Annotated in this window: 85 protein-coding genes and 3 pseudogenes (2 of these 88 only partly in view); 53 read left to right on the forward strand and 35 right to left on the reverse strand. The window is 69.8% G+C overall.

Features of this window, described 5'->3' with window-relative positions; translation table 11 throughout:
* Positions 1-347: the 5' end (the start) of a sel1 repeat family protein gene (locus ACFYY7_RS24270; RefSeq protein ID WP_388664393.1), read on the reverse strand. It extends 1,324 nt beyond the left edge of the window; the window shows 347 of its 1,671 coding nt (coding positions 1-347); the start codon lies at positions 345-347; its stop codon lies beyond the left edge, outside the window.
* A gap of 638 nt (positions 348-985) precedes the next feature.
* On the opposite strand from ACFYY7_RS24270, the gene ACFYY7_RS24275 reads away from it, so the two are divergent.
* The 3 genes from ACFYY7_RS24275 to ACFYY7_RS24285 all read left to right on the forward strand — a co-directional run bounded on the left by ACFYY7_RS24275 (position 986) and on the right by ACFYY7_RS24285 (position 6,627).
* Positions 986-3,049: a discoidin domain-containing protein gene (locus tag ACFYY7_RS24275; RefSeq protein ID WP_388664395.1), complete on the forward strand. Its 2,064-nt coding sequence runs from the start codon at positions 986-988 to the stop codon at positions 3,047-3,049.
* Positions 3,050-3,271: 222 nt separating this feature from the next.
* Complete coding sequence (locus ACFYY7_RS24280; protein ID WP_388664397.1) at positions 3,272-5,332, forward strand: alpha-galactosidase; 2,061 nt, start codon at positions 3,272-3,274, stop codon at positions 5,330-5,332.
* Entirely contained in the window at positions 5,329-6,627 is a 1,299-nt protein-coding gene (locus tag ACFYY7_RS24285) for an MFS transporter (protein ID WP_388664399.1), read from the forward strand. Before ACFYY7_RS24280 ends, ACFYY7_RS24285 begins: the two co-directional genes overlap by 4 nt.
* A gap of 136 nt (positions 6,628-6,763) precedes the next feature.
* Here the strand turns inward: ACFYY7_RS24285 and ACFYY7_RS24290 are convergent, their stop codons facing one another.
* Positions 6,764-7,387, reverse strand: coding sequence for a TetR family transcriptional regulator (locus tag ACFYY7_RS24290; RefSeq protein ID WP_376306039.1), 624 nt, complete (start codon positions 7,385-7,387; stop codon positions 6,764-6,766).
* 61 nt (positions 7,388-7,448) lie between these two features.
* Here ACFYY7_RS24290 and ACFYY7_RS24295 point away from each other — a divergent pair, with 61 nt between their 5' ends.
* On the forward strand, positions 7,449-8,783 hold the full coding sequence (locus ACFYY7_RS24295) for a GH1 family beta-glucosidase (RefSeq protein WP_388664401.1): 1,335 nt from the start codon (positions 7,449-7,451) through the stop codon (positions 8,781-8,783).
* Between the two features lie 305 nt (positions 8,784-9,088).
* On the opposite strand, the gene ACFYY7_RS24300 is transcribed toward ACFYY7_RS24295, so the two are convergent.
* On the reverse strand, positions 9,089-11,143 hold the full coding sequence (locus tag ACFYY7_RS24300; RefSeq protein ID WP_388664403.1) for a phosphocholine-specific phospholipase C: 2,055 nt from the start codon (positions 11,141-11,143) through the stop codon (positions 9,089-9,091).
* Between the two features lie 910 nt (positions 11,144-12,053).
* On the opposite strand from ACFYY7_RS24300, the gene ACFYY7_RS24305 reads away from it, so the two are divergent.
* The 6 genes from ACFYY7_RS24305 to ACFYY7_RS24330 are packed head-to-tail and all read left to right on the forward strand — an operon-like array spanning position 12,054 to position 19,339.
* The gene (locus ACFYY7_RS24305) at positions 12,054-13,253 is read left to right on the forward strand and encodes an aminotransferase class V-fold PLP-dependent enzyme (protein WP_388664405.1); all 1,200 of its coding nucleotides are present in this window, start codon (positions 12,054-12,056) and stop codon (positions 13,251-13,253) included.
* Entirely contained in the window at positions 13,238-14,572 is a 1,335-nt protein-coding gene (locus tag ACFYY7_RS24310; RefSeq protein ID WP_388664407.1) for an ABC transporter substrate-binding protein, read from the forward strand. The genes ACFYY7_RS24305 and ACFYY7_RS24310 overlap by 16 nt, the downstream gene beginning before the upstream one ends.
* A gap of 5 nt (positions 14,573-14,577) precedes the next feature.
* On the forward strand, positions 14,578-15,534 hold the full coding sequence (locus ACFYY7_RS24315; protein WP_388664409.1) for a carbohydrate ABC transporter permease: 957 nt from the start codon (positions 14,578-14,580) through the stop codon (positions 15,532-15,534).
* Positions 15,531-16,346 carry a carbohydrate ABC transporter permease gene (locus tag ACFYY7_RS24320; RefSeq protein WP_351259084.1) on the forward strand — a complete coding sequence of 272 codons (816 nt, stop codon included), beginning with the start codon at positions 15,531-15,533 and terminating at the stop codon, positions 16,344-16,346. Before ACFYY7_RS24315 ends, ACFYY7_RS24320 begins: the two co-directional genes overlap by 4 nt.
* A gap of 5 nt (positions 16,347-16,351) precedes the next feature.
* Positions 16,352-18,253, forward strand: a complete 1,902-nt coding sequence (locus ACFYY7_RS24325; RefSeq protein WP_388664411.1) for a glycoside hydrolase family 36 protein — start codon at positions 16,352-16,354, stop codon at positions 18,251-18,253.
* 57 nt (positions 18,254-18,310) lie between these two features.
* Positions 18,311-19,339 carry a LacI family DNA-binding transcriptional regulator gene (locus ACFYY7_RS24330; RefSeq protein WP_388664413.1) on the forward strand — a complete coding sequence of 343 codons (1,029 nt, stop codon included), beginning with the start codon at positions 18,311-18,313 and terminating at the stop codon, positions 19,337-19,339.
* A gap of 601 nt (positions 19,340-19,940) precedes the next feature.
* On the opposite strand, the gene ACFYY7_RS24335 is transcribed toward ACFYY7_RS24330, so the two are convergent.
* Both ACFYY7_RS24335 and ACFYY7_RS24340 read right to left on the reverse strand, forming a co-directional pair.
* Positions 19,941-22,091: a DUF6351 family protein gene (locus ACFYY7_RS24335; protein WP_388664415.1), complete on the reverse strand. Its 2,151-nt coding sequence runs from the start codon at positions 22,089-22,091 to the stop codon at positions 19,941-19,943.
* Between the two features lie 196 nt (positions 22,092-22,287).
* The gene (locus ACFYY7_RS24340; protein ID WP_388664416.1) at positions 22,288-23,430 is read right to left on the reverse strand and encodes a mandelate racemase/muconate lactonizing enzyme family protein; all 1,143 of its coding nucleotides are present in this window, start codon (positions 23,428-23,430) and stop codon (positions 22,288-22,290) included.
* Positions 23,431-23,690: 260 nt separating this feature from the next.
* On the opposite strand from ACFYY7_RS24340, the gene ACFYY7_RS24345 reads away from it, so the two are divergent.
* The 7 genes from ACFYY7_RS24345 to ACFYY7_RS24375 all read left to right on the forward strand — a co-directional run bounded on the left by ACFYY7_RS24345 (position 23,691) and on the right by ACFYY7_RS24375 (position 33,519).
* On the forward strand, positions 23,691-24,695 hold the full coding sequence (locus ACFYY7_RS24345) for a LacI family DNA-binding transcriptional regulator (protein WP_388664418.1): 1,005 nt from the start codon (positions 23,691-23,693) through the stop codon (positions 24,693-24,695).
* 121 nt (positions 24,696-24,816) lie between these two features.
* Complete coding sequence (locus ACFYY7_RS24350; RefSeq protein WP_388664420.1) at positions 24,817-26,157, forward strand: ABC transporter substrate-binding protein; 1,341 nt, start codon at positions 24,817-24,819, stop codon at positions 26,155-26,157.
* A gap of 7 nt (positions 26,158-26,164) precedes the next feature.
* The gene (locus ACFYY7_RS24355) at positions 26,165-27,112 is read left to right on the forward strand and encodes a carbohydrate ABC transporter permease (protein ID WP_388664422.1); all 948 of its coding nucleotides are present in this window, start codon (positions 26,165-26,167) and stop codon (positions 27,110-27,112) included.
* Entirely contained in the window at positions 27,109-27,987 is an 879-nt protein-coding gene (locus ACFYY7_RS24360) for a carbohydrate ABC transporter permease (protein WP_388664424.1), read from the forward strand. The genes ACFYY7_RS24355 and ACFYY7_RS24360 overlap by 4 nt, the downstream gene beginning before the upstream one ends.
* 112 nt (positions 27,988-28,099) lie before the next feature.
* The gene (locus tag ACFYY7_RS24365) at positions 28,100-30,391 is read left to right on the forward strand and encodes a hypothetical protein (protein WP_388664426.1); all 2,292 of its coding nucleotides are present in this window, start codon (positions 28,100-28,102) and stop codon (positions 30,389-30,391) included.
* A gap of 12 nt (positions 30,392-30,403) precedes the next feature.
* Positions 30,404-32,626: an FAD-dependent oxidoreductase gene (locus tag ACFYY7_RS24370; RefSeq protein WP_388664428.1), complete on the forward strand. Its 2,223-nt coding sequence runs from the start codon at positions 30,404-30,406 to the stop codon at positions 32,624-32,626.
* Between the two features lie 26 nt (positions 32,627-32,652).
* Positions 32,653-33,519: an NAD-dependent epimerase/dehydratase family protein gene (locus ACFYY7_RS24375; protein WP_388664430.1), complete on the forward strand. Its 867-nt coding sequence runs from the start codon at positions 32,653-32,655 to the stop codon at positions 33,517-33,519.
* Positions 33,520-33,772: 253 nt separating this feature from the next.
* On the opposite strand, the gene ACFYY7_RS24380 is transcribed toward ACFYY7_RS24375, so the two are convergent.
* Positions 33,773-33,931 (reverse strand): hypothetical protein, encoded by a 159-nt coding sequence (locus ACFYY7_RS24380; protein ID WP_388664432.1) that lies wholly within the window; start codon positions 33,929-33,931, stop codon positions 33,773-33,775.
* Here ACFYY7_RS24380 and ACFYY7_RS24385 point away from each other — a divergent pair.
* Positions 33,911-34,252 carry a DUF4832 domain-containing protein gene (locus ACFYY7_RS24385; protein ID WP_388664434.1) on the forward strand — a complete coding sequence of 114 codons (342 nt, stop codon included), beginning with the start codon at positions 33,911-33,913 and terminating at the stop codon, positions 34,250-34,252. The two genes, ACFYY7_RS24380 and ACFYY7_RS24385, sit on opposite strands and share 21 nt — an antisense overlap.
* A gap of 353 nt (positions 34,253-34,605) precedes the next feature.
* Here ACFYY7_RS24385 and ACFYY7_RS24390 read toward each other — a convergent pair whose 3' ends face one another.
* Positions 34,606-36,534: a SpoIIE family protein phosphatase gene (locus ACFYY7_RS24390; RefSeq protein WP_388664436.1), complete on the reverse strand. Its 1,929-nt coding sequence runs from the start codon at positions 36,532-36,534 to the stop codon at positions 34,606-34,608.
* A 122-nt stretch (positions 36,535-36,656) separates the two neighbouring features.
* On the opposite strand from ACFYY7_RS24390, the gene ACFYY7_RS24395 reads away from it, so the two are divergent.
* Both ACFYY7_RS24395 and ACFYY7_RS24400 read left to right on the forward strand, forming a co-directional pair.
* Entirely contained in the window at positions 36,657-40,955 is a 4,299-nt protein-coding gene (locus ACFYY7_RS24395; RefSeq protein ID WP_388664438.1) for a HAMP domain-containing protein, read from the forward strand.
* On the forward strand, positions 40,952-41,671 hold the full coding sequence (locus ACFYY7_RS24400; RefSeq protein ID WP_388664440.1) for a response regulator: 720 nt from the start codon (positions 40,952-40,954) through the stop codon (positions 41,669-41,671). The genes ACFYY7_RS24395 and ACFYY7_RS24400 overlap by 4 nt, the downstream gene beginning before the upstream one ends.
* Positions 41,672-41,902: 231 nt before the next feature.
* Here ACFYY7_RS24400 and ACFYY7_RS24405 read toward each other — a convergent pair whose 3' ends face one another.
* Both ACFYY7_RS24405 and ACFYY7_RS24410 read right to left on the reverse strand, forming a co-directional pair.
* Positions 41,903-42,427, reverse strand: a complete 525-nt coding sequence (locus ACFYY7_RS24405) for a DUF1877 domain-containing protein (RefSeq protein WP_388664442.1) — start codon at positions 42,425-42,427, stop codon at positions 41,903-41,905.
* Between the two features lie 48 nt (positions 42,428-42,475).
* Entirely contained in the window at positions 42,476-42,751 is a 276-nt protein-coding gene (locus ACFYY7_RS24410; RefSeq protein WP_388664444.1) for a peptidylprolyl isomerase, read from the reverse strand.
* A gap of 623 nt (positions 42,752-43,374) precedes the next feature.
* Here ACFYY7_RS24410 and ACFYY7_RS24415 point away from each other — a divergent pair.
* Positions 43,375-44,394 carry a proline racemase family protein gene (locus ACFYY7_RS24415; protein WP_388664445.1) on the forward strand — a complete coding sequence of 340 codons (1,020 nt, stop codon included), beginning with the start codon at positions 43,375-43,377 and terminating at the stop codon, positions 44,392-44,394.
* A gap of 345 nt (positions 44,395-44,739) precedes the next feature.
* Here the strand turns inward: ACFYY7_RS24415 and ACFYY7_RS24420 are convergent, their stop codons facing one another.
* Entirely contained in the window at positions 44,740-48,135 is a 3,396-nt protein-coding gene (locus ACFYY7_RS24420) for a S8 family serine peptidase (RefSeq protein WP_388664447.1), read from the reverse strand.
* A gap of 136 nt (positions 48,136-48,271) precedes the next feature.
* Positions 48,272-49,303, reverse strand: a complete 1,032-nt coding sequence (locus ACFYY7_RS24425; protein ID WP_388664449.1) for a helix-turn-helix domain-containing protein — start codon at positions 49,301-49,303, stop codon at positions 48,272-48,274.
* A gap of 165 nt (positions 49,304-49,468) precedes the next feature.
* Between ACFYY7_RS24425 and ACFYY7_RS24430 the strand changes: the two genes are divergently transcribed.
* Both ACFYY7_RS24430 and ACFYY7_RS24435 read left to right on the forward strand, forming a co-directional pair.
* Positions 49,469-50,590: a PP2C family protein-serine/threonine phosphatase gene (locus tag ACFYY7_RS24430; protein ID WP_388664451.1), complete on the forward strand. Its 1,122-nt coding sequence runs from the start codon at positions 49,469-49,471 to the stop codon at positions 50,588-50,590.
* 269 nt (positions 50,591-50,859) lie between these two features.
* Positions 50,860-51,891, forward strand: coding sequence for an endonuclease/exonuclease/phosphatase family protein (locus ACFYY7_RS24435; RefSeq protein ID WP_388664453.1), 1,032 nt, complete (start codon positions 50,860-50,862; stop codon positions 51,889-51,891).
* 295 nt (positions 51,892-52,186) lie between these two features.
* On the opposite strand, the gene ACFYY7_RS24440 is transcribed toward ACFYY7_RS24435, so the two are convergent.
* A complete protein-coding gene (locus ACFYY7_RS24440) occupies positions 52,187-53,602 on the reverse strand; it encodes an FG-GAP repeat domain-containing protein (protein WP_388664455.1) in 1,416 nt (471 codons plus the stop codon).
* A gap of 439 nt (positions 53,603-54,041) precedes the next feature.
* Here ACFYY7_RS24440 and ACFYY7_RS24445 point away from each other — a divergent pair, with 439 nt between their 5' ends.
* A complete protein-coding gene (locus ACFYY7_RS24445) occupies positions 54,042-54,302 on the forward strand; it encodes a hypothetical protein (protein WP_388664457.1) in 261 nt (86 codons plus the stop codon).
* 455 nt (positions 54,303-54,757) lie between these two features.
* Here the strand turns inward: ACFYY7_RS24445 and ACFYY7_RS24450 are convergent, their stop codons facing one another.
* Both ACFYY7_RS24450 and ACFYY7_RS24455 read right to left on the reverse strand, forming a co-directional pair.
* The gene (locus ACFYY7_RS24450) at positions 54,758-55,591 is read right to left on the reverse strand and encodes a PIG-L family deacetylase (protein ID WP_388664459.1); all 834 of its coding nucleotides are present in this window, start codon (positions 55,589-55,591) and stop codon (positions 54,758-54,760) included.
* Between the two features lie 417 nt (positions 55,592-56,008).
* On the reverse strand, positions 56,009-56,218 hold the full coding sequence (locus ACFYY7_RS24455; RefSeq protein WP_388664461.1) for a VOC family protein: 210 nt from the start codon (positions 56,216-56,218) through the stop codon (positions 56,009-56,011).
* Positions 56,219-56,386: 168 nt separating this feature from the next.
* Between ACFYY7_RS24455 and ACFYY7_RS24460 the strand changes: the two genes are divergently transcribed.
* On the forward strand, positions 56,387-57,064 hold the full coding sequence (locus ACFYY7_RS24460; protein ID WP_388664733.1) for a 2-phosphosulfolactate phosphatase: 678 nt from the start codon (positions 56,387-56,389) through the stop codon (positions 57,062-57,064).
* 2 nt (positions 57,065-57,066) lie between these two features.
* Here the strand turns inward: ACFYY7_RS24460 and ACFYY7_RS24465 are convergent.
* From ACFYY7_RS24465 to ACFYY7_RS24475, 3 genes and pseudogenes are all read right to left on the reverse strand, one after another.
* Positions 57,067-57,258: pseudogene (locus tag ACFYY7_RS24465) on the reverse strand (IS1380 family transposase); the annotation flags it as partial.
* Between the two features lie 162 nt (positions 57,259-57,420).
* Entirely contained in the window at positions 57,421-58,692 is a 1,272-nt protein-coding gene (locus ACFYY7_RS24470) for an MFS transporter (protein WP_388664463.1), read from the reverse strand.
* Positions 58,689-58,958: a hypothetical protein gene (locus tag ACFYY7_RS24475; RefSeq protein ID WP_388664465.1), complete on the reverse strand. Its 270-nt coding sequence runs from the start codon at positions 58,956-58,958 to the stop codon at positions 58,689-58,691. The genes ACFYY7_RS24470 and ACFYY7_RS24475 overlap by 4 nt, the downstream gene beginning before the upstream one ends.
* Positions 58,959-59,162: 204 nt before the next feature.
* Between ACFYY7_RS24475 and ACFYY7_RS24480 the strand changes: the two genes are divergently transcribed.
* Positions 59,163-59,540: a DUF6221 family protein gene (locus tag ACFYY7_RS24480; protein WP_388664466.1), complete on the forward strand. Its 378-nt coding sequence runs from the start codon at positions 59,163-59,165 to the stop codon at positions 59,538-59,540.
* Here the strand turns inward: ACFYY7_RS24480 and ACFYY7_RS24485 are convergent.
* From ACFYY7_RS24485 to ACFYY7_RS24495, 3 genes and pseudogenes are all read right to left on the reverse strand, one after another.
* Positions 59,474-61,276 (reverse strand): hypothetical protein, encoded by a 1,803-nt coding sequence (locus ACFYY7_RS24485; RefSeq protein ID WP_388664468.1) that lies wholly within the window; start codon positions 61,274-61,276, stop codon positions 59,474-59,476. The genes ACFYY7_RS24480 and ACFYY7_RS24485 overlap by 67 nt on opposite strands.
* Positions 61,273-62,334: an ATP-binding protein gene (locus ACFYY7_RS24490; RefSeq protein WP_388664470.1), complete on the reverse strand. Its 1,062-nt coding sequence runs from the start codon at positions 62,332-62,334 to the stop codon at positions 61,273-61,275. The genes ACFYY7_RS24485 and ACFYY7_RS24490 overlap by 4 nt, the downstream gene beginning before the upstream one ends.
* A gap of 518 nt (positions 62,335-62,852) precedes the next feature.
* Positions 62,853-62,981 (reverse strand): annotated as a pseudogene (locus ACFYY7_RS24495) (FBP domain-containing protein); the annotation flags it as partial.
* A 56-nt stretch (positions 62,982-63,037) separates the two neighbouring features.
* On the opposite strand from ACFYY7_RS24495, the gene ACFYY7_RS24500 reads away from it, so the two are divergent.
* The 6 genes from ACFYY7_RS24500 to ACFYY7_RS24525 all read left to right on the forward strand — a co-directional run bounded on the left by ACFYY7_RS24500 (position 63,038) and on the right by ACFYY7_RS24525 (position 76,317).
* On the forward strand, positions 63,038-63,607 hold the full coding sequence (locus tag ACFYY7_RS24500; protein WP_388664472.1) for a TetR/AcrR family transcriptional regulator: 570 nt from the start codon (positions 63,038-63,040) through the stop codon (positions 63,605-63,607).
* A gap of 94 nt (positions 63,608-63,701) precedes the next feature.
* A complete protein-coding gene (locus ACFYY7_RS24505) occupies positions 63,702-64,880 on the forward strand; it encodes a GDSL-type esterase/lipase family protein (protein ID WP_388664474.1) in 1,179 nt (392 codons plus the stop codon).
* Between the two features lie 589 nt (positions 64,881-65,469).
* Positions 65,470-73,989, forward strand: a complete 8,520-nt coding sequence (locus tag ACFYY7_RS24510) for an SDR family NAD(P)-dependent oxidoreductase (RefSeq protein ID WP_388664476.1) — start codon at positions 65,470-65,472, stop codon at positions 73,987-73,989.
* A 147-nt stretch (positions 73,990-74,136) separates the two neighbouring features.
* Positions 74,137-74,688: a DUF664 domain-containing protein gene (locus tag ACFYY7_RS24515; RefSeq protein ID WP_388664478.1), complete on the forward strand. Its 552-nt coding sequence runs from the start codon at positions 74,137-74,139 to the stop codon at positions 74,686-74,688.
* Positions 74,689-74,961: 273 nt separating this feature from the next.
* Positions 74,962-75,204, forward strand: a complete 243-nt coding sequence (locus ACFYY7_RS24520) for a hypothetical protein (RefSeq protein ID WP_388664480.1) — start codon at positions 74,962-74,964, stop codon at positions 75,202-75,204.
* A 324-nt stretch (positions 75,205-75,528) separates the two neighbouring features.
* On the forward strand, positions 75,529-76,317 hold the full coding sequence (locus tag ACFYY7_RS24525) for an IclR family transcriptional regulator (protein WP_266734490.1): 789 nt from the start codon (positions 75,529-75,531) through the stop codon (positions 76,315-76,317).
* Between the two features lie 64 nt (positions 76,318-76,381).
* On the opposite strand, the gene ACFYY7_RS24530 is transcribed toward ACFYY7_RS24525, so the two are convergent.
* Positions 76,382-78,682, reverse strand: a complete 2,301-nt coding sequence (locus ACFYY7_RS24530; RefSeq protein ID WP_388664482.1) for an FAD-dependent oxidoreductase — start codon at positions 78,680-78,682, stop codon at positions 76,382-76,384.
* A 437-nt stretch (positions 78,683-79,119) separates the two neighbouring features.
* Between ACFYY7_RS24530 and ACFYY7_RS24535 the strand changes: the two genes are divergently transcribed.
* From ACFYY7_RS24535 to ACFYY7_RS24550, 4 genes are all read left to right on the forward strand, one after another.
* Positions 79,120-80,049 (forward strand): sugar ABC transporter permease, encoded by a 930-nt coding sequence (locus ACFYY7_RS24535; protein WP_358945862.1) that lies wholly within the window; start codon positions 79,120-79,122, stop codon positions 80,047-80,049.
* On the forward strand, positions 80,046-80,966 hold the full coding sequence (locus ACFYY7_RS24540; protein ID WP_266734494.1) for a carbohydrate ABC transporter permease: 921 nt from the start codon (positions 80,046-80,048) through the stop codon (positions 80,964-80,966). The genes ACFYY7_RS24535 and ACFYY7_RS24540 overlap by 4 nt, the downstream gene beginning before the upstream one ends.
* Positions 80,967-81,034: 68 nt before the next feature.
* A complete protein-coding gene (locus ACFYY7_RS24545) occupies positions 81,035-82,336 on the forward strand; it encodes an extracellular solute-binding protein (protein WP_388664484.1) in 1,302 nt (433 codons plus the stop codon).
* Positions 82,337-82,569: 233 nt separating this feature from the next.
* Complete coding sequence (locus ACFYY7_RS24550) at positions 82,570-83,886, forward strand: BNR-4 repeat-containing protein (protein ID WP_388664485.1); 1,317 nt, start codon at positions 82,570-82,572, stop codon at positions 83,884-83,886.
* Between the two features lie 468 nt (positions 83,887-84,354).
* Here ACFYY7_RS24550 and ACFYY7_RS24555 read toward each other — a convergent pair whose 3' ends face one another.
* The 3 genes from ACFYY7_RS24555 to ACFYY7_RS24565 all read right to left on the reverse strand — a co-directional run bounded on the left by ACFYY7_RS24555 (position 84,355) and on the right by ACFYY7_RS24565 (position 87,045).
* The gene (locus ACFYY7_RS24555; RefSeq protein ID WP_388664487.1) at positions 84,355-84,906 is read right to left on the reverse strand and encodes a DoxX family protein; all 552 of its coding nucleotides are present in this window, start codon (positions 84,904-84,906) and stop codon (positions 84,355-84,357) included.
* Between the two features lie 298 nt (positions 84,907-85,204).
* Positions 85,205-85,876: a response regulator transcription factor gene (locus ACFYY7_RS24560; protein WP_388664489.1), complete on the reverse strand. Its 672-nt coding sequence runs from the start codon at positions 85,874-85,876 to the stop codon at positions 85,205-85,207.
* Positions 85,873-87,045 carry a sensor histidine kinase gene (locus ACFYY7_RS24565; RefSeq protein WP_388664490.1) on the reverse strand — a complete coding sequence of 391 codons (1,173 nt, stop codon included), beginning with the start codon at positions 87,043-87,045 and terminating at the stop codon, positions 85,873-85,875. Before ACFYY7_RS24565 ends, ACFYY7_RS24560 begins: the two co-directional genes overlap by 4 nt.
* 124 nt (positions 87,046-87,169) lie before the next feature.
* Here ACFYY7_RS24565 and ACFYY7_RS24570 point away from each other — a divergent pair, with 124 nt between their 5' ends.
* Together ACFYY7_RS24570 and ACFYY7_RS24575 are read left to right on the forward strand one after the other, a co-directional pair.
* The gene (locus ACFYY7_RS24570; RefSeq protein ID WP_388664492.1) at positions 87,170-88,714 is read left to right on the forward strand and encodes a hypothetical protein; all 1,545 of its coding nucleotides are present in this window, start codon (positions 87,170-87,172) and stop codon (positions 88,712-88,714) included.
* A 242-nt stretch (positions 88,715-88,956) separates the two neighbouring features.
* Positions 88,957-90,204 carry a DUF4303 domain-containing protein gene (locus ACFYY7_RS24575; RefSeq protein ID WP_388664494.1) on the forward strand — a complete coding sequence of 416 codons (1,248 nt, stop codon included), beginning with the start codon at positions 88,957-88,959 and terminating at the stop codon, positions 90,202-90,204.
* Positions 90,205-90,252: 48 nt separating this feature from the next.
* Here ACFYY7_RS24575 and ACFYY7_RS24580 read toward each other — a convergent pair whose 3' ends face one another.
* The 4 genes from ACFYY7_RS24580 to ACFYY7_RS24595 all read right to left on the reverse strand — a co-directional run bounded on the left by ACFYY7_RS24580 (position 90,253) and on the right by ACFYY7_RS24595 (position 94,122).
* Complete coding sequence (locus ACFYY7_RS24580; RefSeq protein ID WP_388664496.1) at positions 90,253-90,897, reverse strand: class I SAM-dependent methyltransferase; 645 nt, start codon at positions 90,895-90,897, stop codon at positions 90,253-90,255.
* A 146-nt stretch (positions 90,898-91,043) separates the two neighbouring features.
* Positions 91,044-92,021, reverse strand: a complete 978-nt coding sequence (locus ACFYY7_RS24585) for an NAD(P)H-dependent flavin oxidoreductase (protein WP_388664498.1) — start codon at positions 92,019-92,021, stop codon at positions 91,044-91,046.
* A gap of 91 nt (positions 92,022-92,112) precedes the next feature.
* On the reverse strand, positions 92,113-92,808 hold the full coding sequence (locus tag ACFYY7_RS24590; protein ID WP_388664500.1) for an alpha/beta hydrolase: 696 nt from the start codon (positions 92,806-92,808) through the stop codon (positions 92,113-92,115).
* Positions 92,809-92,988: 180 nt separating this feature from the next.
* On the reverse strand, positions 92,989-94,122 hold the full coding sequence (locus tag ACFYY7_RS24595; RefSeq protein ID WP_388664502.1) for an alpha/beta hydrolase: 1,134 nt from the start codon (positions 94,120-94,122) through the stop codon (positions 92,989-92,991).
* 87 nt (positions 94,123-94,209) lie between these two features.
* Between ACFYY7_RS24595 and ACFYY7_RS24600 the strand changes: the two genes are divergently transcribed.
* Together ACFYY7_RS24600 and ACFYY7_RS24605 are read left to right on the forward strand one after the other, a co-directional pair.
* Positions 94,210-94,776 carry a TetR/AcrR family transcriptional regulator gene (locus ACFYY7_RS24600; protein ID WP_388664504.1) on the forward strand — a complete coding sequence of 189 codons (567 nt, stop codon included), beginning with the start codon at positions 94,210-94,212 and terminating at the stop codon, positions 94,774-94,776.
* Between the two features lie 70 nt (positions 94,777-94,846).
* Positions 94,847-95,503 (forward strand): class I SAM-dependent methyltransferase, encoded by a 657-nt coding sequence (locus ACFYY7_RS24605; protein ID WP_388664506.1) that lies wholly within the window; start codon positions 94,847-94,849, stop codon positions 95,501-95,503.
* Between the two features lie 10 nt (positions 95,504-95,513).
* On the opposite strand, the gene ACFYY7_RS24610 is transcribed toward ACFYY7_RS24605, so the two are convergent.
* Positions 95,514-95,912, reverse strand: a complete 399-nt coding sequence (locus ACFYY7_RS24610) for a winged helix-turn-helix transcriptional regulator (protein WP_388664508.1) — start codon at positions 95,910-95,912, stop codon at positions 95,514-95,516.
* 421 nt (positions 95,913-96,333) lie between these two features.
* Here ACFYY7_RS24610 and ACFYY7_RS24615 point away from each other — a divergent pair, with 421 nt between their 5' ends.
* Positions 96,334-97,329 (forward strand): phosphotransferase family protein, encoded by a 996-nt coding sequence (locus ACFYY7_RS24615; RefSeq protein ID WP_388664510.1) that lies wholly within the window; start codon positions 96,334-96,336, stop codon positions 97,327-97,329.
* Between the two features lie 101 nt (positions 97,330-97,430).
* Here the strand turns inward: ACFYY7_RS24615 and ACFYY7_RS24620 are convergent.
* Positions 97,431-98,189 (reverse strand): annotated as a pseudogene (locus ACFYY7_RS24620) (MFS transporter); the annotation flags it as partial.
* Positions 98,190-98,329: 140 nt separating this feature from the next.
* Between ACFYY7_RS24620 and ACFYY7_RS24625 the strand changes: the two are divergent.
* From ACFYY7_RS24625 to ACFYY7_RS24635, 3 genes are all read left to right on the forward strand, one after another.
* Positions 98,330-98,626, forward strand: coding sequence for a hypothetical protein (locus tag ACFYY7_RS24625; RefSeq protein WP_388664511.1), 297 nt, complete (start codon positions 98,330-98,332; stop codon positions 98,624-98,626).
* A 690-nt stretch (positions 98,627-99,316) separates the two neighbouring features.
* The gene (locus ACFYY7_RS24630) at positions 99,317-99,919 is read left to right on the forward strand and encodes a dihydrofolate reductase family protein (RefSeq protein ID WP_388664513.1); all 603 of its coding nucleotides are present in this window, start codon (positions 99,317-99,319) and stop codon (positions 99,917-99,919) included.
* 333 nt (positions 99,920-100,252) lie between these two features.
* Positions 100,253-100,915, forward strand: coding sequence for a GDSL-type esterase/lipase family protein (locus ACFYY7_RS24635; protein WP_388664515.1), 663 nt, complete (start codon positions 100,253-100,255; stop codon positions 100,913-100,915).
* An 88-nt stretch (positions 100,916-101,003) separates the two neighbouring features.
* Here ACFYY7_RS24635 and ACFYY7_RS24640 read toward each other — a convergent pair whose 3' ends face one another.
* Complete coding sequence (locus tag ACFYY7_RS24640; RefSeq protein ID WP_388664517.1) at positions 101,004-101,912, reverse strand: hypothetical protein; 909 nt, start codon at positions 101,910-101,912, stop codon at positions 101,004-101,006.
* Positions 101,913-102,248: 336 nt separating this feature from the next.
* Here ACFYY7_RS24640 and ACFYY7_RS24645 point away from each other — a divergent pair, with 336 nt between their 5' ends.
* Both ACFYY7_RS24645 and ACFYY7_RS24650 read left to right on the forward strand, forming a co-directional pair.
* Positions 102,249-102,602, forward strand: coding sequence for a hypothetical protein (locus tag ACFYY7_RS24645; RefSeq protein WP_266734522.1), 354 nt, complete (start codon positions 102,249-102,251; stop codon positions 102,600-102,602).
* A gap of 140 nt (positions 102,603-102,742) precedes the next feature.
* Entirely contained in the window at positions 102,743-103,270 is a 528-nt protein-coding gene (locus tag ACFYY7_RS24650) for a GNAT family N-acetyltransferase (protein WP_388664518.1), read from the forward strand.
* A 126-nt stretch (positions 103,271-103,396) separates the two neighbouring features.
* On the opposite strand, the gene ACFYY7_RS24655 is transcribed toward ACFYY7_RS24650, so the two are convergent.
* Together ACFYY7_RS24655 and ACFYY7_RS24660 are read right to left on the reverse strand one after the other, a co-directional pair.
* Positions 103,397-103,975: a hypothetical protein gene (locus ACFYY7_RS24655; protein ID WP_388664520.1), complete on the reverse strand. Its 579-nt coding sequence runs from the start codon at positions 103,973-103,975 to the stop codon at positions 103,397-103,399.
* Between the two features lie 208 nt (positions 103,976-104,183).
* Complete coding sequence (locus tag ACFYY7_RS24660; RefSeq protein WP_388664522.1) at positions 104,184-104,678, reverse strand: MarR family winged helix-turn-helix transcriptional regulator; 495 nt, start codon at positions 104,676-104,678, stop codon at positions 104,184-104,186.
* Positions 104,679-104,949: 271 nt separating this feature from the next.
* On the opposite strand from ACFYY7_RS24660, the gene ACFYY7_RS24665 reads away from it, so the two are divergent.
* Both ACFYY7_RS24665 and ACFYY7_RS24670 read left to right on the forward strand, forming a co-directional pair.
* A complete protein-coding gene (locus ACFYY7_RS24665; RefSeq protein WP_388664524.1) occupies positions 104,950-105,756 on the forward strand; it encodes an SDR family NAD(P)-dependent oxidoreductase in 807 nt (268 codons plus the stop codon).
* 92 nt (positions 105,757-105,848) lie between these two features.
* On the forward strand, positions 105,849-106,925 hold the full coding sequence (locus ACFYY7_RS24670; protein ID WP_388664525.1) for a DUF4419 domain-containing protein: 1,077 nt from the start codon (positions 105,849-105,851) through the stop codon (positions 106,923-106,925).
* 31 nt (positions 106,926-106,956) lie between these two features.
* Here ACFYY7_RS24670 and ACFYY7_RS24675 read toward each other — a convergent pair whose 3' ends face one another.
* Complete coding sequence (locus tag ACFYY7_RS24675) at positions 106,957-108,867, reverse strand: ATP-binding cassette domain-containing protein (RefSeq protein WP_388664527.1); 1,911 nt, start codon at positions 108,865-108,867, stop codon at positions 106,957-106,959.
* Positions 108,868-109,246: 379 nt separating this feature from the next.
* On the opposite strand from ACFYY7_RS24675, the gene ACFYY7_RS24680 reads away from it, so the two are divergent.
* The 4 genes from ACFYY7_RS24680 to ACFYY7_RS24695 all read left to right on the forward strand — a co-directional run bounded on the left by ACFYY7_RS24680 (position 109,247) and on the right by ACFYY7_RS24695 (position 114,227).
* Positions 109,247-110,347: a helix-turn-helix domain-containing protein gene (locus ACFYY7_RS24680; RefSeq protein ID WP_388664529.1), complete on the forward strand. Its 1,101-nt coding sequence runs from the start codon at positions 109,247-109,249 to the stop codon at positions 110,345-110,347.
* A gap of 332 nt (positions 110,348-110,679) precedes the next feature.
* Positions 110,680-111,633: an alpha/beta hydrolase gene (locus ACFYY7_RS24685; protein ID WP_388664531.1), complete on the forward strand. Its 954-nt coding sequence runs from the start codon at positions 110,680-110,682 to the stop codon at positions 111,631-111,633.
* A gap of 60 nt (positions 111,634-111,693) precedes the next feature.
* Complete coding sequence (locus tag ACFYY7_RS24690) at positions 111,694-113,319, forward strand: flavin-containing monooxygenase (RefSeq protein WP_388664533.1); 1,626 nt, start codon at positions 111,694-111,696, stop codon at positions 113,317-113,319.
* Positions 113,316-114,227 (forward strand): SDR family NAD(P)-dependent oxidoreductase, encoded by a 912-nt coding sequence (locus ACFYY7_RS24695; protein ID WP_383769559.1) that lies wholly within the window; start codon positions 113,316-113,318, stop codon positions 114,225-114,227. Before ACFYY7_RS24690 ends, ACFYY7_RS24695 begins: the two co-directional genes overlap by 4 nt.
* Before the next feature lie 84 nt (positions 114,228-114,311).
* Here ACFYY7_RS24695 and ACFYY7_RS24700 read toward each other — a convergent pair whose 3' ends face one another.
* Positions 114,312-115,142, reverse strand: a complete 831-nt coding sequence (locus ACFYY7_RS24700) for an SDR family oxidoreductase (RefSeq protein ID WP_388664535.1) — start codon at positions 115,140-115,142, stop codon at positions 114,312-114,314.
* A gap of 152 nt (positions 115,143-115,294) precedes the next feature.
* Here ACFYY7_RS24700 and ACFYY7_RS24705 point away from each other — a divergent pair, with 152 nt between their 5' ends.
* On the forward strand, positions 115,295-115,343 hold the beginning of the coding sequence (locus ACFYY7_RS24705) for a TetR family transcriptional regulator (RefSeq protein WP_388664537.1). It continues 575 nt past the right edge of the window; only the first 49 of its 624 coding nucleotides appear in the window; the start codon lies at positions 115,295-115,297; its stop codon lies off the right edge, out of view.

Raw genomic sequence — 115,343 nt, forward strand, 5'->3', positions numbered from 1 at the left:
AGGTTGCGCCCTTCCTCCCAGCCACGGCGGAACCAATCGGCCGCCTCCGGATCACCATCCTCTCGGAGCAGTACGCCGAGTCCGTAGGCGCACCCGGCATGCCGTTCGGCAACGGCACGGTAGAGCGCGGCCGCGGCCTGCCGATCACCGCGGATCTTGCGGTACCGCGCAAGGGTGTAATGCGAGAAGGCGTCGCCGGCCGCCACGGCCTGCTCCCAGTACGGGATGCCTTCGTCCACGTGCTTGCGCAGCACGAAGAAGTCGGTGTGCCTGCGGGAGGTCTTGGTGTCACCCGCGCGGGCGGCGGCGACGAGCGCCTCGCCGTGGGCCTGTATGTCCTGCGTCATGATCGCATCGTGCCAGGTGGCGCCAACGACCTGCCAGTTGGCGGCTGTTGCCCTCCGGCAGGGCCGGTGAGCCGGAGACCGCCTCGGCACCAAGGGCTACCGGCCACGCTTTTGGTCGGCCAACTCGCTCCTGCGGAGGCCGGGCCAGGGCGAGGTGCCGCCGGTGATTCCGGCAACCGGCAACTGCACGCATGGGTGACCGCCCGCGAGGCGATGCCGGGGCTGGACTTCGGCTCCCCCACGGCCGGGCCGGGCCTGGCCGAACAGGCCCGCCGCGTCGCCGGAACCTCGCCGGCCGCCGCCGCGACCCTGGTCGCCCCGTCCCACGCCCGCGCCCATCTCCTCCCCTGCCGGCCGCCACCGCCGCGCTCGCGCCCGTCCTCGTTCTGCCCGCGTCTCTGTCGCGCCGGAAGAACAACAGTCACTCCCGTCGTCGCAGGTGCCGACGCTCGCGCCCGTCATGTCCGGGACGCCCTTGCGCTCCGTGATCTCGACCGCAGGCGTGCGAGCACCCCGTTTCCGGTGGGGTGCTCTTCCTCATTTCCCGGGATGGCCCCGACAGGGACTTGGCGCCGCGGGCTCGTATCCCTAAGTTATGAGCAGAACATGAGTCCCGCTCACATTTAAGGATCTACGCGATGACCATGGTTCAACCTCCGCGCCACAGATTCAGATCCCTCACGGTGGTGTCACTGCTCCTCGCCGTGATGACCCTGGTACTCGGCCCGGTGCCCAGCTCCGCGGCAGATCCCAACTGGTGGGATCCGACCGCCCGGCCCGCACCCGACTCGCAGATCAACGTCACGGGCGAGCCCTTCAAGGGCACCGACGCCCAGGGGCGTGTAAGGGGCTTCGTCGACGCCCACGACCACATCATGTCCAACGAGGGCTTCGGCGGCCGACTGATCTGCGGCAAGCCGTTCTCGGAGCAGGGTGTCACCGACGCACTCAAGGACTGCCCCGAGCACTACCCCGACGGCACGGGCGCCGTCTTCGACTTCATCACCAAGGGGGACGGGAAGCACGACCCCAACGGGTGGCCCACGTTCAAGGACTGGCCCGCCCACGACTCACTGACCCACCAGCAGAACTACTACGCCTGGATCGAGCGGGCATGGCGCGGCGGCCAGCGGGTGCTGGTCAACGACCTGGTCACCAACGGCGTGATCTGCTCGGTCTACTTCTTCAAGGACCGCAGCTGCGACGAGATGACCGCCATCCGTCTCGAGGCGCAGAAGTCGTACGACATGCAGACCTTCATCGACAAGATGTACGGCGGCCCGGGCAAGGGCTGGTTCCGTATCGTCACCGACAGTGCGCAGGCCCGCGAGGTCATCAAGCAGGGCAAGCTGGCCGTCGTCCTGGGGGTCGAGACCTCCGAGCCGTTCGGCTGCAAGCAGATCCTGGACATCGCGCAGTGCAGCAAGGAGGACGTCGACCGCGGCCTCGACGAGCTGTACGAACTGGGCGTGCGCAGCATGTTCCTGTGCCACAAGTTCGACAACGCCCTGTGCGGGGTGCGCTACGACTCCGGCGCCCTCGGTACGGCCATCAACGTGGGCCAGTTCCTGTCGACCGGCACCTTCTGGAAGACGGAGACCTGCCGCGGCCCGCAGCACGACAACCCCATCGGCAACGCGAAGGCACCCGAGGCTGAGAAGCGACTGCCGGAGGGGGTGGCCGTCCCCTCGTACGCCTCGGACGCGCAGTGCAACACCCGCGGGCTGACCGACCTCGGCGCGTACGCGGTGCGCGGCATGATGCAACGTCACATGATGCTGGAACTCGACCACATGAGCGTCAAGGCCGCGGGTCAGGCCTTCGACATCATGGAGTCGGAGTCGTACCCGGGCGCCATCTCCTCGCACAGCTGGATGGACCTGGGCTGGACCGAGCGGCTCTACAAGCTCGGCGGGTTCGCCGCCCAGTACATGAGCGGCTCCGAGGCGTTCAGCGCGGAGGCCAAGCGCACGGACGCGCTGCGTGAGAAGTACAAGGTCGGCTACGGATACGGCACCGACATGAACGGTGTCGGCGGCTGGCCGGCCCCGCGGGGCGGGGACACCCCGAACCCGGTCAAGTACCCCTTCCGCAGCACGGACGGCGGCTCGGTGATCGACAAGCAGACCGCCGGCGAGCGCACATGGGACTTCAACACCGATGGTGCCTCGCACTACGGCATGGTCCCGGACTGGATCGAGGACATCCGGATCGTCGGCGGCCAGGGGGTCGTGGACGACCTCTTCTCGGGCGCCGAGTCCTACCTCCGCACCTGGGGCAACACCGAGCAGCACAAGTCCGGGGCGAACCTGGCCTCGGGCGCCACCGCCTCGGCGTCCTCGTCGGAATGGTGGAACCCGTTCGTCAGCTTCGCGCCCGGCAAGGCCGTGGACGGCGACAACGGCACCCGCTGGGCCAGCGAGTGGAACAACGACCAGTGGCTGCAGATCGACCTCGGATCCTCGAAGCCGGTCGACCGCGTCACCCTCGACTGGGAGGAGGCGTACGGGAAGTCGTACCGCGTCGAGCTGTCGGAGGACGGCACGACCTGGAAGACGGTCTGGTCCACGACCGCCGGTGACGGCGGCCTGGACACGGCACGTTTCGCCGGAACTCGGGCGCGCCACGTACGAATCACCGGGCTGGAGCGCGGCACCCAGTGGGGCTACTCGCTTCGCGAGGTCGGCGTCTACGCCGACTGACCCACCCATGAGGCGGTGCCCGGAGCCGGGGCCGGCCGGATCAGCTCTCCTGATCCGGCCGGCCCCGGCTGACTTTCCGGCGCGTTCGCCGCCCGGTCCGCGCGGAGCGCGGGGAACCACCTGCCGAGAATTTCGACAGCCACCGTCAGGGGGCTTGGCGTCGCGGGCTCACATGCCTAACGTATGACCAAACATGAGCCCTACTCACGTTTGAGGACTTGCGTGATCACTCACCACTCCGAAGCCCGCCTCTGGCTCCTGAGTACCCCTGGCACCTCCTACGCCTTCCGGCTGGACGCCGACGACACCCCCCGGCATGTGCACTGGGGCCGGCCGCTGACCCTTGAGCAGGCCGTCGTGATCGCGGCCGACCTGCCCGACGAGGACCCCGGCGGCGACGACCCCGGGAGTGAGGAGTACGCGGTCGAGGGCGGCCTTCGCTTCGGGGCGCAGTCGCTGACCGTCCGGTTCGACGACGGTGTCCGCGGCTTCGAGTGGCAGTTCCTCTCGTACACGGTCGAGGACGGCCTGCTCACGCTCTCCTTCACCGACCGTGTCCGCTCCCTCGGTCTCGACCTGCACTACCGGCTCCGGGACGGCCATGACCAGATCGAGCGCTGGGCCGTCCTCACCGCGGACGAGCCGGTGGACGTCCTGCGGTTCGACTCCGCCGCCTGGACGCTGCCCGCCCGCGACGACTACCGCGTCAGCCATGTGGTGGGGGAATGGGGCCGGGAGTTCCAGCTCCAGCGCGACCGGGTGCCCGTCGGGGAGACCGTGTTCACCAGCCGGCTCGGCATCACGGGACAGCACGCCGGACCGTGGCTGATGCTCGACGCGCAGGACGCCGCCGAGGAGCACGGCGAGGTCTGGAGCGCGGCCCTGGCCTGGAGCGGCAGCCGCCGGATCACCCTGCGCCGCGACCCCTACGGCCGCGCCTCCTGGACCGGCGGGTTCGGCCACGAGGGACTGGTCTGGAAGCTGGCCGCCGGCGAGCGGCTGGAGACCCCCGTCTTCACCGGGCTGTACGCCCCCGACGGCTTCGGCGGCACCAGCCGCCGCTGGCACGCCTACGTCGAACGTGAGGTGCTGCCCGCCCGCCCTGCCGAACGCCCGTTGATCTTCAACTCGTGGGAGGCGACCGAGTTCGACATCAGCGAGAAGCAGCAGACCGAGCTGGCCGACCTGGCCGCGGGTCTCGGCGTCGAGGTCTTCGTCGTGGACGACGCCTGGTTCGGCGCGCGCACCAGCGACATGGCCGGGCTCGGCGACTGGTGGCCCAACCCCGACCGCTTCCCGAACGGTCTGGGCCCGCTCGCCGACCACGTCCGCGCACTGGGCATGGGCTTCGGCCTGTGGGTCGAGCCCGAGGCGGTCAACCCCGACAGCGACCTCTTCCGTGCGCACCCAGACTGGATCCTGTGCCAGGACGGCCGTACCCGAACCCAGCGCCGCCACCAGCACGTGCTGAACTTCGCCCGCCGCGACGTCCGGGAATGGGCGGTCGACTGGCTGGTCAGGACCGTCACCGAGCTGGACGTGGTCTTCCTCAAATGGGACATGAACCGGCCCTTCAGCGAGGCGGGGCAGCCCGGTGCCGCCGACCCCGACCGGGTCTGGATCGAGCACACGCGCGGGGTCTACGAGGTGATGGACCGGCTGCGGGCCGCCCGTCCCGGCCTGTACCTGGAATCGTGCGCGGGCGGCGGCGGCCGCGCCGACCTGGGCGTGCTGGCCCGCGCCGACCAGGTCTGGACGTCGGACAACACCGACGCCGCCGACCGGGTCGCGATCCAGCACGGCCACTGCCAGCTGCTGCCCGCCCGGACCATGGGCGCCTGGGTCACCGACAGCCCGCACAGCTTCACCGCCCGCCCGACCTCGATCCGGTACCGCTTCCATGTCTCGATGGCCGGGGCGATGGGCATCGGCGGCAACCTGCGGAACTGGAGCGAGGAGGATCTGGCCTGGGCCCGGATGCTGGTCGAGCAGTACAAGCGGATCCGGCCCGTGGTGCACGGCGGCGTCCAGTACCGCCTGGAGCACGACGCCGTGCAGTACCTCACCGAGAACGAGGTCGTCGTCTTCCAGTTCCAGCCGTCCGCGCTGACCCGCTCGGTCGCCCGCACCCGGCTGAAGGGCCTCGCCCCCGACGCCCGCTACCGGGACGAGACCACCGGCGCCGTCCACGAGGGCGCCGTCCTGCTCAGCCACGGCCTCCCGCCGCTGCTGCCCTTCGACTGGACGAGCGAGCTCGTCCACCTCAAGAGAGTGTCCCGATGAGCCTTGCCCCCGAGCTGCCCGAGCGCCCCGAGCGCAGCCAGCTGTCCGAGCGCCCCGAGGCCCTCGCCGAGCCCGTCCGCCGGGTCGGCCCCGGCTGGGTCGCCCTGTACGTCCTGGCCAACGTCGGGGTGTTCATCCCGATGCAGGTTCCGACCACGTTCCTGATGCCCGAGCAGATCGCCCAGATCGACCCGGCCGGGAAGGTCGGCAGCTACGCCTGGGTCAGCATGATGGGCGCGATCTCGGGCATCGTCATCGCACCGCTGGCCGGCGCGCTCAGCGACCGCACCACCGGCCGGTTCGGCCGCCGTCGGCCGTGGATGCTCGTGGGCTCGCTCGTCTGCATGGCGACGCTGGTCTTCACCGGCCTCCAGACGACGGTCGTCGGGGTCGCGCTCGGTTCCCTCGTACTGTCCGCCTCGTTCATGATCATCGGTGCCGGACTCTCGCCGGTGGTGCCCGACCAGGTCCCGGTCGCCCAACGCGGCGCCGTGCTGGGCTGGGCCATGGTCCCGCAGGCGGGCGCCCTGATCGCGGGCGGGCTGCTGATCGGTCTGGTCACGGGCTTCGCCTCGCAGTACCTGCTGATGGCCGTACTGCCGCTCCTGATCCTGCTGTTCGCGACCACCATGAAGGATCCGCCGCTGCCCCGCCCGCACCGCGAGCCGTTCTCGCTGCGCACCTTCCTGGACGGCTACCGGATCAGCCCGCGCGCGCACCCCGACTTCGTCTGGGCGATGAGTTCCCGCTTCATCATGGGTCTCGGCTACGGCATGGGCACGCTCTACCTGCCGTATTTCCTGGACGACGTCCTGCACTACGAGAAGTTGTTCCCCGGCCAGTCCACCGAGGACGGCCTGCTCATCGTGATCGGCATCAACTGCCTGGCCACGATCTCCACGGTCGTCCTCAGCGGCTGGCTCTCCGACAAGCTGGGCAAGCGGCGCATGCTGGTCTTCCTCGGCGGCCTCACGATGGCCGTCGCCGCGGTCCCGCTCGCGCTGTCGCCCACGTGGGCCATGACGCTGGTCGCGGCCGTCATCCTGGGCCTGGGCTACGGCGTGTACCTGGCCGTCGACACCGCCCTGGTCACCGAGGTGCTCCCCGCCTCGGCCGACCGCGGCAAGGACATGGCCCTGGCCAACCTGATGACCTCCCTGCCCTACGTTCTCGTTCCCGCGATCGCCTCGGTCGTGCTCAGCGGTCCGGGGGGCTACAGCTCACTGTTCCTCTGCTCGGCGGCCATGTCCGCGCTGGGCGCGGTACTGGTCTGGAAGGTCAAAGCCGTCCGTTAGCACCCGGGCAGGACGGCGGCGGCATCCCCCGGCAGATCCAGGGCATCACCCGGCGTGGCTCGCGACAGCGCCCGGGTGGTCCCACCCATTCGCGCCTCCGGCCGCGAAGCACGCGTCGAGCACTGCTGGTTGCCGGTCACCGGCGTCGATCGTTCAGATAGCTGTTGAGGACTCGCTTGCACTCAGCGATCAGCTGGGCATCGCCCTGCGGATCGATACGGAAGGCGAGTTGCAGCACACTGTCCGCGCACTCCAGGGCAACCCGCACCGCGATCTCGAATTCGGCGTCGTCCTGGACCCCTATCAGGGAGGCGGTCAGTGAGCGCAGCCTTCCGGCGACCGCGGTGTTGTTGTCCAGGGTCGGCTCCAGGATGTGGTCCTGTCCCACCGCGCCGAAGTCGACCACGCCGAAACCGGTGATCGTCCGGCGCATGGTGACGAACTCGTCGACGGTCACATCCACGATGCCCGAGATGCCTTCGGGCTCCTCCTGCTCCAGGCGGTCCGCGACCCGCCCCAGGAAGGACTCCAGATTACGGGCGGCGAGCGCACCGATCAGCCCCTCCCTGTCGGAGAAGAACTGGTAAAGGGTGCCGATGGGCACCTCGGCCCTGCGGGCCACCTCCTTGGTGGTCAGCCCTGCGTAGCCGACCTCGTCCAGGAGTTCGGCGCAAGCGTCCAGCAGCCGTTCGAAGCGTTCGGCGCTGCGCTTCTGGACCGGCAGCCTGCGCAGCGTCCCTGCGGTGCGATCTTGATTCACGCTTCCATCATCCCATCGAGCGGGTTAACGTGAGCCCTGCTCATGTTTCAGGAGGTTAGACGTGACACTGGACCATCTCCCTGCGGACTTCATCTGGGGCGCCTCGACGGCGTCGTATCAGATCGAGGGCGCCACCAAGGAGGACGGCCGCGGACCCTCGGTATGGGACACCTTCACCGCGCGGCCCGGCACGATCCGCGACGGTCACACCGGTGACGTGGCCTGCGACCACTACCACCGGTACGAGGAGGACATCGCGCTGATGGCCGAGGCGGGCCTCACCGGCTACCGCTTCTCCATCGCCTGGCCCCGGATCCAGCCGACCGGCAAGGGCGAGGTCAACCCCAAGGGCCTGGACTTCTACGACCGGCTGGTCGACGGCCTGCTCACCCGCGGCATCGAACCCGTCCCGACCCTGTTCCACTGGGACCTTCCGCAGGCCCTCGAGGACGACGGCGGCTGGCTGAACCGCGACACAGCACACCGCTTCGCCGAGTACGCCGCAATCATGGCCGACAGGCTGGGCGACCGCGTCCAGAAGTGGATCACGCTCAACGAGCCGTTCATCCACATGGTCTGGGGCTACGGTCTCGGCACTCACGCACCGGGCCGCACCCTGTTCCTGGACTGCCTGCCGGTCGCCCACCATCAACTGCTCGGCCACGGCCTGGCGCTCAGGGAGCTGCGGGCGCGCGGCCTCCAGGTGATGATCGCCAACAACTGCACCCCGGTCTGGCCCGCCTCGGACTCCCCCGCCGACCGCGCTGCCGCGCGAGCCTATGACAACCTGCACAACCGCCTGTTCAACGACCCGATCTTCAAGGGCGCCTACCCGGACCTGTCGGACTTCGGCGCGGACGTGACCCTCGACGGCTCCGTGCGGGACGGCGATCTCGAACTGATCTCGGCCCCCTTGAACGCGCTCGGCATCAACTACTACAACCCGACCCGGATCCAGGCGCCGGCGTCCGAGGGGCTGCCGTTCGAAGAGGCCCCCATCGAGGGCTACCGCCGCACCTCCTTCGACTGGCCCGTCGTCCCCGACGGCCTGCGGGAACTGCTCGTCGGCCTCAAGGAGCGTTACCCGGCACTCCCGCCGGTCTACATCACGGAGAACGGCTGCTCGGCCGAGGACGTCGTCAACGCGGACGGGGCCGTCCTCGACGCCGACCGCATCGACTACTTGGACACCCACCTCCAGGCCGTCGACACCGCCGTGGCCCAGGGCGTGGACGTGCGCGGCTACTTCACCTGGACCCTGATCGACAACTTCGAATGGGCCGAGGGCTTCCACCAGCGCTTCGGTCTCGTCCACGTCGACCACGACACCCAGATCCGCACCCCGAAGGCGTCCTTCGCGTGGTACCGCGACCTCATCCGCGCTCAGCGCGGCTGAGCCGCCCGCCGGGCTCGCGTCGCGGATTCCGTACGCGCTCCGGCGGATCCCGGGTGCCGGACTCGCACCCGAGCCGGACAGGGGGGCAGACAGGCGCATGGCATCCTCCTGCCCGGAGTCGTACGACATCGGGCCCTGGCCGACGAGACGCCTGGACGGCCGGGCCGCAGCGCGGTCGTCTCCTCGATCAGGTCTCGGCCCGACGGGCCTGGCTCCCGGGGTGGTGAGCTCCGGCACGTCACGCTGACGCCTCGTCACCCTCCGGGTGCGTGCCCCTCCGTCCACCGGGCGGAGGGGCACAGCTCTCACACGGTTGCGATGCCCGGGTCACTCACGCCGGCCCGACCGTTCTCGACGTGCCCGGCCAGGCGCCGCAGGTATCCGGCGTTGCCCTCGACGACGATCGTCAGGTCGTACCAGCGCTTGGTCGCGCGCAGGTCGATGCTCTGCTCGACGGTGGCACCGGCGCGGACCGTATAGGTCTGGCTCCGGCCGCCGTACGCGTTGGTCACGGTGAGGTGTGCGTCGACGGTCGACGGGTTGGTCAGGGTGAGCTTCAGGTTGCCGGCGTCGTGGCGTGCCGTCACCTCCGGCTCGGCGGCCTTGTTGTTGCCCTTGAACGCGCGCAGGAAGCCGTTCGGGCCGTGGGCCGTGAGGTCGTAACTGCCGCTGGAGTAATACGAGTTCCAGCTGTCGGAGGCGGGCTTCCCGGCTGCCGCCGTGTACGTCCACGGGCCGTCGGTGCGATTCTGGGAGCGCACCTGGAAGGCGGCGCCCGCCTGGTCCCCCGCGCTGAACGTCAGCTTGTACTTGCCGGTCGAGAGGTCTGCGGCCCCATCGACGTACGGAGCGTAGGAGAGCGGGCGGCTCGGCCGCGCCCCGGCCTCCTGCCGGGGCAGGGCGCCCTGGGCGGGTGGCCTCGGTACGTAGCTGTTGTGGCGGTCGCGGTCCGGCGGGGCGTAGCCCGCGGTGTCCGGCAGGTCGGCCGGGTTCGTGTTCTTGAGGGAGAAGTCGAAGGCGGATGTGAGGTCACCGCAGATGGCGCGCCGCCATGGCGAGATGTTGGTTTCCTTCACCCCGAACCGGTTCTCCATGAAGCGCAGGATCGAGGTGTGGTCGAAGGTCTCGGAGCAGACGTATCCGCCGGTGGACCACGGCGAGACAACGATCATCGGAACACGCTGCCCGAGGCCGTACGGGCCTGCGGCATATCCGATACTGCCCTTGTAGTGGTCGAGCGTGGTATCGACGGTGGACAGGCCCTGGCCGGCGGAGGCCGGCGGATAGGGCGGCACGACGTGGTCGAAGTAGCCGTCGTTCTCGTCGTATGTGATGAACAGGGCGGTCCTGCTCCATACCTCGGGGTTCGAGGTGAGCGCGTCAAGGACGTGCGAGATGTACCAAGCACCGTAGTTCGCGGGCCAGTTGGGGTGTTCGGAGAACGCCTCTGGGGCGGCGATCCAGGAGATCTGCGGCAATCTGCCGGCCTTGACGTCGGCTTTGAGGATGTCGAAGTATCCGTCTCCCGCCTTGGCGTTCGTGCCGGTGCGGGCCTTTTCGTAAAGGGGGTCGCCGGGCTTGGCATTGCGGTAGTTGTTGAAGTACAGCAGGGAATTGTCGCCGTAGTTGCCGCGGTATGCGTCGTTGATCCAGCCCCAGCCACCGGCCGCGTCGAGGCCGTCACCGATGTCCTGGTACACCTTCCAGGAAATGCCTGCCTTCTCAAGGCGCTCGGCGTACGTCGTCCAGCCGTAGCCCGCTTCCTGATTGCCGAGGACCGGGCCGCCGCCGGTGCCGTCGTTGCCGACGTGTCCGGAAAGCATGTAGTAGCGGTTCGGGTCGGTCGCACCCATGAACGAGCAGTGGTAGTCGTCGCAGACGGTGAATTTGTCGGCGAGGGCGTAGTGGAACGGGATGTCTTCCCGTGTCAGGTACGCCATGGTGCCGGTTCCCTTGGCGGGGATCCAGTTGTCGTACTTACCGTTGTTGAACGCGCTGTGCCCACCGGCCCAGTCGTGGTCGAGGCCTGCGATGAACTGCATGCCCAGGTCGTCGGCGTCCGGGTGGTACGGCAGCGTTTCCTTGCCGAAAAAGCTGGTCTGGTGCCATACCGGCTTGCCGCTGGGCAGTGTCACAGGGCGGGGGTCGCCGAAGCCCCGGACGCCCTTCATCGACCCGAAGTAATGATCGAAGGAACGGTTCTCCTGCATGAGGACGACGATGTGTTCGACGTCCTGGACGGTTCCACTGCGGCGCGCCGCGGGGATGGCTGCGGCGCGGTCGATGGATCCGGACAGAGCGGTGAACCCCGCGGTAGCTCCCGCGATTTGAAGGAAGCGACGCCGGTTGATTTCGGTCATGGCTGTGGGGATCCTCCTGTTGCTTCAGTGATTTCCGTCCACGATGAGTGGCAGACGGAGTATTCAAGAGAACCCGGGCTTATGGAAGGTGGGCCGAGGTGACAGTCACGCAAAATATGGGTGGATAGTGCGCGGGACGTCTGCGCATAGCCACAGATCGTCCCACAAGTCCCATTCCACTGCCTTCGGATCGGCCTCCGTTCCGTAGGTGCGGGCGTCACCATCGCCGTACGCAGCCGCTTCTCCGAGCTGCCGCAGACGTTCATTCATGTCCGATTCACCGGCGGCGCACAGGAGTTCGTTCACCCCCGCCGCGAGGAACTGCCGCCCTGGGTTACCGGCAAGGCGCCGGCGTCCCGTGCACCGCGAGTTCCTGCCGACCCGCAGAGCGTGTTCGCGACACCGGGTCCCGGAGTTCACCGGAGAGGTGATCCGACGACCGGGAACTGAATTTCCGGCCGCCGCCGGAAGCGTCCTCGCCCGGTACGACGACGCCCTCACCGCGACATCAATTCGCCCCCGGGGACTACAGCATCGTCAGGGTACGTATGGATTCTTGTCCGTGAGGCCGGCCCGCGACCACTCCTTCAGGGCCGATGCCACTGGCATCGATGCCGGCCAGTACCAGCTGACGTTGTTGCGAACCGGGGAGTTCACCGGTGCGGCCGGTCCACGTCGAGCGGATGTCCGGTCGGCGGTGGATGCGGTTCCACGCCGACGCGCGGGCGGCGCCGCACCGGGTCCACGTGACCGGGACGGGCCTGCGCGTACCGCCCGCCTGCGCGGGGCCGGTCGGCCGTCCCGCTGGAAAGTAGTTGCGCTGAACGTCTTGCCGGGTCGTCCCGATCTCCCTACTGTGAACCTTCAAATTCCTGAACATGCGTGTATCGAGCTCTGTTAGGGCAGTTTTTTGAACGATCAAATTCATCCACCCGAAGCCGTCACCCCCGCGGTCTCCGGTCCGGCTCCCGCTCACGGTCCGAGGGCGGGCTACCTCGACTACGCCAGGATCGGCCCGCTCTCCCGCCCGGCCGCCGCCGCGCTCGCCACCACGACCGCGCTCGCCGCCCGCCTCGACCCCGCCGACCTCGACCGGCTGTTCGCCCTCAGCGACGCCGCCCAGACTTCGGCCGCCCGGCTGCTCGACGCCCGTCGGCACGAGATCGCCCTCGCCCCGTCCACCAGCAACGGCCTGTTCACCGTGGCCGCCGCACTCCACGGCCCCGGTACCGTCCTGGTGCCCCGCGACGAGTTCCCCGCCAACCTCTACCCCTGGCTTCGCTTCGCCGGCCGCGGCGGCCCAGCGGTCCGCCTCGTCGACCCGGACGGGCAGCGGCACATCACCCCCGACCTCCTGCGCCGCCACCTCACTCCCGACGTCACCGCCCTCGCCGTCAGCGCCGTCGACTCGCTCACCGGCCACCTGGCACCGCTCGCTGCCCTCAAGGAGGTCCTCGGGCCCGGCCGGCTGCTGATCGTCGACGCCATCCAGGGCCTGGGCTCCGTCCCACTCGAAGTGGACGCCGCAGACATCCTCGTCAGCGGCGGCCAGAAGTGGCTACGGGCCGGCTGGGGAGCCGCACTGCTACTGATCCGCGACCGGTGCGCCGAACGCCTGACTCCCGGGCTCGGTGGCTGGGCCGGCGTCGCGGAGCCCTTCGCGCCCCGGCATCCGGCGCCACCGCTGCCCGGGGCCGCCGCCCATCTCGCCACCAACCCGGACTTCCCGGCCGCCGCGGCCATCGGCGCAGCCATCGACGACCTGTTCGAGCAGGGCGGCCCGGCCGCCGTCGGCGCCCGTATCCGCGTCACCCTCGCCGAACTGCTCGACCATGCCCGGCGGGCCGGCGCCGACGTCCTGCTGGACGGACTCGGTCCCCACGAGCGCGCCGGCATCGGCACGTTCCGCCTGCCCGGCCACGACCCCGCCACCGTCCACCGCACTCTCGAAGCGGCCGGCCTGATCACCACCCGCCGCGACGAGTGGATCCGGCTGTCTCCCCACATCTCCACCCCGGACGCCGCGGCCGACCTGTTCGCCGAGGCACTGCACACCCTCACCCACCGCACAACCCACTATCCCCAGGAGCCGACATGTCCCATCAACTGAGCCGCCGCCGGCTGCTCCAGCTCGCCACCGCCTCCGCCGCCGGACTCGGCCTGGCCGCCTGCGGCGGCAACGGATCGGGCAGCGGCACCACCGGCGGCGACGGCGACAGCGGCCGGATCACCGTCTGGAGCTGGACCACCGCGGCCGAGGCCCTGCGCGGCGTCGTCCCCTCCTTCGAGCGGGACAACCCCGGCATCGAGGTCGATGTCCAGGACGTCGGCAACCCGGCCATCTGGGACAAGATCACTGTCGGCCTCGCATCGGGCGGCAAGGGTCTCGCCGACGTCCTGCACATCGGTGTCGACTACCTGCCCGGCTACCTGGAGAAGTTCCCCGACGGCCTCGCCGACCTGTCCGGTCTCGGAGCCGACCGGTACAGGACCGACTTCGCCCAAGGGTTGTGGCCGACCGTCATAGGCAAGGGCAAGGCCGCCCATGCCCTCCCGTGGGAGGTCAACCCGCTCGGTCTGTTCTATCGGCAGGACTACTTCGACAAGGCCGGTGTCGATCCCGCGGACATCAGCAGCTGGGACGACCTGATCGCCGCCGGACCGGAGATCCTCGCCGCCACCGGCGCCCGACTGCTCGGGCTCGACAAGCCCGGCACCACCCCGGACATGGACTTCTTCCAGAACCTGATGCAGCTTCAGGGCGCCTTCTACTTCAACCAGCAAGGCAAGATCACACTCGCTTCCCCGGAAGCCGTCCAGGCCCTCACCATCATCAAGCGGCTCAACGACGGCGGTCTGCTCGCCGACACCGCGGGCCAGGGCACCAGGAAGCGCCTGCTCAGCCAGGGGAAGCTCGCCACCTCACCGGACCCCGCCTGGGCCGTCGAGTACCTGGCGACCAAGTTCCCCAACCAGAAGGGGAAATGGCGTGTCATGCAGCCTCCCGCCGCCGTGCCCGGGGGCGGTCGCAGCGCCATCGTCAACTCCACCTACCTGGCTGTCTCCCAATCGAGCAAGCGCCGCCGGGCCGCCTGGCGATTCATCGAGTACGCGCTCACCAAGCCCGTCGAGATCAACCGGATGTTCACCTCCGGTGGCGTCTTCCCCGCGCTCAGCGCGGCGTACGACGATCCGAAGTTCAGCGCGCCTCACCCGTTCTACGGCGGCCAGAAGGTGCTGAAGACCTTCGTCGACTCGCTCGGCTACGGATCCGAAGCCACCAACTTCACCGGCGATTACACCCGAGCTCTCAAGCTCGCCAGTGACGCCCAGAGCCAGGTGCTGGTCAAGGGCGCCAATCCGGCCGACGCCCTCAAGGACGCCGCCGAACGGCTCGCGCAGCAGACCGGCCGGCAGCAGGCGGCCTGACCACCATGTCCCTCGCCCCGCCCGAACACGCTCCCGCCACCGCCACCCCGGCCGGCCGCGGCACCCCCACACCCACCGGCCGCGCCCGCCCGGGCCGACGCCGGCTGCTGACCCGCGCTTCCGTCCCGTACTTGTTGATCATGCCTGCCGTCCTGGGCTTCGCGATCTTCAAGGCGTACCCCATCGTCTCCTCGCTCTGGATCAGCCTCACCACCGGCAACGGCGACAGCCGGCACTTCGCCGGAATCGCCAACTACCGTCGTCTGCTGGACGATCCGCTGTTCTGGACCGCGCTGAAGAACACCGCGCTGATCCTGGTCGTCCAAGTGCCGCTGATGCTCGGCCTGGCCCTGCTCGTCGCGCTCGCCCTCAATTCCACCAAGGTCTGGCTGCGTCCGCTCTGGCGACTCGGCGTCTTCGTCCCCTCGCTGACCGGACTGGTCGCCGCGGGCGTGATGTTCTCCGTGATCCTCAACCGCGACGCCGGGCTGCTGAACTGGGTCCTCTCCCTGTTCGGCGTCGACCGGGTGAACTGGCTCGGCAGCCCCTTCTGGGCGCGCGTGGGCGTCGTCCTCGTCATCACCTGGCACTACACCGGCTACAACGCGGTGATGTACCTCGCCGGCCTGCAGGGCATTCCCCAGGAGTTGTACGAGGCCGCGATGGTCGACGGCGCGGGACCGGTCCGCCGCTTCGTCTCCATCACCCTTCCCCAACTGCGGCCGATCCTGCTCCTCACCGTGGTGCTCTCCACCATCGGCACCCTGCAGCTCTTCGACGAGCCGTACGTCCTCACCGGCGGCGGCCCCGACAACGCCACCTTGACGGTCACCATGTACCTCTACAACAACGGCTTCAAGTACTTCGACTTCGGCTACGCCTCGGCCATCGCCTACGCGCTCGCTCTGATCGTGTCCGTGCTCGGCATCCTTCAGGTCCGTCTGATGGGAGAGCGCCGGTGAAGCCCCGAGGCCCCCTGCTCACCCTGCTGCTCGCGGGCGCCTTCGCGCTCTGCGTCGGCCCCTTCTACTGGCTCGCCGTCGCCGCGACCCAGGAGGACAAGGACGTGTTCTCCTGGCCGCCGAAACTGCTGCCCGGCGGCCACCTCATGGAGAATCTCCGCGGACTCGAGGAGTCCATCGGACTCACCCGGGTCCTGCTCAACACCCTGCTGGTGGCGGGCGTCCAGACGATCGGTGCCGTCGCCGTCTCGGTCCTGGCCGGATACGCCTTCGCCAAGTTCGACTTCCGCGGGCGCAACCTGTTCTTCGTCCTGCTGCTCAGCACCCTGGTCATCCCCGACACGGTCATGCTGATCCCGATCTTCCAGATGATGATGGAACTGGGCCTGATCGACTCCTACCAGTCCATCATCCTGCCCGGCCTGGTCACCCCGTTCGGCATCTTCCTGATGCGGCAGGCACTGCGCTCCATGCCCGACGAACTCCTTGACGCCGCCCGCGTCGACGGCGCCGGCGAACTGCGGGTGCTGTGGCGGATCGTCATCCCGGTCAACCGGCCGGTCATCGCGGCACTCGCGCTGTTCGTCTTCCTCGGCAGCTGGAACCAGTTCGTCTGGCCGCTGATCGCGCTGCGCAGCCCCGAGATGTACACGCTGCCCGTGGCCACCGCCACCCTGCAGGGGCTGTCGACCACCAACTACGCGCAGGTCCTGCTCGCCGCGGGCATCGCCGCCATCCCCGTGATGGCCCTCTTCCTCGTCCTGCAACGCCAGTTCATCTCCGGCCTGCTGGCCGGGGCCACCAAGGAGTGACCACCATGACCAACGAACCACGCCCCGTGGGCGAGCACACCGGGAGTGCGCACGTGCCCGCCGAGCCGGAGGCCACCCCGCAGCAGCCCGTCCCGGTGTGGCGCCCGAACACGCCGGCCCGGGCCACTCCCGACACCATCGGCCACCGGCAGCTCGCCACCGGCCTGTTCGACTCCACCGGAGCCCCGCTCACCGTCCACCTCACCGGGCTCGGCTGCGACCGGCTGGAGCCTGTCGTCACCCCGGTCGCCGACGGTGTGGCCCTGATCGAGGTCACGACGGCGGCCGCGGCCACCGTCCGCGCCGAATGGCGGGTCCCCTGCCTCGGGGCCACCGCCTACTGGACCCCGGACACCAACGCCTCCCGCTGGCTGCCGCCGTCCTGGATCGCCCCCCGGACCGTCTCGCTCGCCCTGGGCGCCCCCGTCGCCAGTCTGGTCGGCGCCGACGACCGCGCCCTGTGCACCGCCGCCGCCGCCGAGACCTCCGCACCCGTGCGCGTCGGCGCCGGCGTGGTGGAGGAAAGCAGCGAGTTCGCCTTCACCGTGGAACAGGACCTCACCCCGGACGGGCCGCCGCTGCGGCTGCGGATCGACCTCAGCGGCCGGCACTTCGCCGCCACCCTGAAGGCCGTCACCGCCTGGTGGGCGGAGGGTCTGCACCACCCCGGCGTCTCCCCCGCCGCCCGGATGCCCGCGTACTCCACCTGGTACAGCCTCCACCAGAACATCGACGCCGCCGCCGTCGAACGCCAGGCCGCCCTCGCCGCGGCCGTCGGCTGCGAGAGCATCATCGTCGACGACGGCTGGCAGACCACCGACCGTGCCCGCGGCTACGGCCACTGCGGCGACTGGGAGCCCAACCCGGCGGCCTTCCCCGACCCCGCGGCCCACGTCGCCGAGGTCCACCGGATCGGCCTCGACTACCTCCTGTGGTACGCACTGCCGTTCATCGGGTGCCACAACGATGCCTGGGACCGCTTCAAGGGAATGATCCTGCGCGAGGAGCCCCACCTGGACGCGGCCGTGCTCGACCCCCGCCACCCCGAGGTCCGCGCCTACCTGGTCGAGAAGGTCTCCCGCGCCGTCGAGCAGTGGGACATGGACGGTCTGAAGCTCGACTTCATCGACCGCTTCGCCGTCCCCGACCCCCCGCCCGCCCCGGCCGGTGCCGACCGCACCGCCGTCCACGAGGGCGTGCTCCAGTTGCTCGCCGACCTCGACGCCCGCCTGCGCCGCACCCGGCCCGACGTGATCGTCGAACACCGCCAGCCGTACGTCAGCCCCGGGCTGTGGCCGTACGCCACCATGGTCCGCGCCACCGACTGCCCGCTCAGTCCTGCCGAGAACCGCCAGCGCACTGTCGACTGCCGCCTCACCGCGGGCCCGCTCGCCGTCCATGCCGACATGATCACGTGGAACTCCGCCGAGACGCCCGAGTCCGTCGCCGTCCACCTCGTCAACGCCCTGTTCTCGGTGCCGCAGATCTCGGTCGACCTCACCGCCCAGAGCCCCGACCAGCTCGCCACCCTGCGCTTCTGGCTCGGCATCTCCCGCCGGTACGCCGACGTCCTCCAGCTCGGCCTCCTGGAACCCGCCCGGCCTGACCTGGGCTACCCCCTGGTCCGCGCCCGCGACCACCGCACCACCGTGGTCGCACGCTACGCGCCGCTGCCCGTCGCCCTCCCGGACCGGCACGCCGCGGACGGCCCGCAGACCCTGCTCGTCGCCAACGCGGACGGCGACCCCGCGGTGCTCCTGACCTCCCCCCGACCGGAACAGGCCCTCGCTCGCGTCCAGGACTGCCGTGGTGAGATCCTGTCCGAGACCGTGCTCGACCTCGTCGCCGGGGTGAACTCGGTGACCGTGCCGACCGGTGGCCTGCTCACCCTGACCCGCGAGCACTGAGAACCGCGGGCTGGGGAAAGCCACCGCCACCCCCAGCCCGCCGACCACAGAGGAACGATGACCGCTCGACAGGTGACCATCGAGGACGTCGCACACGCGGCCGGAGTCTCCCGCCAGACCGTCTCGAACGCCCTCAACGCACCTCACCGGCTGCGCGCCACCACCCTCGCCCGGGTCACCGCCGCCATCGACGAACTCGGTTACCAGCCCGACCAGTCCGCCCGCAGCCTGCGGACCGGTACCCGCAAGATCATCGGCTATCCCGCCCCCGCCGACAACCCCGCCGACCCCAACCCCCTGATGGGCGGCTTCCTCCAGGCGCTGGTGACCGCCGCCGACGCGGTCGGCCACCGCATCCTGGTGTTCCGTTCCGACCCCCAACAGGGCACCGGAGCAGTCGCCAGGTCCTTCAACGGACTGATCGCGGCCCGCCAGGTCGACGGGTTCGTCCTCTCCGACGTCGTCCACGACGACCCCCGTGTCGACGTGCTCACCGAGGCCGGTTTCCCGTTCGCCGCCTTCGGTCGCACCGCCCCCGGCCGCCCGCAGAACTGGGTGGACATCGACTCCACCGCCGCCACCGCCGCGCTGGTCGGGCTCCTGCTGGACCAGGGCCACCGACGGATCTGCTACCTCAACTCCGCCGCATCCCTGCCCTGGCTCGCCGACCGCAGGGCCGGCTTCCTGCAGGCCGCGGCCACCGCACCCGACGGCGCCTTCGAGGTCGGCGTTCCCGGCGACGACCCGGCCGCGCTTTCCCACGCCGTCCAGCGCCTGCTCACCGGCCCCGACCGCCCGACCGCCCTGGTATGCGCAAGCGACTGGCTCGCCCTGACCGCCTACCAGGCCGTCCGCGCCGCAGGCCTCACCGTCGGCGACGACGTCGCCGTCACCGGCTTCAACGACATCCCGCTCTGCACGCTGCTCCAACCCGCCCTCACCAGCGCGCGCCTGCCCCTGGCCGCCATCGCGCGCGCCCTCGTCGACCGGCTGATCGCCGCCGTCGAGGACCCCGCCGCCGCCCCGACGAGCGGGCTGCTGCTCCCTGCGGAGCCGGTCGTGCGCGACAGCACACCCGGACGGTAGCGGCAACCGGCAGCGCGCTCTGCCCGGATGTCTCCTCGGCGAGTTCCGCCCAGGAGCGCAGTTCGGCTGCTGGACGAAGGTCGCAGTCGGGCACTCTCGCACCCCCTGCCCTTCACGGCGTGTTGTCGTTGGGCAGTGGGCGGAACGGGCTGAATCTGCGGCTGATGGCTGACCTCGGTCACCTCGACCGGCGCCATGCGGAGCGCGCCCACGCCGACACGACCCCCTCGGACTGCCGTCCCGGAGCATCGGTCCGGCACCGCACCAGCAGTGGCAGACCCGAGCTCTGCCGTCGCCTCTCCGGTACGACGCCGGCCAAGTCCAGCTGGCGGCCCCGTGTGTCCTCGCAATCGGATTCGTCGGATATCGGCTGTGCGCGCTCGTTCGCCGCGTCGGCAAGAGGCGCTGTCGGCGGGTTCCGTCTCTGCGCGCCGCACGGTGGCTTTCCGGCACCGGCCTCGCGGTGTTCGTGGGGACACCCGTCTGTCTGCTCTTCCTCGCGCTGACCGCCGCGGGTGTCACAGGTCCTGTCCTCCTGGGGCGGACACTGCCCTGGGAGGGGTCGCACCTGCCCCAGTTCGGGCCCTCTGCCGCGATCCTTTCACTTCCGGTCGAAGGAGAGCCATGTACCGGCGAGGTCCTGCTGACCCGCGCCGGGCTTGGACCAGTCGCAGACACCGTCCCGGAAGATCGCCTGCAGATCCTCCAACTGGCCATCGGCCACCGGCACTCGGTAGTCGGAGCGGGTCACGGGACGCTTGCGGCACTTGACGATGTCGTTGGCCACATCGGCTCCGGCGACCATCCGCGGCGATGTCCACACCGGGTAGAGGGTGTTGCATTCGGTGTTGTCGATGCCCTCGACCTGGGGCTCCGCGATCTTCTTCGCACCGATGCCACGCGTCCAGCAGGCGTCCGTGAGACCCTGCGGCCGGTGGCGGACGATCTTCTCGATGGGGGCGTCGTCGCCGGAGTCCCCCTTGATGCCGGTGAGCCACTGGTCCATGTCGGACAGCATCCCGGCGAGAGTGAATCCGTGCCCGTTGGAGCGGGTGAGCATGACCTGGTTGGCGTGGGTGCCGTTGGCCTTGTCCAAGCGGGCCCGGGTGGAGAAGGAGTGGAAGCGCATGTGCATGTCGCCGGCGGCCGCATCGTCGGTGTAGTCGCGGTAGTCGATGATCGGGACGTCGGCGAGGCCACCACCGCCGTTCAGCATGCGGCCCGTGCGGTAGGCGAGCCGTACCGCCTTGAGATCGGCGACGGTGCGCTCCGCCGCAGGCTTGGCGTCGTCGTCGAGGCCGCCGATGCGACGGTTCAGGTCGATGAACTGGTCCATGTCGATGGTCCCGTTGTTCAAGGCCTCAAGTCCGTACTGGATGCCTGTGTTGTCGAGCGGCCTGCGCGCCTTCCCGGTCTCCGGTACCTCGCCGTAGACGTTCACGGTGTGGCTGTAGACGTCACAGCGGGCACCGCCCGGGTTGGTGCCGGGGTCGTAGCGCTCTCCCTCGGGCAGCTGGGCCGGGCAGAACACCGTGGGGTCGATACGGCCTGCGGCCCGGGCCAGGCTGCCGATGCTCTCCCACTTGCCGAACCCGGAGACCGCCCTCTGCTGCTCCTCGGTGAACGCGTCCGGTGCGACTTCCTTGAAGTAGTGGTTCAGGAGCTGGGCGTCGCTGAGCGTCTGTATCGTCCCGAAGCCGACGTCGGGGAAGCTGCAGCCGGAGAGGATGCCGTCCAGCAGACCCGGGTAGTTGTCGGCGATCTGATGGGTCTGGTACGAGCCGCCGGAGCAGCCGTTTCCGATGGTGAAGGCCGGTTCGCCGTACGTCTCCACGAAGCGTTCCTTGACCATGCTCATGGTCTCGGCCGCCAGCAGGTCGTTGCAGTTGTTGCCGAAGACGTTCAGCGAGGACGAGGCGACGCCGTAGCCCTTGCTCAGATACGTGTCGTTCATGATGCCGACGGTGTTTCGGCCCTGGACGTACCAGCCGCCGTTGCACCCCCCGCCGAAGCCGTACACGAGGCGCCCGTTCCAGCCCGGCCCACGTTGCAGCGGGTCGGGGGCGGCGGACTGCGGATCGTGCAGCACGGCCGTCTCGTAGATGCCGCGGTTGATGGTGCCGGTCTCGACGCGGACGATGTACGGCACCTTGTTGCCCGTGCTCGTCGTGGCCGTGGCCAGGTCGGCGGGGCGGACGCTCTCGTCGGGCAGCGGAGCGAACTTGCCGGCCGTGGTGCGGTACATGTAGTCGACGCGGGTCTCGACCGAGCAGTCCTTGTCGATGGGCTGCCCGAGGGTGCCGCCGGTGACCGTCTTGAACGCGGCGGTGTCACAGACGAACGGCTGCTCGTGCGGCCCGGCGAACACCGGCCCCGTGATCGGGTGGTTCTTCAGCGTCAGTTGTCCGGCGTCCGCGCCCAAAGCCCTGGCCGTGAGCCTGTTGTCGCCCTTGGCCAGCCCCTTCACCACGCCCATCAGCGCATGGTTGCCAAAGGGCCGGAAACTCGAAGTCACGTCCCGGCCTTCCACCTCGACCCGGACTTTGTCGGCCGCTGTCGAGGCGGGCACCTCGACACGTATCAGGGCGTCGTCCCCCGACACCGTGCCTGGCCGCGACGACACGGCCGTCACCTGCAGCTTCTCGCGTTCCTGGCTGCCGGCCGGCGTCGCCGACGCGCCTACCAGCACGCCCATGAACGCCATGCCGGCAAGGCCCAGTCTGACCGGCCTCGCGGGTCCTGTGAACGACACGACGGAACTCGCCTCACCTTCTGAAGTCGGAGATCGTGCTCAGTGTGCGGATGCGGGCCATGGGCCCGCCGGGGCTGTGATGCGAGTGTCCCGGGGGGACACCGGCGGCTGATGCGGCGGGGAGTGGGAGTCAGGTCCCGGGCCCGCGCCGGTGGCCGCGTCAAAGGCCTGCGCGTTCCGGCCGTGCGCGGCGCGGCTACCAGTTGGTGAACGCGCCGTCCGCCGTGCGCAAGTGCGGGCGCTCGGCCGCGGCGGCCTGATACCGGCGCGCCGCCTCCCGGTCGATGTCGACGCCGATGCCGGGCAGTTCGCTCAGCTCCACCCGCCCAGGCAGGATCGTCGGCCGTGCGGTGAAGAGGGCGGCGATGGCCGGATCGGGGTCGGTCTGGTGCTCCTGGATCGCCACATTGGGGCAGGACAGGTTGAGCTGGAGCGAGGAGGCGGCAGTGACCGGGCCGAGCGGGTTGTGGGTGGCGAGCTTGATGTGGTGGGTCTCCGCCATCGCCGCGATCTTCTTCGCCTCGGTCAGGCCGGCGGCCACCCCGACGTCCACGCGCGCGTAATCGATGAGGTCGTCCTCGATGAGTGTCCTGAACTCCCATTTGGAGCCGTACTGCTCACCCGCGGCCAGTGGTACGCCGGTACGCGCCCGCAGCATGCGGTAGCTGTCCGGGTTCTCACAGCGCAGCGGGTCCTCGACGAAGTACGGGCGGGCCGCCTCGACCTCCCGGCACAGGGTCAGCGCCTCCGGCGGATCCAGGCGCGTATGGACGTCGAGGATCAGCTCCGCCTCGTCGCCGACCGCGTCCCGCACCTGGTGGAAGAGGTCGACCGATTCCCGCAGGCAGCGGCGGGCGTCGAGCGTGCCGTCGGCGTCGTGCGGCGCGGCGAACCGCAGATGACGCCAGCCCTCGGCGACCAGCTCTCGGCAGCGGTCCAGGAACCACGCGCGGTCGTGGTAGCCGTCGCCGACATGCACATAGGCGGGTACGTGATCACGCACCCGGCCCCCGAGGAGTTCATGCACCGGTACGCCGAGCGCCTTGCCGCGGATGTCCCAGAGCGCCACGTCCACTGCTGCGATGGCGGCGCCGAGTATGCGGTCGGCGGGAAAGAAACCGCGCCGGAACATCACCTGCCAGAGGTGCTCGATCCGCCTCGGGTCCTCGCCGACGATCAGCTCCGCGAGGTGCTCGAGACCGCCCGCGACCGCCCGTTGGCGCGACCTGATGCCGACCTCGCCCAAGCCGTGGATGCCCTCGTCGGTGTCGACCACGACCAGCATCATGCTGTCGCCGTGGTCGGGAAGAGTAAGCACTTCCAGGCCGGTGATCTTCATGCCACTCCTCTATGAAAACGTTCCCGCAATTGCAGTGCCGTTCTTGAGAGCACATCATCAGCAGTAGTCGAGCCGAAGCACAAGACCCTTGCACCCAGAGGGTTTTCCTCGATGAAATAGTTCTGACACACGTCTTGACACGTCCTGGGAACGTTCGCAAACATCAACCGCATTCGCAGGATCCAGACGCGAGACGACCGGGATCCCCCGGCTCAGGAAGACCGGGGTCCCCCGGGCTCAAGACGACGAGGAGGCCGTCCGTGGCAGTCACGATCCGGGAGGTGGCGAGCGCCGCGCGCGTCTCGGTGTCGACGGTGTCCCGCGCGTTCACCGCACCCGACCAGGTGCAGCCGACGACGCGGCAGCGCATCTTCGACGCCGCGGCCGAGCTCGGCTACTCCCCCAACCCGGCGGCCCGTTCACTGCGCGGCGGCGGCACCGGAACGCTCGGCCTGATCGTCCCGGACATCGCCAACCCGTTCTTCCCGCCGGTCATCAAGGCGATGCAGGCCCGCGCCCGGCACCTGGGGTACACGGTCCTGGTCGCCGACAGCGACGAGCGCGAGGCGGACGAGCTGGCCGCCATCGCGGCCGTCTCGAAGCGGGTCGACGGCCTGATCCTGTGGGCCTCCACCCTGACCGAGGACCGGCTCCATGAACTCGCGGGCCGGATGCCGCTGGTGGTGGTGAACCGTCACGTCCCTGGCATCCCCGAGGTCCGGATCTCCCTGTCCGCCGGCATCTCCCAGGCCGCGGAGCAGTTGAAGGCGTACGGTCATCGGCGCTGCGTCTTCATCAACGCGTCCCGCGCCGAGCTGAGCCGCGGGAAGTCCATCCAGGAGTCCTTCGAAGCGCTCGACCTCTCCCTGTCCGAGCTCGGCCCGTACGAGCCGCGGTTCGAGACGGGCGTGCACGCCGCCACCCTCGTCGCCGCCCACGACGCGACCGCCGTGATCGCCCACAACGACCTGGTCGCCCTCGGCGTGCTGCACCAGATGGCCAACCTCGGCGTGAGCGTGCCGCGCGACGTCAGCGTCATCGGCATCGACGACACACTGCTCGCCTCCGTCTCCACTCCCAGCCTCACCACGATCAGGATCGACCCCGAAGAGATCGCCACGCGGGCGGGGGACCTCCTGATCGAGACGATCTCGTCGGGCACAACAGGACGTGCAGGAAAAGGAATTGAGGCCGATTCCCCCTTCGTGGAGATCGGCTCACGCCTGATCCCCCGCGCCTCGACGGGCCCCGCACCCGCCCACTGATCCACCGCGCACCCCACCACCACGACGAGCGAAGCACCGCACCGCACGCACCGAGCCCACTCCTGCCCTTCTTGGAGCCGTTATGCCCAGAAACTCCCGCCGTGCGGCCATACTTGGCTGCATGGCGCTGACCGCGACCCTCGCGGGCTGTTCCTCCCTCACCCCCAGCAGTACCGGCGGGGACGGCGATCTCCTGCTGCGGGTGCAGGGCATGCCGCCGGCCACCGACAAGCCGGGGCTCGCCCTGTTCAAGAAGCAGGTGGCCGACTTCGAGAAGGCCAATCCGGGCATCAAGGTCAAGGGCTCGACCACGGTCTTCGACCCGCTGACGTTCTCCGCGAAGCTGTCCGGCGGCAATGTCGAGGACGTCATCAAGGTGCCGCTGACCGAGCCGCAGCGGCTCATCCAGCAGAAGCAGGTGCAGCCGATCACCGGGCAGCTCAAGGAGTGGCAGCACTTCAAGGAGTTCAACCCTCAGGTCCTCCAGCCGCTCACCGACAGCGCCGGCGACGTGTACGGCGTACCGCAGAATCCGTACGCCCAGGGTCTGGTCTACAACCGTGAGCTCTTCGAGAAGGCCGGCCTGGACCCGGACAGACCGCCGGCCACCTGGGCGGAAGTCCGCACGGCCGCCAAGAGGATCAGCGACAGTACCGGCAAGGCGGGCTTCGTCCACGAGTCCAAGGACAACCAGGGCGGCTGGCAGCTGACGATGCTGTCGTACGCCTTCGGCGGCGAGCTGGAGAAGGAGCAGGGCGGCAAGTACACCGCCACGCTCACCGGGGAGCCGACGAAGCAGGGGCTGCGGCTGCTCAAGGACATGCGCTGGAAGGACGATTCGCTCGGCAAGACCCTGCTCAACAATCAGAACGACGTGATCAAGCAGTTCGCGGCCGGTCAGGTCGGCATGTTCATGGGCAGCCCGGGGACGTACCGACTGGCGAAGATGCAGTTCGGCATGGAGAACACCGACGCCTTCGGTGTGGCCCCGATGCCGCAGTCCGGCGGCGATGCGACACTCACCGGCGGTGACATCTACATGGTCCCGAAGTCCGCGGACAAGAAGCACGCGGCAGCGGCCGTCAAGTGGCTGACCTTCGCCTACGCCAAGCCGCAGTACAGCACCGACCTGGCCGCCGAGCAGGCCAAGGCGCTCTCCGCCGACCCGAAGTCCGCGGTGGGCGTGCCGACGCTGCCGGTCTTCGACAAGGAGCGGCAGGCCGAGATCGATGCCGCGATCAAGCCGTACGTCAATGTGAAGCTGCAGAACTTCCAGCCGTACATCGACGGTCTCTCCGCGCTGAGGCTGAAGCCGGAGCCGCCGTACCAGGCGCAGAAGCTGTACACCGCGCTCGACCCGGTGGTCCAGGCTGTGCTCACCGAGCGCGACGCCGACATCGACTCCCTGCTGGCCTCGGCCGAGAAGGACGTCAATGCCAAGCTCGCCGCGGACCAGAAGTAGCCGGCCCATGGCCCTGCTCACTCCGTCCCGGCGCCCGGCCCCTGTGGCCAAGGAGCCCGTGCCGCGAACCCTGCCCCCGCGGCGTGGCACCGGCTCCCGCAAGCAGTTCACGGCCTGGCTGTTCCTCGTCCCCGCGCTGCTGGTCTTCGGGCTCTTCGCCTGGTGGCCGATCGTGCGCAGCCTGCTGCTCAGCTTCCAGAAGACCAACCTCGTCGAGCCTGCGGTCTGGGTCGGCCTGGACAACTTCCGTACCCTGTTCGACGATCCGCTGCTCGGCACCGCTGTCGGGAACACCCTGTTCTTCGTCGTCCTCGGCCTGCTGATCGGCTTCCCGGCGCCGCTGGTCCTGGCCGCGGTCATGTCGACGGTGCGGCGCGGCGCGGGCGTCTTCCGCTTCCTGGTGTATCTGCCGGTGGTCATCCCGCCAGTGGTGGCGATCCTGCTCTGGAAGTGGTTCTACGATCCCGGGAGCGGGCTCTTCAACAACGTCCTCGGCAAGGTCGGGCTCGGCCCGTACCCGTGGCTGGAGTCCTCCGGCAGCGCCATGCCCTCGCTGGTCCTGGAGGCCACCTGGGCGGGCATGGGCGGCGCCGTCCTGATCTACCTCGCGGCGATGGTCGGCATCCCCGGCGAACTCTACGAGGCCGCCGAGGTGGACGGTGCCGGGATCTGGCGGCGGATCCGGCATGTGATGCTGCCACAGCTCCGTTCCGTCATCGGACTGTTGCTGCTCGTCCAGCTGATCAACACGGTGCAGGTCTTCACCGAGCCGTACGTCTTCACCGGCGGCGGGCCCGAGAACTCCACCCTCACGGTCCTGCTGCTGATCTTCCGGTACGCCTTCCAGAACGGCGAGTACGGCCAGGCCGCCGCACTCTCCTTCCTGATGGTGCTCGCCCTCGCCCTGCTCTCCGCGGTGTATCTGCGGGCCACCCGCAGCTGGAGCAAGTCATGACCACGCTCACCACCTTCGTCTCCGCCAACGACCGCCGACGGCCCGGCGTACGCGCCGCAGTGCGCTCCGTCCAGGTGCTCACCCTGATCCTGCTGCTGCTCATCGGCATCGGACCGCTGTACTGGATGGTCAAGGGCGCGGTGTCGACGCCCACCGAGCTCACCACCCAGCCCCTGGCCCTCTGGCCGGACCGCCCGGCCCTGGGCAACTTCTCGGCGGCGTACACCGATCTGGGTGTCGGCCGCTATCTGATGAACACCTTCCTGGTGGTCGGCGGATCGTGGTTCGTGCAGCTCTTCGTCTCGGCCACGGCGGGCTTCGCGCTGTCGGTGCTGAGGCCGAGGTTCGGCAGGGCCGTCTACGGGGCGATCCTCGCCACGATGTTCGTGCCGTACACGGTGAACATGGTCAGCCTCTTCATGACCGTGACCGATGTGCCGTTCCTCCACCTCAACCTGGGCGACACCTACTGGGCGATCTGGCTGCCGGCCGGCACGAACGCCTTCACGGTGCTGCTCGCCAAGCAGTTCTTCGACGCCCTGCCGAAGGAGCTGTTCGACGCGGCGCGGGTCGACGGTGCGAGTACCCGGCAACTGCTCACCAGGATCGTGCTGCCCATGAGCAAGCCGGTGCTGGCCGTGATCAGCCTGCTCGCGGTGATGCACTCCTGGAAGGACTTCCTCTGGCCGCTGGTGGCCATCACCGACCCCGAGAAGCAACCGATCAGCGTGGCTCTCGCCCAGCTCACCACGCAGGCCCCGCAGGACCAGCTGATCGCCGCGATGGTGATCGCCGTCGCCCCGCCGGTGCTCGTCTTCGTCGTCTGCCAGAAGTACATCGTCGCCGGGCTCGGCTTCACCGGAGTCAAGGGCTGAGTTCCACCGGCGCCGACGGCCGGGCCATCGACTCCCCACCACACCTTCCGCTTCGGAGCCTGCTCAGCCTTCGGAGCATCCGGAACACCCAGACCGAGAGAAGGGCACCTCCATGTCAGTCGCCCGCCGCAGATTCATCCAGGGCACGGCCGTCGCCACCGGCGCCGCACTGCTGCCGGCCGTTCCCGCGCACGCCGCGGACCCGGTCACCATCGAGGCCGACGGCATCACCCTCGTCGGCCGTGTCGACGGCAGCGTCCTCGTGCAGGACGGCACGGGCACCGACCGCATCCTGCTCAGCCACTTCCTGATCAAGGACACCGCGCTCGGCCAGCAGCGCACCTTCGGCGGCACACCCGCCCGGATCACGCTCGCCGACGGGCGGCCCGCGATTCAGGTCACGTACACGATGGCGAGCGGCGCGTCCGGACTCACGGTGCGCGGCACCTTCGACGTCACCGCTCGCAAGGCACACATGAAGTGGGAGGTCGGCGGTTCCGGCACGCTCACACCGGCCGGCTTCATGTTCTCCCGCACGGTGTACGGAGCGAGCGCGCCGGAGTCGTACGAAGCGCTGACCGTCTGGGAGCGGGACGCCCGGGGCGGCATTCCGTACGAGGTGAACGCGGGCGGTGCGTACGTGGAGACGTGGGAGGGTTCGAAGGGCTTCTTCTGCCTCTCGTCCACCATCCCGGCGAGCACGAACGCCACATGGATCCATTCCCCCGGCACCTCGACCGGTGCGGGCACCGCGGTCACCGAGGCCGATCTGGTCCTCGGCGATCTGCGGCCGCGCGGGGCGGGAGCGCTCGCCGCCAGGAGGCCCCTCGGCGTGGAGGTGTGGACCGACCAGCCGTTCAACCTCTACAAGGCGGCCGGGCAGACGATGACGCTCAGGGCCCAGGTCGTCAACGGCTCGGCCGCGGCCAGGAAGGTGACGCTCACCTGGTGGGCGCGGGACTTCGGCGGCAAGCGGATCGGCGGTGGAACGCTGTCCAGGAGCCTCGCGGCGGGCGCCGCCTGGAACGCCTCCTTTCCCCTGACCTCGCCCTCGCAGAACATCGTGTTCACCGAGGTGGAGGCGGTCAGCGGCAACGACAGGGCGCTGGCCCGCACGAATCTGAGCGTGCTCCCGGAGTTCACGTACAAGGCGGGCAAGGAGTCGATGTTCGGCCTCGCCAACTACCCCTGGCTGCTCGTGCCCGGCAGGGACGCCGTGCTCGGGCTGGTCAGGACGCTCGGCATCAAGTGGATCCGCATCGCCTACGCGGGCGCCCCGGGCATCGACACCGCGACCCTGGACGCGAACGGCATCGGGCACAACGTGGAACTGAGCGGCATCCCCGTGGGCGGCAGCCCGGAGCAGATCGCGGCCTGGGCCGACACGAATGTCGCCAAGGCCCTGGACGCCGAGGCCGCGTACTTCGAGGTGAGCAACGAGGTCAACCAGCCCTGGATGTCGGGCCGCGGCGCCGACGCCTACGTCCGGGACGGTCTGCGCCAGGTCACCACGCGCCTCGACGCGGCGGGCTCGCGAATGAAGGTCATGAACGCCGGCCTCGGCGGCATGGACTACATATGGACCAAGAACTTCCATGACGCGGGCGGCTGGGACCTCATCGACGCCTTCGCCTTCCATCCCGGCCGCGGCAACTTCACACCCGACTTCGCGCCGCCGCCCGAGGAGTGGACGCAAGGGTCGTCCGGCACGTACTGGAACTTCCTCGGCGCACTGCGCAAGGCGAACCAGGTCCTTCAGGAGTACGGCGGCGACAAGGAGCTGTGGCTCACCGAGGCGTACGCACCGACCCGGCCCAACGCCTGGTGGAGCGACACCTATCGGCACGCCGCCGAGAACACACTGCTCACGCTCGCTCTCGCCAAGTCCGAGAACGTGCGCGCCGTCAACTGGTACCAGCTGCACGACTCGACGATCCACCACCCCCAGGAGGCCGACCCGGCCAACCCCGAGTACCACTACGGCCTGATGAACCGCGACACCAGCGCCAAGCCCTCGCTCCTGGCCTTCGCGACCGCAGCCCGGGTCCTGGACGAGGCCGAGTTCGTCCGGCATCTCGCCTTCGCGGACCAGGACATCAAGGGACTCCTCTTCACCACTCCCGCCGGACCGGTGTCGATCATCTGGAGCCGCAAGGACGGGTACGTCCTCAACTCCGAGCACGGCGAGGATCCCTGGTACGCATCGCCCGAGCCATGGACCGACACCTGGACGACCAGGACCAGGGTCGTGGCCCACTCGGGTACGGTCGACGGCAAGGTGCGGGAGCTCAACTGCATCGGCCAGGAACGCTCTCTGAAAGCCTCCAACGGCAAGGTCACCCTCACCCTCGACGGCGCCCCGCGCATCTACTACGGCCTCGCCGCCGATCCCGACTGGAAGTAAGTGACGCACGACATGAGGAATGAAACCGCACGGCACGACATCACCGTCGTCGGCGGCGGCCTGGCCGGGGTCTGCGCGGCGATCGCCGCCGCCCGGCTCGGCCGGAGCGTCGCGCTGATCAACAACAGGCCGGTGCTCGGCGGCAACGCGAGCAGCGAGGTCCGGGTCTGGGTGTGCGGCGCGACCGGCCACGGCAGGAATCACCATGCCCGTGAGGGCGGCATCATGGGCGAGTTGCTCGTGGAGAACCAGTTCCGCAACCCGGACGGGAACCCCTACTACTGGGATGCCGTGGTCCTGGACGCCGTACGCGCCGAGCCGGGCATCACGCTCTATCTCAACACCGACGTGCGCGAGGTCGACGCCGAAGGTCCGGACGAGGCCCGGCGGATCACCTCGGTCACCGGCTGGATGATGGGCTCGGAGCGGCGGATACGTTTCGAGAGCCCCCTCTTCCTCGACTGCACGGGAGACGGCCTGATCGGCCACCTGGCGGGCGCCCACCACCGCATCGGCCGGGAATCGCGCGCCGAGTACGACGAGGCATGGGCTCCGGAGGCGGCCGACGACATCACCCTGGGCTCCACGCTCCTCTTCTACACGAAGGACGCCGGCCACCCGGTCAAGTTCGTGCCGCCCGACTTCGCCAAGGACATCACCGGGACCTCCATCCCGCAGCGGCGCATCATCAAGGCGGGCGACAACGGCTGCGCGTACTGGTGGATCGAGTTCGGCGGAGAGCTCGACACCGTCCACGACAACGAACGCATCCGCGACGAGCTGTGGTCGGTGATCCACGGCATCTGGGACCACATCAAGAACTCCGGCGAGTTCGACGCGGCGAACATGACCCTGGAGTGGGTGGGCTCGGTCCCCGGCAAACGGGAGTACCGGCGCTTCCTCGGCGACTACGTCCTGCACCAGGGCGACATCCTCGGCCAGACCGAGTTCGCCGACCGGGTCGCGTTCGGCGGCTGGTCGATCGACCTGCATCCGCCGCAGGGCATGTACGCCACCGGGGCAGGTGCCAGACAGCTCTACGCGGACGGCATCTACCACATTCCGTACCGCAGCCTCTACTCGGTGAACACCGAGAACCTGCTCTTCGCCGGGCGCAATATCTCCGCCAGCCATGTCGCCTTCGGCTCGACCCGGGTCATGGCCACCTGCGCCACGATCGGCCAGGCGGCCGGCACGGCGGCGGCGCTCTGCGCCACCGGGGATGTCACCCCGCGCGGACTCCCCGTGCCCGAGCTGCACCGGGCGCTGCTGCGCCAGGATGCCTCGCTCATCGGCCTCGCCTCGACGGACCCGGATGACCTGGCCCTGCGGGCGACGGTCAGTGCATCGTCCGCCTTGAGCAGCTTGGCGGTCGAGGAGCCCGACGAGCCATGGCCGCTCGCGGCGGACGCCGGACTCGTCCTCCCCGCGGACCCGGGCCTCTCGGGGGTGGAGCTGCTCGTCGACGCCGACCGCGACACCGAGATCGTGATCGATCTGTACGACCCCGAACTCGGCCAGAACTACGTCCCGCGCCGCCTGGTCACCTCCACCACCGTGCCCGTCGCCGCCGGTGCCCGGCAGTGGATCGGGACGGGCCTGGACTGGTCTCCCGAAACCCCTCGCAACGCCTTCCTGGTGGTCCGCGCCAACGACGCCCTCGCCCTGCACCGCTCCGACCGCCCGACCCCCGGCGTCCTGTGCTTCACACGCGTCCCGCTGCGCCCGTCCGACGAATCGCCGCAGCCGCTGCGCGAGTGGACGGACACGGGCCTGCTGCGCCGCACCTTCTGCCTCCGTACGGGAGAGACCGCGGCCTACTCCCCCGCCAAGGCCACCGACGGCTATGCCCGCCCGTACGCGGGACCCCACATGTGGGTCTCCGCACCACTGGCGGACGACCCGTCCCCCTGGCTCGAGTTGGCCTGGCCCGAACCGGTCGCCCTGGGCCGGATCGAGGTCATCGCCGACGACGACGTCAACGAGGACCTGATCAACCTGCACCACCACCGCACGCCCTTCGACACCCTCCCCACCCTCCTTCGCGACTACCGCGTCGAGGCACTGGATGCCGACGGCACCTGGCGCGTGATCGCCCGTTCGGCGCAGAATCGGCGGCGCCGCGAGACGCACACGCCGGCGGAGCCGGTCACCACATCGGCGATCCGGGTCGTCGTCGAGGCCACCAACGGGTCCACGTCGGCGCATGTCGTCGCCGTGCGCGCCTACAAGTAGAAGCACCGACGCGGGAGAGTGACTGGATGGTCAGAAGAGCGATGGTCACCGGGGCCGCCGGGCGGATCGGGCGCGCGGTCCTCGCGCTGCTCGCCGAACGCGGGATCGAGGCGAACGCCCTGGTCCTCGATGATCCCGGTGATCTCGCGGCGCGCCTGGTGGTGACCGGTGACGCGGCCGACGCGAAGACCGTGCGGGCGGCTCTGGAGGGCGCCGACGCGGTCATCCACCTGGCGGCGATCCCGACTCCCGCGCGCAACACCGCGTTCGAGGTCTTCGCGGGCAACAGCCTCTCCACCTTCACCGTCCTGGAGGAGGCCGGCCGGGCCGGGATCCGGCACGCGGCGGTGGCGAGCTCCTGGGGTGTCACGGGCCTGCCCTGGACGGACGCCGAGGATCCTCATCCGCCGTACGCACCGGTCGATGAGGAGATGGCCTCCCAGGTGGCCGACCCCTACGGCCTGTCCAAGCAGGTCGACGAGCTGACAGCGCAGATGATGGCGCGGCGGCACGGAATGAGCGTGGTGTGCCTGCGCTATCCGTACGTGGGCGGATTCGAGGAACGGCTGTACGCGCACGCCGCCCGGCTCACGGCCGACCCGGCCGCAGGGGCAAGAGAGCTGTGGACGTACCTGGAGGTCCACGACGCGGCGAGGGCCGCGCTGCTGGCCCTCGACGTGCCCGGCCGTGCGGCGCACGCGGTACACCTCTGCGCCCCCGAGATCATCGTGCCGTACCCGACGGAGGAGCTGCTGCGCCGCTTTCACCCCACGACCGTGCTCCAGCGCCCGCTGCCGGGTCGCGCGGCACCCGTCGACACCTCGGCCGCGCGCAGGCTGCTGGGCTTCACGGCACAGAATCTCCTCGGTCACGGGGCGGATTTGCCGAGTTGAGATCACGACGGCCGCCGGTCCACCGCAGACGGGAGAGAACAGGTCCGGACTTCCCTGTCCCCGGCGGCAAACCCGTCGCAGCGATTTGGCGCGGCCCTGCAGGCCGCGACCGCCTGGGCGTACTCCGAGGCCATCGGACACGGCGGAAAGGACAGCCCCGCGGACGACTACCGCTGGTCCTCCGGTCTTACAACGCCCAGGCCAGCGGGGCACCGCGCGCTCCCGGCAGCGCGTCCGGGCGCGCGGTCGACGGTCAGGTCCTCCTGGTGAACAGTCGGTCGAGGTGCTGGTAGACGGCGGTCAGGGCCTGCTGGGGCTCGATCACGCTCAGCTCGATGAGCGGGGTCAATCCGGTGAGTGCCAGGAGCAGGTCGGTCCCTGTCGCCGGGTCGTGGTCGCCGCGTTGTTCCACTACGCGCCACCACCGTTCGAGTACCTACGTGATCACCTGGGCTACCGCATGGAATTGCGTCAGGCGCGGTACGACCGGTCGGCGCTCGGGCAGGGCCGGCTGCCGGTGGAAGTGGACGTGGTCAACCGCGGCTTCGCCCCGGCCAAGCACCCCCGTCCCGTACGCATCGTGCTGCTGGACGGGCTCGGACGCACTGTCGCTTCCGCCGACACCGGAGCGGACTGGCGCGACTGGCAGCCCCAGGGGCGCTCCGAGACGAACGATGACCACACCGCGCCGAAGGCATCGACCGTACGGGCCACGCTGACACTCCACGCTTGAAGCCGAACGCCACGTACCGGATCGGTCTGTCCCTGCCTCACCCGAGGTTCCCCGGAGCTCCTGGCGCGGTGCGCTTTGCGAACGCGGCGACGCGGTGGGTGGACGGAGTGAATGTGCCGGCTGATCTCCCACCGGGGAGCTGACCACCCGGGCCTGCCGACCCGGCGCCAGCCCCCGCCGACGCGTGCTGGTCCCCTTCCGGTGGGCGGGCAGCTCGCGCCGGAGGTGCCGCGGAGTCCGGGCTTCACCAGTTCGCGCAGCCCGCCGACTGCCCATCAGCGCCATCGGGTCGGCTGCTCACCGACCTCGTCGAGTGGTCCACGTCGTTCGTCCGCTGTCAGGCCTCGGAGCCGTCAAACGCTGGAGTCGGCCACCACCGCTTGCAGCACCAGTACCGAGAGGTCGTCCTCGACCGGTCCCACCCCGAAGTCGTGTGCCGCCCGCCGTACGTGCTCCGCAAGTGCCCTCGCGCCCAGCCCCATGCCCTGTCTGAGGATGTCGGCCAGACCGTCGTTGTCGTCCAACTGCCAGTTCCCGCAGCGACGTTCGGTGACCCCGTCGGTCACGCACAGAAGCGTCTCGCCGGGTGCGAGGCCGAAGGTGCTGGCCTGGAATTCGGCGCCTTCATCGATGCCGAGCAGCATCTGGGGTTCGGAGGCCGGTTCTACACTGCCGTCGGCGAACAGGTGCAGTGGTGGGGGATGTCCTGCACTGGCGACCGTGCAGCCGGCACCGGCCCTTCCCGGGGCGACGGTCAACTCCCCGTACAGCAGGCTCAGAAAGCGGGGGCCCGGTTGCTCACCGCCGAGCGCGTATGCCTCGGCGCTCTCCTCCGCCATGGCGATGTTGAGCCGGCCGAGCACCGACTCGACACCGTGGCCCTCGCGCGCAAGCAGCCTGACCAGGTGCCGGGCCAGGCCGGTGATGGACATCGCCTCCGGGTCCTTTCCCTGTACGTCCCCGAGCAGGAAGCACCAACGGCCCTTGCCCATCGGGAAAATGTCGTAGAAGTCCCCGCCGACGGTCTGTCCCTCGCCGTGCGGCTCGTACACGACCGCCGTGTCGACGCCTGCGATCCTGGCCAGCTTCGCGGGCAGTTGCCTGCGCTGGAGCACGGCGCTGATCGCGCGCTGCCGGGTGTACTGGCGGGCGGTGAACACGGCCTGCGCGACCCTGCGGGCCACGGCCTGCACCATCCGCACGACGGTGTCGGTCATCTGCAGCTGCCCTGCCCGGCCGAGCAGCAGAACGCCCTGGTCGATGTTGGGTGCCTCAAGCGGGAAGGCGAATGCCGACCCGCCGGCAGGATCGGCACCGGCACTCGCCGGAGAGGGCCAGGGCGTGCCCCCGGTACGGACCGCGACGGGCGGCGGCATCCGTTCCAGTTCCTCGCGCAGCGGACCGATGCGCTGCTCGTCGGCATGCCAGACCCGGGACAGTTGCAGTCCCATTCCCGGTGTGCCGAGCCAGATGGCGCACCAGTCCGCGAGCCGGGGTACCAGCAGCTGCGCCGCGAGCGCGGTGACCATGGCCTCGTCGAGCTGACCTGCCAGGAGTTCGCTGGTCTCGGCCAGGAACGACGGCCCGCCGCGGTCGACCCACTCCGCGGCGCGCCCGCGGGGAGGCGCGGGATGTACGGATTCCTCTGTGTGAGGACGCGCCGACGCCTCCGTATCCTCAGTGTCACGAGCCTCTGCGTCACGCGACGGGGCGTCGCTGCCGGGCTCGGTGGTACTGGGCCTGGAGGGGGCCGGATCCGTGGCAGGTGTGTCCCTCCCGTCGGCCTCCAGCCGGAACCAGATCCTCTTCTCCGCCCGCCGGTAGGTCACGCCCCAGGACTCCGAGAGCGCGCTCACCAGCTGGAGGCCGTACCCGGGCTCACCGTGCCGGGCCGCCGCACCGCGTATCCCTCTGGAGGGGTGACGGTCCCCCACCTCGACGACGATGCCCGCCCGGGCGGCCGGGTTCCGCTCCAGGCGGCAGACGACGTCGATATCCGTGCCCGCGTACATGACGGCGTTGGTGACCAGTTCGCTGACGAGCAGGACCGCGTCGTCGACGAGCTCCTCGGGGATCCGTGCCGGAGCAGGGCCTTCGCGCGCAGTGGCGAGAGCTCCGGTGGCCGACGCCCCGCCTACGGCCTCGTGCCCGTCATCGAGCGCCGCCGTCCACCCATGGAGTGCCGCACGTACGAATTCCCGGGCCCGGGAGGCCGCCAGTTGATCCGCCGGCAGCCCCTGCCTGCACGCCGATTCGCTCGCGAGCACTGACAACGGGATCACCACTCTCCCTCATGCATCAAATGAGCCCATGAAGAGTGTTTTCGTGCGCTTTATACTATGACATGCGTCACTGAGTGATTCTTTGCGGTATCCACCAATTGATCTTGGGTGGAGGGTGTTCCATGGCACTGGCACCGACTCGGCCCGGCACGGAGCCGGACGAACAGTGGGTTCGTACGAGTGATCTGCGCCCGTTGCTCTCCGCGATGAAAGCTCTGTGCGACGGTGATTTCACGGCGCGGGTGGAGGCTGCCGGGAATCCGGGCGGCGGCACCCTGCCGGACGGGGTACCGGCCGAGATGGCCGGGGTGTTCCAGCAAATCGTTGCGCGCAACGCGCATCTTGCCTCGGAGCTCCAGCGGGTACGTCGCGAGATCATCCGCCAGGGCCGGCTGGACGAGCGGATCTCGGCGAGTCCCGGATCGGGGTCCTGGACGACGAACGTCGAGGCGGCCAATACCGTCCTGGAAGCGCTGGTGGTGCCCGTCGCCAAGGCCACCCGGGTGCTCGACGCCGTCGCGGACGGTGATCTGACCCAGCACGTCGATCTGCACGACGGAAGCCGGCAGCTCCGCGGCGACCTGCGGCGACTGGGTATCGGGGTGAACCGGATGGTGGACCAGCTGTCCCTGTTCACCGGCGAGGTGACACGGGTCGCCCGCGAGGTCGGCACCGAGGGGCGCCTCGGCGGCCGGGCGAAGGCGCAGGGGCTGTCGGGCGACTGGCTCTATGTGACTGAAGCGGTCAACACGATGGCGTCCCGGCTGACGGCGCAGGTCCGCAACATCGCCCAGGTGACCACCGCCGTCGCCAACGGCGACCTGACCCAGCAGGTGACGGTCGAGGCCACCGGCGAACTGCTGGAGCTGAAGCTCACGGTCAACACCATGGTCGACCAGCTGCGGGCGTTCGCGGACGAGGTGACCAGGGTCGCCCGCGAGGTCGGCACCGAGGGCCAGCTCGGCGGCCGTGCCCAGGTCAGGGGCGTATCCGGGGTCTGGAAGGACCTCACCGACAACGTCAACTTCATGGCGTCCAACCTGACGTCCCAGGTCCGCAACATCGCCCAGGTGACCACCGCCGTCGCCAACGGCGACCTCAGCCAGAAGATCACGGTGGACGCGCGGGGCGAGATCCTGCAGCTGAAGTCGACGATCAACACCATGGTCGACCAGCTCTCCGCCTTCGCCGACGAGGTGACCAGGGTCGCCCGCGAGGTCGGCACCGAGGGCCAGCTCGGCGGCCGAGCCCAGGTCAGGGGCGTATCCGGGGTCTGGAAAGACCTCACCGACAACGTCAACTTCATGGCCGACAACCTCACCTCCCAGGTCCGCAACATCGCCCAGGTCGCCACCGCCGTCGCAGAAGGCGACCTCGGCAAGACGATCACGGTGGAGGCCAAGGGCGAGATCCTGGAGCTGAAGTCGACGATCAACACCATGGTCGACCAGCTCTCCGCCTTCGCCGACGAGGTGACCAGGGTCGCCCGCGAGGTCGGCACCGAGGGCAACCTCGGCGGCCAGGCCCAGGTCAGGGGCGCTTCCGGGGTCTGGAAGGACCTCACGGACAACGTCAACAGCATGGCGCTCAATCTGACGTCCCAGGTCCGCAACATCGCCCAGGTGACCACCGCCGTCGCCAACGGCGACCTGTCGAAGAAGATCGATGTCGACGCCCGCGGCGAGATCCTGGAACTCAAGGACACCGTCAACACGATGGTCCAGCAGCTGCGGGCGTTCGCGGACGAGGTGACCAGGGTGGCCCGCGAGGTCGGCACCGAGGGGCGCCTCGGCGGCCAGGCCCAGGTCCACGGTGTCTCCGGGGTCTGGAAGAACCTCACCGACAACGTCAACTTCATGGCCGACAACCTCACCTCCCAGGTCCGCAACATCGCCCAGGTCGCCACCGCCGTCGCGGAAGGCGACCTGTCGAAGAAGATCGACGTGGACGCCCGCGGCGAGATCCTGGAACTCAAATCCACGATCAACACGATGGTCGACACCCTCTCCGCGTTCGCCTCCGAGGTGACACGAGTGGCCCGCGAGGTCGGCAGCGAAGGGCAGTTGGGCGGCCAGGCCCGGGTGGAGGGCGTCTACGGAACGTGGAAGGGGCTGACCACCAGCGTCAACGAGCTGGCGCTGAACCTGACCACCCAGGTACGCGCGATCGCCGAGGTCGCCAGCGCCGTCACACAGGGCGACATGTCAGGCTCCATCTCGGTGGAGGCCCAGGGCGAGGTCGCCGCTCTGAAGAACAACATCAACCTCATGGTGGCGAACCTCCGTGAGACCACCCGCGCCAAGGACTGGCTGGAGTCCAACCTGACCCGTATCGCCGGACTGATGCAGGGCCACCGCGACCTGGTCGAGGTCGCCGACCTGATCCTGCGCGAGCTGACCCCGCTGGTGAACGCCCAGTACGGGGCGTTCTTCCTGGCCGGGGCAGGCGTGGACGGGGCGGGCGCGCCATCCGGCGAGGACCTCGAGCTCCTGGCCGGTTACGGCACCGGCCAGCCCGAGGACCGCCGCCGGCGGACCCAGCTCAGCCTCGACACTCCCGGGTGGGGCCTGATCACCCAGGCCGCCAGGGAGAAGCGGCGGATTCTCATCGACGCGGTCCCCACGGAATACATCACCATCAGTTCCGGCCTCGGCGCCGCGCCCCCGGCCAGCGTCGTCATCCTGCCGATCCTCTTCGAGGACCGGGTGCTCGGGGTCATCGAACTGGCCTCGTTCAGCCGCTTCAGCGAGGTCCACCTCGCCTTTGTCGACCAGTTCGTGAACACCATCGGCGTCTCCATCAACACCATCATCGCCAACTCGCGTACCGAGTCGCTCCTCTCGGAATCCCAGCGACTGACCGCGGAACTGCGCAAGCGCTCCGACGAGTTGCAGCTCACCAACGCCGAGCTGGAGGAGAAGGCGGCGCTGCTGGCCACGTCCTCCCAGTACAAGTCGGAATTCCTGGCGAACATGTCGCACGAGCTGCGCACCCCTCTCAACTCCCTCCTCGTGCTGTCCCGGCTCCTCGCCGACAACCCCGACAACCACCTCTCCGCGCAGGAGGTGGAGTTCGCCGTCACCATCTACCGCGCGGGCTCCGACCTGTTGCAACTGATCAACGACATCCTCGACCTGTCGAAGATCGAAGCAGGCCGGATGGATGTCCATCCCAAGACACTGCCGCTGATCAAGCTGCTGGACTACGTACGGGCGACGTTCCAGCCGCTCTCCCTGGACCGCGGCCTGTCGTTCGACATCAAGGTCGGCGAGCACGTGCCCGCCGAGCTCTTCTCCGACGAGCAGCGTCTCCAGCAGATCCTCCGCAACCTCCTCTCCAACGCGATGAAGTTCACCTCGTCCGGCGGAGTGCAACTGCTCGTGGAACGTGCGACACCCTCGGACTTCGAGGAGGAGACACTGCGCACTGCCGATGCCGTCATCGCCCTGACGGTCAAGGACACGGGAATCGGCATCGCACCGGAGAAGCTCGACGGGATCTTCGAAGCGTTCCAGCAGTCCGACGGCACCACCAACCGGAAGTACGGCGGCACCGGACTCGGCCTCTCCATCAGCCGGGACATGGCGGGCCTCCTCGGCGGGCGGATCATCGCAGAGAGCGAGCCGGGCGTCGGTTCCGCCTTCACCCTCTTCGTCCCCGCGCACTACAAAGGTCAGCCCGCCGACGCCTCCCCCGCGGTCGAACCACGCCTTGCCGGCGGCACCACCCGAGCCCTCGCCGGACCCGCCACCCTGACCGGCCGTCCCGCGGCCGAGTCCGGGCCCGCGCAGGTCGATGTGTTCCACTCCCGGGAACCCGTGACCCGCACCTTCCCCGACGGCGATGACGGTGGCGGTGGCGGTGGCGTCAACTGGCCTGAGACGACCCGGCTCAACGAGTGGCTGAGCGGCCCCGCCGCCGCCGTGCTGACCAACCGGCGCATCCTCATCGTCGACGACGACATCCGGAACGTCTTCGCGCTGACGCATGTACTGGGCCGCGTCGGCATCAGCGTCAAGTACGCGGAGAACGGCCGCGAAGGCCTTGAGGTCCTTGACCGGACACCTGACGTGTCACTGGTCCTGATGGACATCATGATGCCGGAAATGGATGGATACGAGATGATCGGGGCGATCCGTCGCACACCTCGCTTCGCGGACCTGCCGGTCATCGCGCTCACCGCGAAGGCCATGCCCGGCGACCGCGAGAAGGCCATCGCGAGTGGCGCCGACGACTACGTCCCCAAGCCGGTGGACGTCGACCGCCTGCTCTCCGTGATCTGTCGGCTCCTCGACCCGCAGTGCACTTCTCCGGGGCCGCGGCCGGACCCCACCGGCAACGCCCGCTCCGCGGACCAGGACGACCGCAGCACCCTCACCGAACCGGGCGACGGCAACGGCGCGACAGGACGGCCGACATGACGGCGCCACGGGAAGCAGCACCGGAGACCTCCAGCATCCTCATCGTCGACGACATGGAGGAGAATCTGGTCGCCCTCCAAGCCGTACTCGGCTCGCTGGCCCACGTGGTCCGCGCGCGATCCGGCGAAGAGGCGCTCAAAGCGATGCTGCGCCAGGAGTTCGCCGTCGTACTCATCGACGTGCTGATGCCGGGCATGAACGGCTTCGAGACCGCCGCGAACATCAAGGGGCTGGACCAGACGCGAGACGTCCCGATCATCCTGCTGACCGGTGCCGCGGTGGATCCGGACTATGCCTATCGCGGCTACACGGTCGGCGTCGCCGATTTCCTGATCAAGCCTTTCGACCCCTGGCTGCTGCGGACCAAGGTCAACGTCTTCCTCGACCTGCACCGCAAGAACCGCCAGCTCATCGACCAGACCGAACAGCTGAAGCGACTCCTGACGGCCGACGGCGGCCACCCCGGAATCCCGTCGGCCGCCCCCGAAGCAGCTCGCACGTCGACCGAGCCGCCGAACGGGACGGACCACACACACCCTGCGGAACGCCCAGCGCCCCCGGAACAGCCCGACTCGCTCGCCGAGGCCGTCGGCCGACTCGCCCAGGCGGAAATCCTGCTGCGAGCTGCCGATACTCCTGGCAGTGCCGACCTCGCCGACCGCGTCCTCAACCTTGAACAGGCAGTGGGACAGCTGATGACGGACCGCGAAATGTAGCCGCTCGGACCGATCGGGTGACCCGGTGCGGATGACACCGACGCCGCCGTGCGGCCGGGGGACTTCGGGGTTTCGACCACTCGGAATGCCCCGGAGGCGGACTCCCCGGACTCGACCGACTCGGCGTACGTCGACAGGACGTACCACAGAACCCCTTCGGGCGTTCTGTCCTTGTGGCCGATCACGCACCCCCCCAGTTGGACGTGAGACCGGCTGGGGTGAAATCCCGCATCAGTCCCACCAGAGCACGACGAGAAGACGCCGTCGGGACGCTCCGAGGCAGAACTCCCGCAAGGCGTTGAAGTGCTCGATCAGGTACTTCCCCGGGCCTCCAGCGATCGTGTCGGCTCCATAGCCGATCAGAGCACCGGCCCGTACGTCGTCAGTCGGCAAGGCGGCCAGCATGGCCGGCATGTCCATCTGCTCGAGCAGTTCGGCGACGCGAGCCACTTGAGCTGCGGAAAGGGCTGTGGGGGCGGGCCCGAAGGGGGCGATGGCATGCGGGTGTGTGCTGAGGAAACCGAGGTCGATCGCGGTGTCGCCGTCGGTGGCCTGCCGCAGGGCATCCAGCCGGACGTCATCGAGACCCGCCAGTTCGCAGACCCGTCCCAGCAACGCCGGCGCCCAGTCCAGGTCCAGGACGTCCCACGGCGGCGGCTCCCAACGAGGGTCTCCGTCGGGCGATTCGCCGGCAGAACGGCGGCAGTCGGCGAGATATCCGTCCGAGATGCGGGCAAGTTGCTGAGTGACGGCCATGACGGCAGTATCCCGACGACGTCCAGCGGTTTTACCTGCCTCGGTGTCCTACGACGTCGTGGGCACCCTGCCCAAGAGGAAGGAACACGGGGGAAGTCGCAACGTGTCGCCTGCAGGGCCGTGTCCGGTGCGGTGGCCGAGCGGACCGTCCTCGGCCATCAGGACGTTGCCGGGATTCAGGTCTCGGTGCACAACGCCGACCGTGCCGTCGTGGAAGCCGTCCTCGACGTACTGGACGAAGTTCTCGACCTTTTTCGGAGCCTTCTCGGCATCGAGCTGCAGGATGATGTCACCGTGGTTGGTGGCCAGCCGGACCTTGGACATGACGACCGCATTGTCTGTGTGCGTACGACGACGGAACGCTCAAGAGCATTGCCACAGCCTCGCCCGGACGCGGCTCGCCGCACGGCAGACGGGGCTCGTGACCGCAGCCACCGAGGGATGAAGCGGCCGCCGACCCTGGCCGATCCGTGCCAGTGACGCTCCTGGGCACCGACCGGGCACGATGCGGGATACCGTCCGGGGGCCGCCGAACGGCGGCGGCGAGGTTACCCGCGCCGTGCCGGGAGGCCACCGTCACCACCGAGGAGGAACGTGACGCCGAGCTCGAAGAGGCGTTCGGCGATCTCTGCCTCGTCATGGCCGACCGGGAGGTCGCCGAACTCCGCAAGGCCGCGGAATCCACGGTGCGCGGATTCACCGACGGGGCGAGACCGTGGACGATCCCGGTCGGCACACGGGAAACGACGCGGGAGACGGCAGCCAGGTCATCGGCCCGCGCGCGGACGTCCCGTCGCAGGGCGGACCGGACTCAAGCATGGGCTCCGAATCGGCGAGGAAGCGGCGCCGGCCCGTCCGGACTACCTCACCGTGCCCGAGGAGTTCGTCGACGCCGCTCGGATCCGGCCGGCTCGCACCCTGCCCTCACCAGCTCCGTGGAGGACCTCATGACCATCCACCAGGTATTCACCACCGACTACCACACCGGTGGTGAACCGTTCCGCATCGTCCCCGAACCGCCGGTCGCCATCGAAGGCGCCACCGTCGCCGAACGCCGTATGTTCGCCATCGGCAACGCCGACGTGGACAACCTGCGGAGGCTGTTGTGCTTCGAACCGCGCGGACACGCCGACATGTACGGCGGGTTCATCACCCCGCCCGATGACGAGGGTGCTCACTTCGGCGTGCTGTTCTGGCACAAGGACGGCTTCTCGACAGCCTGCGGCCACGGTTCCATCGCGCTCGCCGTCTGGGCCGTGCAGACCGGCCGCGTCGCCCGCGACGCCTCCGGCATCACCACAGTGGTCATCGACGTCCCCTCGGGCCGGGTCACCCTGCGCGTTCACACCGCCGGCGAGCAGATCACCGGAGTCGACTTCGTCAACGTCCCCAGCTACCGGCTCGCCGAACGCGTCACCGTCGCCACGTCCCGCGGGGACGTCGTCGTCGATGTCGCCTACGGCGGCGCCATCTACGCGCATCTGGAAGCGGCCGGCGCAGGACTGGCAGTCACCCCCGAGCACTACTCCGACCTCATCGCGATCGGACGCGAGGTCAAATGGGCGCTGAACGACAGCGAGTACGCCCGTCACCCTGTCGACGACCGCCTCAGCGGCATCTACGGAACCATCCTGTACGACGACCTCGGCACCGACGAGAACGGCAACCCGCACCAGCGCAACGTCACCGTCTTCGCCGACGGCCAGGTCGACCGTTCCCCGTGCGGCTCCGGCACCTGCTCCCGCGTCGCCGTGCTCGCAGCGACGGGCCACCTCGAGCCGGGCCGGATTCTCGTCCACGACTCGATCGTCGGCACCCGCTTCCACGCACGGGTCGTCGCGGAGTCGGCCGCCGACGGCTACGCCGCTGTCATCCCAGAGGTCACGGGGATGGCGTACCGGACCGGCGAGCACCGCTTCGACCTCGATCCCGCGGACGAACTCGGCACCGGCTTCGTCCTGCGGTAGCAGCCCCGTCGACCGGCTGGGGATGCGCGTGCGCGGTGCGGACGTCCCGCGTACGCCTCACTCAGGAGTCCGTCTCGGCCCGTCCTGCCCGGTGCCCGGTCGACCGCACGGCGTCACCGTCGACGGAACCTGCCTCGGCCTCTGCCTCGGCGCCGCCGAAGAAGCCCGCCGCCGAGAAGGTCCACAGCTGATGGCCGATCCCACCTGACGCCCGGTTCTGACCGGGGCCTGCCAGGAATCAGGTGGGATCGGCCTGTGTGGCCGCAAACCGCATTCATCGTGCGCGGTTGCACCCGGAAGGGCCGCGTGGTCGACGTACTGACCCACGCGGCCCTGACCAGCTGATTACCGGACGTCGTAGGCGCGGGTGATCGTCTGGGTGACCGCGTTGCCGTTGGCGTCGGTGAGGGTTGCCTTCATCGTGACCTGCTTGCCGGAGGTTCCGGTGTGGTCGAGAAGGGCCGTCCAGCGGCCGTCATGCTGTTCGGTCGGCGCCTGGGTCCAGGTGGTGCCGCCGTCGTAGGAGTAGGACAGCGTGGCCGCCGTGATCGCGCCCGGCGTGTATCCGGCGTGTCCCTCGACCGACAGGCCGACCTTCAGCGCCTTCTCCGCCGGAAGGGTGTTCATGCTGTCCACCGGCACGTCGTACGCCGGGAAGAGGAGCGGCAGGCCGCGCGAGAAGACGTCCGCCTCCCGGTGGGAGCGGAAGCTCCACGTGGTGGTGACGGCGCTGGAGCGCAGCCAGTTCCGGTCCGAGGTGTCGATCTTCTGCATGTTCTGGGTGAGTTCGTAGGCGGAGTCCTCGTCCGGCACCTCGAACACGCCGTACGGGTCGACCTTCCGGCCGATCTCCACGCCGTTGCGCTTCAGCCGAAGGTTGCCGATGTCGCCGAAGGACGCGCCGGGGGACCAGTGGTCGCCGGACCCGTCGAGCCAGAACGCGGTCTGCATGCCCATCAGGTCGCCCTGCCGCTCGGCGGCCAGCACGGGCTTGCCGTCGGCGTCACGCGGGGCGGCCGGCCGCAGCAGGCCGCGGTACCACTCCTCGGCGCGCCGCTGTGCGGTCCGGTAGGTGCGCTCCTGGTCGCCCAGGAACGCGCCGAACGGGAAGCTGGTCATCGCGCCGTGGTACCAGATGTCGTCGCCGGTCGTGTAGTAGGCGGTGCGGGTCGCGGGCACGTGGACCGCGCCGTACGGGCTCACGGGGATGTAGCCGCTGCCGCTCTCGGGGCGGCGGACGAACATCGCGTCGAGGTAGTCGGCTTCCTTGCCCACGGCGTTCCAGGTCTCGGTGACCTGCGCCATCCGGGAGTCCTTGGGCCGGTAGACCTTGTCGGCCTGGAGCGGTCCCGAGGTCGGGAACGTCAGGTTGTAGACGTACGGCGAGCCGCCCTCGGAGCCGCTCGCGCGCCAGGTGGGCCGGAACTCGAAGGTACCGTTCGTGGCGCGTCCCTCGATGTCAGCGTAGAACTTCTGGACGGTGGCGTCCGCCGAGACCGAGCCGGAGATCAGCCAGGTGTCGTCCCAGGTGCGGGCGTAGCTGATCGTGGTCAGGTCCACCTTCGCCGGCCGGTCGGTCTCCAGGCTCAGCCGGTGGGCCTGCCCGGCGTCGAGGACGACCGTGGTGTCCCGGGTGATCCGGAGCTGCGGCCGTGCGAGGTAACTGACCGATTCTGCGGCGCCGTCCGCGTCGTACGTCGTCACGAAGCCGCTGATGGAGTAGCTGCCGGGACGGACACGGAACGTCTGTTCGGGCGCCCCGGAGTTCTTGCGGCGCTCTCCCTTGTCGGTGTCCAGGCTGACGAGGTCCAAGGAGGAGCTGCCGGTCGCGGGCTTGCCGTTGCGGTCCACGGTCTTGACCCGGAGGGTGACCGTCTCCGCCTGGACGTACAGCGTGACCGGCACGGAGACGTGCACGTCGCCGCCGGTGGCGAGGATCCGGCCGGTGACCGCACCGTACTGGGAGTCCTGGAGACGGGCGGTGGGGTCGATCTGCACCGGCACCTGAGCGGTGGCCCCGGCGGGGATCGTCACCTTGCGCTGCCCCAGCTTGACGATGTCGGAGTGGACATCGCTGCCGTCGTTGCCGTGTACGCCGCTGACCTTCAAGTTCAGGGTGAGGTCGTTGTCGCTGTTGTTGGTGAAGGGCACCTTCACGGACGTGCGGTCCGACGCGTCCTGCGGCCAGTTGTAGTCGCCGGCCTGGACGGCGGGCGCGGAGACCACCTTCTGGTTCACCGCGGCGAACACGTCGAGGACGCCGGCGCCGGTCTGGTCGGCGCCCTCCACCTTCCCGCCGGTGCGGGCCGAGGCGACGAGCGCGGCCTTGATCTGCTGAGCGGTCCAGTCCGGGTGGGCCTGGCGGACGACGGCCGCTGCGCCCGCAACGTGCGGGGTCGCCATCGAGGTGCCGGACATCGACCGGTACGCGTAGACGCCGCGGCCGCCCGCGCTCGCCGCCGAGATGTCGACGCCGGGCGCAGCGATCTCGGGCTTGAGGGTGTGCTTGACGGCGACGGGGCCGCGGCTGGAGAACTGCGCGGTGCTGTCGTCCCGGTCAACGGCGCCGACGGTCAGCACATCGGGGACGCACCCGGGCGAGGAGACGGTCTCGGTGCCCGGGCCGGCGTTGCCCGCGGCGACGACGAACAGGCTGTGCGTGTTCTGCGCGAGCTGCTTCGTGGCCTGGGCCACCGGGTCGGTGCAGTCCCCGATCGTCGAGTTGCCGAGGCTCATGGAGACGACGTCGGCCTTCTGGTCGACGGCCCACTGCATGCCTGCGATGACCCAGGAGTCCAGGCCGTACCCGCTGTCGTTGAGGACCTTTCCGATCAGCAGGGAGGCGCCGGGGGCCACGCCCTTCTTGCGGCCTTCGCTGGCGGCTCCGGATCCGCCGACCGTGGAGGCGGTGTGGGTGCCGTGTCCGACGTGGTCGTCGGTGGTCTTGGAGTCCGTGAAGTTCTTGGAGGTGGCGACCCGGTCCACGAGGTCCGGGTGCTCGGCGTCCACGCCCGTGTCCAGCACGGCGACCTTGGTGTTCTTGCCGTCGTAGCCGGCCGCCCAGGCCTCCGGCGCGTGGACCTGCTTGGTGGACCGGTCCAGCGTGGCCTCGACCTTGCCGTCCAGCCACAGCTTCTTCAACGCGGAGGCGGAACGCGAGCGGGAGTCGGTGACGTCCCGCCAGAACGCGGCGGCGGTGTCCTTGTCCGCCTTGAGCGCGACGCCGCCCACGGCAGGAAGCGACAGGCTCCGTTCGGAGCCGCGAGGTGCCTCCGGTGCGTTCTTGGCGACGTTCACGCTGTTCCCGTAAGTGGCGATCAGCGGGAGCGAGTCGGTGTGCGCGTCGTCATATCCCTGGCGGATGAGCCCGGTGACGTTGAACAGCTGCTCATCGACCCTGCCCTCGGCGACCGCCTGGGAGGCGCCCTCGGGGTAGACGTAGAGGTCCTTGCCCGACTGGTAGGTCTGGAACATCGACTGCGTGCCGTCCTCGCGCGGCAGCACCGCCGCGGAGCTGCGGCCCGACTTGTCCGTGGTGACGAGGACCTTGTCTCCGGTGATGAGCGTGACCGCCGTCTGCTTGCCGCGGTCCTGCGCGTTCTCGCTGCCGAGGACGGGGCGCTTCCCCGACCCCGATGCGGCGTCATGCGGTGCATCCGCCGCCCCGGACGGCGTGACTGCCGTGAAGGCCAGGGCCGCGGCGGACGCCGCTCCCATGGCTATACGTGTGATGGGGCGCATGAATCTCCCTACTTGGTGCAATGAAATGCCGTCGTGCGGCTGAAGCCTGGCAGACATGCAGATGACGTAGGGATGCCTGCGCATGACGGGTATCCCGCATGTCGGGTTTCCGTCAGACGGTCACGAGGAGAGTCGGTCACAGCCAGCCCGCGCGGGCTGCGTGCCAGCCGAGCTGCAGGCGGGAATCGGCTCCCGCAAGGTCCATCAGACGGCGCGTCCGCCGCTCCACGGTCCGGATGGAGACACCTAGCTGCGAGGCCGCGCGCCGGTCGGAGATCCCCGCCAGCAGCAAGGACAGGACTTCGAGTTCGCCCTCGGTCGGCCATTGCTCCGCTGCCGTCTGCGCCCGTACGCCCGAGGCAGTGGGGTACAGCGGCCGGGCCCGGTCCCATTCCTTCTCGAACAGGTGCACAAGGGCGGTGAGCAGACCGCTGCGGTGCACCACGATGGCGCTCGGCTCGCCGCAAGGACCGGCCATCTCCAGCGGCACCATGGCGCGCTCCCGGTCCGACACGACCATCTTCAGCGGCAAGTCGTCGACCAGGCGGAGTTCCAGCCCCGCGGTGATGGCCGCCCGCATGTCCGCTGCCACCTCGTGTCCGTCGAGGTAGTCCTTCGTGGCCACGACCCGGAATTCGACCCCGCGGTCGAGCGCGGAACTCTCCGCCATGTCGGTGTCCTCGCGCGGCACCGCCATCGGCGCGCCGACGAGGAACACGAGCAGCTCCCGCTGCGCGCCGAGCTCCAACTGGTGGAACCGGTGGGCTACCTGCTCCACGCCGACGACCACCTCCACGACACTGCCCGCAGGGTGTGCGGCAGTGCTCCGGTACTGCTCGGTCAGCACCGAGAACGCGTTCTCGGCCCGCTGCAACGCGTTGCGCTGCTCGACGAGAAGCGGGGCGAGGGCCACGGAAGGCGGCGTGAGCCGGTACCGGGCGGCGGTTCCGCCGTCGGCTCCCTGGCCGGCCGGGGCCGGCACCTCACCGCCCGCCTCCGACACGACCGCGACCAGGCCACGTGCCGCCAGATCGAGCAGGACTCGGGCGATCTCGGCCCGCTCCAGTCCGGTCTGCCGGACGAGTTCCTGGGCCGAGGCGGACGAACGGGGCAGCAGAGCCGTGTAGACAGCCTCTTCGGCTGAGCCCAGTCCCAGTGCCTGCAACATCCAGTTCCCCCCTCGGGGAGACCTTATCCCCGCTGCCCGGCGCGCCATGCGCCGGGCCGGGATACCGGCCGCCGAGAGGGTGCGGCCGTCCGGCGGGGCGCGGCCGCCCCGCGGTCGGGGCCTGCTTACTGTAAACAGAAATGCCCCATCTGCCCCGGAGGTCCCGTGGTACGTAAGCATCCGAAGAAGCCGGTACGTCCGGCCGAGGCCATCGAACCGCCGAGCGGGGCCGAAGTCGTGACCGCCGTCGCCTCGGTCACCTTGCTGGTGCTGGTTCTGGGGGCCCTGTCGCAGTCCCCGGTGTGGCTTCTGGGCCTTCTCGTCTTCCTTCCGGCGGCGGCGTCGGCGCTGTGCACCGTCCGCCAGACGAAGTTCGTGTCCGTCTGGACCGGACTCGTCGTGATCGTCACCATGCTGGTCCGGCACGGGGACGGGCGGCCGTGGCTCGACAGGTTCCTCATGGTCCTGCTCACCCTTGTCCTGGGTGCGGCCTCCGTCTACGCGTGCCACCGCCGCATCAGCCGTGAGCAGGAGATGATCGGGCTGCGCTCCACAGCGGCCGCGATGCAGCGGCACATCCTGCGCCCCCTGCCCATGGTCACCGACGACGTCCTGGTGAACGGCGTGTACGAGCCCGTGCAGGAGGACCGTCTGGTCGGCGGGGACATCTACGACGTCGTCGACTCGCCGTGGGGAACCCGGGTGCTGATCGGCGACGTCCAGGGAAAGGGCCTCCCGGCGGTCGGCGCCGCGTTCGCCGTCATCGGGGCGTTCCGTGCGACGGCTCACCGGGAACCCACTCTGACGGCACTCGTCGACGCCCTGGACGCCTCCGTAGTACGGCACAACTCCTATGCCGCGCAGACCGGCGACGACGAACGGTTCGTCACCGCGCTCATCCTCAACATCGACGCGGGTGCGGAAGTGCAGGCCATCAACTGCGGTCATGTCCTGCCACAGGTGCTGCAGGACGCCACCGTCACGACACTGGCCCTCACCTCCGGCGTTCCCCTCGGTCTCGCCGAGCTCGCCCACGAACCCGCGACGGTCGACTGGTTCGTCTTCCCGCCCGGCGCGACCCTGCTCCTGACCACGGACGGACTCACCGAGACCCGCGCCGCGGACGGTGCGTTCTACCCTCTCACCGAGAGCCTCACCCGGCGCGTGTCGCTCTCCCCCACCGAGCTGCCGCGTGCGCTGTACAACGACGCGCGTGAGTTCGCCGGGGGCGGCGGCCAGCACGACGACGTGGCGGTACTGACGGTGCGCCGGTCACCGAGCCACTGAGCGGTCGTTCGTCGTACATCGTCATACGCGGGAAGCCCCACGCACGGCAGAGGCGTACTCGCTGTCGTGCTGATGCTCGGCATCCCCGCCGTCCGCGCACTTGCCACCACCTCGCCCGCAAGGAGCCGTCGGACGCCCGAGTCCAGACCGCCTACGGACAACTCCGCACGACATGGGCCACAGCCGGGTGCCAGTGGATCCGGCCTTCAGCAGAAACTGATTCGCCTGATCACTCGTCCTGGAGGGCGAGGCCGAGTGAATGGGAAGCCATGGTGGAGCGGGCGGACAGCGGTACGACGTCGACAGTGGAGGCAGCAGCGCCCCGGTGGGCGCGGTGCCGGACGGGGCGGTGGGAGGAGCGCGCGAGGGGCCAGCGGGCCTTGACTCGGGACCAGGTCCTCGCCGCGCTCGCGGTACTGACGGCCGCGCTGTTGGCATTCCACCGGGCCGTCCCCAACTCCGGGGGCCGCCTGGGCAGTTTGCTGGAGAGCTTCCTGCCTTGGCTCGGCCTGGTGGTCGTGGTTCTGCTCGGCCTGACGCTGCTGCGGCGTTCGGCCACCGCGCTGGTGGCCTTGCTACTGCCGGTGGCGGCCTGGACGTACCTCTTCGGCGGGCTCCTGCTGCCCGGGGCGGAGCCCGGCACGCACGACCTGGTCGTGGTGCAGCACAACGTCAGCGACGAGAACAGCGACCCGGCGGGCACGGCCCGCGCCCTGGCTGACGCCTCACCCGATCTCATCGCGCTGGAGGAGCTGATCCCCCCGGCGCTTCCGGCCTACGGGAGGACCCTTGCCCCCGACTACCCGTACCACGCAGTCCAGGGCACCGTCGCACTCTGGTCGAAGCATCCGCTCACCGATACCCGGCCCTTGAACATAAAACCCCAAGGGATCACGGAGGCCTGGAATCGCGGGCTGCGGGCCGTGGTCCACACGCCGCAAGGCGAGATCGCAGCGTACGTCGCGCACCTGCCCTCGGTCCGCGTCGGGGCGAGCGGCCTCGCGTCCTCCTGGCGCGATGAAAGCGCCGATCTGCTGGGAAGGGCCATCGCCGCCGAGAAACTGAGAACGGTGATCCTGCTTGGCGACCTCAACGGCACGGTCGACGACCGCGGGCTGGCCCCGCTGACCTCACGGATGAACGTGGCGGAACGCGGCTTCGCCTTCAGCTTCCCCGCGGCCTTCCCGCTGGCCCGGATCGACCAGGTCATGACCCGCTCGGCAACCGTCGGCCACATCCGCACCTTGCCCGCCACCGGCAGCGACCACCTGCCGGTCGCCGCCCGGATCACACTGGGCTGAAGGAACGGCCCAAGTGACAACCAGAGTGCTTCGCCACATTCGGCCCAGAGGCCCGGGAAAGCCGGCTATCGGCAGCCGGCAGCCGCGTGGAGAACACCCAGGGCGGCGAAGCCGATGCCGGTGACGTAAGTGGGGTGCAGGATTCACTCCGGCAGGATTCCCTCCGGCCAGGATTCCCTCCGGCCAGGCGAGGCACGGGCGGCAGGACGAACCGTCCGGCTCGCTGAGGCCGGGTGCCGGGTGCGCTGCTTCGCGGTGCGCTCGGCACTCGGCGCATGGAGCTTGATCATTTGTCTCAGTGGCCGAAGCCGGAGCCGAAGCGGTCCCCCGTCATGGGCTTCAGCCCCAGATCAGCAGGACCGATGAGCATCGGCCCGGAGGTGCTGATGCCGGCAGGGCCGCCGCGCAGAATCCGGACCTTGTCGTCGGCCCCGCTTGCGTACGACGTGCCGACCGCCAGCTCCGCCGCGCCGTCGCCGTTCAGGTCCTGGATCGCCAGCCGGGGCCACACCGGGAGGCCGGAAATACTCTTCGCGTTCGTGCCCGTCAGGCCCTTCGGTCCGCCGCGCAGCACCAGGGTCACCGTCTTGTCGTCCTTGAGCGGGGCGCTGAACGCGATGTCGGCGTAACCGTCGCCGTTCACATCACCCGTCGCCGGCGCGTTCCCGAAGTTGCAGTAGGAGGAGACCGGCTCGCCGGGCAGCCCCGGTGTCTTCTCGTTGATCGTCGTGGGCTTCAGGCCGGTGCTCCACCCGCTCTTTCCGCCGTACGCGACCATCAGCCGGCTGCCGCCCTCGGGCACGGCTACGTCGCCGAGGATCTCGCAGGTGAGGCTGACGATCACATCGTCGAAGCCGTCCCTGTTCACGTCGGACGTGAGGGTGACCGAGCCGTACATGTCCTTGCCGCGCGCGTCCTTGAGGCGCGGGCCCTTCTTCAGTACGCCGTTGGCCGCTCCGCGGTATACGAGGGTGGCGCGGGGGGTCGGGATCTCGTCCGCGAACACGTGCGACCAGGTGACCACCAGATCGTCCTTGCCGTCGCCGTTCACGTCGCCGACGCCGGTGGGCCGGGGGGTGTAGTACGACGGCTTGTCGGGGGTGAGGTCGAGCGTCTTCGTACGAGCGGGCTTGCCCGTCCGGGTGAACGGGCCGAACCGGACCGTTGCCTTGGGGTCCGCGTTTCGGCTCGTGACGAGGTCGGCGTGGCCATCGCCGTCGAAGTCACCGGCGACCGGCGTGGCGCCGCTGAGCTTGGCTGCTCCGGAGAGCTTCTTCTTTCCGCCCCAGACCACGAAGACCGTGTTGCTGCCGGCCTGCGTGATGAGGTCGCTTCGGCCGTCGCCGTCGAGGTCGGCCGAGATGGCACCGCTGCCGAAGCGGCCGCCGGTGCCCGCCTTGCCGAGGCCGAGGCTGTCCTGGGTGATCACCTGGTGGCGCCGAGTGTCGGGTCCGGCAGCTGAGCCGTGCACCACAGCCGCGTAGCCGGCGGCGTACTTGCCGTTGACCGTGGCCGAGGTGTCGGTGATGACCAGATCCTCCTTCCCGTCGCCGTCGAAGTCGGCATGAGCCCCAGCCGTGTCGGGGTCGGCCGCCGGCCGCTTCGTGGCCGCGGCGGTCTGCGTCATGACGGTGGAGTCGGGGACGGCTGCGGGGGCCCCGCAGGCGGCTACCGCGGCCAGGGCCAGGGTGGAGACAAGTCGTTTCTGCATGCAGAGTTGGACCGGGGCCGCCCCCGAATGGTTGTGCGGGCGGCCAGGCAGGCCGTACGGCGGTGCCCACGCCGATACGGGCACAGTCACCCTGCCATCGGGCCGCTCCAGGACCGGCACCGGCCACGGGCCGGGGCCGCGGAACCTCTGCTCCCGGTCCCCCTGCCACCGCCTGACACAACACACCGCCGAGCAGTGCGTCGGCCCCGCTCCCGCTGCACCGCGTACAACGGGTCACCGTCGGATTGTCCGGCGACGGTCGAGGCCCGGCTCGGAACAGCGTTGCCCAGCGACTGCGAGGAGCTGGTCGAGCTCTTCGGCTACGGGACTTCGACGACTACCTCGGTCTCCTGATTCCCGGCGGTCCACCCGGCAGCCTCGACCTCGTCGAGTTCAACGAGTTCTGGGCCCGGGCAGCCGCCGAGGACGGCGGCGAGCAATGGGAGCCGTACCGGCTCCAGGAGGCCTGCTCCAGGAGCCGGGCACGGAGCAGCGGAGCTCCTTCCACTGGCTCACCGAGGGCGCCGACCCCGGCCGGTGGCCCATCCTCGTCACGGGTGACGACTACAGCGAGTGGGACCGGTTCGACGTATCGACCGCGGAGTTCGTCGACCGCCTGCTCACCGCCAACACCACCCCTGCTCCACCGCACGCTACTTCGACCAGCACTGAGCCTCTTCCGACCTCACGCCGCATGTGAGGTCGGAAAAGGCTCCGTCACCGCCGCAACGGTGCGTCTGTGGTTGAAGGCGCAAGTCGCCGGAGACCTCTGAGCCCGCCGGTGGACCACTCCTCGCCCCCGATCGGAGCCAGCCCAGAAGCGCGTTCACCGACGGCGAGTTCGATAGACAGCCCGAGGATCCTCCGGAGAAGGCTGTCACCAACTGGCCGGACCGAGTTCCCTGCATATCCACGGAGCACGCGGTCATGTGGACGGCAAGGGAGGCCGGCACCGAAGCGGCCCAAGGCACACCCGTGAACAGGAGCCAGTCCATGGCAAGTTGTCGCCACTCATGGATGCCGCCCTGCGGCATTCGGGCCATAGTGGGCAGCCCGACTGCCGGTAGGAGCCCAAGAGCTGTGCCGGCCGCCATCCCACTGGCGAACTCTCCGGTCTACGCCGGCGCCAACGCGGCAATGACGACACACAGCGGATCAGCGCAGTCCGGCGAAGAGATCGTTCTCGGGTACGGCCACGCCGGTGGCGTCCTTGACACGTACGAAGGTCTCCATGCCCATCAACTCGCCAAACCTCTCCTTGCCCATCTTGAGGAAGAAGATGTTCTCGCCCTGACTCGCGTGCGCGGCCAGCGCATCGAACTTCTGACCGCTGAATGCGGTGGTGTCCACCCACGTGGTGATCTCATCGTCGGGCAGGCCGATCTCGGCCATCGCGGCGGCCTCAGCAGGATCCGGCTCCGGCATGTCCCCATGAAACTCGCGCATGGTCTCCCCGAACCGCTGCATCATCGAGCGGGGCGCCGTCGTCCAGTACACCTTCGGTGTCAGCGCGGTCATCTCCAGCGCCGCCATCGTGATGCGGTGGGCCTGAATGTGGTCGGGGTGGCCGTAGAAGCCGTTCTCGTCGTAGGTGACGACCACATCGGGTCGGTAGTGCCGCATGAGTTCCGCAAGTCGGGCAGCGCCTTCCTCCACGGGGGTCTGCCAGAAGGATCCAGGGGCGTCGTTGCTCGGCCAGCCCATCATCCCGGAGTCTGCATAGTCCAGCATCTCCAGATCGCTGACCTTCAGGACGTCACAACTCGCCCTGAGTTCTTGTCGGCGCATCAAAGCAACAGCCGCCGGATCGTGCCCGGGATCGCCCGGCTTGACACCCCCCGGCCCATCACCGCAACCGCCGTCGGTACACGTCACGAGAACGGTGCGGATGCCTTCCGCCGCGTACCGCGCGAGGACCCCTCCGGTTCCGGTGGCCTCGTCGTCGGGGTGGGCATGTACTGCCATGAGCGTCAACGGCCGGTCAATCATGAAACGGTCCTCCTGCAGAAGTACGTCTTGGTCCGAGTGCGCGGCGGGCGTACCGCGATCCTGAGGTCCGGATCCTGGCGGGGCGGATGACCTTGCAGTCTCCGTGTTCCCCGCCCGTACGGCGCCGGTCCCTCGGTCGATGCAACCGTGCCGACCGGGCCGGCTGTTCCCGGCGCAGCCAATTGGCCTTCCAGGCGTCGGAGTTTCAACGCGAACACGGTACAGGCGCGACCTGCACGTCGCAGCGCCACGTCGGCCTCCGCCCGCCGCACCAAGCCGCCGGTCAACCCGGTTCATTCCCCCAAGTACGCCCCAAGCCCGAAGCCCGCCCGGCGAAGGCTGATATGGACAGGCTCTGCCCCGGCACCGGCACCCGCGCGGAGAACCGCCGGTGGGCGTCCGGCCGCCGAGCGGCGCTCAGTACGTCTGGATCTCCAGCAGATTCCCGTCCGGGTCGCGCAGGTGCGCCGCCCGCAGCCCCCACCCCGGCATGTCCCGAGCGGGCGTCACCAGCACCCCGCCATGCCGACGGCACAGCGCGACCGCCGCGTCCATCGCAGCCACGTCAGCGACGGGCACCACGAGGGCCGCGCCGAACGCGCGGCCGCCGCTGAGCAACTGCGCCACGACCGGCTCGATGCGGTGACCACACTCGCCTCCGCCGGCTCCGGCCACCGTCGGGCCATTACGCACCGCTTTCGCAGCGCAGGCAACCGAAGGCATTGCCCGAGACCGTCTACGTGATGTGCATCACCGCCCGGGTGATTCGGTTCGGGCATGCGCGACCATGACCGGATGAACGCTCGCTTCCTTGGTATCGCCGAGTTGACCGAAGCCCCGTCCGTGGCGGTCGTTGTCGACGTCATGCGTGCTTTCACGGTGGCTGCCTGGGCCTTTGGCCAGGGGGCGGAAAAGATCGTTCTTGCTGAGTCGCTGGACGAAGCGCTGGCGCTCAAGGCTCGCCGCCCGGATTGGGTGGCGCTCAAGGACGGTCCGCTCGCGCCCGGGTTCGACACCGTCAACTCTCCGGGCCTGTTGCGGTCTGTTGACCTTGCTGGACGGACCGTTGTGCAGAAGACCACGGCAGGGACGGTCGGCGCCCTCGCCGTCAAGGAGGCGTCGCTGGTGCTGTGCGCCAGCTTCGTGGTGGCGGAGGCAACGGCTCGGCTCTTGCGGACACACGAGTGTGACAGTGTCACGTTCGTGGTCACCGGCGAGGACGGGCAGGCCGATGAAGATCTGGCGTGCGCTCAATACATCGCCCGCAGGGCCACCGGGGCCGGGACGAATGCAGGTGAATTCCTCCGCCGTGCCGACGAGTCGCGTGCTGCCACCGAGTTGAGGGAGGGTGTGCGCCAAGGAGTCCATCCTGATGACGTCGCACTCTGCCTTGAGCTCGACCGATTCCCCTTTGCCATGGTGGCGACCTTGGAAGACTCGCTCATGGTCCTCCGTCCGTGCGCCGCGCCTTAGCTGAAGGAGGCGCCCTGCTCGGCCGGCCCGTACACGGGCTTGACCTCGGAGTCGATGTCGACGAACACCACCTCGTCACCGGTGGAGACCAGTTGACGCACATGCCCCCAGGTGAACGCACGCAGGAAGGTGCCGAGTGTGGACGGGGCACGCACGCCGCCGAACAGGCGGGGCAGCCCGCCATGGCGCAGCACGTACGCGGTGGCTCCAGGCTGAACAGCTGCCGCAGCGGCGCGATTCTTCCCGTCCCGTTTGGCGCTGATCGTCGCGATGACAGCTCCGTCGCCGACTGGGAGTGACATGTCGACGAGCAACGCCCCTGCCATCGGGCAGGGCGTTGCTCGAGATGGTCTGTTTCAGGATGCCTTTTGGTCGGCGCGCTTCTCGATCTCGGTGGTCACCCGTGCTCCTCGGAAGAGCACCGGGAGCCACAGGAGACATGCCAGCAGGGGGACCGCGGCGTAGGTGGCCATACCCACACTGGAGCCCAGCCCGTCCATGAGCGCGCCGAGGACGAGATAGCCGATGCCGATGAGCGCCGACTCCACGAATGCGATCATCGACAGCAGGCTCGCCCGGTGGCGCGACGGCACGGCCTCGTTGAACACGTTGTCCACGATCACGGCGGTGATCTCGGGAATCCCGACCAGGGCCAGGAACGCGGCGATGGTGACCCAGACAAGGCCGAGGCCGCTCAGGCCGAGTGCCGCGGCGAGCGTCAGGAGGGACGCCGGGACTATGACCCGATACCCGATGCGCCGGTCCGCGCGGTCCGACAGCAGCGGAGTGAGCCCGCCGGCGAAGAATCCCGCCGATATGACCACGCTGACCAGTGCGGTGCCCGCTCCCTGATCGGAGAGGGTCTTCTGCGTAAAAATGATGTACGGCGTCAAAGTCGCATGCATCAATCCGGACACCACGACAAGCGTCACGAGAGCCGGCGTGGCGACCCGAAGCATCGCCCGCCATGCTGTGGCGTCGCTGTGCTCCTCCTCGGCTCCGTCCTGCTCGTCCACCGCGTCCGCGCCGCGGATCTCGGGCACCCGTGACATCAGCACCACCACGGCCAGGGCGAGGCAAGCCGCCGAACCGACGTAGACGACTCCCCAGGAAATCTGCTGCAGTTGGCCGCCGAGGACGATGGCGGCTCCCGAGGTGACCGTCCCGAGCATGGTGAACCGGGACTTGATCCTGACGTAGTTGGCCGTTGCACCACGACGCACGAGCAGGTCGTACAGCAGGGCGGTGTCCGAGCCGGACACACATGCCATGCCCACGCCCTGCCCGATGAACAGCGCCAGGAACACCCAGTAGTTGGAGAACGTCCCCTGGCCGAGCAGACATCCGGCTATCAGCATCTGGCCGATCACGATGCTGGCACGCCTGCCGATTCGGTCGGCGATGACTCCCGTCGGCAACTCCGCAACTCCGCTGACCAGGTAGAGCAGTGTCTGCAGTAGGGCCACTTGCCCGGCGGAGAAGCCTCGCTGCTGAAGGAAGAGGACGAATACGCCGCGCTGGAACAGCGTGTTGGTGAGCACGGCGTATACGTAGAACGGGCGCGTGACACTTCGTGCTGCATTGTCGACCGCAGCCGACCCGCTGAAGGCCTCCGTGGTGCCGGTCATGCTGCGGGCTCCCTGGTGACTCCGGTGATCATTAGCATTGGGCCTCCGCCGTCGACCGGAACCTCCAGTCCATACTTCGCGCAGGATATCGGGCCGGCCAACCGGGAACCCTTGCCCGCACCAGCGAGCTTCACCTTCTCGGCCAGCAGCGCGGGCAGACCGCACCGCTCGGCCAGCCGGATCGTGGGAACCAGCCCGGCATGCGCGATCAGGACGCGGGCGTCGAAAGCGGCGAACAGCTCCGCGGGCCTGTGCGAGACTTTCACTTCAGAGGTGCCTTGCTTCGTGGGACCGGTGTGGGCGTAGGAACTCCCGTCATCCCAGTTCAGCGTGGCACCTCTTCGTATTTCTCCGTCCACAAGCCGACCTTCACTCGGTGGATCGAGATCGTTTCATCGCCGACCCGCGAGGGAACGCGCTCGGGCGACAGAAACAAGCGACGGCACCCGGCAGAACATCGAGGATGCCCCATGACTGAACACCTGGTGACGTTCCTCAAGACACGGCTGGATGAGGAGGCCGACCTGGCCCGGCGCTGCGACGGCAACGGATGCTGCGGAGAGCGGTCTGCCCACGGGAACACGGTTGATATCTGTCAGGTAGAGCTCTCAGACTTCCACCCCACGATCGCCCTGCATGCGGCTCTGCACGACCCGGCCCGCGTTCTGCTTGAGGTCGGAGGCCGAGCGACGCATCCTGGCCCGTCACGTCCTCAGTCCGGCCGGGGGCGCCCCGGAGCTACCGCGAGTTCGAGGAGCCTTGCCTTACGGGGCCCTGCCGCTCAGCGCACCCGGAAGACCGGTCCGCGCGGGGTGAACGGCAGCCCCGCGCCCTCCGGGATCAGGTAGGCGTGCTCGCGGCGGACCCGCAGCACGTCGCACCAGCCGTCGGTGATCACCAGGACGGGGGCCGTGGGCGGGAAGTCGTCGGCCCGCTGCAGCAGGTCGATGCCGGGTTGCAGGACCGTGCCGCCGCGCCCTCTGACCCGTACCCGCCCGGCGATCTCCGTCGGCGCCAGGTACCCGGCGTCGTAGGCGGCAGCGTCGCAGAACACCACTCGGGCGGCCGGCACGTCGCGGGCCTCGGCGTAGGAGGCGATCGCGCCCAGTGCCTTGGCGAGCAGCGGGCCGGACATCGAACCCGAGGTGTCCATGACGACGCCGAAGGTGCAGCGGGCGACCTCCTCGGGCGGGAAGTAGCGGCCCGCCCGCGGGATGTCGGGGGTCGAGGCCTGGCGCCGGGCGGGCCGGGAGTAGCTGCGTACCGGTTCGGGCCGTGTCACGAACTCGTCGAACCAGCGTGCCAGTTGGGCATCCCACGGGACGGGCGGATGGGCAAGTGCGCGGATCTCCTGGACCAGTCCGGCCGGTAGCAGGCCGCGCTGTCGGTCGGTGTGCAGCTGGTGGCCCTGGACGAGGGCGCGCCGGTAGAACTCGTCGAGGTCGACGGGGTCGGCGATCCGGCCGGGCAGTGGTTCGCCCAGGATGTCGCCGGCGCCCTTGCCGCGCAGGGTCGCAAGGCGCCGGCCACGCCGCAGCCCGGTGGCGATCCGGTCGTACACCTCCTCGGTCGACAGACCCTTCAACTCGGCGTCGTACAGCAGCCCTTCGGGCATCGCGCCGACGCTCATCTCAACCAGCCAGCCGTTGATGACGTAGTCGGCGGCGACGTTGAAGAGATAGTGATCGCGGGCGCCGCGGCGCCCGCCGTGGCGCAATGCGGCGTGCAGCATCTCGTGGGCGAGGATGAACTGCCACTCCTCGTCCGTGAACCGCTTGAGCGGGTTGATGTAGATCTCGCCGGCGGCGGCGTCCACGGCGGCCACGGAGATGTCGTGCACGCGGGCGAGTTCGGCGTCGGCGACGACGGTCAGTCCGGCCGCGAGGCCGCCGAGCAGCGGGTAGGACGAGACGAACCAGTTGAGGGCGCGGTCCCAGGGACGCTGGGCGACGCGCTCACCGGTGAGCCGGTCTCGGCGGCCGCCCGCGACGTCCATCGCGGCGGAGACCGTACGGGTCAGGGCGTACGCGAAGGCGAGTTGCCGGTCGGGCAGGACGGTGTCCCAGCGCGGCCACTGGACCAGCAGCTGGTCGGGTTCGCCGTCCGCGGTGCCGCACCGCTCGTAGGCGGCCGGGACGCCGGCCTTGCGCCAGCGGGCGGCGAGCTGCTCCTCGTCGCCGTCGGGGTAGCTCTCGGGAAGGTGGTCGGGGGCGGTGCCGATGGGGAAGGTGGCGAGGAAGCGGTTGACGACGGTGCAGCGGGCGGCGAGGTCGAAGCGGTCGGGCTGTTCTCGGGGCTCCTTGGCAGCGGGGAGGTGGCCGAATCCTAGGTGGAGGAGGGCATGGGCGAGCGCCCAGGCCCACTCGCCGGGTTCGGCTCGGCGGGTGGGGTGGACGTGCACCCGCCCGTTGGAGTCTGCCCGGACGAGGCCCTGGCCGGGGGCGTCGGCGTTGCCTTTGGTGCGGACGAAGTTGGCGTCGACGGCTGCGAGGGCGGGGTTGCGGCGCACCAGGTCGGCGCCGGCGGCGAAGGCCTCGGCGGCCGGGTCGGGGCGGTCTGCGCCCTGCTTGCGGGACCGGCTCAACGCCGGGCCTCGACCAGGCGCGGCATGTCGCGGGCGGCCTCCACCAGGAACCAGGCGGGCAGCACCGGGTTGCCGTCGGCGTCCTCGGCTATGACGGTCTGGGCGACCTCGACGGAGATCTCGGCGAGCTGGACGAGTAGCGACTTGGCGCGGTAGGAGGTCTCGCGCACGGCGGCCGAGGCGTGCTCGCGCCGGGCCGGGAGCTCCTTGACGAGCCGTCCCCGGAACGCCTCGGCGAGGTAGTAGAGCAGGTCGCGGTCCTCGATGCGTCGGGGCCAGGAGGCGTCTCCCTTGATGATCGCCTCGATGCCGTAGGTGTGTCGCACGATCTTGGCGTACCCGCAGAAGGAGACGGCATGGGCGGGGGTCAGCGTCCCGTGGGCCACGACCTTCAGTGGCTCCTCGTCCAGCGCCGGCCCGAAGGAGTGCAGTGCGTCGGAGAGCATGTGCCAGGAGCGGGGCGTGGAGAACGGCTCCTCGGTCTTGGGCGGCTGCGACCACAGGTGGTCGGGCCGGTCGGTGAGGTAGTCCACCACCCAGGGGTGAATGCCGTTCTCGCCCGCCCACGTCAGCCAGTCGGTGGCGGAGGCACGCAGGTGGACGTGGGTGAGACGGTTGACGAGTGCGGAGGCGATGGGGCGTGCCAGGGCGTTGTCGGTGGCACGGTTGCCGGCGCCGATCACGATCGAGCCTGCCGGGAGCTCGTAGTTGCCGATCCGGCGGTCGAGGATGAGCGAGTAGAACGCCTTCTGCACATCCGGGGTCGCGGCGTTCAGCTCGTCCAGGAAGAGGCAGTACGGCTCGTCGCGGGCGATTGCCTCCGGCGGGCAGAACACGGAGCGGCCGTCGCGGATCTGCGGCACGCCAATCAGGTCTTCAGGGGCGAGCTGAGTGCCCAGCAGGCTTACGCACTCCAGGCCCAGGGAGTCGGCGAACTTCCTCACCAGGGAGGACTTCCCGATGCCGGGGGCGCCCCAGAGGAATACCGGGCGGACTGTGGCGAGGCCCAGGAGGAGGTCCGGGATCTGGGTGGGGGTGACGGTTACTGCGGCCTGCAAGCGGTGGGCTCCTTCGAGGGGGATGTCCTGTTCGCCCAGTGTATTGAGGCTGGTGGGGGCAGTCGCACCTGATTTTCCCCTGCTCTGCCGATGTGCCGACTCGCTGAGCAGTTCCGTCGGCAACAACTGGCGTGGAAGGGACCTACCTTGCGGGCCGCCCGATCCGCTTGAGCAGTTGGGCAGCGGTCTTGTTTCCGCTGTCGTGGGAACAGGCGACTCGGTCGGTGATGACGCCGGCCCAGAAGAGAGTGTCGTGGACCGGCTCGTGGGTCTCCGGCAGGCGTTCGGCACGGCCACCAACAGCGCCACCACCGTGGCACGGGTGCGGTAGGTGACGCGGCGTCGCTGCCGTTCGGCGTGGACGACCACTGCGCCTGGAGAGTGTTCTGGTCACGAAGGCGGTCAGGGACTCGGGCGCTGCCACGGTAAAGAGCTCGCGCACCGGAAAGTCCGAGCGGGTCTCTCCGGCGGACCGTTCCGTTACGTTTCAGGGCACCCACGAAGTTGCCCGGTTGCCTCAGGTCGCCCCAGGGGCGCTGGGCCGGATCACGGGGAACGAACACATGCCTCGCCTCGCCCTTGGTGCAGTTCACGTACGCGGTACGGATGCCTTGCCCGGTCGGTGGTTCCGTGAGCGACAGGCACATTTGCCTAAAGCTCTTAGGCAAATGCATAATAATTATCGCCGAATGAGAGGAAGGTTATGGTTCGCGTGGGGCTGACCACGGAGCGTCTGACGCGTGCGGGGGCGGAACTGGCCGACGAGGTCGGCTTCGACCAGGTGACCGTCTCGGCGCTCGCCCGGCGGTTCGACGTCAAGGTCGCGAGTCTGTATTCGCACGTGAAGAACTCTCAGGACCTCAAGACCAGGATCGCCCTGCTCGCGCTGGAGGAACTCGCCGACCGGGTCGCCGCCGCGCTGGCCGGGCGGGCCGGCAAGGACGCCCTGGCCGCCTTTGCGGATGCCTACCGCGACTACGCCCGGGAGCATCCCGGCCGCTACGACGCCGCCCGCCTCAGGCTCGACCCCGAGACCGCGGCCGCCAGCGCCGGGGTGCGGCACGCGCAGATGACGCGGGCGATCCTGCGCGGCTACGACCTGACGGAGCCGGACCAGACGCACGCGGTCCGGATGCTGGGCAGCGTCTTCCACGGCTACGTCAGCCTGGAGATTGCCGGAGGCTTCAGTCACACCGCCGTCGACTCGCAGGAGTCCTGGGCCTGGATCCTGGATTCCCTCGATGTTCTGCTGCGGAACCGGGCCAAGCCTTGACCAGCGGGGGCCGCGCCGCCGGAGACGGTCCGCCGCACACCAGCACAGCCGCGCACCTGAACATTCAGAGAACCTTGATCAAAAGGCTGGGACAGTGAACACCGAAGACGACTGGATCACCACGCCTGTCACTGCGGATATACTGCGTGGATTCCTCGACGTGGAACCGACCGCACACGGCCTGCTGCCGCATCGGCTGCCCGCTCGGGCCCGTCGGCAGATCCCTGACAACCAACTGGCCGTGGCCGAGGCCCAGCCCTCCGGCGTGCGGCTGGCCTTCCGTACGCGGGCCACCACCATCGAACTGGACACGCTGCCCACCAAGCGGGTCTACCGAGGTTTCCCGGCGCCGGCGGACGGCGTCTACGACCTGCTGGTCGACGGCCGGCTCGCCGCCCAGGCCACAGTGCCCGGCGGTAACGTCCGCACGATCAACGACATGGTCACCCAGTCCGCCGAACTGCGCGAGGGGCCCGCCGGCACCGCCCGGTTCACCGGTCTGCCGGCACGTGAGAAGGGCATCGAGATCTGGCTTCCGCATACGGAGATCACCGAGCTGATCGCTCTGCGGACCGATGCCCCGGTCGAGGCGGCGCGGGACAGCGGGCGCAGGGTATGGCTGCACCACGGCAGTTCCATCAGCCACGGTTCGAACGCCGCCCACCCGACCGCGATCTGGCCCGCCCTGGCCGCGGCCCAGGGCGAAGTGGAGCTGGTCAACCTGGGGTTCGGCGGCGGCGCGCTGCTCGACCCGTTCACCGCACGCGCGATGCGGGACACCCCTGCGGACCTGATCAGCGTCAAGATCGGCATCAATGTCGTCAACTCCGACGTGATGCGCCTGCGCGCCTTCACGCCCGCGGTCCACGGCTTCCTCGACACCATCCGCGAGGGGCATCCGACCACACCGCTGCTGGTCGTGTCCCCCGTCCTGTGCCCGGTCCAGGAGGACACTCCCGGCCCCCTCGCGCCCGACTTCGACGGCGGGACATTGCGGTTCAAGGCCACGGGCGATCCTGCCGATCGCGCTGCCGGGCGCCTGACGCTCAACGTCATCCGCGACGAGTTCGCCCGGATCGTCGAACAGCGGACGGCTGACGACCCGAGCCTGCACTACCTCGACGGCCGTGACCTCTACGGCGAGAAGGACTACGCCGAGTTCCCGCTGCCCGACGAGGTCCATCCTGATCCCGCAGGGCACCGCCGCATCGGCGAGAACTTCGCGCGGCTCGTCTTCGGCGATGGCGGTCCCTTCGCCGCCGGGACCGGCTGACCACATCACGGTCACGCAGACCGTGATCACCGCGTGGCCTCGCCGGGGCTGGGCAGTCCCCCGCCCGCGCGGCCGATGCCGGGCCCCGGGCTTCACGCACGTGCACAGCGCGGACACAAGCGAAGGAGGCCGGCTGCGGTCCCGGCGAGTCGGACAGCGAGAGCATCGGTGCCGTCGAGAGCGCCCGGCAAGGTGTCGCCGGCCCCTTGCCGGTGGACCTCCTCGACGTGAGTTTCAGGTGTCTCGAAGTGGCGGTGCAGCGAGCGGCTGCACCGCCCAAGGGTTTCAGCCGACTTGGCTCCAGGCCACGATCGCGACGCCGGTGGTGACCTGGCAGGCCAGTACGCCGGTGAGGAGCAAGCGGCCCGCCCAGGTCAGACGACGTCTGGCCGACCGGAGCGTCTGGCGTGCCGTGCGCCGGCTGGTGCCGCGAGTCGGCCTACGACATCGGTGAAGCGCGTCGGGTGCGCGAGAACAACTGCTCGGGGCAGGTGAGTCGTACCCCGTCGGCGTCGGCCCGTCACCGGGAGGCAACCTGGGGAACTGTGCCATCGTCCTCAACGGCGGGTCGTCTCAAGGAGGTCATGCGGTGGGTAAGCACGCCGACATCGTCAAGCCACTGCCGGAACTGCTCGGGCACCACGCCCGGCGCCTCGGCGACAAGGTCTGTTTCGAGGACCGGCTCAGGCGTGTGACCTACCGGGAGCTGGAACGGAGGACCGCACGGCTGGCCGGTCATCTGGCCGGACTCGGTCTGGAGCGTGGTGAACGGGTGGCCGTGCTGCTCGGCAATCGTGTCGAGGCGGTCGAGAGCCTGCTCGCCGTCACCCGGGCGAGCGGCGTGGGCGTGCCGCTGGACCCCGGGAACTCGGAGGAAGAGCTGACCCGCCTGCTGGACGACAGCGGGGCACGGGTGCTCATCACGGATGATGCCTGCCTGGCACGGCGGCGAACGCTGCCGTTGCGCCCCGGGTTGATCGTGGTGGTGGCCGAAGGCGGTGCCGAGGACGGGGGCGGGGGCTGGCACTCGGATTCGGGCGCGGAACTCGCGGAACTCGTGGAGCCGGCGGGCGAGGTCGGCGGAGTCGGGGGCCGGCCCGCCGGGGTGGCGGGTGCGGGTGGCGTTCTGCGGTTCGAGGAGTTGGCGGGTACGGAGCCGAGGACGCCGGCCCGGGACGATCTCGCGCTGGACGAAGTGGCCTGGCTGCTCTACACCTCGGGCTCCTCGGGTGTGCCCAAGGGCGTGCTGTCCACCCAGCGCAACCGGCTCTCGCCGGTCGCGACGGGCCTGGCCGGTGTTCTGGGCCTGTCCGAACAGGACCGTGTGCTGTGGCCGTTGCCCCTCCATCACGCGATGAGTCAGATCGTGTGTTTCCTCGGGGTGACCGCGGTGGGGGCGAGCGCGGTGCTGCTGCCCCGGTTCTCGGTGGCGGGGGTGCTCGGTGAACTGCGGCGTGAGGACGGCTCGTTCACCTTGCTCGGTGGGGTTCCGACCACGCACTCGGCACTGCTCGACGCGGTCCGGGGCGAGAGCGGCGGTCAGGACGGCAGCGGCGGTCTCGGTGGCCCCACGCTGCGGGGTTGTGTCAGTGGTGGCGCGGCGGCTGGGCCCGGGTTCCACGAGTCCTTCGAGGCGATCTGTGGTGTGCCCTATCTGGAGCATTACGGCAGTACGGAGGCGGGCCCGGTCACCATGTCGGCGCCGGGCGGGGCGATGGCGTCCGGAACGTGCGGGCGGGTGTTGCCCGGGACCCGGGTCCGGGTCGGCGGGGGTCCGGACGGCCGGGACACGGGCGAGGGCGAGTTGTGGGTCAACGGGCCCGGGGTGATGGCCGGTTACCACGGCAGGCCGGAAGCCACCGCGGAGGTACTGCGCGACGGCTGGTTCCGCACGGGTGACCTGGCCAGGATCGATGGCTTCGGTGCACTGGCGATCACCGGCCGGGCGAGCGATCTGATCATCCGGGGCGGGGTGAACATCCACCCTTCGGAGGTGGAGGCGGTGTTGCGGCGGCTGCCCGGGGTGGCGGACGCCGCCGTGGCCGGACGTCCGCACCCCGCCTTCGGCGAGGTGCCGGTCGGCTATCTGGTCGCCGAGCCCGGCGGTGTACTGGACCGGGGACGCATCCTCGCCGCCTGTCGTGCGGAACTGTCCGGTTCCAAGGTGCCCGTCGAGCTGTTCGAGGTGGAGGACCTTCCCCGTACCTCTTCCGGGAAGATCCTGCGGCGGGATCTCGCCGGTCTGCCCGCACGGGCGCTGGGCGCGGAGGCCACCGGCAACGGGAAGCCGTCGGAGGACCTGCTCGCCCTGGTGCGGAGCGAGGTGGCTGCCGTGCTCGGCTGTACGGCTCGGGCGGTGGAGCCGAGCACCGCGCTGCGGGACCTGGGCATGGACTCCCTCACGGCCACGGTGCTGCGGGAGCGGTTGTCGGCCGCGACCGGTCTGCCGCTCTCCGAGGCCGTCGCCTTCGACTTTCCCACGGCCGAGGCGCTCGCCGCCCACCTCGGGGAACGGAACGCCGTCGCACCGGCCGGCGCCGGTCCGGTGGACCGGAGTGCGGCCCGGTCGGACGACGATCCCGTGGTGATCGTGGGGATGGCCTGCCGCTACCCCGGGGACGTGACCTCGCCCGAGGAGCTGTGGCAACTGGTGGCCGAGGGGCGGGACGCCGTCGGCCCCTTCCCCACCGACCGGGGCTGGGACGTCGACGCGCTCTACGACCCGGACCCCGGGCGGCCCGGGAGGACGTATGTGCGCGAGGGCGGCTTCCTCTCCGGTGCGGACCGCTTCGACCCCGCGTTCTTCGGCATCTCGCCCCGCGAGGCCCTGGCCATGGACCCGCAGCACCGGTTGCTGCTCGAAGTGGCGTGGGAGGCTTTCGAGTACGCCGGTCTCGTCCCGGGCACTCTGCGCGGCTCGGCGACCGGTGTGTACGTCGGGCTGATGTACAGCGACTACGCGCGCCGTCTGGCAAGGACGCCCGAGCAGGTCGAGGGGTACCTCGGCCTCGGTAACGCCGGAAGCGTCGCCTCGGGCCGCATCGCTTACGCCTTCGGGCTCGAAGGCCCGGCCCTCACCGTGGACACGGCGTGTTCCTCGTCCCTGGTGGCCCTGCATCTGGCGGCCCAGGCGCTGCGCCGGGGTGAGTGTGCCTTCGCGTTGGCCGGTGGCGCCACGGTGATGTCGGGGCCCTCGTCGTTCGTGGAGTTCAGTCGCCAGCGGGCGCTGGCGCCCGACGGCCGCTGCAAGGCGTTCGGTGCGTCCGCCGACGGCACGGGGTGGGCCGAGGGTGCCGGGATGCTGCTGCTGAGCCGGCTGTCCGAGGCGCGCCGCGCCGGGCTTCCGGTACTGGCGGTGGTGCGCGGCTCGGCGGTGAACCAGGACGGGGCGAGCAATGGGCTGACCGCGCCGCACGGGCCGGCGCAGCAGCGGGTGATCCGGCAGGCGCTCGCGGACGCGGGATTGAATCCCGGGGACATCGACGCGGTGGAGGCGCACGGCACCGGCACCCGGCTGGGGGACGTCATCGAGGCGGAGGCCTTCTTCGCTACGTACGGGCGGCAGGAGCGGGAGCGTCCCCTGCGGCTGGGCTCGGTGAAGTCGAACATCGGTCACACCCAGGCCGCTGCCGGAGTGGCCGGGGTGATCAAGATGGTCCAGGCGATGCGGCACGGTGTGCTGCCGCGTACCTTGCACGCCGACGAGCCGACGCCCCGGGTCGACTGGTCGGCGGGGCGGATCGCGCTGCTGAGCCGGGCGGTGGAGTGGCCTGCGACGGACCGCCGGCGCCGGGTGGGGGTGTCGTCGTTCGGGATCAGCGGCACCAATGCCCATGTGGTGCTCGAAGAGCCTCCGGGCGACAAGGAGACCGCAGCGCTGTGTGCCGTGGCGGGTGGCGGGGCCGCGGGGATCGGCCGTGTCGGGTCCGGGGTGGAGTCGGAATGTGCGGCGCGTCCTGGGCGGGCCGCGGTGGCCTTTCCGGTGTCGGCGAGGAGCGTGCCGGGGCTGCGGGCCCAGGCGCGACGGCTGTACGACCATGTGGCCGCCGCTCCTGACACGTCCCTGGCAGACATCGGGTACTCGCTCGCCACCACGCGTGCGGCCCTGGAGCACCGGGCCGTGGTGGTGGCCCGGGACCGTGCGGAGCTGCTCGGCTCCCTGCGGGCCGTGGCCGAGGGCGGCAACCGGTCCGGAGTGCATACGGGCACGTCCCGCCATCACGGCTCGACGGCCTTCCTGTTCACCGGTCAGGGCAGTCAACGTTCCGGCATGGGCCGCGAGTTGTACGAGTCACGGGATCTGTACCCGGCCTTCGCCCGTTCCTTGGACGAGTGCTGTGCCCTGCTCGACCCACTGCTGCCGGTGCCCCTGCGGGACGTCATGTTCGCCGGGCCCGGTACGGAGAAGGGCGCGTTGCTGGACACGACCCGGTTCGCGCAGCCGGCGCTCTTCGCTCTGGAGACCGCGCTGTTCCGGCAGTTCGAGGCGTGGGGAGTACGCCCCGGTCTGGTGGCCGGGCACTCGGTGGGCGAGGTGGCGGCGGCGCACGCCGCCGGGGTGTTGTCCCTCGCGGACGCGTGCACGCTGGTGGCGGCCCGGGGCCGGCTGATGGACGCGCTGCCTCCGGGCGGCGCGATGGCGGCCGTGGCCGCGGGCGCGGACGAGGTGGCCGGCCACCTCTCCGCGGCCGGGAGCGCGGTGGAGATCGCCGCGGTCAACGGGCCTGCGTCGGTGGTGGTCTCCGGTGACGCGTCCGCGGTGCGGGAGGTGGCCGCGCACTTCCGGGAGCGGGGCCGTTCGGTGACGCCGCTGCGGGTCGGCCATGCCTTCCATTCCGCCCGGATGGAGCCCGTGCTGGCCGAGTTCGCGGACGTGGTCGGGCGTCTGTCCTTCGCCGCGCCGCAGCTGCCTCTGATCACCGCGGTACCGGGCCGGGCGGCCACCGCCGAGGAGGTGTGCGCACCGGAATTCTGGGTGGATCATGTCCGCCGTCCGGTCCGCTTCGCCGATTCGGTGGCGTACCTGGGTGAGCAAGGCGCGGCACACTACGTCGAACTGGGGCCGGACGGCGTGCTCACCGGCCTGGTGCGTGATTGCCTATCCGCGTCCGGGCCGGGCACGGACGCGGACGGCACGGACGGCGGACCGGACGCGGGTGAGGCGGGCGTTGGTGAGCGGGGCCCGGTACCGCTGGTTCTGCCGACACTGCGCAGGTCGCGGCCGGAGGCGGATGCCCTGCTCGACACGCTGGCCGCCCTGCATGCCCACGGTGTTCCCGTCGACTGGCGGGCTGCCCTCGCCGGGAGCGGCGGGCGCCGCGTCGCGCTGCCCACGTACGCCTTCCAGCGCCGCCGGTACTGGCTGGAGGCCGTCCCGGAGTTTCCGCCCGCCTCCCCGGCGGCCGAGGCCGCCCATCCGTTCCTGCGGTCGGGCATCCGTACGGCCGACGACGACGGGCTGCTGCTGAGCGGGTTGCTTTCGGTGCGGGACCAGCCGTGGCTTGCCGACCACGTGGTGGCCGGTGAGATCCTGCTTCCTGCGACCGCCTTCCTCGAAATGGCCCTCCATGCCGGCGAGTTGATGGGCGTCGCTGTCGTGGACGAGCTCGTTCTGACCGCACCGCTGCCGTTGCCCTCGGACGGTGCCGTCGCCTTGCAGGTGAGGGTGGCGGGGGCGGACGAAGCGGGGCGGCGGGCTGTGCTCTGCCACTCCCGGCCGCATACTCCGGCGGGTGACGGTCCCTGGCTCCGTAACGCCGTCGGCACTCTTTCGCCGACGCGGCCGCGCGAGGACCTGACAACGGCGGCAGGTGAGACCGCGGGCGAGACCGGCGGCGGGCCCCGGCCGGACACGTCCTGGCCGCCGGAGGGGGCGATGCCGCTGCACGCCGGCGGCCCGGGGACGGGGCCGTACGAGCAACTGGCCGCCGACGGGCTGCGATACGGCCCCGCCTTCCGGGGCATGCGTGCCGCCTGGAGTCGCGGAGAGGAGCTGTACGCGGACGTCGCGCTGCCTGAAGCGGTCCGGGCCGCGCACCGGGAGGCGGGCGGCCCTGAGTTCGTCCTGCATCCCGCGCTGCTCGACGCGGCGCTCCACGCCCTGGCCCTGAACGGCCGGGTCGCGAACGTATCCGGGGCGGCCGGTCCGGTGGACGGCGGGTTGTCCCTGCCGTTCGCTTTCAGCGGGGTGCGTGTGCACATCGCCGGTGCGCAGCGCTTGCGAGTGCGGGTGGCCCCCGGTCCGGACGGTCGGGCCGCAGTGGAGCTGACCGACGGGACGGGCTCGCCGGTGGCAACGGTCCGTTCGCTGGCGCTCCGGCCTCTTCCGCGTACCGAATCCGGCTCCGGCTCAACGGCGGCGGACGCGGCCACCGGTGCTCTCCACCGGACGGACTGGGTGGCGAAGGCCGAGCCGTCCGCGCCCATGACGCCGCCTCGCTGGGGGGTTCTGGGCGCTGCGGACACATGGCTGGTGGATGCCCTCGCGCCGCCCGGTTCCGGTGTCCCGGTGTACCCCGACCCGGCGGCGTGCGACGCGTCTTCGGCCGTCGTCGTGGCACCGTGCCCACTTCCGGGCACGGCCGACGATGACCAGGACCAGGCTGCCGGTCTGCTGCGGGCGGCGGACCGGGCACTGAGGCTCGTGCAGGAGTGGCTCGCCGAGCCACGCCTGTCCCGTTCCCGTCTCGTCCTCGTGACGTCCGGTGCCGTCGCTCCGGCAGGTGACGGTTTCCCCACGGACGATGCCGCCGGTCGCGGGAGTGACGGCCGGTCCGGCGAGGCAGTGCCCGTACCGTTGCACACCCCGGTGTGGGGTCTGGTCCGCTCGGCGCTGCGGGAGAATCCGGGCCGCTTCGCCGTGATCGACGTGGACGAACACCCCGATTCGTGGAGAGCCCTTCCCGGCCTGTTGGCCGCCTCGGTACCGGAGGCGGCCGTACGTCGGGGGGCGGTGTACGTACCGAAGCTGGTGCCGCTGCCGGCCGAGGCGGCACCGAAAACACGGAAGGGGCGGACCCTCGACCCGGAGGGGACCGTCCTGGTCACCGGCGGCACCGGTTCCCTTGGGATGCTGGTGGCTCGGCACCTGGTCACCGCTCACGGCGTCCGGCACCTGCTGCTCGCCGGCCGACGCGGGCCGGACTCTCCGGGGGCCCGTGAACTCGTCTCGGAGCTGTACGAGGCGGGCGCCCGGGTGACCGTTCACGCCTGTGATGTCGCGGACCGGACCGCGCTCGCGGCCTTGCTCGACGCGGTTCCGGCGGCCCACCCGCTGACGGGCGTCGTGCACACCGCGGGAGTGCTGGACGACGGTGTCGTCGCGGCGCTCACCACGGACCGGGTGAGGCGGGTGATGCGGCCCAAGGCGGACGCCGCCCTCGCTCTGCACGAACTGACTCACAGTCATGAACTTGCCGTGTTCGCGTTGTTCTCGTCGGTGGCGGGTACCTTCGGCTCCGCGGGCCAGGCCAATTACGCCGCGGCCAATTGCGTGCTGGATGCCCTGGCGCGGCACCGCGGGCGACTCGGGCTGCCCGGCACGTCGATCGTCTGGGGCCCCTGGCAGCAGAACGACGGCATGATGGCGCACCTCGGCGACGCGGACCGGCAGCGGATGGCCCGTTCCGGGTTCGGCCCGCTCGGGCCGGAAGAGGGCCTGGCGCTCTTCGACGCGGCCGTGGCCGGCGACGAACCCGTGGTGGTGGCGGCCCGCCTCGCCCCGGCCGCCCTCCACAGCGGTGACACGGCGGCGAACCGGCTCCGATCCCCTGCCGAGGACGGAAACCACGCGGGTGGCAGGGGCTACGAGGGCGGGGATCGGCTCGGCCGGTTGCCGGCGGCTGCCTCCCCCGGGGAGATGGGCAGGGTGCTGCTCACGAACGTCCGGACGCTGGCGGCCCGCGTCCTGGGCCATCGGGAGGAGGCGAGCGAGATCGACGGGGACGCCCTGCTGGCGGACCTGGGGCTGGATTCCCTGGCAGCGGTCGATCTGCGCAATGAGCTCGCGGAGTGGACGGGGCTCGCACTGCCGTCCACGCTGCTGTTCGACTTCCCGACGCCGCGCGCGCTCGCCGTCGAGCTGACGCGGCGGTATGCCGCCGAGGCACCATCTGCGGGTGCCGTGTCCGACGCCCCGACACGGCTCGCGACCGTCGGCTCCCTGAACTCCCCGGAACTTTCGGGACTTTCGGGACTTTCGGCGGACGACGATCCGGGAAGCAGCGCGGGGAGCGGTCCTGGGGCGGGCGCTCCGCCGGACGTCCGGGGGCGGGTCACCGAAGCACCGCACGCAGAGGATTCTCCGGACTCCCTGGGCGCGCTCTTCCGTACCGCATGTGCCCGGGGCCGGAGCTGGGACGGCATGGTGCTCCTCACTGTCGCCGCGCGCCTGCGCCCGGTCTTCGACGGGACCGAAGCGCCCGGCGCGACGCGCGAACCCGTCTTGCTCGCGGCGGGCGGCACGGGAGCCCGCCTGGTCTGTTCCCCCGCGCTCAGCGCACTGTCCGGACCGCAGGAGTACGCGCGGCTCGGTGCCGGGCTACGAGGGCTGCGGCCGGTTTCCGCGGTGCGGCATCCGGGGTTCGAGCCCCGCGAGGCGCTGCCCGCCACACTGGACGCGTTCGTCACGGCGCAGGTCGCCGCTGTCCGCGCGGACTCGGCCGAAGGCCCTCCGGTACTGCTGGGGCGGTCCGCCGGTGGCTGGGTGGCCCACGCCGTGGCCGAGCGTCTGGAGTCCGAGGGTGCCGCCCCGGCCGCCGTCGTCCTGGTGGACACCTATCCCCCCGGTCACGGCGACCGGGGGCAGGCGCTCTCCGCGATGACGTCGGACATGCTGCGCCGGGCGGCGGAGTACGCCTCCGCCAGTACCGACCGGCTCACCGCCATGGCCGGATACTTCGAGCTCTTCAGCGGCTGGAAACCCGCTCCGCTCGCCTGTCCCACCCTGTACGTACGAGCCCGGGACCTGCTGCCCGGCGCGGATCCCGCCCCGGACTGGAGCCTGCCGCACGCCGAGATCATTGTGCCGGGGGACCACTTCACCATGCTGGAGGAGCACGCACGTAGCACTGCGCTCGCCATCCACGAGTGGCTCGGCAGCCGGTTCTGAGGAGGTCTTGGGAGAACGGCAGTCGAGCCGCCGGACGGCCGGCTGCCCGATCCGGACTCCGACGTCCGGCGGCAGCATTCGTCTCGGACGAAGCCGACGCCCCTGCGCGGCTTCCTGGAGCGGTTGCCGAGGCATCATGATGCAGTCATGAGGATTCCCGACCGCCGGATCGAACTCTTCGCCGGTACCGACAGCGGCAACCGGTTCAGCGGCCCTGCGACGGGAGGCGAACGGCCCATGCTCACAGCCGTGCTGGACGCCCAGCGCGCCACCCTGGAGCTCAAGTGCTCGGCTCTCGGTCCGGAGTTGGCGATGCGATCCGTTTCCCCGTCCTCGCTCTCGCTGCTCGGCCTGGTCCGGCATCTCGCCGACGTGGAGCGCCGCTGGTTCCGGGCCGTGCTCGCCGGGCACGACGTCGAGCTGCGCTTCTCCTCGGCGGACGCCCCGGAGGGCGATTTCGACGGTGCGGTTCCCGCACCTGAGGTCGTCGCCGCCTCCTGGCGGGCCTGGCGGGACGAGGTGGCCTTCGCGCGCGAGTTCGCCGCCGAGGCCCCTCACCTCGACATCCAGGGCCGTGACGCCTGGCGAGGAGCGGTCTCCTTGAGGTGGGTACTCATCCACATGATCGAGGAGTACGCCCGCCACAACGGACACGCCGACCTGATCCGCGAACGGATCGACGGAGCGGTCGGGGTGTGACCGAGGTCGAGCCCGGCCGGCCCACGCGCTGTCGGTCCGGGTCCAGTTGCAGTGGTTCGCCCGTTGTGCATGGCGAGGCGGCTGTCCTCTTCGGTCCTCTTCGCCGCACTCAAAGGATGGTCATGACAGCTGCATGCCATCCCCGGCATCATGGACGCCATGGACACGTCGATCAACGACTGGATCACCATCGCGGCCTACGAGAATCTGCCGGGCCGCCCCCGCCCGATGGAGGCTGTCCGCGCTTGACTGCGCGACCGCGGCATCGACTGGATGCCCTTCTACCTGGACGAGATCCAATGCGGTCTGGCCTGCGGCATCGGTGCTGACGGCCACTGGCACGGCTGGTTCCACGTCCGCGTCCACACCGACGCTCTCAGACGCCTCGGGCTCCATCCCGACCAGCCCACCGCCGAGGTCACCGGCACATCTCCACCCGGCTGGTGGCACGCCGCGGCGGAACGCAACCCTCACTCGTGGGTGTCTTGCCGATCAAGACGGGGCAGCGAGCGGTGACTTGCGCCGCGACGCTGAGGACCCTGCGCGTTCGGGGCCCGCCCACCTGGTGGCGGTGTCTCCACGGAAAGCAGAAGTCCCGATCTGTCCCCAGGCGTACGGCCCCGCCCGGCTCCGTTCCTCGCCCTGGCCCTGTTCATCGGCGCCCTCGCCGCGATCTGCCCCTGCGAGGCGGACGGCTCGTCGGTCCGGGCACCGTCCGCCGCGGGACGGTTCGGGTGCGGATCCGGTCCTTCGCGAGCCGGTGGAAGTCAGGGACATCCCCCAGGTCGACGCGATATGCTGATGCAGATTGTGCAAGCCATTTGCAAAATGAGGAGGGCCATGGCCACGCGGGCGACCGATGCCGGGACGAACCAGAGCGTCGAACGAGCGGTCTCGGTACTGCGCGCACTCGACGCCGGCCGCGCCGAACTACGCGTCTCCGACGTCGCCGAACTCACCGGGCTGGGGTCTTCCACCACCTCTCGGCTCCTGTCCACCCTCGAACGGCTCGACATGGTCGAACGCGACCCGGTCAGCAACCTCTACCGCCTCAGCCTCGGGATTCTCCCGCTCGCCGCCACCGCGACCAACCGGCATCCCGTCCACCGCGCGGCCCGCATGGTCCTCCAGGACCTCGCGACCCGCACCGGGCTGGGGGCCAATGTCGCCGTCCGCCGGGACTCCGAGCTGATGTTCCTGTGCAATTTCGAGGGGCACCGCGCTCCGAAGTCCTATACGCAGGCCGGGCACACGGCGCCGCTGCACGCCACCAGCATCGGCAAATGCCTTCTCACCGGCCTCACGCCCAAGGAGCGCCGCAAGCTGCTTCCCGAGCCGCTCGCGGCACACACCGACTACACGACCACCAGCCACGACCTCCTCGACGCCGAGATCGACACGGTCCGCCGCACCGGTTACGCGATCGAAGCCGAGGAACGCGCCCTTGGCCGTGCTTCCCTCGCCGCGCCCGTCCGCGACGCCTCGGGGGACGTGGTCGCCGCCATCTCCCTGTGGGGCCCGGCCTCCCTCCTCGGCAACCACGCCGAGACCAACGGGCAGCGGCTCGCCCTCACCCGTGAGGTCATCGAAGCCGCCGACGCCATCAGCCAGGCACTCGGCGTCCTCTGAATCACACCACGAAGGGGCCCGGTGAAGGTTGTTCGACCTTCACCGGGCCCCTTCGCCGTGCCGTTTACGCGCCGTACGCCTTGAACGCGATCACATGCGCGTGCCGCGCTCCGTGCGTCGCATCCACCACGAGCCGCAGCGCATCGGTGCGCAGGGGCCCGCCGTCCGCACCGTTAAGCGGGTGCACACGGTGGCGGCGGCGGTTGCCCTCCACCGTCAGCAGCGTGCGCCAGGTGCCGTCGGGCTCGCGGCTCTGGAGGCGGTAGTCGCGGACCAGTTCCGGCATGACCTCGAACGGGGTGCGGTGGCGGTGCAGGTTGTTGAGGTACTCGTCGACGTCGTCGTCGAACACCACGCGTGCCTCGGTGAGCTGCTGCTCCTCGTCCCAGTCCAGGCTCAGCCACTGCTCGGCCCGGTCCGGGTCGGGCAGGAGCTCGGACGACCACATCTGCGGGCCTCCGTAAGCGCGCTGGAATCCGCCGACGGCCCGCTCGGGCCGGAACGCACCGGTGTCCGGGGCCGCGCGGAAGCCGAAGCTCCGGCGGCGCAGGCCGCGGGCCTGCCATTCCAGGACCAGCTGGCCGTCCTCCTCCGGAATGTCGTGGTCGACGGCCGCGTCCCCCTCGACCCTGCTGCGCAGCGCGAGGACGCCGTCGATGCGCTCGGGAACGAGGACCAGCGCGGCACCCGGGCAGGCGCGCACGATCAGGACGACGTTCTCCGGGGCGTCCGGGCGGTGGCCGAGGCGGGCCGTGACCCAGTGGGGGCCGTCGGCCGGCACGGTGACCGTGGTGGTGAGCAGGTGGTCGACCGGGACCGCGTTCTCGGGGCGGCCGGTGCTCCACAGTTCCACGGTGAGTTCGCTCGCCGGCCCGCCCGGGACGCCGTGGACGAGCAGGTCGACCGTGTCGAGTTCGGGGTCCACCGGCAGCAGCAGCGCGAGGTCGCGGGTGAGCGGGTAGGGCTCGCCGGGTGCGGTCTGCGTGGGCTCGGCGGCCAGGCGGCTCAGGTGCGAGGAGGCGCTGACGCGGGCCGTGCGCGCCAGGTTCTCGGGGTCGTCGTCGTACAGGCCGATGACCGAGGCGTCCTGCCGCAGCAGGGTGCGGCGCACCATTTCAGGGTGTTTTGCGGCGAGTTCGCGCGGGGTGAGGCCCTCGGTGACACAGAGCGCGGCGGCCGTGCCCGCGGCCTCACCGAGCGTGGCGCAGGTGGCCATGACACGGGTGGCACCGAAGGCGATGTGGGTGGCGGAGATGTTGCGCCCGGCGAACAGGAGGTTCGTGACGTTCGCCGAGTACAGGGAGCGCAGCGGTATGTGGAAGATGCCGTCCGCGTAACGCTGGCGGGCGCCGGGCTCGTCGGCGTACATGCCCTGCACCGGGTGGAGGTCCACGGACCAGCCACCGAAGGCGACGCGGTCGGCGAACTGCCGCTGTTCGAGGATGTCCTGCTGGGTCAGCATGTGGTCGCCGAGGAAGCGGCGGTACTCGCGCTTGCCGGGGAGGCTGCCGACCCATTCCAGGGTCAGGTTCTCGGCGTCCGGGAATTCGCCGGAGTTCTTGATGTGGTCCCAGATGCCCATGATCACGGACTGGAGCTCGTCGCGGATGCGCTCGTTGTCGTGGACGGTGTCGAGCTCGCCGCCCCACTCGATCCACCAGTAGTCGCAGCCGTTGTCGCCGGTACGCAGGACGCGGTTGCGCAGGATGGGCGTGGTGGTGAGGTCGCGGGCGCTGGCGGGCGGCACGAACTTCACCGGCCGTCCCGTGTCCTTGGTGTGGAACAGGATCGTCGACCCGAGCAGCGCCTCGTCCTCCTCCTCGGGTGCCCAGGGCTCGCCGAACTCCGCGCGCGCCTCGCGGCCGATGCGGTGGTGGGCGCCGGCGAGGTGGCCGAGCAGGCCGTCGCCGGTGCAGTCGAGGAACTGGTGCGCGTGGAAGGTGATGCGCCGCTCGGAGCCCATCATCCAGCCGGTGCAGGACTGCACCTCGCGTGCGTCGTCCGGGCCGCTCGCCTCGACCTCGCGTACGTCGGTGTTGAGGTACAGGTCGATGTTCGGCTCGGCGCGGACCGCGTCGAGGACCACCTGGTCCCAGTAGTACGGGTTGCCTTCGGGGTTGCGGAACTGGTTCTCGGTGTACAGCTCGCCCATGATTCCGGTCTCCCGGGCCCAGCGGTGCACGCCGTGGGCGGTGGCACCGCAGACCCAGACACGGACCTCGCTGCTGGCATTGCCGCCCAGGACGGGCCGGTTGTTGACCAGCGCGACGCGTCGGCCGAGCCGTGCCGCGGCGATGGCCGCACAGGTCCCCGCCAGGCCACCGCCGATGACGGCGATGTCGTAATGGACCTCTTCTTCCCGCACGGTGCGGCCTCCTTGATGTGAAGCTCGGATTCCCTCCGCCACAGCGGAGCGACCTTGAACGTACATCACATCCATATTGTGCAACCACTGTTCAGCCAGTGGGATTTGTTGTAAGTTTCCAGCGCAGCCGACGACACCGTCGCCGCGGGCCGACGGACCAGCTCATGGCAAGTGCGGCGACTTTGCCGGTCCCGCACAGAACCGGCGATTCACTCACCAGCAGGGTTGACGCCGTCGCACGATATGGAGAACGATCCCGCATGCTGCAACTTGCGTTCAATGGAGCATGCAATGGCATTCACACAGGGCCTCGGGCGAAACAGGGGACGGGGCGACTCACCACTCGCGCCCGGCCGCGTCGCATCCGGCTGCCGGTGCACGGCCTTCCGTGCCACGCCCTGCAACACCGCTCCCGCCCCGTTTGAGAGGACACACCCATGAGTACGGCCGCACCTCCCCAGAAGGCCGCTCCACGCCGTGAGCGGGCCGGTGGGCGGCTCTCCAACGGCGCGTTCGCACTGCTGCTGACCGCCCCGGGGATCGCCCTGTTCGCGACGATCATCGTCTACCCGCTGGTCTCGGCCCTGTTCACCGGCTTCTTCAAGCAGGATCTGCGGCTGCCGGGCCGGGAATTCGTCGGCCTGGAGAACTTCGCCTACTGGCTGGACGGCGACTTCCTCACGATCCTCAAGCAGACGCTGGTCTTCACCGTCGGTGCGACGGTCGTGCCCTTCGTGATCGGCTTCGCGCTCGCGCTCGCGCTGAACTCGGGCCTGAAGGGCAGCGGCTTCCTGCGCGGCCTGTTCCTGTTCCCGTGGGTGATCCCCGGTGTGGTGATCTCCTTCCTGTGGATGTGGATCTTCAACGCGAACTACGGCGTGCTGAACGGCATCCTCATGAAGGCCGGGATCATCGAGGAGTCCATCTCCTGGCTCGGCCAGCCCGGCACCGCCATGCTCGCCGTCATCATCACCAAGACCTGGGCGAGCTTCCCCTGGATGATGGTGATGCTGCTGGCCGGTCTGCAGACCGTTCCCAAGGAACTGCACGAGGCGGCCTCCATGGACGGGGCGGGCTCGATCCGGCGCTTCTTCGCCGTCACCTGGCCGCAGGTCCGCGGTGTCGCATCGATCGTGCTGCTCCTGGAGTTCATCTGGAACTTCCAGCACTTCGACACCATCTACGTGCTCACCGGCGGCGGCCCGGCCGGCTCCACCGAGACCTTCGCGACCGCCGTGTACCAGACCGCCTTCAAGGGCTTCGACATCGGCCGGGCGACCGCGCTGGGCGGACTGTGGATGCTGCTCCTGCTCGTCCTCGTCGCCGTATACCTCAGGATCACCGAGCGGAAGGGCGACGCCCGATGACCTCCACGACCTCCACCCCGCTGTCCGGCACCGAGCGGCTGAGGCCGCACACCGCGTCCGCCGGGCGCACCTCGCGACGCCGGATCCGCAAGGACCTGCTGCGCTCGCGGATCGCCGCCTGGACCGCGGTCCTGGTGATCGGCGCCTTCGGCATGCTGCCGATCTACTGGCTGCTGGCCACCGCCCTGAGCAGCCCCGAGCAGACTTTCCAGTTCCCGCCGAAGCTCATACCCACCGAGATCACCTTCAGCAACTTCACGGCCCTCGCCGAGAACGAGCAGCTGATCAAGTACCTGGTCAACTCCCTCATCGTGGCCTCGATCACCGCCGTGCTGAGCGTGGTCGTCGCCACGTACATGGGCTACTCGTTCTCCAAGTTCCGCTACCGCGGACGCCGGTCGCTGATGCACCTGGTGCTGGCCTCCCAGATGTTCCCCCAGGCGGTCCTGCTGGTGACGCTGTACGCCGTCTTCTCCAGCTTCGGCCTGCTGAACACTTACACCGCCCTGGTGCTGTCCTTCACCACGTTCACGATGCCGCTGTGCGTCTGGATGCTGAAGGGCATCTTCGACACCATTCCGGACGCCCTGCTGGAAGCCGCGTCCATCGACGGCGCGTCCCGGTGGCGGACGCTGCACTCCATCGTGGCGCCGCTGGCCGCGCCCGGAATGATCGCCGCCGGCCTGTTCGCCTTCGTCCGCGGCTGGAACGACTTCATCTTCGCGGTGACGCTGGCCGACAAGGAGAAGCAGACCCTGCCGCCCGGCCTCGTCTCCACGTACATCGGTGAGTTCCAGACCGCCTGGCCGGAGCTGATGGCGGCCTCGCTCGTCGTCTCCGTCCCCGTGGTCATCGCCTTCATGTTCCTGCAGCGCTACCTCGTCGGCGGCATGACCGCCGGTTCGGTCAAGAGCTGAGCCCGCGGGATCCTCCCGCACCCTCCCCCCACACTCTTCCCTTCCGCCCACTCCCCCATGGAGAGACCATGACCACCTCTGGCATCAGCCGGCGCGGCGCGCTGCGCATGTTCGGCATCGGCGCGCTCAGTGTGGCCGGAGCCGGTGCGCTGGGCGCCTGCGCACCGTCCGGCGCCAGCACCTCCTCGAACGGAGGCGACACGAAGTCCAAGGACTTCGACTTCACCTCCTGGTCGCTCAACGAGGAGGCCGCCAAGCCCTCCATCGAGAAGATCATCAAGGCGTGGGAGAAGGCCGAGGGCTCCAAGATCCGCGCGGTCTCGTACCCGTACAACGAGTACCTGAGCCAGCTCACCCTCAAGCTCGGCGGCGGCGAGACGACCGGCGCGGTTCACCTCGACATCGCCTGGCTCGCCGCGGTGGCGCAGATGGGCAAGCTCGCCGAACTCGACACCGTGGCCATGAAGGGCGGCTACACGAACGTCGCGCTGAACAGCGGCATGTACGACGGCAAGCAGTACGGCCTGCCGTGGAACACCGGCTCGATCGGCGTGATCGCCAACTCCAAGCTCCTGGAGAAGGCCGGCATCAAGAAGCACCCCACCACCATCGAGGAGTTCGAGGGCGCGCTGCGGGAGCTGAAGGGGCTCGGCAACGGCATCGTGCCCTACGCCGCGGCCACCAAGGTCGCGCAGCTCAAGGACATCTTCCCGTGGATGCAGACCTTCGGCTGCATGCTCATGGACGGCGACAAGGTGACCATCGGCGACGACGCCTCCGTCGACGCGGTCACCTGGTACAAGAAGCTGCACGACGAGAAGCTGATCGCCGCGGACGTGGACCGCTTCGACGCGCGCGCCCTGTTCGGGCAGGGCAAGGCCGCCTTCTACGACGACGCCATCATCGGCAAGGGCGTGACCTCGGCGCAGTCCAAGGACAAGACGCTGGCCGACGCGATGCAGCCGATGAAGCGGCCGGTGCTGAAGGCCGGTGACACGCCGCAGGCGCTGCTGTGGGGCGGCGTGATCGCGATCGTCAAGGGCAAGGGACAGGACGCGGCGACGCAGTTCGCCCTGCACACCACTTCCGACCGCGCCACCACCACCGAGTACTTCGCCTCCCGCGCCCTGCCGCCGTCCACCACGGTGGGCCTGTCCGACCCGAAGGTCGCCCAGGACACCTTCACCACCGAGTGGACCGAGAAGATCACCGACACGGCGACCGGCAGCCCGTTCTGGCAGTTCGCGCAGAACGCCCAGATCGAGGAGGCCGTGGCCAAGCAGGTCCAGGCGGTCCTGGTCGGCAAGTCGAAGCCGAAGGACGCGATGAAGAAGGCCGGCGAGGAGGTCGCCGCCCTCATCAAGCGCTGAGCCGGCGCGCGGCGCTCCGGGCCCGGTGAAGGTCGAAACGGCCTTCACCGGGCCCTTTGCCATGCCGCACACGCCTTCCCCAAGACGTATTCAAGTTCCGCATTGTGCAACCTCTATTCATGATCTGGGAACTGCTGTAAATTCCGGGCGCAGTGGAGGCGGTGTGCCGACATACGGGGCCACTCCCGTTCGCCTCACCGCCTCACCGCCACACCGCCACGAAGGAGTTCACCTTGCGACGTCCCACGGCACGCGCCTACGCCGCCTCGGCCGCGTCCCTGGCCGCCCTGCTCTCGCTCGTCCCGGCCGCCGCCCGCGCCGACGACACGGACCGTGCCGCGACCGCGGCGGCCGCGGCGACGGTGATCGAGAAGGTCCCGTACGCGATGGACTCGTCGAACCAGGCCGCCTGGTGGACGCCGGTCGCCACGTACAAGGGGCGCGGTCAGTACACGTACTTCGCCTTCAACGAGCCCGGTTCGACGGCCGCCACGCACCGTCCGGCGATCGCGCGGCGCGACCCGGACGGGGTGTGGAGCCGTCTGCCGCTGCTCGACAGGAGCGGACAGCAGGCCGAGTTCCCCGACGACAACGGTCACAACCAGTCGTCCGTCGCGCGCGACGGCAGCGGCCGTCTGCATGTGTTCGCCTCCATGCACGCCGACCCCTGGCGCTACTTCCGCACCGAAGCCCCCGGCGGGGACGTCACGGATCACGCGTCCGAGCTGCCCGACCAGGGCGTGGGCATCACCTACCCGGTCGTGACCACCGCACCCAACGGCGATCTGTACCTGGCCGCCCGCGTCGGCTCCGGCTCCGACAAGCGCCCCGGCAAGCTGTACCGCTGGGACAACGCCGCCGCACGCTGGAGCGTGGTCGCCACCTTCGCCGACGCGCTGAACCGCTCGGTGTACCCCGACGACCTGACGGTGGACGCCGACGGCCGCGTACATCTCCTCTACGAGTGGGCCAAGGCCCCGGCGACCGGGTTCCGGCACCAGCTCTCCTACCTGAGCTACGACCCGTCGACCGGCGCCTTCGCGGACAGTGCGGGCGCGGCCGTCACCACTCCGGTGACGCCCGACACGTCCGACGTGATCCAGGAGCTCACCACAGGTGAGGAGTGGAGCATCGACAACGCCTACACGGGTCCGGCGGTGCAGAGCGCCAAGCTCACCCTCGACGGCTCCACACCGAAGGTCGCCTACCGCTACCGCTCGGCCGACAGCGGCGGCAACTTCCGTGTGTACTACGCGTACCCGAGCGGCAGCGACTGGGTCCGCAAGACCGTGTACGCCGGTGGTCAGACGGCCGCGGCCCTCGGCATCACCTGGGACGAGACGGACACCAAGCGGATCTACTACGTCGCCGGCTCCGGCACCGACCGCGTCTTCGCCGCGACACAGTCGGCGGACGGCGCCTGGACCGCGGAGTCCGCCGCACCGGGCGTGAGCGCGGACCGGCTCGCGGTACGGCGGGACTCGGACGGCAACGACGTGCTGTACCTGCCGGACACCGCGCACAACTCGCTCTACTACGGGCTTCGTTGATGCCCTGAACCGGCGGCGGGGAGGGGCGGCTTCCGTCGTCCGCCGCCCCTCCCGTCCGTTCCCGGACGGTCCGCCGCCGGACCCGGCCGCCGACTGCGTCCCGGCGGAGGCAACAGCGTCCGACCCGGCTCCAGCAGGCACATGTTGATGTCGATCTGATGACAACGGCCGTGCTCGGACTCAAGAATGCGCGCCGCGGCCGGGCACGACGGCTCGGGAGTACGGCGCCCCCTGGATCCCGCCGTCCTCGCTGATCCGGGGGCGATGGAATGCGAGTTGCTTGTATGATCACTGGCGGGATAGGGCTCGTAGCGCAGAGGTCGTCGCGCCTTCACCGCGTGTGGGAGGACGCCGGTTCGAATCCGGTCGGCCCCATCCCGCCTTCCGTCGTCACGCGGAGTGGCCACATCCCTGACGTCGACGGCAGGCACGGGAGCCGTCCGAATCCGTCCAAGGGCGAGCCCGGGTTCAAAGGCTCAGCACGATGGCGGCGCCGATGCCGCCCACGAACAGCGCGAAAGCGGCTTCCGGCCAGCCGCCCCTCCCCCAGCGGAACGGTCTGTCGAGGGCGAACCGGCCGGGACCGATGGCGGCGACGGCCAGTGCCACGACCGCGATGCACACGTTGTACTCGACGCCGCCTTCCGTCTCCCACAGGCCATGTGCCGCTGTGACGGTCGCCATGGCATTGATCATCACTCCGATCAGGGCAGCCGATGCCAGTGGGGTGAACAGCCCCAGCGCCAGGCCCAGACCGCCCAGGAACTCGGAACCGCCGCCGATGGCGGCATAGACCATTCCTGGACGGTATCCCAGAGCGGCGAAACCCCTGGCCGTTGCGTCGAGACCTTCACCACCGAATATTCCGAAGAGCTTCTGTGATCCGTGCCCGGCCATGAGGAGGCCGAAGGTGATCCTGACAAGGAGCAGACCGCAGTCACCGGCGGAGACCACGGTCCCTCCCGGAACGCGGGCCGCCTCCTGGGGCGGGGCACGCAGCTTCTCATCGATGAACTTCATCGCAGACTCCCTCTTCGCTCCGGACTGCCGCGGAGATTCAGTTGGACTGCCGCCCCCCACCATCGAGCAGATGCGCGTTCTCGCTCGAAGTGCGCGAAGCGGATTGCCTTTCCATCGTTACCCCTCCTCCCAGCGGTATCGACCCCGGAGCGGTGGAGTGTGCGCGGTATCAGCAGGTGAAAGCCCTGCGGTCAACATGATTCATACTGCACCGATCCGCCCTGTCGCTGTCGGTGACGCCCCCGTCGTGCCGGAGATCCACACGCCGCCGCCTGGTGACGGATCCCGCCCCACAGCGTCAGGGGGCCGGGGCGTCGGCGATGCGATAGCCGACCCCGGGTGTGGTCGTGATGACGGGCGGGCCGCCCAGCTTGCGGCGCAGTCGGCCGATGGTGACGGTCACGGTGTTGGTGAACGGGTCGGCGTTCTCGTCCCACACCTGTTCCAGGAGGTCCTCGGTGCTCAGGAAGCCGGGGGCGGCGCGCAGCAGGGCCTCCAGGAGGGCGAACTCCTTGACCGACAGCTCCAGCGGGCGGCCGTCGCGGAGGGCGGTGCGGCGTATCGGGTCGAGTTCGAGGCCGGCGGCGCGTAGCGTGCGGGACCGGGCGGCCGGTCTGCGGCGGGCGAGTGAGCGGATGCGCAGGATCAGTTCCGGGAAGTGGAAGGGCTTGGCGAGGTAGTCGTCGGCGCCGAGGGTGAGGCCGCTGACCCGGTCGCCGGGTGCCCCGGCCGCGGTCAGCATCAGGACCATCGGGCGGTCGTCCCGCTCGGTGATCATCTGGCAGAGCGTGTCACCGTGGATCCCGGGCAGGTCACGGTCGAGGACCACGACGTCGTACGCGTTCACGTCGAGCCTGGCAGCGGCGGCCAGGCCGTCGTGCGCGACGTCGACGGCCATTCCCTGGTCCCGCAGTCCCTCGGCCACGACCTCGGCGAGCGACCTCGCGTCCTCCACGACCAGAACTCTCACCGCTTCACTTCTCCTCTCCGGAAACCGACCGCCGTCGGCATCGCCGCCGCGACACGCAGACCGCCCTCCGGCCGGGCCAGAAGGGTGAGACGGCCGCCGTGCGCCGCGACGATCGCTGCGACGATCGAGAGTCCCAGCCCGGAACTGCCCTCCGGTCCCGTCCGGTCGGCGCCGAGCCGCTCGAACGGCTGCGTCAACCGGTCCACCTGGGCCTGGTCGAGAACGCGCCCACCGGTCTCGACGACGAAGTGTGTCCCGGTGTCGTCGCGTTCGGCGGCAACCCGGATCCAGCCGCTCTGCTCGTTGTGCACGATCGCGTTGTCGACCATGTTCTCCACCATCCGGGACAGCAGTGCCTGACTGCCCCGCGTCCAGGCGTCCCGCCCGACGGCGTCGTCGTCGACGGTCAACTTCTTCGCGGTGATGTCCCCGGCTCGTCCGGTCAGCGCCTCCCGGGCCAACTCGCCCAGCGATACGGGGGTCCGGTCTGCGAGGGTGCCGTGCTGGGCCCGTGCGAGGACGAGGAAGCCGTCCAGCAGGTGGTCCACCCGGTCGAGTTCGGTCCGAAGCCGGCCCACGAGCGCGACGGTCTGCGCCGCAGGCTCGGGTTTGGCGGCGGCAACATCCAGCGAAGCCCGCATCGTCGCCAGCGGCGTGCGCAGTTCGTGCGAGGCGTTGCCGACGAACCGGCGCTGCGCGACGAATGAGGCTTCGAGTCGCTCCAGAAGGCCGTCGACCGTGTCCGCCAGTTCCTTGACCTCGTCGACGGGCCCGGCCACGGCGAGGCGCTGATGCAGGTTCTCCGCGGTGATCCGCCGTGTCGCCGCGGTGATCAGCCGCAACGGTCGCAGGACACGACCGGCCAGGATGCGGCCGAGCAGGAGAGAGACACCCGCCATCACCAGCAGCGCGATCAGCGAGCCGGCCAGCAACCGGTGGCTCTGCTGCGCTTGCACGTCCGCGAGCCGCCTCACCAGATCCTGGATCTGCTGTTCGGCGGCGGCGAGGTCGGACGGGCCGGCCGGGGGCGGTTCAGGAGCGACGCTGGACACCCGGCCACCGGACATCAGGTACGTCAGGGCGAGCAGCACGATTCCGGACCCGAGGAACCCGACCGCGTACAAGATCGTGAATCGCCGTCCGACGGTCCAGCTCCATCGCTTGCCCACGTTCTCTTCCTCCTCCTACCGCTGCGGGTCCGGCAGCCGGACCCAGACTGCCCCACGGCATCTAACAGCGGGATGACAGAGGCGGTTCGGACCATGTCATGGGCCGAACCGTAGAACCGATGCCATGCTCACGACCAACGAACTACTTCGACAGGTTCGACAGGAGTGGATCAGGTTCCGGCGTCCTGGTCGGCTGATCGCGATGGCGGCCGCGGCTCTGGTCGTCGTCGCCCTCGGTCTGCTCCCCGCATTCGGCAACCACACGTCCTGCGACGGCCGGTGCCCGGCCGGACCGACCGGGCCGGACGGATCACACGTCAACGACCAGTTCTCCTTCCTGCATCGCGATCTGGGCGAGAACGGCAGCATCACGGTCCGCATGACATCCATGACGGGCACGATCACCTATCCGCCGCCGGACCATGACCGGATCGTCCCGGGCCTGGTGCCGTGGGCGAAGGCCGGGATCATCATCAAGGACGGGACCCGCCGGGGATCGTCGTACGCGGCGTTGATGCTCACCGGCAGCCACGGCGTGCGGATGCAGTACGACTACCGGCATGACATCGCAGGCAGCCGCGGTGGGGTCTCGGCCGAGTCGCCACGCTGGCTGCGGCTGACACGGTCGGGCGACTCCGTCACCGGCTACGAGTCCGCCGACGGCCGGCGATGGGCGAAGGTCGGCACGGCGCAGCTGTCCGGGCTGCCCAGGACCGTGCAGGTCGGTCTGTTCGCCACCTCTCCCGGCGATCTGACACTGCGGCCCGCCGGCCTCGGCGGCGCGACGGAACAGGTGCGTTTCACTCAGGCCGGCGGTTCCTTCGACAACGTCGTTCTCAGCGACGTGCCCTCCTCCGCCAAGGGCTGGCGCTCCGACACCGTCGGAGAAATGAACCGGACCGACTGGGAGAAGTACCACAAGCCATCCGGGGCGGTGGTGGATGGCGGCACGATCACCGTCACCGGCACCGGCGACATCGGGCCGGGAGGAACCGAGGGAGGTGACCGCCCGGTGGAACGTACTCTCGGCGGCCTGGCCCCCGGGCTGCTCATCGTGCTCGTGGTCGCCGTGCGGTTCGTCGCGTCCGGGTCCCGCAGCGAGCCCGCTCGCGGTACCCCGGTCACCCGCCGGGGGCTCGCTGCGAAGGCAGTCGTCGTCGGAACCGTCACGTTCGTGACCGGTCTCCTGGCCGTGGGGGTCGTGATCCCGGTCGGCACGGCGATTCTGCGCGAGTACGGGACCACCGTCATCGCGGTGTCCTCGCTCACCGGGGTGCGGGTGGTCGTCGGGACGGCCGCTGTGCTCGCCCTCTCCGCCGTGCTCGCGCTCGCGCTCGGCGCCCTTCTTCGCCGCATCTGGCTCGCGGTCCTCGCCGCCGTACTGGCAATCGTGGTCCCGTACGTGGTGACCTCCGTCCCGCTGCTGGCCGACGGTCTCTCGCAGTGGCTGTTGCGGGTCACTCCGGCCGCCGGCTTCGCCACCCAGCAGACCCTCGTCGAATATCCGCAGGTCACCGCCCACTTCGTACCCTCCACCGGGTACTTCCCGCTTCCGTGGTGGGCCGGGGTCGCCGTGTTGTGTGCGTACGTGGTTGTGTTGCTGGGGCTCGCTCTGAGCCGCCTGCCGCGAAGCGACGGGCGGACCGGGCAACCAGGGCGCTGGAGGTGACCGTCGGCGGCACGGAGCCACGTAACGGAGTACGCCGGAGAAGACCGCGGTGTCCGGCTCCGGGCCGCCGGGGCGGATCACATTCCACCGGAGGGGGGGCCGACGCTTCGTGCGCCGGCCCCCCTGCCGGAAGCGTTGGTCGCACTCGGCCGGTCCGCGGCAGTCACAACTGTCGCTGCTGTCGCACCGAGGACGGCACACACACCGGCCGATGCCTTCACCGCCCTTGGTAGGGTCCACGGATGCGTTTTGACTGGGCCGGGCTCGAAGCAGCGATACGAGAACAAGTCGTCGGCTTCGTCCTCCGTATGTGTGCCGAGCATCCCGACGAGCACATCTACGGCGCGGCCGTCCATGAGTTCTACGCCGAGTCCGGCGGCACCATCGCCTGGACGCTCGTCGGCGTGGCGAGCGAGGAGAGACTCGCAGCGGCGGCGTCCGACCCGCTCGATGCTCAGGCCTTGCGGTGGAGCCCGGCGGACTGGCCATGGCAACTCGACCCGGGAGCGGCCGAGGAGGAGTGGGCCTCCCGACTGGAGGCAGCCGCGACGGCCGGGGACGGCCGGCACTGGGAAACGGTCCACCAGCGCTACTTGCGTACCGCCGCCAAGGCCTGCAGGGCAGCGCGGAAGCAGTTGGTGGCCGACGGGGTCGTGGGCAAGGATTTCCTCGTCGTCGCGATGGACGAGGCATGGGAGCTCGTACCGTTGAGTCTGACCCGGGCGCAGGTACGTCAGCATTTCCCCGAGCTGGACGCCGAACTGCGCGAGGCGGACCGACTGGCCGCGCTGCCTCCGGAACAGCGGGTGAACGAGCTCGTCGCCATCGTCGAGTCACACAATTCGCCGTTGCCCTCCGAGCAGGCGGTGGAGTCGCTCCGGGCACTCGGTGCGCTCGCCGTTCCCGCCGTGCTGGCACGTCTGGACGGTTCGCGTGCGCCCGACAGATGGCTCTGGGCGAAGCTCCTGGCCGACATCGGCATCGCATCGGCCGAGGTGTCCGACGCGCTGGAACGAGCCATGACGAACAGACACCTCGGCGAACCGGACCGGGCCTGGGCCGCGGCAGCGCTCTCACGCCTCGGCCGGATGGATGTGGTGGCGAGGCAGCTCGACAGCATTCCGCCGGATGTGGCGGCGCAGGGCCTGGCCGCACCGTACACATCGTTCCGTGACCACGGCACCCACGGTCCCCTCGACTACGCGCCACTGGAGAACGTTCTGACGGCGCATCCGGACCGTCATGCCGCCGTACTCCACCAGCTCGCCCCCGGCAGAGGCCTCTGCGCCATCGGCGCGGAGGAGGTCGAAACAGCGCTCGCCGCACTGACTTCGGCTCTGCCCGTCGTACGGCGCCACGCGCTCGTCGTCCTGTCCGGCGCACCGCTGGACGCGGAGCAGCGTGAGCGCTACACCGCCCGGCTGCGCCACCTGCGTCAGGACGACCCGGATCCGTCGGTACGCAGCGCGGCGGCCACGCTCGGCGGATGACGGTGCACGAACCCGGGGTCCGTCCGGTGGCGGGTGACGGAGCAGCCCTCAGGACTGGCGACGGGCAAAGAGGACGGCTCCTGGCCGGCTCTCGTCGAGATCGAGCAGCCATTGGGCCTCGACGGTGAATCCGGCATCGCACAGCCAGTCCGTCAGCCGGGCAGGCTGTCGTCGATGGACGTGAACATGCATCGGGTGGCCGCCGTAACCCTGGGTCTTCAGTCGCGACTCGTCGCCCACGTGAAAGCCGAGCAGCAGTGGTCCACCGGGGCGCACGACCCGTCGGAAATGGCCGAGGACCGCAGGGATCTCGTCGTCGGGAACGTGGATCAATGACCAGAAGGCGAGCAGAGCGGTGACGGAGGCGTCGGCGAGGGGGAGGTCCGTCATCGTTCCCACCTCGAACCGCAGGCCGGGGTGGTCGCTCCGGGCCACGTCGATCATCCCGGGCGACAGGTCGATCCCGAATGCGTCCACACCCAGCTCATGCAGGTGAGCGGTGACATGCCCCGGTCCGCAGCCCACGTCCGCCACCGGCCCGCCGCCGGCTGCATGAACCATGTCGGCGAACAACGCCAGTGCCGCCCGAAGGTACGGCTCTCCTGCGATGGCCTCGCGCAGTTGGTCCGCGTAGCTGACCGCGACTGTGTCGTACGAACTCCGGGTGTCTGCCAACCATCCACTCACATTCATGCTCCGACACGGTAGTCGACCGACTGCGCGATGTTGTCCTGACGGCCGCCGGAGCACGAGGCACAAGGCGGCCTGGCCGCCGAATGGTCAATATCAGCATCCATGTCTCATGGTGCCCCCGACCCGCCAGTCCCAGAACGCCCTGCTCAGCCGCGCCTGCCTGCCCGGGACAGCGCTTCCTCGGCCTGTGCGGCCAGGGTGCCTACCAGGTCGAATGCGGACGGCAGGTCGTCGATGAGGTCGATGGCCTCGCTCGCCCACCGGGGCATCGGGGGAATCTCTCCCCGGACCACGGCTTCCTGGTACGCCTGTTGGGCATGCGGGGCAGCTGCGAGCTCGTCCTCCCGGCCCCGCCATGCGTCGAGGTAGGGGTGGCCGAGAGTGCGAGCGGTGTACTTCGACGGCCACCGCGAGCTGCGGGCGATGTCCAGCACCCTGTTGCGCTCGGTGTCCTCCCCGCGTCCCTCAACGATCGCCTGGGCGGTCCCTGGAGCGAGCAGGGCCTCGGTAGTGGCTTGGAAGCGGGTGCCGATCAGCGCTCCCTCGGCCCCCAGCGCCAGGGCGGCGGCCACACCGCGCCCGTCGGCGATCCCACCGGCCGCGAGTACCGGGACCGGCGTCGCCAGGTCCACCACGGCGGGGACGAACGGCAGTGTGGACCGCCCGTTCCGGGCTCCGTGCCCGCCGGATTCGGTGCCCTGCGCCACGATCACATCGGCGCCCAGGTCCACCGCCCTCCGGGCCTCCTCCATGTCGGTGGCCTGAATGATCAGCACCGCACCCGCGCTGCGGATGTGCTCCACGAACGGACTCGGGTCACCGAAGGACAACATCACCGCGGCCGGCCCGTGTTCCAGCGCTCGGGCCACCACTGCGACATCGATCGCCCACGCCTGGAATCCGATGCCCCACGGCTTCCCGGCAGCCTCGTCGACCAGGACAGGAAGCTCGCGGGCCAACCAGTCCTGATCGCCGTTCCCGCTGCCCAGCAGTCCGAGCCCGCCGCCGCGCGATACCGACCCCGCCAGAGCCCCACCGGCCGACCCGCCCATCGGGGCCAGCGCGATCGGATGCTCCACACCGAACATTTCCGTGAATGCCGTCGACAGTCCCATCAGTCCCATGGTTTCAGTCCTCGCCCATCTGTCTTGTCGGCAAACGACGCCGAGCCGTACGCCGGAAGTGAATCGAGTGGGGTCAAGCGGATCAAGCGGATCAGGCCGAACTGGCAAGTTCGACGAGGTTCCGGACTGTTCCCGCAGGATCCACGAGCTGATGGAGGTGTGCACCGGGCTGATGTGCCACGCGCCAGCCGCGTTCGTGAGCCTCGGCGGCGCAGTCCTCGTACGGAGGGCCGAACAGCAAGTAGGAGCACGGGTGGTCGTCCCAGCCTTCGGGGACCGGGATGTGCTGCTCGTAGTAGGACAGCGGAAGGCAAGGCTGTTCCTCGGTGACCGCTTGCCTCACCGCCGGATCGGAGAACATGGGGGCGACGTCCGCCTCGTCCCACCAGTCGGTCCAGCGCGGCAGCCTGCCGTTCACCGCCATCGGGCGGAGGAATTCCAGCAATTCGGGAGAGGCGACAGGGGTCGGTCCCGTCCGGTCCGGCAACGCGGCATCGACGAAGACCGAACCGGTCACCGGATGATCGAGGCGCGAACGGATCGCCGGGAGGAACAGTCCCGCGTTGCTGTGTGCCACCAACGTGACGGGGCTGTCGGCCGGAACCTGCCGGAGGTCGTCGCGGACGGCGTCGGCCACGCAGGGCCAGAAGGGCGGAGCACCGGCGCCGATGTGCAACAGGGACGGCACCCTTACCCGGTACCCCGCCGCCGTCAGGCGTTCGGCCACGGGGCGCCAGGTCGAAGGACCTACGGACGGGCTGTGCACGAGAACGAAGGTCGGCTGCATCCGACGATCCTGTCGCCCTTGCCCTGGAAGGCGCGACCGCGTCAGCCGACAGCAGAACGGCTCCCTCGCAGCGGCTCAGCCGGACTCCGCAGTACGCCGCACGACTGGTGAGCCAGAAACGCGACACGCCCCACGTCTGCCTGCCCCTGCCCCTGCCCCTGCCCCTGTCGGCGGCCTATCCTAGATCGCCTTCTTCCCCGCCTTCACCCACGCGGCGAACTCCTCGATGCCGTCGATGAGCGCCTCGAAACGGAAGGAGTGGAAGAGGTCGAAGGCGTGGTGCCCGCCCGGGAGTTCGACGTACACGACCGGTGAGGCGGAGGCGGAGCGCAGGGCGTTGACGAGCGCCTTGGGGTTCTCGGTCCCCACCAGCTCGTCCAGGTCGCCGTGCGCGATGAGGAACGGTGGCGCATCTGCCCGGACGAGGTTCACGGGCGAGGTCGCCGGATCACCGTCGAAGTACACCCCGAGGTAGCCGTTCAGTGCGATGGCGGCGGTCACAGAGGTGTCCGCCTCCTCGAACCCGGGCTGATAGGCAGGCTCGTTGGGGGTGAGGGCGGCGAGCGCCGCCATGTGCCCGCCCGCGGAACTCCCCGACACGAACACGGCCGCCTCGGGGTCCGCGCCGTACTCCTTGGCGTGTTCGCGCACCCAGGCGATCACCTTCTTCGCGTCGATCAAGTGGTCTGGGTGCGAAAAGGCGGGCCTTAGGCGGTAGTTGGCACTGACGCAGACCCAGCCCCGGCTCGCGAGCCGGTACAGCAGCGGCAGCGACTGGGTGTTCTTCCGGCCCTGGTCGTAGTGGCCGCCATGGAAGTGGATCAGTATGGAGCCGCCCTCGGGGCGCGAGCGGTGGTGGTAGACGTCGAGGAGGTTGCGGCGGCCCGCGTCGCCGTAACTGAGGTTGCCCACCCTCCTGACGTCACTGCGGCGGCGGAAGGCGGGCCTGAGCAGAATGCGCGCCAGCGGCGGCCGTCGGCGCGTCCCCGTACCGGCGCCGAGCGCCTCGTTCAGGGCGAGCCCGACCACGGACGCCGCCCGCATCCCGCGCCGGGCGACCACTACGAACGCGGCGGCCGGAGCCACGGCCAGACCGACGACCATCCGGTCGGCGGCCGTAACGATGTCACCCTCCGCGAAGGCCAGCGCCGTCGATGCCACCAGCGCGTAAATGACCAGGAACGGCAACTCGTTGAAGACCAGACCGAGTCGGTAACTGAAGTAGAAGAGCAATTTCGGCCCCCGGATGACAACCAGGCAGAACACCGCGATCAGCGCGGCCAGCACCACGGTCACCAGATAACCCACAGCCACCAGAACCACTTCCTTTCGACTCGTGACCCAAAGCACCCCATCCGTGGTACCCCACCTGTAGTACCACGGATGAGGTACTTTGGATACGTGAACCAAGAAAGACGGGATCGCCTGGGCGACGCGGCCATCGCCGTACTGGCGGAATCCGGCAGCCGGGGCCTGACACACCGGGCCGTCGACGCCGCCGCGAGTGTGCCCCTGGGCACCACCAAGAACTACTTCCCCACCAGGGACGCGCTGTTGCGGGCGAGTGCGGAGCGCATCATGGAGCTGTACGCGGAGATCCCCAGACCCGCGCCCGTCGACCGCGTGGGCCTGACCGCCCTGCTGCGCACGCTCCTTGAGCACGTCCGGGGGCATGGCCGTGTGCGGGTGCTCGCTCTCCTGGAGCTGCAGCGCGAGGCGACGCGGACTTCGTGGCTGGCGGCGCCACTCGACGCCTTCGCGGCCGCCGATTTCGCGTACTTCGAGCACGCCCAGCGCAGTGCGGGCCTGCCCGTGACCCCGCGGCGCGCCGCCACCGTCACGCTGGCCCTGCATGCCGCACTCCCCCACCTGGTGGCCGACGGTCCCACCACGCAGGCGGCCGCCGGACTCGACGACCTCGACGGGTTCGTCAACGGCCTCCTGGACACGGTGTACGGGACAGCGTGAGGGCGCCCGCCCCCTGCGGCTGCGGATCGGTGGTTTCGCAGGCGGCTGAGGCTCTGATGGACTCACCCTCATGACGAGACCGCTGCCCCGCGTCGTGCGAGCACTTGAGCAGTTCCACGCCACCCACCCCTGGGATCACAATGCCCACTACCACCGATGGATCCTGCGCAGGCTCCCCAGACGTTTCGACAGTGCCCTGGACGTCGGATCAGGCAGCGGTGACCTCGCCAGGCTCCTGGCTTCACGGGCCGGAGCAGTGCACGGCATCGACGTGGACCCCACCATCCTCGCTCGCGCGCGGGAGCTCACAGCCCCGACAGCCCCGGTGACCTTCTCTGTCGGAGACGCGCTGAAGGAAGTACCGCCCGGCCCATACGACGTCATTACCTGTGTCGCCACCATCCACCACATGCCGTTCAGCGACGCCCTCACCCACTTCCGACAGCACCTGGCGCCAGGCGGAACTCTGGTCGTCGTCGGCCTCTCCCGCCCGCAGTTTCGGAGCGACTACCTGATCGAAGCCGTCGCCATCCCGTCGAATGTCGCCATGGCCTGGATCAAGAACAAGGGCCGCAAGGCGCCGCGACCAGCCTCAATGACCGCCCCGACCCGACCGGCGACCATGACCTTCGCAGAAATCGTCCGCGACGCCCGCCGGGCGCTGCCCGGCGCGCGGCTGCGCCGGCGGCTGTTCTGGCGCTACACGCTTGTCTGGCACCAGCAGTAGGCGCTCGGCCTCACGGCTCGGCCGGGTGCACCCCGCCGTCCCAGGCCGGGGCCACGGCTCCCCAGTCCCACAGGGCTTGGAGGACCGGGCCGAGGCGGTGTCCACGCGGGGTGAGTGCGTAGCGCACTCGCGGAGGCCGGCCCGGGTGGCGGTCGCGTTCGACGACTCCGGCCTCGCAGAGCTGTGCCAGCCGGTCGGACAGCACCTTGTCCGACAACGTGGGCAGGGCCGCGCGCAGCTCGCTGTAGGAACGGTCGCCGCGCAGCAGCTGGCGAACCACCAACGTCGTCCAGCGGCCGTGAAGGGCCGCCGGCGTGATCTCCACCGGGCAGTCGGGATTGGGCGCCCCGATGTTCGCGTATGGCTCGTCGGGCAGCCCTGCCGGGTGACCAACCGTTCGGTGAGTCACGATGTCCACCGCAACGGGAACCTGGCGCTGCTGATCACGAACTGGGCCATCGACGGGACCGACCGTGACGGCGAGGCGGTGCACGCCGAGGGCACAGCTACCGATGTCGCCCGGCGGGGCCCGGACGGCCGCTGGCGGTGCGCATCGCAGATCCGACGTCCTGCAACAGCACAGCTGGTCAAGCGTCTGCTGTCGGCAGGGGCGAGCAGACGGCTTCCGGCGTCTCCGCGTCCGCCGGGACAGCCCTTGCAGCAGGCTCTCGATCGAATCGGTCGGCTGAGCCAGTCTTTCTCCGGACGCCCTCCGGAGGCATCACCACGCTGCGCGACGACGCCTTGCGGACCCACGAACAGACGCTGCTGCTGGAAGTGGAGAATCTATCCAGTGGGACGCGCAGCGTCTTCCTGTGTAGCTTCTGCGGATGAGGCAATTCGCGGACACCGAAAACCTGTCGGAACTCGTGCGTGATGCGCTGGGAGCGGGACGCCGCGTTGTCTCGGTGGACCGGTTGCGTGGGGGAAGCCAGAAGGGCGTGTACCGGGCTCGCCTCGATGGACCCCGTACAGAGAGCGTGATCGTCTACAGCTGGGCCGAGGACGAGAACTACTGGCCGAGCACAGGAGAGGCGGATCCCACCGATCCCTTCGCGCCCGCGTCAGGAATGGTCCAGTTCCTGACCGCACAACGGACCTTGCACGGTCTCGGGGTACGGGTTCCGCGGGTGCTCCTGGCGGATGGCAGCCGACGCCGCTTTCCGGCCGATTTCGCCGTGGTCGAGGACGTTGCTGGTGGCACGCTCGAAGCCTTCTTCGAGACGGATCCCGAGCGCGCGGCAGGGGCCCTCAGCGGCCTTGCCGAGATGCTCGGCGTGATGCACCGTGACCGGTCCCGGAACTACGGCGGCGTGGACCTGCGGGAGCACGGCGACGGCGTCGGCTCCGAGGTCCCGTGCGAGCGACGGGTCCTCGACCGAGCCCTGGGGCACCTCAAGGAGGCGGCGGCGCGTGACGGCAGCATCGCGGCGGCCGAAGCCGCTTTGCGCGACCGTCTTGTCCAGCTGGCGGAACTCGTGAGCCCTCGCCAGGAATACGGCCTGATCCACGGAGAGCTCGGACCCGACCACGTCCTGGTGGATGGCGACGGGCACCCCGTCCTGATCGACATCGAGGGCCTGATGTACTTCGACATCGAGTGGGAGCATGTATTCCTCCGGCTCCGCTTCCGTGAGCGGTACGCCGCGCTGTCCCGGTCCGATCTCGATCCCCGACGACTCGACCTCTACATGCTCGCGATGCGGCTGTCGCTGGTGGCCGGCCCGCTGCGTCTCCTCGACGGTGACTTCCCCGGTCGGGCGTTCATGCAGGGAGTCGCTGTCCACAACGCGAAGGAGGCACTGGCGCTTCTGCAGCAGGCGTAGCCCTCGGGTGTGTCGAGCCACACGGATCACTCGGCTGTTTCCTCGATTCAGCCGGCTCGCGCCGATCTGTGTTCCTGCCGGGTCAATGGGGATGAACTACCCTATCCAGTAGGGACGTTACGGTCAGTCGGCGCGGCTGACCCGGTCGTCGGCGGTCGGAGTTCGGCGCGTCGTAGCACGGGGACGGCCAGGCCGAGCACCGCGGCGGACAGGCAGATCGCGCCGCACCCGGCGAAGAACGCATCCGCTCCCCACAGAGCCACCGTCACGCCGGCCACCGGGAAGAGCGCGGGCGCGAGGCCCAGTGTGCACAGGGTCGTGACCGAGGTGACCCGGCCGAGGTATCGCGGGTCGGTCTCCGTCTGGATCAGGGCTCCGGTCACGACCGTGGTGAGCCCGCTGGTCAGGCCGATCAGGGCGCCGAACCCCACGGCCGCGGGCAATGAGGGTGCCTGCCCCAGCGCGACCGCGCCCGCAGCGGTCACGAGCAACGCCCCGGACATCGCCAGCCCGGCACGTGGGATCCGGGGCGACACGGTGAGCAACAGTCCCGCCGCCGCACCTCCGACGCTGAACGCACTCGCGACCCAGCCCATCCCCGACGCGCCCCAGCCGCGTTCGTCCGCCAGGAGCACCAGGCCGGTGGCGACCGGGCCGCTGAAGCACATCTCGCTCAGCCCGATCACTGCGACCAGGGATGCGAGCGTCCGGTGGCGGCGGACGTATCGCAATCCGTCACCCAGCTCACGCCAGGCAGAGGCTCGCCGAGGAACTTCGGTCGGGGTCGCGATCCGCACGGTGAGCAGAACGGCGAGCGAGCCGGCGAAGAGAACCCCCGCGGCCGTGAACGCGCCGGGCGCTGTACGTAAGGCTCATCGAGGACGAAGTCGTACGGCGACGCGTCCAGGCGCTCCGGGAACAGCTCGAGTGAGCGGGTACGGGCCAGCGCCGCTTCACAGGGCCGGCCGCCGCCTACGTAGACGTACTGGTCCCAACCGACGTGCACCGAGAATGCCCCGTCGACCTCCAGGCGGCACCATGCTCCGTTGTCGCGGAGCACGGCCCGGACGAGTTCCAGGCCGACCTCGACCGGCACGGCGCACCGTTCGTGGAATCCGGCGAGGTCGTCCGGGAAGAGGCCCGCCGGTCCGTGGCCACCGACCGGCGGCTCCAGGCCGAAATAGGCGAACCCACCGATCTGCGGCTCACGGACGGCCAGTTGGTCGATGCCCGAGTCTTCGGCGAAGGCGGGCTACTGCCATCAGGTAGGCGGCCTCGACCGGTCCGTGGTCGCTGATCTCGGACTCGGCGCCGATGTAGTGGCCGTGCTGATCGCGGTCGGCGGGGTCGTATTTGGTGACCCGGTAGACATGAGGCAGCACGTCACTGCCTGCCAGGGGTCGAAGGCGATGCCGGAGACATGCCTTCAGCGTAGGCCGGTCTCCCCTCTCTTGCGCGAACGGCCTCTCCCTCACGTCGAAGAGGCCGTTCAACGTCTTCGCCGGGGCGGCCCCGGCGCGGGGTCGGGCGCGGCCGTCTCAGTCGGCGCCGGCCGTCTCGTCGAAGAAGCGGACGATGCGTGGCAGGGCCTGCCTCACCGAGTTGCTGTGGTCGTAGTCACCGACTCCGTGAGCCGGCAGTCGGCGCCGTTGTCCCTCAGCTGCTGTCGGTGAACAGGTCCTTGGACTCGGGCGAGAGGTGACCAGGACGTCGATTTCTCCCACTCCGCGTACTATGCACCACAATCCGGTCGTAGGCCAGAACATGAGGCCAACCGCCCGCTCCGCGTAGGGCCAGCCCTACAGGGATTTCCCAGGGGTTGCGCCTGGAGGGCAGGCACGGGACGCCGGTCTCGGGCAGCCCTTGCTCCGTGACAGGCACGTAGTGATCATGGGGACTCCAGGCACTTGGCTGTACGGCTCGGTCCACTGCACACCGATTGCCGATCGCCGATCGCCACTGCCAGTCGATCAACGGAAGGTCGTCCGTGCGCAAGCTTGTGTACTACATCGCATCCACTCTCGACGGTTTCATCGCAGGACCGGACAATTCCGACCCCACCGGTCCGGACGGATTCTGGCCGATCCCCGAGGACTACATCCAGCACCTCATCGCCGAGTACCCGGAAACGCTCCCTGCCCCGGCGCGTGCCGCGCTCTCCGTCACGGCCGACGGCACGCATTTCGACACCGTCCTCGAAGGTCGGCGCTCCTACGAGATCGGCCTCAAGGCCGGGCTGACGAATGCCTACCCGCACCTGCGCCATCTGGTGTTCTCCAGGACGCTGACCGAGAGCCCGGACCCGGACGTGGAACTGATTGCCGACGATCCGGTCGCGACGGTACGGGAGTTGAAGCAGCAGGAGGGCAAGGACATCTGGCTGGTCGGCGGTGCCGAGCTGGCCGGAGCGCTGTATTCCGAGATAGACGCGCTGATCGTCAAACTGAGCCCCATGACCATCGGCTCAGGAATTCCGCTCTTCTCCCACAAGGCGGTGTTCGACCCCCGCACCTGGGAACTCACCGACCACACTGTTCTGAAGTCCGGGGCAGCGTTCCTCACCTACGCCCGCAGAGCCCCCACCGCGTAACGGCTCGATTGCAGGTACATCTCCGGCCCAGCCCGGCTTGAGGACGTACGTCCTGCGGGCTTCATCCTTGGGGTGGGCCGGAGCTCGCCCCGGTCTCGGCGAGTCTGAGCCCCTGGCCGCAGTCGACGGGACGTTGTCGGTCTTCATCCTTCATCGTCTTGTCGATCCGGCCCGCGTGGGCTGAACACGGAAGGTTCCCCGCCGTGGAGGCGTGGTGTCGGCGGTACGTCGGAGGGCTGTCGGTCCGATGTCGACGAGGCCTGGCACCTTTCGAGAGGTCCTGCCTTTCCTCTCCTCAACCGAGTTCGGCTCGCCCGAATCCAAGGAGCCCACATGTCGATCACTGTCCGGCCGGGAAGCACCGTGATGTTCACCGGCGATTCGATCACCGACTGCCAACGGCGGGAGAGCGAAGACGGTTTCGGGTACGGCTACCCGCTGCGCGTCGTGGGCGAGTGGGGACTCCGGCACCCGGACCGGCCCGTGACCTGGCTGAACAGCGCGAACGCGGGCGACAAGGTGAGGGATCTCGAAGCCCGCTGGAAGACCGACGTACTCGACGCGCGCCCGGACGTGGTGTCGATCCTCGTCGGGGTCAACGACATGGGCTGGCACACGCTGGACCCGAAGGGGCACGTGATCTCGGCGGAGGAGTTCGAAGCGGGCTACGACCGCCTGCTCGCGCCCCTCGCCGAGGCGGGCACGCAACTGGTCCTCATCGAGCCGTTCCTCCTGCCGATCAACGGCGTCATCGAGGCCGGTGCCGCGCTCATCGGGGAGGAGGAGCGGAGGCAGTGGCGCACCGGCCTGGACCCGAAGATCCAGGCCGTGCGCAAGCTGGCCCACGCGTACGACGCCCATCTGCTCGCCGCCGACGGTATGTTCGCCGAGCTCGCCGCGACGAACGGACCGGAATACTGGGCCGCGGACGGTGTACACCCGACACCGGCCGGTCACGCCGCACTCGCGGCGGCCTGGCTGCGCCTGGTCGCGTGACCGGTCGGCGGGATCGGTGACGGCGAGCTCATGCACGAAGTCGGCTGTGAGCTACACGTTCAGGGGCGAGCTGCGCATCGCTCCGGAGTCAGGCTCCGCAGAACGGCATGGTTCGCACATAGCCGCCGAGGTTCTCGTCGTCGGTACCCAGAAGAGTGCCGGAGGAGCCGGGCAGACATTCCACTGCCTCGATCTTGTACCGCGGGAAGGTCCCCAGCACCGTCGGGATCGTCGCAAGCCTGACCCGTACCCGGCCGGTGGCCGACACCGTCACCCGGCCCGCGTCACTCACCGCGGAGTCGAACGGGCCGTCATCACCGGCGTCCGCCGCCGAGCTCACGATGATCCGGCCGGAACCGGTCACCGAGATGTCGGAGATGTGCCGAGTCCCCTCACCGGTCGGGTGCGCCGCCACGTAGGACCGACGCGTCACGGCACCGAACTGCGGCTGCCCCCACGGGGCGAACGACAACCGCGAGACGTTCAGCGTGGCGGGACGGGCCGCACCGGCTCCCCGGTCGGCCCACAGGGCGGCAAGTTTCCCGTCCTGAGCGACAAGCGCAAAGCTCTCGAAGTCATCCCCCTCGCCGATCCCGGGCAGTGGCGTGTAGTCGACGACTTCCGCTGTGGAGCCGGTGACCTTCAGGCGGTAGACGATGCCGCGGCTGGCGAGTGCCAAGTACTCCCCGGGCATCCCGGGGATGGCCTCGATGGCCTCCAGGTCGACGGGTTCCGGCCCGTCCCAGACGATCGGGGAGACGTCGTCGGATCCCTCCCGATGGGTGATCCGGGACAGGCGCCGCTCCCCGGACCGCTTGTTGTCGTGCACAACCAGCGCGTACACCCCTTCTCCGTCCGCGGTACGGCCTTCGTACGCGAGACCGCTGACTCCGCTGCGGGCGTCACCACCGACCTTCTGCCATTCACTGCCGTCCGCACCGGCCGAGGCGGTGCCGAGCGTCGTCAGCAGGGCGGCCGCCGCGGTGATACAAGCCATGCGCTGCAACATCGGGAGTTCCACTGGGAGTCGCTCGCCTTCTCTGTCCGACAGACGCGAGGTCACGCGCCGGGCGTCAGGTTATTGATCATCGTGAGCGCGGCCCAGCGACGGTTACTCCATTTGCCGGAGCGCGAAGGCGAACTCGGTGGGCATTCATCACGCGTCGCGCGCCATTCGCCACTCGTCATGTGCCATGCGTCGTCCGTCGTGCGTCGTGCGTCGTCCGTCGTGCGTCGTGCGGAAACGACGTGGCAGACCGACTTGGCGTGCCGGTATCGTCCGGTCGCACGACCAGCCGTTCCGGCGGCCGCCGACACGCAGAGAGCGATTCCCATGATCAGCCGGCATGCAACGACGACCTTGTGGCGCCCGACCGGGCCCAAGGAGCTGGATCTGGTCCGGGAGCTGAACTGGCGTGCGTGGCCGCCCCGCCTTCCCGAGCAACCCATCTTCTACCCGGTTCTCAACGAGGACTACGCGATCCGGATCGCCCGGGACTGGAATGTGAAGCACGACGGAGCCGGGTTCGTCACGCGTTTCGAGGTCGAGTCCGAGTTCCTGCGCCGCTACCCCGTCCAGCAGGCCGGCGGGCGGACGATCCTCGAGCTGTGGGTCCCGGCCGAGGAACTCGACGAATTCAACGCCCATATCGTCGGCGAGATCCAACTCGTCCACGAATTCCGCTAGACCGTCACCCTCGGAACGCCGCTCCGGGGCCGCCCGCGGCCCGGCCCCGGAGGTCGTCGCCGGAAGTCTTCGCCGTTCTCCGAACTCCACTGGACGATCCGCCAGTCGGCCTCGTCCGCGGCCGGTGCGAGGATCGCGGTATGAACGATCTACGCTTCCGGCTCGCCGATGACACCGACCTCCCCGCTCTCGTTCGTCTGCGCGACGACGCCGCTCGCTGGATGCTCGCCCAGGGCATCAACAACCAGTGGCAGCCCGGCGAGCTGGACGAGGAGCATTTCCGCCGGGTCATGGCCGGTGGTGAGGTCTGGATCGCCGAGACCGACGGCAGCGTGGCCGGGGCCTGGGAGTTGTGGTGGACGGACGAGGATGCCTGGGGGCAGCAACCGCCGGTGGCCGGCTATGTGCACCGGTTGATGGTGGACCGCAGCAGCGCCCGTCCGGGTACCGGGCGGCTGCTGCTACGAGCTGCGGAGCAGCGGGTGGCCGCGGCGGGACGGGCGTTCGTCCGTCTGGACTGCCTGGCCGGGAATGCTCGTCTGAGCTCCTATTACGTGAACGACGGCTACCGGATCGTCGGCCACAAGGCGGGCAAGCCGCAGCCGGGCGGTGTTCCCAAGTCGTTCACGCTCCTGGAGAAGGACCTGCAGACCGGCCGCGAGCGCTGAGCAGCCCGGGCCCGACCCGCCGAGAATGACCTTGGCGGACGTTTCCGGAGCGCGCGGTCGGCGTCTGGACGGCTGCCTGCGGCAGGCAGGCAACCGCCCCGGCCGGTCACCGCTTCCGCGAGCCGCTCAGCGGCAGAGGGCGTAGCGGGTCAGGCGGGAGCGTGCGGCCCGGCGGCTGACGCCGAGCGCCTGGGCAACGGTGTCCCACTCCGGCCCGTCCACGGTGTCCAGGCTGTACACGGCATCCTCCGCGACGCGCTGGGTCATCCGTTCCAAGGTGGCGGCGGCCCGGATCGCGGCCAGTGGTTCGTCGGCGATCAGGGCGGTGAGACGCGTCTCGACCTGGTCGAGGAGGGCGGTGAGGTCCACCGGCAGGGGAACGGTGCGGGCCTGTACGTCGTTGATGTGGGCGTCCCAGTCGCCTTCCGGGCCGCTGGTGTCGTACAGGTACGGATTCCGCCGCTCGACGGCTTCCCAGTCGAGCGGGTAGCGGGGCGTGCCACGCCAGCCGCACGAACACGCACCGCGCAGCTCGGTGGCGACCGGAGCGCCGAGCGTGCCGTCGTACACGTACCAGTCAGTGCTCCGGTGCACCGTCGGCCCGCTTCCGGTGTCGAAGTACACCGGGCCCGGCTCGGTGCCGTCGGCCAGCAGGACGCCAGGTCGGCCCTCGTGCCCGTCACCGAACTCTTCGGTCTCCCACATGCCGGACTCCTCCCCCACCGGAACTCCGGTGAGTCTCGAACGGCCGGCCCGGACGGCGCACCCGAAGCGCCGCTCCGCTCACAGGCCCGGCCGGCCTGTCGACACCCCTGCCCGACCCCGGCGAGCTCCGGCGGGCGAATACCCGGACAGGTGAATCCGTCCATCGCAACGGGTCCGGATGGGGCGGGCGTTCGGTTCTTCTGTCCGGTCAGCCCGTGGCCGAGGGGATTTCGGGCCGGCCCGTGCGGGACCATGTGAGCCCTTCGAGCTGTTCGATGCTCTGGTTGAACTCCACCAGCAGGGTGAGGAATTGCTTGGTTCGCTCGCCCGTCCACCCCGACGCCTCGATGAGGCGCGTGGTCCCCGCTCTGCTGATGGCGCGATCCTCCCCCAGGCGTTCCAGACCGAGTGCGGTGGGACGGAATTTGCGGGCCATCCCCCCGTCGGGATCGGGGATGCGTTCCACCAGGCCGTTCCGGAGCATCGCGCTGACCTGGCGATTGATGGTGGAGACGTCGACCTGGAAGGTGCGGGCAAGCTCCTTGAGCGTGAGCGGTTCACCGACTTCCAGCCGGGTGAGCAGGACATAGGCCGAGCGTTCCAGGCTCTGGCCGATGCGGGGGCCCCGCGCGGCGATGAAGTGCCGGGACAGCAAGGTCAGCTCCCGCTCCAGATCGCTCAGCCGGTGCTCTTGCTCGCTCATGTGCTTGGTCCTCTTCAACCGTGGGTTCTCACTCATCATCGCGCATTTCAAGCCCTGTCACTGCTGCCCCCACGGCGCACGGCGGACCGTGTTTGTTCATTGTGCACATCATATGTATCGTGCACATTATGTGCATGGCGCTCATCGAGCCCTGCGCAGCCGACGCACGGCCACATACCCCCTTGCACCGGTCGCTCCCGAGGTATTCGACCAGCGGTACCAGGACGGTGTCGCCGCGTGCTGCCATCAGGTACGACGAAAGGAAATGATCATGGATCGCCTCAAGGACAAGGTCGCGGTCATCACCGGCGCGGGCAGCGGTATCGGAAGGTCCGCCGCCGAACTGATGAGCCTGCGAGGGGCCCGTGTCGTGGTCGCCGACTTCAACACCCAGGGTGCCGAGGAGACAGCCGAAATCATCGAAGCGGCGGGCGGACGGGCGCTGCCGGTCACTGTGGACGTCACCGACGAGGGCTCGGTCGCCGACATGGTCGCCGCGGCCATCAGTGAGTTCGACGGCCTGCACGTCCTGTGCAACCACGTCGGCGGAACGAACCCGCGCAAGGACCTGGACCTGCTCCGCATGGACATGGACGAGTTCGACCGGGCCGTCGCCCTCAATATGCGCAGCACCCTGCTGGGCGCCCGGCACGCGGTGCCCCACATGATCCGCGGCGGTGGTGGATCCATCATCAACACGGCATCCGTCGCCGCGCTCGTCGGCGATGTCCTGCAGACCTCCTACGGTGCTGTCAAGGCCGCGGTGGTCAGCATCACGAAGTCGATCGCCGTCCAGTACGGGCCGCAGAACGTGCGCTGCAACGCCATCGCCCCCGGTGCGGTCATGACCCCCGCTCTGGAGAACAACCTCCCCGAGGACGTCGTCGAAGCGCTGCGGAAGGGCAACGCACTCCCGTACCTGGGCTCTCCCGAGGACATCGGCCACGCCATGGTGTTCCTCGCCTCCGACGAGTCCCGTTACCTCACCGGCCAGCTCCTCGTCGTCGACGGCGGCATGAGCATGCAGTCCTCCGCGGCCCCCGGGCGGCGTGCCATGCTCCCCGGAGCCGCTCGCTAGAATCACGGCCGGTCGTTGCCGCCGCGGTTGATCGCGGCTGCCGCAGCCGGCCGGTGCTGCTGAAGAACGCTGCTGGGGATCGGGGGACCGGGATGGCTGTCGAGATAGACCTGCCGCTCGGCGAGAACGCCGGTGCTGGTGCCGATTCCGATGCCCATGCCGCCCGGCTCGCTGCCGAGCTGACCGAGCTGGGGAACGAACGCTTTCTCCGTGCGGCGCTGCCCGGTACGGCACGCTTCCACCACCGCAGCACCGACCGGCTCGTCGGTTGGCCGACGACCGCCCCGGAGGCCGGTGAACCCGCCTCCAGCCTCCTGTTGCGCGCCATCCATCTGTGCTTCACGGCCCACTTGCCCCTGAGCCTGTCCCCCGACCTGCTCTGGTACGCCGTCGTGCACGAGACGGCTGTGCACATCCGCCTCAACTCCCGTACGTACGAGGGAGTGTTCACCGAAACACCGGGGAAGCAGCAGCTCATCACCGTTCGCGACGACTTGGCGGCGCTTGACTGGGAGCGCTCGATCAACCTGGTGCAGCAGCCGCTGCGGGACCGGATCGGCGACGATGTGGCCGATCTGTTCCAGCCCACGTTCTCCACCACCACTCCTGGTGACGCCACGGCCGCGCTGGTGGCGCTGATGGACGTGGTCAGCCCGTACTACCGCTTCCAGTGGGTCTCGCTCTGCGGAATCCCGAGGATCAGGCTGGAGGGCTCGGGCAGGGACTGGCGGCTTCTGGCCGCCCGCGTACGTGAACTGGAAGGGTGGTTCGAGGGCCTGCGGCCGTGGTTCAAGGCCCTGCACCCCGTGCTGGACGCGATCTGCGCGACGGCCTCGGGATGGGGAGCGGACCGGGAGTTCTGGCGTTCGCTGTACAAGTGGGAGTCGGCGTCCGGCGGCGATCGTGTGACGGGCTGGATCACCGCCTTCTTCGCCCACCGGTACACCGACGACGGCCCCGTTCCCAAGAAGTCGTTCGGCCCGGGGGCCACCGTGGAGGAGGACTTTCCCTCACATCTCTCGCGCGTCCCGTTCCGCTGGGAGACGCCGGCCGGCGATCTCCGGATGGCCTTTCTGGGGGGCGTTCTCGGCATCGCCCGCGACGGTGAGTGGGTCCGCCCCCTGCTCGGTCATGCGGTGGTGGAACTGACCGCGGATCACTCGGTGTGATCCGGCGTACGGTTCACGGCCGGGCGGCCGGTCAGCGGTCCTGCGACAGCTCCAGGAGTTCGGCGAAGGTGCCTGCCGCGTGGACCAGGTCCTCGTACCGGCCCTGTTCGGTGATGCGGCCGTGCTCCATCACGACGATGTGGTCGGCGATCTTGGTGTTCTCCAGCCGGTGGGTGACCACGACCGTGATGCGGTCGCCGGCGATGGCCTTGATCCGCTCGAAGATGCCGTGCTCACCACGCGGGTCCATCTGCGAGGTGGGCTCGTCCAGGATCAGCAGCGACGGCCGGCGGTACAGCGCGCGGGAACAGGCCAGCCGCTGCCACTGTCCGCCGGACAGCTCCGCGCCGCCGAAGAGTTCGCGGGCGAGGAGGCTGTCCAGACCCTCCGGCAGCTCCTCGACCGCCTCGCGCATTCCGACCGCGTCGACCGCCTCCCACACGGGTCCGTCGTCGGTGGTGCGGGGCTGGCCGAGGGTGATGTTCTCCCGCACCCGCAGCGGCCACTGGGCGAAGATCTGCGGGACCAGCCCCGTGCGGCACCAGACGGAGGCCGGGTCGACCTCGGCGAGATCCGCTCCGTTCCAGGTCACCCTGCCCTTGTCGGGCAGGGTGATTCCGGTGAGCAGCCGGGTCAGGGTCGACTTCCCCGAGCCGTTCGTGCCGACGATCGCGAGGATCTGGCCGCGCCGCAGTGTCAGGGAGACGCCGGCGACGGCCGGTTTCTCCTTTCCCGGGTACTGATAGACGACTTCGTCGAGCCGGATCTCGTCGACCGGACCGGTGACGGCGCGATCCCCTCGCCTGGGCGCCCGCGCGGCGGCGGCGTCGAGGAATGCCTGCATGTCGCCGAGGTAGAGGCTGGTGTGGAAGACCGCGGCTCCGTTGATGACGACCTGCGACAGGGCAGCCAGCGTGGTCTGCACGGCCAGGACCGCGGTCGCGGCGATCGCGAGCCCGATCCGGCCGGTCACGGCGAGCCAGGCCAGTACGGCCCAGGTGAGGACGAGGAACGCACCGCCGGCCATTGAGGAGAGCAGTGCGATGCGCAGGGTGCGCGGGGCGGCGGCCAGGGTCCGCCGGTCGCACCGTTCGGACAGTGACCGGTACCAGAACAGCAGGTAGTCGGTCATTCCGTTGGCGCGTACCTCGTCGCCGTACTTGGGCGTGGTGGACCACCAGCGCATCATGCCCCGCACGTTGCGGTCGGCGACGTTGGCGTAGTGGATCTCGTAGTCCACGCGCGCGGTCAGTACGGCTCCGATCCCGGCGGGCAGGACGGCGAGGAGCAGCAGCGGCAGCATCACCGGGTTCAGTACGGACAGGACGCCGCCGGCGGTGACCATGCGGATCAGGGCGGACATGAGCCTCTGGGCATCGGTGACCATCACCTGGGTGCGCAGCACGCCCATCTCCGCGGCCTCCTGGCGGTCGGCGAAGCCGTGCTCCGAGTAGGCCGCGGCCTCGACCCGGCAGACCGCCTCGACCAGGGCGGTGTCCGTCTCGGTGGTCAGCCTCGGGGTGATGCGCCGCTCGGCGTAGGTGGCCGTCGCGCCCGCCGCTCGGGCGAGGGCGGCCGCGACGGCCACGAGAAGGAGCGCCGGCAGGGCGTCGCGCAGCCGTTCGGCCACGGCGCCGGTCCCGAGGACGGGTTTCATCGCCCGTGCCGTCGCCGTGAGAAGGACGGCCGCGGACAGGCCAGTCAGCAATTGGCACCCGATCAGCAGCCGCACCGCATTGCGGTCGGTACGCCACGACAGCCGGGCGATCCGGTGCAGGACGGTCGGGATCTGCCCGCACATCTTCCGGAAGGAGACCTCGGCGAGCGGGTTGACCGCGTACTGCCCGCTGTAGCTGAACTCCGCCGGAGGCGGTGGTGGCAGTTGCGGTGGCGGCGGCGATGGTGCCGTGATCTGCTGCTTTCCTGTCTCGGTCGAGGTCAAGTGAGCCCCCTGGCTGGTCGCTTGGGCATGTCATGGAGCTCAACGACCGGGCCGGACTCTTCGAACACATGTATTTGAGCCGAGGTGGATTCCGTACGGCAGAGCGAGAAACGGAGCGTGCGGGATGCACCGACCGTTGCCGGGTACGGGGGCGGCTCGGAGTGACGTTGGCCGAAACGCCGACGGCCCCCGCACGAGCCCGGGATCGGAAGCCGAGCCAGGTCGCTCGCGGACTCCGCCGCCCCACTCCCGGCCGGGCGCCGTCGGCATCACCTCGTGGCCACCCACCGCGGCCGCACCTCTTCCCCACTCCGCCGCGGTGGACGACACTTGTCCCAAGATCACAGCACTCTGCGACGGGGGAGATCGGAGTGGGTACATGCGGGGTCTCGTGCTGCGGCTGGCCGGGCTCAATGCCGGGGCGGAGAGCGCCATGCGGCTCATCGGCTTCTTCGACACCCTCGTCGAGCAGCGGCTCGGCCTCGACGGGCTACTGGGGATGGCGGCCCGGGTCGCCGAGTGTCCGGTCGGACTGTCCGGGCCCGGTTGCGACGGTCTGACGGCCGGGCCGGACGGCAGTACCCGGCCGGGCGAATCTCCCCGGGGCGCGGCCGTACGGGAGCTGCGCGGCGGGCAGTACGCCTGGCTGGCACGCGAAGGTGGACCGCAGCCCTTCGACGAGTTGCTCCTGGAGCGGCTGGCGCTGGCCTGCGACACCGTGCTGAGCCGTCGCGGCAGCGAGGCCGTACCGCTCGACCCGGCGCTGCTGGAGACCGTCATCAGCTCCACCGCGCCGCTGCCCGAGCGGGCGCGCGCGCTGCGGCTGCTGGGTTTCGCGCCCTCGGGCCCGCTCACCGTCCTGGCCGTCGACGGCGGGCGGGGCCCGCAGGGGATGGCGCCGGTCCTCGAACGGCTCCCTCCCGCCCCGGCGGGCCGCCGCCGGACGGCAGCGCTCGGCTCGGTGCACGCGGTGGCCGTGGTGGGCCCGCTGCCCGAGCGGCTGCTCGCCCCGGCGGGCTTCCGGATCGGAGTCGGTCCCGAGGTCACCGCGACCGAGGCGCCGCGCTCCTGGGAGGGGGCGGTGCGGGCGCTGCGGTTCGCGGGGACGTCACGCTCGGATGTGGGGCTGGCCCCGGTCGCGGAGGAGCCCGCGATCTACCACTCCTCGCTCGGCGCCTTCGAGGTGCTGGCGAGGGAACTGTCCGGCCCGGCCATCGCCGGCATAGGCGACCTGGACGTCCTGGACGCGCTCGCGGCGGAGCCGGGCAGCGGCACGGAGATGCTGACCACGCTCGAGGTCCTGGTGCAGGCGGGTTCGCTGCGCGCGGCGGCGCGGGAGTTGCACCTGCACCACAACTCGGTGGCGGTGCGGGTCGCGCGGGCGGAGACGGCGCTCGGTTACGGGCTGGGCGAGACGGTGGGCCGCTTCCGGCTGGCGCTCGCCCTGGCCCTTCGCCGCCTGCGGGACAACCCGGCATAGCGGCGAATGCGCGCACGGAGCCGGTGGCGCGGGCGGGACGCGTGACGGGTGGGGCGAAGAACGTTGCCGAATGGGCTGGGCCCCTCTCCCCCGCCCGCCGCACGAGCCCCGCCCGCCGGGCGGGCCGCGCCCTCTCCCCCGCCTGAGTCGCGCACTGTCCCCTCCGCCCGCCGGGCGCAAGCCGCCAACCGGCGCGGACGGGGGCGGATCGCGCGCCACCCGGCTCATGACCCGGTCGGTGCCGCGGACACAGACTGGCGACGTCAGCAGCGGTTCTCCCGGGCGGTCCTGTTCCGTCCGGTGCCGCTCCGTGCCGTCCGCCGGAGGCCCCCGTGCCCCTTCCCCTGCCCGTCGATCCCGAACTCGCCCCGTGGCTGGCCCTGCTGCCCGCCCTCGATGTCGGTGACGCCGCCGCCGCGCGGGCCACCGTCGAGGCGATGGGTGCCTCCGCACCGCCCTTCGTCCTCCCCGAGGGCGTCGAGTCGAGCGAGCACCGCGTTCCGGGGGCCGCCGGCGCCCCCGAGGTACCCGTGGCGGTCTTCCGTCCGGCGGGGTCCGGTACCGGGCTGCCCGCCGTGCTCTATGTGCACGGCGGCGGGTTCATCCTGGAGCAGGGTGACGGGGACCGGGCCCTCGCCGCGCGATGGGCGGCCGAACTCGGCGCCGTCGTCGTCTCCGTGCGATACCGGCTGGCCCCCGAGCACTCCTACCCGGCCGCCACCGACGACTGTTACGCGGCCCTGGAGTGGCTGGCGGCGAACGCCGACGGCCTGGGGGTGGACCCGGCCCGGATCGCCGTCGCCGGGATGAGCGCCGGAGGCGGTCTCGCCGCCGCCCTCACCCTGCTGGCCAGGGACCGCGGTGGACCGGCGTTGTGTTTCCAGCTGCTCGACATACCGGAGCTGGACGACCGCCTGGACACCCCCTCCATGCGGGAGTTCACCGACACGCCGGTGTGGAACCGCCCCAACGCCGTGCACAGCTGGCGGGCCTACCTCGGGGCCGACCGCGACCCCGCCGCCCCGGTGCCCGCCTATGCCGCGCCCGCCCGCGCCGAGGACCTGTCGGGGCTGCCGCCCGCGTACGTCGCCGTGAGCGACCTCGACCCACTGCGCGACGAGGGACTCGACTACGCCCAGCGCCTCGTACAGGCCGGTGTCCCCACCGAACTGCACCTTTTTCCCGGCACCTTCCACGGTGCGGCCGGCTTCGTGCCGGACACGGCCGTGACCCGCCGCATGACCGAGGGCGCGCTGGACGCGCTGCGCCGCGGCCTCGCCGTCTGAAGAAACGGCTGAAGAAACGCCTGAAGAAGCCCACTCCCTCCCCCACTCAAGGAGCCGCACATGACCGACTCAGCAACCTCCGTTCCGGAGTACGACGCACTCGTCGTCGGCGCCGGGTTCGGCGGCCTCTACGCCCTGCACCAGCTGCGCGCGCACGGGTTCAGCTGCCACGCCTTCGAGACGGGCGACGACGTCGGCGGCACGTGGTACTGGAACCGCTACCCCGGGGCCCGCTGCGACGTCGAGAGCCTGGACTACTGCTACTCGTTCTCCGCCGAGCTGCACGCCGAGTGGGACTGGTCCGAGCGCTTCGCCACCCAGCCCGAGATCCTGCGCTACGCCGGACACGTCGCGGACCGCTTCGACCTGCGGCCGATGATCTCCTTCGAGACGCGGGTGGTCTCGGCCGTCTGGGAGGAGGAGTGCAGGACTTGGCTCCTGACCACCGACACCGGCCGCCGCGCCAGGGCACGGTTCCTCGTCACCGCCGTGGGCTGCCTGTCCGCATCCCGCATCCCCGACCTGCCCGGACTCGGCACGTTCGGCGGCGAGGTGCACCACACCGGCCGCTGGCCGCACGAGGGCGTGGACCTCGCCGGCAAGCGCGTCGCCGTCATCGGAACGGGCTCCTCCGGCATTCAGGCCGTACCTGACCTCGCCGCAAATGCAGCCCATTTGACGGTCTTTCAGCGCACCCCCAACTACAGCCTGCCGGCCCGCAACCGGCCCCTGTCGGGCCGCGAGAGCTGGCGGGCCAAGACGGAGCTGGAGGAACTGCGCACGCATGCCCGTACGGGATTCTCCGGCTTCTACATCGCCTCCACCGGCCGTTCGGCCCTCGACATGGGCGAGGAGGAGCGCCGGGCCGTCTTCGAGCGCAAGTGGGCCATCGGCGGGACCGAGATCATGTCGGTCTTCAACGACATACTCACGGACGGGAAGGCCAACGAGCACCTCGCCGAGTTCGTCCGCGAGAAGATCCGGGACGCCGTGGACGACCCGGAGACGGCACGCAAGCTCGTCCCGGTGGACTACCCCATCGGCACCAAACGCATCTGCGTCGACACGGGCTACTTCTCCACGTACAACCGCGAGAACGTCGATCTCGTCGACCTGCGGGCCGAACCGCTCGTGGAGATCGCCGAGGACGGCATCCGCACCGAAGCCGGCACGTACCCGGCCGATGTCCTGGTGCTGGCCACCGGCTACGACGCCATGACCGGTCCGCTCACCCGCATCGACATCCGCGGGACGGACGGCCGGGCCCTGAAGGAACAGTGGGCCTCGGGACCGCGCAGCTACCTGGGTCTCTCGGTGGCCGGCTTCCCCAACCTGCTCACGGTCACCGGGCCCGGCAGCCCCTCGGTGCTGGTCAACATGGTGCGGGCGGTCGAGCAGCACGTCGACTGGATCGTGGACTGCCTGCGGCAGCTGCGCGAGGACGGTGTGGAGCGGATAGAGGCGCGGCCCGAGGCACAGGACTCCTGGGTCGCCCATGTCAACGAGGTCGCCGACACGACGCTCTACCCTCGTGCCAACTCCTGGTACGTGGGCGCCAACGTGGAAGGAAAGGCACGGGTGTTCATGCCGTACGCGGGCGGGCTCAACAACTATCGGGAGCGGTGCGAGGAAGTGGCCCGGTCGGGCTACCAGGGCTTCGCGCTGGGTACGGAGGTGTCGGCATGAGGCGGGACACCCTGAGGCTGGACGGGCGCTCCGTCGTCGTCACGGGCGCGGGCCGCGGACTCGGCCGGGCCTATGCCCTGGACCTCGCCGCGCGCGGCGCCCGTGTCGTCGTCAACGACCTGGGAACGGCGACGGACGGCACCGGGAGCGAGGACTCGGGCCCGGCGGCGCAGGTCGTCGAGGAGATCCGGGCGGCGGGCGGGACGGCGGTCGCGAGCACCGCGGACGCGAGCGGTATCGAGGGGACGCAGTCCCTGATCGATCTGGCGTGCGCCGAGTTCGGCTCCGTCGACGGGATCGTGGCGAACGCCGGGATATACCGGCCCGGGCTGGACTTCACCGACATCGACGAGGCGCTGCTGGAGCGGATGACGGCCATTCACTCCCTCGGCGCCTGGCGGCTGGTACGGGCCGCCTGGCCCCGCTTCACGGAGAGCGGACGCGGCCGGGTAGTCCTGGTCACCTCGGCGGCCGGTCTGTACGGGATGGCCGGGAACGCCGCGTACTCCCTGCTCAAGGCGGGGATCGTGGGGCTGACGCGGACGCTGGCCGCCGAGGGCGCCCCCCACGGTATCCGTGTCAATGCGGTGGCTCCGGTGGCCTGGTCGCGGATGTCGGCGGCGACCGAGGGCGTGCCGGCGGAGGTGCTGGAGCGGATGCGGGAGCAGGCGCCGCCCGAGGCGGTCGCGCCGGTGGTGGCCGCGCTTCTCGCGGATGACGTACCGGTCACGGGTGAGGTGCTGAGCGCGGGGCGCGGCCGTGTGGGGCGGGTGCTGACGGGTGAGACCCCGGGCATCCGCTCGGCGGACGGCGGACCGCTGCTCGCCCAGGATCTCACCGAGCGGCTCGACGAACTGCTCTCCGCGGACGGGGTGGTGTACCCGGCCTCGGCGCACGAGACCCCCTGAGCGGAGTTCCGGGGCGGGGTGAGTGCAGGGGGCGCCCCCGGGCGGCGGGGGACGCCCCCCGGGGGACGCCCCCGTCCGTCTGCCTCAAGCCGCAGCGGCGAGGAACCGGCGGGCACCGCGCAGCGTCGTTTGCAGCCTCCGCTGGGTGTTACGGCTGTCGAGGCGGATGTCGAGTCCCCCGGGAAGTGCGCTTTCGGCCCGCAGCCCCGCGGGCAGGCGGGAGGCGTCGAGCCCGTCGCGCCGGGCGATGAGGATGCCGAGCTCGTGACGGCTCACGGCGTCGGTTCCCGCCAGATGGTGAACGCCCTTCGAGTCGTTGTAGGCGAGTTCCAGCAGGGCGGCGGCCAGGTCGGTGACATGCACCGGGCATCGGATGTCGTCGGTGAACAGGACTCCGTCCCGGGTCCCGGCCGCGAGGCCGTGCACCGCGCGTACGTGCTCGGAGCGTCGGCCGTCGCCGATGATCAGTGAGGTACGGGCAATGACGGCATCGGCGTGCAGGAGGCGGACGCCCGTCTCCGCCGCTGCTTTCGCCGCACCGTAGGGAGTAAGAGGGTCGGGGAGGCAGGATTCGTCGTAGTGGACGCGGGTGCCGGAGAAGACCGCGTCGCTCGATACATGGATCAGGCGGCTGCCGTACTTCGCCGCGGTCATTGCCAGCCGGACAGGGCCTTCCGCCGTGACCGCCCAGTCGGATCCGCCGCTCGTCGCGTTGATGATCACGCGCGGTCCGACCTCGGCCACGACCGCTTCGACGCGATCGGGGGCACGCAGGTCGAGGGCGTGCCAGGTGGCCTCCGCGGTGCCGCCGGCGCCGGTCGCGAAGGTCGCGGCCGTCGCGTGCCCCGCCGCCACCGCCCGGCGGACCAGCTCGGTACCCAGGAAACCACTGCCGCCGATGACCAGGAGTGTCATGACGCGACACAGTAGAGGATCATTCGGTCGGCCGTGGGCCCCGGACTTTCGCCGTACCACCCCGATTCCACCCGCTGACGGGCACACGGCCGGGTCTGCGAACGCCCGAGAATAATTTTGCGCAGCACGCAAACTTGCATAGCATGCACTTCATGAGTGCCGACCATTCCGACAGCGCCGACGACACGGCCCTCGGGCTGC

Origin of the sequence: Streptomyces sp. NPDC001933, from assembly GCF_042890955.1 — a bacterium.
Classification (GTDB): domain Bacteria; phylum Actinomycetota; class Actinomycetes; order Streptomycetales; family Streptomycetaceae; genus Streptomyces.

What these genes read in the sequence shown, in the direction of transcription:
- ACFYY7_RS24670 (WP_388664525.1), top strand. Translation starts at nt 105,849, where the DNA reads ATGGCTGTCGAGATAGACCTGCCGCTCGGCGAGAACGCCGGTGCTGGT.
- ACFYY7_RS24460 (WP_388664733.1), top strand. Translation starts at nt 56,387, where the DNA reads ATGAACGCTCGCTTCCTTGGTATCGCCGAGTTGACCGAAGCCCCGTCC.
- ACFYY7_RS24285 (WP_388664399.1), top strand. Translation starts at nt 5,329, where the DNA reads ATGAGCCTTGCCCCCGAGCTGCCCGAGCGCCCCGAGCGCAGCCAGCTG.
- ACFYY7_RS24645 (WP_266734522.1), top strand. Translation starts at nt 102,249, where the DNA reads ATGATCAGCCGGCATGCAACGACGACCTTGTGGCGCCCGACCGGGCCC.
- ACFYY7_RS24420 (WP_388664447.1), bottom strand. Translation starts at nt 48,135, where the DNA reads ATGCGCCCCATCACACGTATAGCCATGGGAGCGGCGTCCGCCGCGGCC.
- ACFYY7_RS24340 (WP_388664416.1), bottom strand. Translation starts at nt 23,430, where the DNA reads ATGAAGATCACCGGCCTGGAAGTGCTTACTCTTCCCGACCACGGCGAC.
- ACFYY7_RS24520 (WP_388664480.1), top strand. Translation starts at nt 74,962, where the DNA reads ATGCCCTTCTACCTGGACGAGATCCAATGCGGTCTGGCCTGCGGCATC.
- ACFYY7_RS24525 (WP_266734490.1), top strand. Translation starts at nt 75,529, where the DNA reads ATGGCCACGCGGGCGACCGATGCCGGGACGAACCAGAGCGTCGAACGA.
- ACFYY7_RS24500 (WP_388664472.1), top strand. Translation starts at nt 63,038, where the DNA reads ATGGTTCGCGTGGGGCTGACCACGGAGCGTCTGACGCGTGCGGGGGCG.
- ACFYY7_RS24635 (WP_388664515.1), top strand. Translation starts at nt 100,253, where the DNA reads ATGTCGATCACTGTCCGGCCGGGAAGCACCGTGATGTTCACCGGCGAT.
- ACFYY7_RS24590 (WP_388664500.1), bottom strand. Translation starts at nt 92,808, where the DNA reads ATGCAGCCGACCTTCGTTCTCGTGCACAGCCCGTCCGTAGGTCCTTCG.
- ACFYY7_RS24570 (WP_388664492.1), top strand. Translation starts at nt 87,170, where the DNA reads ATGCTCACGACCAACGAACTACTTCGACAGGTTCGACAGGAGTGGATC.
- ACFYY7_RS24605 (WP_388664506.1), top strand. Translation starts at nt 94,847, where the DNA reads ATGACGAGACCGCTGCCCCGCGTCGTGCGAGCACTTGAGCAGTTCCAC.
- ACFYY7_RS24470 (WP_388664463.1), bottom strand. Translation starts at nt 58,692, where the DNA reads ATGACCGGCACCACGGAGGCCTTCAGCGGGTCGGCTGCGGTCGACAAT.
- ACFYY7_RS24640 (WP_388664517.1), bottom strand. Translation starts at nt 101,912, where the DNA reads ATGGCTTGTATCACCGCGGCGGCCGCCCTGCTGACGACGCTCGGCACC.
- ACFYY7_RS24400 (WP_388664440.1), top strand. Translation starts at nt 40,952, where the DNA reads ATGACGGCGCCACGGGAAGCAGCACCGGAGACCTCCAGCATCCTCATC.
- ACFYY7_RS24365 (WP_388664426.1), top strand. Translation starts at nt 28,100, where the DNA reads ATGTCAGTCGCCCGCCGCAGATTCATCCAGGGCACGGCCGTCGCCACC.
- ACFYY7_RS24355 (WP_388664422.1), top strand. Translation starts at nt 26,165, where the DNA reads ATGGCCCTGCTCACTCCGTCCCGGCGCCCGGCCCCTGTGGCCAAGGAG.
- ACFYY7_RS24450 (WP_388664459.1), bottom strand. Translation starts at nt 55,591, where the DNA reads ATGATTGACCGGCCGTTGACGCTCATGGCAGTACATGCCCACCCCGAC.
- ACFYY7_RS24360 (WP_388664424.1), top strand. Translation starts at nt 27,109, where the DNA reads ATGACCACGCTCACCACCTTCGTCTCCGCCAACGACCGCCGACGGCCC.
- ACFYY7_RS24275 (WP_388664395.1), top strand. Translation starts at nt 986, where the DNA reads ATGACCATGGTTCAACCTCCGCGCCACAGATTCAGATCCCTCACGGTG.
- ACFYY7_RS24315 (WP_388664409.1), top strand. Translation starts at nt 14,578, where the DNA reads ATGTCCCTCGCCCCGCCCGAACACGCTCCCGCCACCGCCACCCCGGCC.
- ACFYY7_RS24700 (WP_388664535.1), bottom strand. Translation starts at nt 115,142, where the DNA reads ATGACACTCCTGGTCATCGGCGGCAGTGGTTTCCTGGGTACCGAGCTG.
- ACFYY7_RS24650 (WP_388664518.1), top strand. Translation starts at nt 102,743, where the DNA reads ATGAACGATCTACGCTTCCGGCTCGCCGATGACACCGACCTCCCCGCT.
- ACFYY7_RS24325 (WP_388664411.1), top strand. Translation starts at nt 16,352, where the DNA reads ATGACCAACGAACCACGCCCCGTGGGCGAGCACACCGGGAGTGCGCAC.
- ACFYY7_RS24680 (WP_388664529.1), top strand. Translation starts at nt 109,247, where the DNA reads ATGCGGGGTCTCGTGCTGCGGCTGGCCGGGCTCAATGCCGGGGCGGAG.
- ACFYY7_RS24575 (WP_388664494.1), top strand. Translation starts at nt 88,957, where the DNA reads ATGCGTTTTGACTGGGCCGGGCTCGAAGCAGCGATACGAGAACAAGTC.
- ACFYY7_RS24655 (WP_388664520.1), bottom strand. Translation starts at nt 103,975, where the DNA reads ATGTGGGAGACCGAAGAGTTCGGTGACGGGCACGAGGGCCGACCTGGC.
- ACFYY7_RS24660 (WP_388664522.1), bottom strand. Translation starts at nt 104,678, where the DNA reads ATGAGCGAGCAAGAGCACCGGCTGAGCGATCTGGAGCGGGAGCTGACC.
- ACFYY7_RS24415 (WP_388664445.1), top strand. Translation starts at nt 43,375, where the DNA reads ATGACCATCCACCAGGTATTCACCACCGACTACCACACCGGTGGTGAA.
- ACFYY7_RS24555 (WP_388664487.1), bottom strand. Translation starts at nt 84,906, where the DNA reads ATGAAGTTCATCGATGAGAAGCTGCGTGCCCCGCCCCAGGAGGCGGCC.
- ACFYY7_RS24300 (WP_388664403.1), bottom strand. Translation starts at nt 11,143, where the DNA reads ATGACCGAAATCAACCGGCGTCGCTTCCTTCAAATCGCGGGAGCTACC.
- ACFYY7_RS24370 (WP_388664428.1), top strand. Translation starts at nt 30,404, where the DNA reads ATGAGGAATGAAACCGCACGGCACGACATCACCGTCGTCGGCGGCGGC.
- ACFYY7_RS24310 (WP_388664407.1), top strand. Translation starts at nt 13,238, where the DNA reads ATGTCCCATCAACTGAGCCGCCGCCGGCTGCTCCAGCTCGCCACCGCC.
- ACFYY7_RS24515 (WP_388664478.1), top strand. Translation starts at nt 74,137, where the DNA reads ATGAGGATTCCCGACCGCCGGATCGAACTCTTCGCCGGTACCGACAGC.
- ACFYY7_RS24695 (WP_383769559.1), top strand. Translation starts at nt 113,316, where the DNA reads ATGAGGCGGGACACCCTGAGGCTGGACGGGCGCTCCGTCGTCGTCACG.
- ACFYY7_RS24445 (WP_388664457.1), top strand. Translation starts at nt 54,042, where the DNA reads ATGGGAGCCGTACCGGCTCCAGGAGGCCTGCTCCAGGAGCCGGGCACG.
- ACFYY7_RS24480 (WP_388664466.1), top strand. Translation starts at nt 59,163, where the DNA reads ATGACTGAACACCTGGTGACGTTCCTCAAGACACGGCTGGATGAGGAG.
- ACFYY7_RS24665 (WP_388664524.1), top strand. Translation starts at nt 104,950, where the DNA reads ATGGATCGCCTCAAGGACAAGGTCGCGGTCATCACCGGCGCGGGCAGC.
- ACFYY7_RS24330 (WP_388664413.1), top strand. Translation starts at nt 18,311, where the DNA reads ATGACCGCTCGACAGGTGACCATCGAGGACGTCGCACACGCGGCCGGA.
- ACFYY7_RS24375 (WP_388664430.1), top strand. Translation starts at nt 32,653, where the DNA reads ATGGTCAGAAGAGCGATGGTCACCGGGGCCGCCGGGCGGATCGGGCGC.
- ACFYY7_RS24410 (WP_388664444.1), bottom strand. Translation starts at nt 42,751, where the DNA reads ATGTCCAAGGTCCGGCTGGCCACCAACCACGGTGACATCATCCTGCAG.
- ACFYY7_RS24545 (WP_388664484.1), top strand. Translation starts at nt 81,035, where the DNA reads ATGACCACCTCTGGCATCAGCCGGCGCGGCGCGCTGCGCATGTTCGGC.
- ACFYY7_RS24540 (WP_266734494.1), top strand. Translation starts at nt 80,046, where the DNA reads ATGACCTCCACGACCTCCACCCCGCTGTCCGGCACCGAGCGGCTGAGG.
- ACFYY7_RS24615 (WP_388664510.1), top strand. Translation starts at nt 96,334, where the DNA reads ATGAGGCAATTCGCGGACACCGAAAACCTGTCGGAACTCGTGCGTGAT.
- ACFYY7_RS24690 (WP_388664533.1), top strand. Translation starts at nt 111,694, where the DNA reads ATGACCGACTCAGCAACCTCCGTTCCGGAGTACGACGCACTCGTCGTC.
- ACFYY7_RS24435 (WP_388664453.1), top strand. Translation starts at nt 50,860, where the DNA reads ATGGTGGAGCGGGCGGACAGCGGTACGACGTCGACAGTGGAGGCAGCA.
- ACFYY7_RS24440 (WP_388664455.1), bottom strand. Translation starts at nt 53,602, where the DNA reads ATGCAGAAACGACTTGTCTCCACCCTGGCCCTGGCCGCGGTAGCCGCC.
- ACFYY7_RS24585 (WP_388664498.1), bottom strand. Translation starts at nt 92,021, where the DNA reads ATGGGACTGATGGGACTGTCGACGGCATTCACGGAAATGTTCGGTGTG.
- ACFYY7_RS24395 (WP_388664438.1), top strand. Translation starts at nt 36,657, where the DNA reads ATGGCACTGGCACCGACTCGGCCCGGCACGGAGCCGGACGAACAGTGG.
- ACFYY7_RS24580 (WP_388664496.1), bottom strand. Translation starts at nt 90,897, where the DNA reads ATGAATGTGAGTGGATGGTTGGCAGACACCCGGAGTTCGTACGACACA.
- ACFYY7_RS24405 (WP_388664442.1), bottom strand. Translation starts at nt 42,427, where the DNA reads ATGGCCGTCACTCAGCAACTTGCCCGCATCTCGGACGGATATCTCGCC.
- ACFYY7_RS24350 (WP_388664420.1), top strand. Translation starts at nt 24,817, where the DNA reads ATGGCGCTGACCGCGACCCTCGCGGGCTGTTCCTCCCTCACCCCCAGC.
- ACFYY7_RS24535 (WP_358945862.1), top strand. Translation starts at nt 79,120, where the DNA reads ATGAGTACGGCCGCACCTCCCCAGAAGGCCGCTCCACGCCGTGAGCGG.
- ACFYY7_RS24425 (WP_388664449.1), bottom strand. Translation starts at nt 49,303, where the DNA reads ATGTTGCAGGCACTGGGACTGGGCTCAGCCGAAGAGGCTGTCTACACG.